Origin of the sequence: Kribbella sp. NPDC049227 (genome assembly GCF_043197265.1) — a bacterium.
Taxonomy (GTDB): Bacteria; Actinomycetota; Actinomycetes; order Propionibacteriales; family Kribbellaceae; genus Kribbella.
The window spans coordinates 783,446-894,322 of record NZ_JBICST010000004.1 but is presented as its reverse complement, the minus strand read 5'-3'; the positions used below and the strand labels follow the sequence as shown (position 1 = coordinate 894,322).

Sequence of the window (110,877 nt, the reverse complement as noted above, 5' to 3'; positions counted from 1 at the left end):
GCCCCACGGAGACGCCAGACCCAGACTGGCCGAACCAGCCACTGTCGCAGATCACCTGGCGGACGGGTGTCGCACATCAGTCGACGGAGGACACACTCCCGCCGATCCCTCTTGCCGAATTTGGCTCTTATGGATCAAGGCGCGCCTTCGGCGCGCGGCGCGGACGTGCGCATGCGGCCTCCGGCCGTTCACCGCCCGCGCCCGCTCTCGGTGTCTTTCCTGAGCAACAGCATTCGCCTCCGGCGGGGGCCTCACGACTCCGGGATGACGGGGCCGATTTGGCCGGCTGTTCGGAGTGGGGCCGGGGTGGGTCTTCCCGTCTGCCGCTCAGCCCAGTCAGGACCTATCAGGAGACGCCAGAGGGGCCAAGATCGTTCGTCCAGCGGGGCGCTCCATCTTGGCCCCTCTGGCGTCTCCTGATCGCGCTACGCGTGGGCTGAACGGCAGACGCGAAGACGCAACTGCGCGGGGTACGCCTGTAAGCGTCCGTAGGCGGGAGATCAGCAGGTTACCTCCGAGGTTTGAGCGGAGGCGCTGGCGGTGGCTGCGGCCATTTCCGACGACTGGCAACGTGCCGGTAGAGCCGATCTATTGCTGCGTGGCAGATCTCGGCCGTGGACAGGTCACCGGTGAAATCTGTTGCTGGCAGAGCAATAGAGATCGTGATCCCCTCGCGTCCACGACGGTGGTAGAGCTGAACACTCTCTCGATCCTCAACCCACATCCAGGGTTCTAAATCGTCCGGCAACGCTGCTGCCCATGCCTGCCAGTCCGGATCGTCCTCGAATACCCCAAAGACGGAGGCACCGGTGAGCCAGTCTCGGCACGTTTGTTGGCTCAACCAGCCGCTTCCGGAGGGCTTGATCATGGTCGCGAATATAGATGGTGAGATCCCAATCCTTGGCCACCAGCCCTAGAGCGCGGTGCCCCCGAGGTGCCCCGAACTGCCCCGGACAGTCGTCAACGACCCCCGGCCGCTGAGCACGATCACCGCTCACGGTCGGCGGTCGTCGTGTGGTCTGGGCTCGGCGGGAACGGACTCGCAATGAGTAGCTCGTCAGCGCCTTGCTAACGGGCTTGCTAACAGCGGCCACGGATCGGGCCGGACAACCCTGGACAATCCGCCAGATCGGCGGGTGCCCTCAGGCGTGCTGTGGTCAAGGATGGACGCCTCGAACTCGACTACGGATCAGAAGGTTGGGGTTCGAATCCCTCCGAGCGCGCAACCGAAACCCCAGGTCACAAGATGGACGACCTGGGGTTTCGCATGTCTGGATTGCGACTTGCCCCCTCGGCTGACCCCACGTCACTTGTCGCCGTGCTCGAACAGGAATCCAAGCCGGTCTGCGGCGCCCCGCTGCAGGTGCTGTTGTCAACGGAGTTGACCGAAGCTAGGTGAGCTGGCAGCGGGTCGCACAAACCGGACACACGGCTCGCTTGGCGCTGGACACGACGTCGAGTCCGCAGCCCGTACACGTGCCTTGCTCCCACAGCTCAGGCTCTGGCCCGAACGCACCGTCGTAGTAGTCCCGATCGGGCCACGCAACAACGGCGACGTTCGCACCATCCTGCCCAAGGCGCTGGCCCTCTACCCGGGTGACCTCCGCAAGTACGAGGCACGATGCCAATCCGTTGTGCGAACTGGCCCGGCCTGGCAGAACTCGACGGAGGATGTCAACCAGCTCTGGTGTGGGCAGATCCAGCATCTGATCAGCGAGCGCTTGCCTGGCGTCATCCGTTGCCACGGGCGCAGCCTATTGCGTGGACCGCCGCACGTGGATTGGTGTGCCCTCCGTGTGCCCTAACGGAAGCGCGCCACGCCTGCCGGAACTGGCTCTGGAGAGTGAGTCGGCCGCCGTGGGGGAGACTTCGTCGGGTGAGCATGTTCAAGCGGCGGCGTAGACCGCCTGACGGGCTGGTGGCTGAGGCGGCTCGGAATCCGGGTGGGTGGGTTTACGAGATCGATGGGGACTGGGTCGACGATCCGAACGGCTACGTGCCGCCGGAGGCGATTCGCGGGGGTTGGCGGGTCGACGAGTCGGGGCAGATCACCGGTGAGTTCGTACCCAACAAGCAGCATGGACGCCCCGCGGGACGACCTCGAGTTGCTCACCAAGGCAGATCATTGGCTCGGCTGGCTGGGAGATCAGCCCGGGCGAGCGGTGCGCGACGGGATCGAGGAGTTGCTGGCGCAGCAGGTCGAGGGGGCCAAGGTCGAGTGGTTGAAGATCACCAAGGAGCCGAAGTTCCTCACAGGTGGTAAGCCGCTGGCGGATGATCCGGGCAAGGCGCAGGTGGTTCGGGCCGGTCTTGCCGTGGAGTTCGGGCTGTCGGTGGTGCGGCCGGATGGGCGGCGGGACGTGCTGACGGGCGTGTTCAGTCTGGCCGTGGCCAGGATGGACGAACCGGCGGCGCGTGAGCAGTCCTGGCTCGATCTGGGCGAGACCATCGACCAGGCCGGGCCACTCCTGGAGGAACGGCTGCTCTCCCTGGGCTGAAGACGTCAGGCCGGGCCCGACGGACAACCGTCGGAGCCCGGCTACCCGAGCGTCGATGGAGAGCTGTGGGTGGGGCGGCTTCGTCCGTCAAGCGCGGCATGAGAATCGATCGCTTCGGCGCTCCTGAGACGCAGTACGGCTGAGCGACGCGCGCTGGTCCGGTGGCGGGTACGCCGGCTTCGGCCGCCGTTCTGCGTGGGAGTCCCACGGTCTCGGCGCGGCCTGGTGGGCCGCCCGTGCTGCGGCCGGAATGAAGGTGGTGCTCCGCTGGCGCGGTGGACCACAGTCTTTCGCTGACCCGACCCCGTTTCTCGTGAACCCTGTCTCAGCGAGCAGTGCCCATGCTCTGTGCGTGGCACGCGGCAGCCGATGAGCGTGGGGTTCGTAACGGCTAACCGGTTGCGACCTGGACGGCGCTCAGGATGCTCGACAGGCTCTCCGGGTGGGCCATCTTCAAGTCTGCGAGATCGCTGGGCCGGAACCAGCGAAGATCGTCGTGCTCCTCGGGCGCGGCGTTGACAGGTTCCCCGTCCCAGCGCGTGACGAGGAACGCATGCACGACGAGGGTGGGGTCACTGACCGTCATTGGGATGGGCAGAGGTTCGTGGACGTGGATACCGAGTTCTTCGAGGCATTCCCGACTGACGGCCTGGTGAGGCAACTCGCCCGCCTCGACATGCCCGCCGGCGGAGAAGCTCCAGCTGTCGGGATACCACCGACGCGATGGATGGCGATGCACCAGGAGCACGAGACCATCGCGCACAAGCACAGCCACTGAGATCGGAATCGGGGCGACCATGCCGACACACTAGGCGCGAACCCACCCTCATACCGCGATCCGCGCTTCCGCACGCCGCAGATCACCAGGCGGATGAGCGTCGCGCATCAACCGACGGAGAGACCAAGCGTTCCCACCCACAACCTGCCGGGCTGACCTCTTATAGATCACGGGCGTGGGGTGACGGACCGAGAATGCCTGTTCGCAGCGCCACCCGGCACCGTCCGAGTCCTGGCGTCAGTCCTCGTCCTTACGAGCTGGGTGCAGCGGTTCCCGTGGAATCGATCTGACTTTCGAGCTCGGAGATGTCGTGCTCAGTGAACAGGAGTTCGGCACCGGCACGGAATGATCGCAGCCTCCGGGACGCCATCAAATCGAAGAGTGCGGAACGCTCCACGCCGAGCCGCTCTGCGGCCTCGTCCAACCCGACCATCTGTGGGGCCGGACTGCTGTGGAATCTCTCCAGGTCCAAGTTGTACCAGCTCTGCTGCTGCAGCCAGAGGAAGTACTCGCGCTCGATCGAGCGCGAGCCCATCGCGGTCGTCTCTGCCAGGAACTCATCCAGGAGATCGAACAGGCCGTCCAAAGCAGCTCGGTCATCCGCTGGACTGAGCGGGCGACCGGCCTGCGGTACCACGAGCCGCGTCACCAGGGCCGACCACACGAAGTTGCTGCCGTCATTCAGCTTCAGGACCAGAAACTCCCGGAAACCCGCGAGGAGTTCCGGTCGTCCAAACCCCAAGCCGGTGACGAAGCAGACAAGCTGGTCATAGGTCAGCTCCGACCGCCCGAAGACCATACCCGGCCGAAGTCGCACGGTGCGGAGCAACTCTCGATAGTCCAACGTTCTCGACCCTTCGTGGTTGCCCTGCGAGCCGAGCCATCTTGCCTGATGCGCTCGGAAGGAGCTAGTTGGCCGGACGCCGATGGACGGTCGGCCGGGGTTGGGCGGCCCGCCATCGGATCCGGCAGACGGTGGTCGACGGTCCGAAGTCGACTACGGATCAGAAGGTTGGGGTTCGGAATCCCTCCGAGCGTGCGGATCGGAGGCTCAGGCTGACCTCTCGGACCTGGGCTTTGTGTGTCTGGCTCGCCGCCTACCAGGGCACATCAGCTGAGTGGGTGTCGTCGTACGCGCGGCTGGTCAAGCCGGGCGGCCCTTCAGGCGGCGGCTGACGGCACGCTCGACCTCCCGGGTCGCCTCGCGCTCGGCGAGTGCGTGCCGCTTGTCCCACGTCTTCTTGCCGCGGGCGAGGGCGATCTCCACCTTCGCGCGACCGTCCTTGAAGTAGAGGGTCACCGGGACGATCGTCAGACCGCCCTCGTTGACCTTGCGCTCGATCTTGTCGATCTGGGCACGATGCAGCAGCAGCTTCCGCTTGCGGCGGGAGCCGCCGTTGAACCAGCGGGCCTGCGAGTACTGCGGGATGTGCACACCGTGCAACCAGATCTCCCGCTCCTCGACCTGGGCGAAGCCACCGACCAGGGACGCCCGCCCAGCTCGAAGCGCCTTGACCTCCGGGCCCTGGAGCACAATCCCCGCCTCCCAGGACTCGCCCAGGTGGTAGTCGTGGGCAGCCTTGCGGTTGCGCGCGACCACGGGTTCGGCCTGTGCCTTCTTCACACGGTGATTCTCCCCCCGACGAGCCAACTAGGCCGAACTGGCCTGCTCGGCGACCCTGGCCAGATACTGCCGTGGTATCTCGGCCCGGGTCCGGATCTCGATCGGATCGGCGTACGGAACAAGGCGCAACCACGACACGAGCCGGTGCACACCGACCAGCGCCTCGGTGGCGGCGAGGTCGTCACGCAGCAACCGTGGGTCGGCGTCGAGGTGATCACGCCAAACCGTCAGATAGACGTCGAGCAGCTCGTCGCGGTCTGCGTGAGACAAGGGCGCACCGGTCCATTCCTCCACTGAGTCGAGGAAGCCGTGCAGCGAGACGAACGGATGACCCCAGATCGCGTTGCCGAAGTCGAAGAACCGCGGCCTGAGTGCGCCGGTCGAGCGGTCGGCGAAGATGTTCGCGGGGTACACATCGTTGAGCTCCAGGTCGAGCGGAACGATGCCGCTGAGGGACGCAGTACGTCGATCCAATACCTCAGCGGCGACCTCAGCTCGTTTCAGCATGTCCGGCTCGGGCCGCAGCGGATGTCCGGGCGGCAGCGACGCCCAGTCCTCGGCGACGGCGCGCACTCGGTCACCGGCCGCGCTCGGTGGAAGCTCGATGATCCCGGGGTGCTCGGCCATGTTGAGACGGCCGAGGAGGGCGCACTGAAGGCGGGCGAGCGCGCGGACGACGATGCGGCGCGTCGGCTGATGACGGACGTCGGGATGCGTGAGCGTCGTTCCCTGATCGTCCGTGAGCATCCAACTGCGTTCACGATCGACTGCGATCGGCACGATCACATCCTCGGGCGCGAGCCGGGCCAGCGCGGCGACCATACCGGCCTCGAATCGATGGCCAGGGTTGTTCTCCTTGAACCACACCAGTCCCTCGACGGACGGATAGCACCGCACCACGGACCAGAATCGCGCCCGATAGGTCACCGCCTCACCACTGATCCGGCGCCCCTGCTCGGCAAGCCGACAACCAACCCAAGCATCCGCGGTCCGCGTCCACTCCGGTGACGTCCAACGACGGACCCATTGCCCCTCAGCATCCGGCCCAAGCGGCCGAGCCGGCGGCGGATAGTACGGCACCCCCGGCACGCTAACGCCCAGCCCCGACAGTTCACCTACGAGGCAGGTCATACCCGCCCCACCTATGAAGCCCCCCAACGCACGGATCTGCCGATGAGAGGGCGCAAGCCTCCTGCGAGCAACCGCGCGGTCCGGCCAGGGACTGTGAGGCCGTTGTCTATACCTTGCTCGCCATCACCATGTAGTTCTCGGCCTCAGGGTTGTACGTGCTCCTTTCCGTCCGGAGTCCGACCTGGTGCAACTCGGCTGCGAGTTCGTCGTATCGGTAGGGCCAGCACGACAGCAGTTCCGAGCGGACAAGAACCGCCCCAGCCGCATCAACTTGCGCGACCGCAATCTCGATGTGGTGCTCCTCCTCCCAATGCGACGCAATCTCCCAGCGGTAGACCACGACGGCATTGTGACCGTTCCGGCGGACAAGACGGTCACTGATGTCCAGCCGGGAGCCTCTGGCCCTCACGAGTTCCCAGGTGCGGGAGGTGAGTACCAAGCGCCCGCCAGGGCGCAGAAGCCGTGACATCGACTCCAGAGCAGCAACCCTGCCTCTCGCGCCCTCGGCATGGTGCAGCGAGTTGCCAACGCAGAACACCATGTCGAAGGTGTCGTCATCGAAATGGTCGGGCAACTCTTGCCAGTCCGCCCGCATTGTCCGGACAGGTGCCCTGAATTCCTCGGACAACTCCGCAGTCCGACGAACCATCTCTTCGCTGGCGTCAGTCGCGACCACCTGCATGCCAAGACCGGCGAGGCCGACCGCCAACTGTCCGGTTCCGCACGAACAATCGAGGACGTGAGCGTTCGGCGGCAGGAGACTGAGGACGTCGTCGAACGACGCAGCGAACTCGGCCGGGGCCAGCTTTGCATCCGAGATGAGCCACTCGTACACCTCGGCAAGCGCGTTATAGCTCGTCACAACTACTACCTCCGACACGGGGCAGACTCACGGTCGCACATCAGTACATCAGCGTCGCAAGTCGGTTCACCAATGGTTTTGCAAGGGCAACCCGCCCTGTCATGCCGCGATCCGCGCTTTCGCAGATCACCTGGCGGCCGAGGGCCGCGCATCACCCGACGGAGGACAGCTGATCCTCTGGCCTGTCATCCTCCAACAGATCCGCGACACATGTCCGTCAGTAAATGTGCGCCAGGCTAGACGTCTGGCGACCAACTGAGCGAGCCGGCCAACGGACGCAGCCGATGAGCGCGCGGCTGTTTCAGTCATCACCAGGAGACGCTCGGTGGCCGAAGAACAATGGCGGCTGGGTCACGAAGGTACGCAGTGCCGATTCGACTGTTCGCGCTAGGAAATCGGCCCAGACGGCCGCGTCAGTCCCGTCGTAGTAGGCGAACCACACATCGCCTGACTCGATAGTTTGCGTGGTCGCGGCGAACTTGCGGAGGTAGTGATCGCGCACATCCGCAGGCAGTTCGCGCGAGAACTGCTGGTCCGGAGGGGGCAACGTCTGGGCGACCTGGCTGTTGATGTTGAGCGCCTCGCGCCGTGACAGGTCGTCGAGAAGGTCCCAGATACGCTGGCGGCTGAACCCAGTTCCCCGCGACGGCGCCCTGGATTGCTCGAACTCAACAACGAAACTACTGCCCGCATGCGGATCCCAGCCGCTCTGTCTACACTGCACCACGACGATGTGGTGAACCTCGCCCGCGGGCCGGATCCAACTGTTGCTACCGAGCCGCTTGAAGCCCTCGGCCTTCAGCCAGTCCGCCAACCCTGCACGGAGAACGTGGACGAGATCTCCAGCCCGGAACGCGTCTGAACGGGGCTCACGGCGAGTGAACTTGCTGCGGTCGCGTCCACGGAATCGCGCGGGACTAAACCTAAGCCCCTTCGTCCCCGGATCCAGCCTCCTGCATGAACGTCCGGAACTGCCGCGATCCGCGCGGTCGTGCCGATGTTGGTGAGAGGTCCAGGACGGCCGTGTGCGGGGAGCGGTGCGAGCTCGGCAGTGTGATCATGGGCTCGTGGGCCGGAAGAAGTCGCGACAGTTCGATGGGATCAGCGCACGTGACGACGGTGTCCCGGAATCCAGCGGCGGTTGGCGGACGTGGCCGCGGCCGGTCGATGATCGCGCGTGGGTCGACCTCGACGGAAGTGTCTGGCGGATGCGAGGCGGCCCGCTGGATGCCAAGCAGGCCAGACGGCTCATGAAGCGCCCAGACGTTCACGTCGTGCGCGCCTACGAGCTCACTGTGGCCGAGGTGCGCGGCGCCGAGCGCGATGCCTTACTCGTCCGCGTCGAAGAGTTCTTTGCCGGGAACGCGCCCGCCTATGTCGAGTTCGAACTAGGCGACTTCCGCGATCAGAGCCACCAGGTCACGCTCATGGTTCAGGAGAACTGCTGACAGCAACTTCCTCATCTGCCGCGATCCGTTGCTTTCGACCGATCCAACTTGCCGATGGGCGGAGGTCATCGTTGGGGGTGAGGTGCGGGGTGGGGCGTATCGTCGAGGCAGGGGGGCCAGATGACGACGTTGACGGTTGCGGCTGTGCAGGCGGCATACGTGCTGATGGATCGCGAGGCGACGCTTGCCAAGGTGGAGGAGTTGCTGACCGACCCCGCAGTACAGGCGGCCGACCTCGTCGTGTTCCCCGAGGCGTTCGTGCCCGGTACGCCGATCTGGATCGACGGGCCGCCGATCTGGGACGGTGACGAGCAGTGGTTCGCGATGCTGGCCGACCAGGCCGTGGTCGTACCGAGCGAGGCCACCGACCGGCTCGGGGCAGCCGCTCGGCAGGCGGGGGTCTATCTGGTCATCGGGATCAACGAACGCGAGGCCACCGGGAGCACGATCTACAACACCTTGTTGTACTTCGATGCCAACGGCAACCTTCTCGGCAAGCACCGAAAGCTGATGCCGACCGGCTCGGAACGCACCGTGTGGGGAATGGGCGACGGCTCGATGCTCGAGACGTACCCGACCCCCTTCGGGCGCATCGGTGGGCTGATCTGCTGGGAGAACTACATGCCGCTGGCCCGGTTCTACCTCTACTCGCAGGGTGTCGACGTGTGGGTGGCGCCGACGCTGGCGCGAGGTGACGGCTGGATCGCGACCATGCGCCATATCGCTCGAGAAGGCCGCTGCTACGTGATCGGCGCGAATCCGTGCCTGCGTGTCGACCAGATCCCGGCGGACTTCCCCGACCGGGACCGGGTGTGGCGGACCGATCCGGACGACCCTGACTGGGTCGAGCCCGGCAACACGGTGATCGTAGGCCCGAACGGAGAGATCCTTGCCGGACCCGCCCGGCACGCCGAGACCATCCTGGTCGCCGAACTGGATCTCGCCAACGTCCGTTCGGCGCGGCGAATGTTCGACCCGGTCGGCCACTACCACCGCCCCGACGTCTTCCGGCTCGCCGTCGACACCGCCCCGCGGCCCGTCGTCACCACACTCCGCAACGGCCTCCCCGACGACTGACCATCCCCTTGGCCCGCCACGGTCTGCGGGATCTGCCGAGATCCGGCAACCACACCATGCAGTCGCGGACAGTCCTGCGGGACACTGACCATCATGAGTCTGTCCCTGATGAACGTCACGGTCGATTGTGAAGTGCCACCCGGCGCGGTCGCCCGCTGGTGGGCCACCGCGCTCGCTGCGAAACTCGACGGCGACTGGGGCACCGCGGCGCGGGTGAAACTGCTGGCCGACGGAGCACCACGTCTGCTGTTCATCCAAGTCCCCGAACCCAAGCACGAGAAGAACCGTGTCCACCTCGATCTGCTGGCCGACGACCGCAACAACGAGGTGCAGCGCCTCACGGCCCTAGGCGCAACCGTCGTCGCCCACCACGACGAGTCAGACGAATCCTGGACAGTCATGAGAGACCCATACGGCAACGAGTTCTGCGTGAACTGAACCCAACCGCACGCGCATACCGATGTGCGGAAGGTCGGATGATCTTGTCGGGCAAGCTCCCATGAGCGGTCAAGATTAGAAGCAGCCGACTGAAGGAGGAGCACTGCGCGAACACGACCCAGCGCCGGGGCCGGCTGAAGACCGCTTCGAGCGTGTTTACGTTGAACTCGACTGGTATGACGGGCCTCGTGGAGGCCTGGCGGATGTCAATGGCGTTCCCCACTACTTCGCGGCAGTCAACGGCTACAGCCGCAATGACGATGAGTTCGCGATCTGGCCCGCGACCAGGAGCGCCCTCGCGATCGAACAGCGCCAATGGCAGCTCTTCGTTGCCTGGAACGATCGCTATGAGAACGGCGATGCGACGGTCTGCGAGCATCCAGGTCACGGCGGTGTCAGTGACGAGTACGACCGCCTGACCGAAGCAGTGGAAGCGGATCGCCAGCCACCAACTGGTAGCCGTGTAGTTCGCGCCAGGTGGAAATGGCTCGACCGTGACAACCGGTACTCAGCAGAGGGACCTGACTACATGGTCTGTTGGATTCAGGGCGGTCACGTGGCCGACAGCACTACTGGAGTCGAAACGACGAATTGACCGATTGTTCGGCTTGCTGTCAGACGTCCATCGACGACCGGACACGCCGCGATCCGCGCTCATGCCGATCAGCGGAGGCCTGACGTCAGACCGAGAGGATCTTCGACGTCGGACACACGCACGCAGGTCTGTCACAACTCGGTGCGCAGGATTGACGCTGCGGCGGCCATGGCGTGCATCTTTCCCTCTGCGCTCGCGCGGGGGAGGTACTTCATCCCGCAGTCGGTGGCGATGGTGATCCGGTCCGGGGAGGTGTAGGAGAAGGCACGCCGTACCCGATCGGCGACCAGCTCGGCGGACTCGACCTCGGGGTCGGACAGGTCGATGACGCCCAGGATGATGGTCTTCTCGCTGAGGTCCCTCAGTACGCCGAGATCGAGACCCGACTGTGCGGTCTCGATCGAGATCTGGTCGGCCGAGCATCCGGCCAGCTCGGGGAGGAACGAGTATCCCTCGGGCCGTTCGTGGATGATCGCGGCGTACCCGAAGCAGATGTGGACGGCGGTGGTGCCGGCGACGCCGTCGAGCGCGGCGTTGAGCGCTACGAGGCCGTACTCGCGGGCCGCCTCGGGCCGTGCCTGCATGTACGGCTCGTCGATCTGGACCAGGTCGGCACCGGCGGCATGCAGGTCCTTGATCTCGGCGTTGACTGCGGCGGCGTACGCCAGAGCCGCCGACGCGAGGTCGGGGTAGTGGTCGTTCTGTGCCTGCTGCGACATCGTGAACGGACCTGGCACGGTCATCTTGACCCTGTGGTCGGTGTTCGCCTTCAGGAACTCCACGTCGCGGACGCCGATGGGGTGCGGCCGCACGATCGGGCCGGCGATCCGCGGCACCGGGTTGGGATGCCCACTGCGATCGAGCGCCGACCCGGGGTTGTCGATGTCGATGCCCTCGAGGGCGGTGGCGAAGTGGTTGCTGTACGACTCGCGCCGCATCTCGCCATCGGTGATGATGTCGAGTCCCGCCCGCTCCTGGGCGCGAATGGCCAGCAACGTGGCGTCGTCCTGCGCCTGTTTGAGGTACTCCGCCTTGACCCGCCACAGCTCCTTCGCCCGCACCCGCGGGGGGAAGCGCCCAGCGAGCTTGGCCCGGTCGATCAGCCAATCCGGCTGGGCGTAACTGCCCACCAGCGTGGTTGGCAGGATCGGCAGCGGAGTCGACGTCGCAGTCACTCTCGTGACTCTAGACCCGCCACCGCCCGATGAGGAGGCGTCCGCTTCCCTCACAGTTGCTTGGGCAATCCACCCATCTGCCGCGATCAGCTCGGCGCTCTCCATCCCTGCCTCGCACTCCTGGGGACTACGCCGTTCGACATCGTGAGCCGGCAACTGACAAGCCACCTGTCCGCGCAGTACGCCGTCACGCGCGGACATGCCGCGTTCCGCGCGGTCGTGGTGATGAGCGCAGGGTGCCGTTGGAACGATGGGAAGATGGCCAGGTGAGCGGCGTCGGTTGGGTTGACGAAGCGAGCTGGAAGGATGCGGGTTCTGTCCTGGCGACCTCGGTCGAGGTTCCCGCGACTGTCAGACGTCCCGCCGACGGCGGCGATGCTCGCCTGGACGTGGAGCTACACGGGCCGAACCCACAGGAACGGCTCAACGCCGCTTTGGACGAGCTGCGGGTGCTGTTGACCCAGTTGCCGGACCTCACGGCTGCTGCATTAAGACTGGCGCCCGAGGAATGGCGTCGCCGCTACGGAGAGGGCGGGCCCGGAGCCGCCGACTACTCGGGCTTATGGCTGGACTGCGTCGAGTTCCACGCCGACGGCCAGCGATGTCTTGTCTTTGACTTCGGCGACCTGGAGCAACTGGTGCTGGAACTCCGCCCGGACGGCAGCAGGCGAGTCACCGTCGAGCCATGAACCACCCTCTAGCTGGCGCCGGGATCCTGGTCCTCGACTGCGCCCACGTGGGGCGAAAGTGTTTCCTCGACCTCGACCTGGACGGAGCCTCGTCGCAGCACTCGGCGCGACCAGTCGTCATCGACACCGTGATAGATCGAGTGAAGCAACCCGTAGCTGCCGGGGCGAGGAGACTGATGCGCGTCAACACATCGTGTGGCTTCGTCGTCGGGTGGTTGTGACACCCGGCCACCCAGACGTGCATCTGCCCGTTCTGCCAGCGCCAGTCGAGCACCTCGTTGACGACAGGCGCCTGTTCGTCGAGGTACTTCTGAACTGCCGACAGGATTCCCACCGATCGGTTGTCCGCATCCTCGTCGTCCTCTGCTCCAGGAGAAGGTACGACGACCGCCCAGCCATGCCACTCGAACACGACCGCATCCTGCCATCGAACCGACCGCACATGCCGCGTCCCGTGCTTTCGAGAACTGCGCCATGTTCCTCACCAGGTGGTGAGGAACATGGCGGTGAAGTCAGTTGGCTCGAGGCTGGGGCTTGAAGCGGCGGACCTCGTGGGGCCAGCCGCAGGCCTCCGCGACCTTGCCGGCCCACATCTTGGCGGTCTCGTCATCGGGCACGTTCACCAGAGCGAACCCGCCCAGAAACTCCTTGGTCTCCACGTAGGGCCCGTCGGTGATCAACACCTCGCCGCTGGTGGGGTCAGCGTTGTAGACCGGGCCGTCCTCCTCCTCCAGTCCCCCGGCGAAGACGTAAACGCCGGCGGCCTTCATCTCCTCCGTGACCGCCATGGCGAGCGGCCCTCGCCCACGGAACCACTCCTCGGTGTGGTCGCCCACCCACTGCTGGTTGAAGTAGATGAGGTATTCGGGCATGTCTGCTCCTCCGGCTCCAGCGGACCCTCTGTCCGCCTCCACCTACGCTACGAACGGCCTCCGGTGGATCCGACAACCGATACCAAAAGACTTCTCTTGGATTCTGGTACAGCCCGCAGAGGTACGATCCCGAGGGTGGCGCAGTACCTGTTCAACCTCCTGCAGGCGGACGCAGCGAACGGCCAAGCCGTCCGCGAACTGGCCGCCGGGTTCATGCGAGTCGGCATGTGGGGCATCGACCCCGACGAGGCGCACGCCCACGCGCTTGCGCCCGGCGACCAGATCCTCATCTACCTGGGCGCACCCGACCGCGTGTTCATCGGCCGCGCCGAGCTTGCCTCAGCTGTCCACGATTGGACACCTTCCGAGGCGCAGGAGTGTCCGGACAATTCCACTCGCGGAGTGTTGCTGACCCACGTCGAGGAATGGGACCCACCCGTGTCAATGCGAACAGTCCTGTCGCGCATCCCCCCGTCCGAGAAGGCAAGGGCCGACTTCCAAACAGGCGTCGTTCGGATCACCACCAACGAATACGAAACCGCCCTCGCCGTGGCCACCGAACGCTAGCCACCGCCACGACAGCACGCGCGAATAACCGGTTGCCTGGTTGCGAGTACTCGCCCACACTCCGGCGCGTGGATGATGGCGAGCTTGGGGTGTTGTTGAGGAACGGGCGGTATCCGCGGGCTGCTGGGTATTCGGCTCGGTGGATGGTTGACGGGGGGATGGGGCCGAACCCTGTGTGGCAGGCGGAGGCCTGGACCGATCTGATGGCGCTCGAGCCCGGCATGCGGGTGCTCGACATGGGTTGTGGAACTGCGCTGAGCTCGATCTTCCTGGCCAAGGAGTTCGGTGTTGAGGTGTGGGCGGCTGACCTGTGGGTCAAGCCCGACGAGAACCTGCGCCGCGCGGCCGAGGCACAGGCAGAAGACCAGGTGCACCCGATCTACGCCGAAGCCCATGCCCTGCCGTTCGCCGAGGACTTCTTCGACGCGATCATCAGCATCGGCGCGTACCACTACTTCGGCACCGACGACCTCTATCTCGGCTACTACTCGCGCTTCGTGAAACGCGGCGGTCAGCTCGGCATCGTTCAGCCCAGTCTCGCCGAGGAGTACGACACGCTTCCCCCGCCACACCTCAAGCCCTACTGGAAATGGGACTTCTGCGCCTGGCACAGCCCCGCCTGGTGGCGCCGGCACTGGGAGAAGACCGGCCTGGTCACCGTCGAGGTCGCGGATCTACTGCCCGACGGGTGGCGAGACTGGCTGCAGTGGAACGAGGCCTGCGACCACGACAACGGTACGCCGGGACAGGAAGAAGCGCAGATGCTTCACACCGACGCCGGCCGCACGCTCGGCCTCACCCGAGTAATCGCCCGCCGCAACAACTAGCCCACTCCGTGCTCGCCTGCGGACCGCCCCTCTGATCGAGCGCGTCAGTACCTCGTGGGGTGCTCGCTGCTGCTCTACTGGCCGTGGCGTCGCGTATGTCGTTGACTGTTGCCCTAGGCGGTTGAGGTATCACGCGATGGCAACTCGGGAAGGTGGGACATGAGAGCTCTTCTCACGTCGAGCGGGGTCAAGAACGGCAGCATCCGCGACGCGCTGGTTGACCTGCTGGGCAAGCCGATCGCCGAGTCCAACGCTCTGTTCATTCCCACCGCCCTCTACCCGTTCCCGGGCGGGCCCGGTATGGCGTGGGAGGCGATCTGCGGCAAGCGATCGTCGTTGTTGTGTGGTCTCGGCTGGAAATCGCTGGGGATCCTCGAGCTGTCGGTCCTGCCGAGCATCGAGGAGGACACTTGGATGCCGGCGGTCCGGGACGCCGACGCACTCCTGTTCGGGGGCGGCGACCCGCTGTTTCTCGCCAACTGGATGCGGCGCTCCGGTCTGACCGATCTCCTGCCGGCGCTGCGCTCCGAGGCGGTCTACGTGGGCGTGAGCGCCGGGAGCATCGCAGCAACCTCCACCTTCGTCGAGACGTTCGTCGATCCGCCCCGCCCGAGCGACGGCCCGCTGAAGACGGAGAACGTCGTGTTCGCCACGCCCGAGGGTGACCTCGGCAGAATCCTGGTCACGGGACAGGGAGCGGGACTCGTGGACTTCGGGGTGATCCCCCACCTCGAGCACCCGTGGCACCTCGACGCATCCATGGCCAACGCCGAGAAGTGGGCGGCACGGATCCCTGCGCCGACGTACGCAATCGACGACGACACCGCGATCAAGGTGGTCGACGGCACCGTCGACATCGTCTCCGAGGGCCAGTGGAAACTGTTCCAGCCCTGACGAACCGGGGAGCTACGTGATCGGCAGGGCGATCACGACGACGTTGCTGAGGTAGACGGCGCCGTTCCAGTCCTCACAGGTCACGAGGACCAGCCGAGCACGAACATTCTGGTCGAACAGTTGCGTCGCCCGCTTCGCGAGCGCGGCTTTCCGGTACGTCGTCACCGTCGCGACTCGGTAACGCAGCTGACCACGTCCCGTCGACGCGACGACGACCGACCCGGGGACCAGCTGGTCGAGCTTGTCGAAGGCTCCACCGCCGTTGTGAACCGTGTGCCCGGTGATGACCGCGGAACCACGCGCGCCGCCGAGGTGTGCGCCCGGGATCTCGACGCGGCCCCAGGTGGCGTCGCTGAAGTCTGCGGATGGGACGAGCTCCCGGACGGCAGCGACGACCTCGGCGCGTCCGAACGGCAGCGGGGACGGACGCCATGAATCGGGGATTTCCTCGACGCTGCGAATGTCTGCCGGGATGTCCTGGACGAAGATGTCGCGGCTCACAGTGACGATGATGTCAGCCGGCATCAGCCACTAGATGGCTTTGTGGGCGATTAGGTAGCCGTGGGCGGGGGTGTTTGGGGTTTCGGGTTCGCGGACTGTGGTGGTGTGGAGGGTGAAGCCGGCGGTTTGTAGGAGGGCGGCCAGGTCGGTTGGTTGTTGGCGGTACCAGGTGATGGAGATGGGGGTGCCGAAGAGTTCGGTGCGGTGGTTGTTTTCGGTGCCGATCTGGAAGGCGAGCATCAGCACGCCGCCTGGCGCGAGGACTCGGTGGAACTCGGCGAAGAGTTGTGGGCGCTGATCCCAGGGGATGTGGATGATCGAGTAGTAGGCGAGCAGACCGCCGAGGGTTGCGTCCGGCAGGTCCAAGGCGAGCATCGAACCCTCGTCGAACCGGAGGTGCGGATGGGTACGACGGGCCAGCGCCAGCATCCCTGGCGACAAGTCGATGCCGAACGCGTCCAGTCCCAAGTCAGACAGCAGGATCGTCACCCGGCCCGGTCCACAGCCGACATCGGCGACGAGATCGTTGCCTCCGGCCCGTACCAGCTCCGCGAAGGCGGCGAACAGCGCACGATCGAGCGGTCTGTCATCCAGACTCGACGCCACGATGTCGGCGTGCTCGGCGGCCAGAGCGTCGTACGAGTCCCGCAAGGCACCAACAAACGAGGTATCCATCACGACCCTGGACACTAAACCGCACCACCGACAGTCGGGATCCGGGCGAGGCCGCGGACCGCGACCACGCCGTCAAGGGATCCGAGGAGGCGACGGACCGCGACCACGCTGTCAGGGGATCCGGGCGAGGCGGCGGATGGCGGCTAGGCCGTCGGGGGATCCGGGCCAGTGACGGTCGAGGGCCTCGCTGCCTGCACGACGCGTGACGGAGCGCAGCGCGAACGCAACGATCACAGCGTCATCGGCGTACCCGATGACCGGGATGAAGTCGGGCACCAGGTCGAACGGCAGGGCGAGGTACGCGAGCAAGAGCCATAGCCGGACCCGCACCCCACGCGGCAGCGTCGGGTCGGCGGCAAGACGACGCAGCAGCCGGACCAGATCGGGCAGCAGTCGCAGCGCATCACGGACGCGCAGTTCGTCCGGCCGGCCGATCCACAGCGCGACGATCAGCGCGAGCCAGAGGAGCAGCACGCCACCGACAACGCCCGCTCCCACAGACCACCAAGTCGCCGCCACGCGACCATTCTGCCGAACTCACAGAGGTGGGGCGCCGTTCTCCAAGTAGGTGGACGTCCGGGCGTTCAAGGCGGCCGTGACCCGGGCGTACTGGTTGGAGTCGAGGAGGTGCTCGGCCTCGGTCAACAGCACGAAGCGAAAGGCGCTCGCCTCGGTTGGGTCGAGGGCGATGCGGTCGACGTCGGAGGGTGTGAGTACGCCGCCATCGAAGATGAACGCGACCACCTCGGTGAAGTCACCCAGTCGCGGCACCCAATCCACGGCGAGCAACGCGCCCGGCTCCACCACCAGCCCCAACTCCTCCTGGACCTCGCGCTGGGCGGCGCGCCGTGGCGACTCGTCCCGTTCGACCGCGCCACCCGGCAGGTCCCAGGTCGGCTTGTACGGCGGATCGAGCACCAGCAACCGCCCCGCCTGGTCGGTGAACAAGCAGTCGGCAGCCATCCGTTTGGTCGGGAACCCCGCAGTGAAATGAACCTCGTCAGTCACGTCGCCCAGAAAACCACAGGTGCTCGGGGGCAGTTTCGTGTTTACGCTCTTCGGGGAGGGTGAGGTGCGGATCCGGCTGCTTGGGGGATTTGGGGTCGATCGCGGGCAGTTGCCCGTCGATGGCCGGGCTTGGCGTCTGCGGAAGGCGCGGACGCTGGTGAAGATGCTGGCGCTGACGCGGGATCAGCGGCTGCATCGCGACGTACTGCTCGAGGCGTTGTGGCCGGACCGGGCCCCGACGTCCGCGGTCAACAATCTCCATCAGGCGCTGTACGTCGCCCGCCGGGTGCTCGCCGGCGATGAGTCGAGCGACGGCTTGCTCGAACTGCGCGACGACTTCGTGGTGCTGCGGGCCAACCGCAGCGTCGAGGTCGACGTCCGGACCTTCGAACGGTTGGCAGCACTCGCCCGCGCGAGCGGTGATCTCGCGGACCTGCGCGCCGCGGTCGCGGCGTACGCCGGCGATCTGCTCCCCGAGGACCGGTTCGAGGACTGGGCCGTCCGGCCACGCGAGGAACTCCGGGCGAGCTACTGCGACCTCCTCGTCGACCTCGCGGACGCGGCTGCCGAGGCTGGGGAGGACGTGGAGGCGCTCGATGCCCTGCAGCGCGCGCTCGCCATCGACCCGCTGCACGAACGCGCCGTCCGCAGCCTGATGCGACGCCATACGACGATGGGCCGGCTGTCGGAGGCGCTGGCGCAGTACGAACGGTTGCGCGGCGAACTGCGTACGACGTACGGCACCGATCCGGACCCGGAGACGCAACGGGTGTACCGCGACCTGCTGACCGGCAGTGTCACCGTCGACGACCCGCCGACGACGGTCCGGCACAATCTCGCACCGGCGTTGACGAGCTTCGTCGGCCGCGAACGAGAGATCGCCGATGTCCACCGTCTGCTGGAGCGAGGCCGCCTGGTCACGCTCACCGGCGTGGGCGGTGCCGGCAAGACCCGGCTGGCGGAGGAGGCCGCCCGCCGGCTGCACGAGTACCCCGACGGCGTCTGGATCGCGGACCTGGTGCCGGTCGCGGATCCACACCTCGTTGCGGATACCGTCGCGGCCGCACTCGGGCTGGATCCCGCGGCGGGCTCGGACTCGTTGCGCACCCTGATCACCCGCCTGGCACCCCGGAACCTCCTCCTCGTACTCGACAACTGCGAGCACCTGCTCCCCGCCTGTGCCGGACTCGTCAGCGCAGTACTGCGAAGTTGCCCCGGCGTCACCGTGCTCGCGACCAGCCGCGAACCGCTGCATGCTCCGGGCGAAGTGACCTTCCGGGTGCCCTCTCTCGAGCTCCCGGAGCCTGCGGACGCGGGTGATCTCGACCGACTCGGGACTCTGGCGTCAGTACGCCTCTTCGTCGAGCGCGCCCAGGACGTCCGCCCCGGCTTCGTCCTCGATGCGGACAACGCCGGCGCCGTCGTCGAGATCTGCCGCTCTCTCGACGGCATCCCGCTGGCACTCGAGCTCGCCGCCGCACGCGCCTCGCACCTCGAGCCGGCAGAGATCGCCGAGCGCCTCGGCGAAGCACTTCCCCTGCTGAGCCGGCACGGCGAGATCACCCGGCACGCGACGTTGCGGGCAGCGCTGGAGTGGAGCCACGCCTTGTTGTCGGACGACGAGCAGGTGCTGCTCCGCCGGCTCGCCGTGTTCGCCGGAAGCTTCTCGCTGCCATCGGCCGAGCAGGTGTGCGCCGACGAGCGGATTCCCGGTCCGACGGTGCTGGACTACCTCGGCCGCCTGGTCGACAAGTCCCTGTTGGTGGTCGACCACGACGGCCCTCGCTCCCGCTACCGCCTCCTCGAGACCATCCGGCAGTTCGCACGCGAGCGGCTCGTCGCGGCGCGGGAGATCGGACCGCTCGAGGCCGCGCACTGCCGGCACTTCCTGGAACTGGCGTCGGACCAGGACCCGGAGCGAGCCAGCGTCGTCGTCGAACGCCCGCAGTTGCTGGACGCCGACCACGACAACCTTCGCGCCGCACTCGCATGGGCGCTCCACCACGATCACGAACGGGCCCTGCTGCTCGGAGTGAGCCTGTCGCAGTACTGGCTGGCACGCGGTCATTTCGCCGAAGGAGCCGGTTGGCTCGAGCGCATTCTCGAGGCGACCGCCCCACCGTCCCCAGAGCGAGAGCGCGCGTTCTTCGCCCTGGCGACCCTCGACGCCCGGAGGGGTCTGAGCGGCCGGCTCCCAGGCCTCGGGGACGAGGCTGTCGCTGTTGCCGCACAGTCCGACGACCCAGCGGCCGTGGTGTCCGCCCGGGTACTGCGGGGCACTCTGCTGCTGGGGAACGGAGACCTCGAGGAAATCGAGCAGGTCGCCGCCAACGCGCTGGTCCGGGCCGACTTCCTGGCAGCGGCACCCGTGGCCGCTGCCGCCCGCGGGCTGGCCGCGATGGCTGCACTCTTCCGCGAGGACGTCGTACCCGCGCAGGAACGATTCGCCGAATGCCTGCGGCGGCTGAGTCTCATCGACGCGACCGCCGTCCCGTTCTTTCCCGCCGTCACGATGTGTATGCCGCTCGCGCCCGTCGACGGATCGCTGGTTCCGGTGTTCGAGGAGACGTTCCTGCTCGGGCGTCGGGTCGGCGCGGTACAGGGACGTGGCTACGCTCTGTCCGCCTTCGCCGACGCCCATCGGCTGGCGGGCGACCTGGACGCCGCGCTGGACGCCGTACGGCGGTCCGTCGACACGTTCGCCGGTATCGACGACGCGGCCGGGCTCGGCCACGCTCTCAACCATCTGGGGTGCATCGAGCGCGACCAAGGCCTGTTCGAACCGGCCGAGGAGCATCTCCGCGAAGCTCTGCGGATCCGGGAGCAGTTGGGAGATCGCCGCGGTGAGAACCTCAGCCTGGCCAACCTCGGGTTGCTGTCCGCAGCCGCCGGTGACGCCGGAGCCGGACGACGCCTCACCCGCATCGCCGTCGACCGCGGCGAGGCCGTCGACGACGTACCCGGCGCGGCGGGCGCACTGCTGAACCTCGTCATCGTCGAACTCTTCGCCGGCGAACGGCACGCCGCCCGGCTGCTCGCCGAACAGGTGATCGAGGCCTTCCACCCGCAGGGGTACCTGCGGCTCGAGGCGTGGATCCGGCTCCTCGCCGCCGAACTCGCCCACGACGACGGTGACACCGAGACACTGGCCAGACACGGCCGGGCAGCGTCCGAACTCTTCAGCCGGCTGGGCTGCCACATCGGTACGGCGCGCGCCGCCGCCCTCCCACAGCGTCCGCTCACGGCGCGCTAAGTCACGCTAAGCCACTGCGAAGGCCGTCTCCCTAGCGTCGTTGTCGTCCAGGAAAACCTCCTGGAGGGGACGAATCAGGAGTAGCGATGACAACGACGCAAGCGCGGCAGGACACGCTCGGGGAGGCCACGCTCGGTGAGCTCGCCGAGGGACTTCGTGGCGAGCTGGTCCGCCCGACCGACCCTTCGTACGACGAAGCGCGGTCGATCTGGAACGCCGCGCACGACAAGAGACCCGCACTCATCGTGCGGTGCCGCGGGGTGGCCGACGTCATCCGGGCAGTCGAGTTCGCCCGGAGCGAGGGGCTCACACTGGCCGTCCGGGGCGGCGGCCACAGCATCCCGGGCTTCTCGACCACGGACGGTGGACTGGTGATCGACCTGTCCCCGATGAACGCGGTACGGATCGACCCCGACCGGCGCCGGATCGTGGCGCAGGGCGGATGCACCTGGGGAGATGTGGACGCCGAGGCACAGGCGTTCGGCCTGGCGGTAACAGGGGGCTTGGTGTCCACGACCGGTGTCGCGGGCTTCACGCTCGGCGGCGGGATCGGCTGGCTCGTCCGCCGGGCCGGCCTGGCCTGCGACAACCTGGTCGGGGCGGACATCGTCACGGCGGACGGCCGGTACCTGCATACGAGTGAGGACGAGAACCCGGAGCTCCTCTGGGCGTTGCGTGGCGGTGGCGGCAACTTCGGCGTCGTCACGTCGTTCGAGTTCAAGGCGTACGAGGTCGGTCCGACCGTCTTCGCCGGTCTGGTCTTCTACCCCGGCGACAAGGCAGCCGACGTACTGCGGGGATTCGGTGCGGCAGCGGCCTCGGCACCTGACGAACTGTCGCTGGCGATCAACCTCACCACCGCACCGCCGTTGCCGTTCCTGCCCGAGGAAGTGCACGGGAAGCCGATCGTCGCCGTACTCGGCATGTGGTCCGGGCAGGCCGAGGATGGCGACGCAGCGACCCGGCCGTTCCGTGAGCTCGCGCCTGTGGTGGCGGATCTGTTCGGCCCGATGCCGTACAACGCGATGCAGACGCTGCTCGATCCTCTGTTCCCACGGGGTATGCGGAACTACTTCCGGTCGGCGTTCTTCAGTGACCTCGGGCCGGCGACGGTCGACGCGCTCGTCTCCTCGCACACCCAGGTTCCGAACGGCGTGTCCGAGCTCCATGTTCACCATCTCGGTGGGGCGATGGGCCGGGTTCCGGCCGACGCCACCGCGTTCGGTACGCGGGACCACGAGTACATCCTCAACGTGGTCGCGCGGACCCCGGACGCCGATGGCTTCGACACCGCGGTTCAGTGGGCTCGCGCCGCGGGAGCCGCGCTCGGACCGGACGCGGCGTCGTACGTGAACTTCACCGGCGAGACGAACCAGGACATCGTTCGCGCGTCGTACCCGCCGGCGACCTACGAGCGGCTCGTCGCGGTGAAGGACACCTACGACCCGACCAACCTGTTCCGGCTCAACCAGAACATCCCGCCGTCGGCGGGTTCGGATCGGCACCAGGGGTAGTCGCCGATCGTACGGGCCCGGCTCCGGATCAGGTGGTCCGGAGCCGGGCCGCGACACGGCTCAGTTCCTGCAGCTCAGCCCTCGGGCTCAGCTGTTGGCGAAGTCGGCGAACATGCCGGGTTCGTACGAGCCGCCCGGAGTGCGCGGGATGACGTTCATCCGGTTGGCCGCGTTGATGATGGCGACCAGGGAGATCAGCGCGGCGAGCTGGTCGTCGTCGTAGTGCTTGCGGGCGTGCGCCCAGGTCTCGTCGGAGACGCCCTGGTGGGTGTCGGCCATCCGGGTGCCCTCCTCGGTGAAGGCGAGCGCGACGCGCTCGGACTCGGTGAAGACCGAGGACTCGCGCCACGCGGCGATCAGGTTGAGCCGCGTGGCGGTCTCGCCGGCCGCGGCAGCGTCCTTGGTGTGCATGTCGATGCAGAAGCCGCAGCCGTTGATCTGGCTGGCCCGGATCTGGACCAGGAACTGAACGGTCTTCGGCAGCGTCGACTGCTCGAGCATCAGCGCCAGGCCGGCGAAGCGCTTGCCGAGCTTGGCGGCCCACTCGTTCTCCATCATGTTGAATCGGGCGTTCATCGCGTCGTCCTTCGGTGTGATGTTGTGGTCGTGACGAACACAAGATGCCGACGGACCGATCCGCGTGACAGCGCGGTGAAGTGACGCACGCCACTCCACCCGGTCTGTCACAGAACGGCGGGTTCCGGTGTCTGATGGACAACACCTTCGCCTGCGCAGAGGAGCCACCCATGGCCGGCCCGGATCCAGCCACCGAGGCGTTCGTTGCCCACCGCAACCTGCTGTTCACCGTCGCCTACGAACTGCTCGGCTCGGCCGCGGACGCGGAGGACGTACTGCAGGAGACCTGGTTGCGCTGGGTGGGCGTCGACCTCGACTCGGTGCGGGACCAGCGGGCCTACCTGGTCCGGATCGCCAGCCGGCAGGCGCTGGGCCGGCTGCGGACGCTCGGGCGGCGCAGGGAGTCGTACGTCGGCCCGTGGCTGCCCGAACCGCTGCTGACCGCACCCGACGTGGCCGACGACGTCGAACTCGCCGACAACGTCTCGATGGCGATGCTGCTCGTGCTGGAAACACTCAAGCCGACCGAGCGGGCGGTGTTCGTACTGCGTGAGGTCTTCGCCCTCGAGTACGACGAGATCGCGGAAGCGGTCGACAAGACCCCGGCCGCGGTCCGCCAGATCGCGCATCGGGCCCGGGCGCACGTCGCGGAGCGCCGGCCGCGCGGATCCGTGTCCCCGGCCGAGTCCCGCGGCGCGCTGGAGGCCTTCCGGTGGGCGGTCGAAACGGGCGACCTGCAACGACTGCTCGACATGCTGGCGCCGGACGTCGTACTCCTCGGTGACGGTGGCGGCGTCAAGCAGGCTCTGCTGCGTCCGATCGTCGGAGCCGATCGGGTGGCGCGGTTGCTGGCGGCCGGCCTGCCGAACGTCGTCGGCGAGTTCACCGTCGAACCGATCCAGGTCAACGGCTCCCCCGCGCTCCTCCTGCGCCAGGACGGCGAGATCGAACAGATCGTCGCCGTACGCCTCGACGACGGCCTCATCTCCGGCCTCTACGTCGTCCGCAACCCCGAGAAACTCTCCCACCTCGAAGAAGAAACCATCCTCAACCGCTGAGCCCAGCCCACCCTTCATAGCAGCGCGGCGGGGTTCCTGGAGCCGGCGGGCAAGTAGCTCCGCAGTACCCACCCAGGGGCGTGGTGAGTACTGCGCAGCCGCCTAGTTGGCTTCCTTGGTAGCCCAGTAGTGCCACTGTGGGGACGCGGCTGGGGAGCGGGTCAGGCCGTCCGGCCAGGTGGCCGGGAGGTCGTGACTCCGCGCCGCGTACAGGATCACCTCCGATGCGATGCGGTCGCCGCGGACGGCGACACGGGCAGCCGTCTCGGCACGCATGTCGGTGAGGTAGTGGATGGCCGGCAGGAACTCCGCGCTCAGCCGTGGACTCAGCCGTCCGACCGGTTCGTCGTCCAGCCGGACCTCGACCACGATCCGGTGCCGGTCGTTGAAGCTGTCCTCCTCCTCGATCGCGTGCATGGTGCCGTACGCCCAGCACTCGCCTTCCGCACGGAAGAACGGCGCGAGTACGTCGGGATGCACCTCACTGCCCGGTACGACGATGCCGCCGCCGGGCGGCAACAGGTGATAGCTGCCCGGCGGAGGCAGATTCACCGGGACCAGCATGTGCGGCTGGCCGAGGGCCACCGCCACACTGGCATGGAACTCGGTGCCCTGGTCGCCCTTGCCGTCCCAGTCCGCCGGTTCCCACTCACTGACCCACAGGTGGCACGGCACCTGCGGTTGCAGGCCTTGCGCCACCAGTTCTGACAACACCGGGTGGTACCGGTGCGCATCGTCCCTCGGCAGGTAGCCGACAACCTTCCCCTGCACCCGTACGGCGATCGATCGGGGGTCGAAACGGTTGTGCGGTTCCGGGACGAGGTCCGCGTCGGTGTCCAAGTCTGCGCCACGCGCTGGGATGGGGTCGGGAAACAGGCTTCGGATCGCCTGCTCGTGCGGCGTCTCCCGCACGACCTCCTGACCACACCACAGGGCGTCTCCCCACAGACTGAACGGAATCAGTTCCATCCGTGCCCTCCAGTCCACTTGACCGGCTTTACTCGGCTCATCCCGTCCAGGACCCTGGCCGTTACACCGAGTGAGCGTATGAAAACTAGACTGCCCAGTGAAGAGCCGTTTCACGCCTGGGGCAAGGGTCTGTTCCCCAATGGTGTCCCAGTCGTCCGTACTGTGGACGCGGATTGTCTTGTGCAGCGAGCGAATCGGCGAAGATCGTGCAAATGCACGGGAAGGAACGTCATGCAGGGCAGTAGTTCAGTCGCTCGATCGAACGCCGGTCCGGCCGTTGACGCGGCAGCGATCGAGGCGGCGGTACGGCGAATCGACGGTGTCGCGGTGCGTACGCCGTTGCAGCGCAATCTCCGGCTCTCGGAGCGCACGGGCGCGCAGGTCTGGCTGAAGCGGGAAGACCTTCAGATCGGCCGGTCGTACAAGCTCCGCGGCGCGTACAACCTGGTCGCCCAGCTCGACGACGAGGCGAAGTCGGCGGGCGTGGTCTGTGCCAGCGCTGGCAACCACGGCCAGGGGTTGGCGTACACGTGCCACACACTCGGTGTGCAGGGCAAGGTCTATGTTCCGCGTACGACGCCGCGCCAGAAACGGGACCGGATCGCGGCGCTCGGCGGGAAGCAGATCCAGGTGATCATCACCGGTGACACGTACGACGATGCTGCCGCCGCGGCGCTTGCTGAGGGCGAGGCGACCGGCGCGACGATGGTCCCGGCGTTCGATGACCCGAGAACCGTTGCGGGGCAGGGCACTGTGGCTGTTGAGCTGATCGAGCAGCTCGGTCAGGCGCCGGACGTGCTGGTGGTTCCGGTCGGTGGTGGTGGGTTGGTTGCGGGGGTCGCGACCTGGCTGACGGAGCGGCATCCCGGCGTACGGATCGTTGGTGTGGAGCCGGCTGGGGCGGCGAGCATGGCGGCGGCGCTTTCGGCTGGTGAGCCGGTGACGCTGCCGCAGCTGGACAGCTTTGTGGACGGGGCCGCCGTACGGCGGGTCGGAGACGTGACGCTGCCGTTGGTGGCGGCTGCCGGGGTCGAGATGATGTCGGTCCCCGAGGGGCTGGTGTGCTCGGAGATGCTCGAGCTGTACCAGACGGACGGGTTGATCGCGGAGCCTGCCGGGGCGTTGTCTACGGGTGCCTTGGGCAACGGTCTTGAGGTGCGGCCCGGTGAGACGGTCGTGTGTCTGCTCTCGGGTGGGAACAACGACGTCAGCCGGTACGGGGAGATCCTCGAGCGGTCGTTGGTGCACGAGGGTTTGAAGCACTATTTCCTGGTGACGTTCCCGCAGGAGCCGGGCGCACTCCGTCAGTTCCTGGACGAGGCGCTGGGGGCGGACGACGACATCACGCTGTTCGAGTACGTCAAACGCAACAACCGGGAGACGGGCGTGGCGTTGGTCGGCATAGAGATCAGCCGGCCGACAGACCTCGACGGTTTGCTGGCCCGCATGGATGCCGCACCGCTCGAGATCGAGCGCATCCACCCGAACTCCCCGGAGTTCCGCTATCTGATCTGACCGTCAGCAAGGCACAGACGTAGGGCCCGGCGTTGGCCGGGCCCTCGGGGTCAGTGGCTGGTGTGTTTGGGGTTTCGGGGGTCGTGGGGGTGGGTGCCGTCGGTCCAGTGGTTGTCCTCGGACGGCCGGCCGTTCATCCCGTCGGCGTCTCGACCGTCGGGCGTCTCGCGCCCGGTCTGGTCGGGGGTGTCCGGCCAGAGGTTCTGGGCCCGGGCGTGGTGTTCGGTGGATTCGGTGCGCGCCTCTTGGGCTGCCTCGCGGCGTTCGGTGGCGCCGGCGGACAGGCGGCGGGCTTCGGCTGACTTCTCGTCGGCTATGGCCTGGGCCTTGCGGGCGCGGGCTTCGACCTCGTCGGCGGCCGCTTGCTGGCGTTCCGCGTGGGCGGCCGACGTTCTGGCCTGTTTCTCGTGTTCGTGGGCTTCGCGCTGTTGCCGCTCGGCCCGGCGCTTCGACGAGGTTCGGGTCGCGCCGGCGATCACGGCGACCACGATGACCAGAGCGGCCAGCGCGACGACGATCCAGACAATGGTCATTCCGTCCATCGCTCCTCCTCGGCTCGATGTTCGGACCCCCGGTACCCGGACCGTCGCGCGCCTAACGTGCCTCAGACAAGACCGCGGCGAGCGGCCCAGACGATGGCCTCGATCGCGGTGCCGAAGCCGAGCCGGTCGCAGACGGTTCGAGTACGGCGGCGGACCGTTCGTTCGGACAGATCGAGCCGACGCGCCACCGAGTCGACCGGCAGGCCGGTGGCAAGCAGCCGAAGGAGTTGCAGATCGTCGTGACTGATCTCGCGAGGCGGTACCCGGCGGGTGAGAGGGCGGAGTTCCTGGGGGAGGACGGTCATACGGATCACCTAGCTCCGAATAGGCGGGACTCGGCGGCGTCCCAGTCGGCCGGTTTTCCCTGCGGCTCGTAGCGCCGCAGACGATGGGTGGAACGGACCAGGGCGCGCATCGCTCCCAGGTCCGGCAACGGCTCGCCCAGTGCGCGAGCCTGAACCAGAACGTTGCCCAGCGCCGACGCCTCGACCGGCCCGGCGAGCACAGGCAACCCACAAGCGTCAGCGGTCAGCTGACAGAGCAACTCGTTCTGCGAACCGCCCCCGATGACGTGCAGTACGTCGACCGGCCGGTCCGCGATCGTTTGCGCTTCCCGCAACGTCCGGCGGTAGGCGAGCGCGAGACTCTCCAGCACACACCGGACCGCGGCGGCCCGCGAGCGCGGGGGCTCCTGCCCGGTCGCCCGGCAGTGCTCGTCGATCCGCGCCGGCATGTTGCCTGGAGCAAGGAATTCCGGAGCGTCCGGATCGATCAGTACGGCGAACGCCGGTGCGCCGGCCGCATCCCGCAGCAATCCCTCGAGATCGTGGTCCTCCCAGACGCGCTGGCACTCCTGCAGGATCCACAGCCCCATCACGTTGCGCAGGAACCGGATCCGCCCGTCGACCCCACCCTCGTTGGTGAAGTTCGCCTCGCGAGCCTCGTCCGTCAGCACCGGCTCCTCCAACTCGAGCCCCACCAACGACCACGTCCCCGACGAGATGTACGCGAACCGCTCGTCCCCCGCCGGCACGGCCACTACCGAGGAGGCCGTGTCATGGGACCCGACCGCGATCACCGGCGTACCAGCGGCCAACCCGGTCTCATCAGCCAGCACGGTTCCCACCACATCTCCCGGCTCCCGGAGCTCCGGAAGGATCCCCAGCGGCACGCCGACTCGCGCGGCCAACGTCTCGCTCCACTGACGGGACCGCACGTCGTACAGCTGCGTGGTCGAGGCGTTCGTCCGCTCAGCCCCGATCTGCCCGGTCAACCAGTAGCCCAGCAGATCCGGAATCATCAGCAACGTCGCCGCCTGCCCGAGCAGCCCGCCCGCGGCGGCTGTGCCGAAGGCACCGGACTCGACGGCCAGCTGGTAGATGGTGTTGAAGGGTAGTTGCTGGAGGCCCGTAATGGAGTACAGCTCGCCGGTGGAGACGCGGGACAGGACACGTTCCATGACGCCGTCGGTGCGGGAGTCTCGGTAGTGGATGGGGTTGCTGAGAAGGCGGCCGGAGGCGTCGAGGAGGCCGTAGTCGACGGCCCAGGAGTCGATGCCTATACCGTCGACGGGACCCGCCGCGCGGAGGCCGTCGAGCACGGACCGGTAGAGGTGGAGGATGTCCCAGTGGAGGGTGCCTCCGACGCTGACCGGGCCGTTCCAGAAGCGGTTGATCTCGGTGAGCTCGAGTCGGCCGTCCCCGACCACGCCGAGCATGACGCGTCCACTGGACGCGCCCAGGTCCACCGCTGCGACTCGCTTCATGGGGAAACGACGGTCAGGTCGAGGTGAAGGAGGTCGGCGACCGCGGCCAGGTCCTTCGCCTTGTGACCGGTCCCGAGCGCCCAGTGGTGCGCGACCCCGGACGCGGACCATGCATCGGTCCACTCACCCGGATCGCATCCGAAGTCGACCCGTGATGTCGTGTTCCCGATCTGCAGCAACGGCCCGGGTACGACGATCCCCTCGGACGCGATCAGATTGAACGTCCCGTCCCGGCGCTGCCCGAGTCCGCAAGCAGTCACCGGCCCGTGCTTCACGTCGAACTCGACCGACACGCCCCAGCCCCGCTTGCCGTGATAGACCCCGAGCCCGCGCAGCAACGGCTTCCGCGCGGAGATCGCGAGATGCGCGGGCCCGTCGTGACCCATCTCGACCACGTTGTCGTTGAAGTTCAGTGCCTGCAGTTCCGTGAACGACCCGCCAGCACCGAGCTTGTCCATCACCAGCATCGCCAGCGACGTACGCAGCTCGTACTCACCGGCCGCCGGCACACCCCTTGCCGTCAGCAACGAAGCGCCCAGGATTATGCCGGCCGCCACCCGCTCGTGCATCTCGCCGTCGAGCCCCCGGTGGTAGTAGGCCAGCGAGGTCAGGGAGAAGTCCTCGACCAGCCGATCGAGCGCGACCGACACGGTCGCGCCCCACCGGAAGTCGTCCTCGTCCACCGAGTCGTCGAGCGTGAAGATCTCCCGGGCGACCTTCATCCGCTCCTCGGTCTCCGCGGCGCTGACCTTCTCGACCCTGACCCGCAGATCGTCGATCTCCAGGATCTCCACGTGTCCGCCGAGCTGCGCGGATACCAGCGTCGGGTCGGTGATCACGTCCATCATCCCCGGGTACAGATGCCCGAGCAGGCCGTGCCGTCCGTGCCGGAAGGCTGCGCGTACGCCGGCCGCCAGGATCCACCGGTTGATCCGCGCCCACGCGCGCTCGTCCTCCAGGTACCCGGACACCGACCGGAAGTCGACCCCACACCGCTCGAACGCGTTCGCCATCTCCGGCAGGGGACACGCACCGCAGTACGCGAGCCAGGCTCCGGTGTCGAACGTCGCGTGGTCCATCGCCTCGGTCGGCTGCAGGTTCAGCAGCAGCACCGGTGCCCCGCTCCGCTGCGCGACCGGGACCAGCATCGACGCGGTCATGTACGTCGTCAGGAAGCCGACGATCAGATCGCAGTCCGCCAGCCGGAGCTTCTCGGCCGCCGCGGCACCTTCCTGCGCATCCGAGATGAACCCGACGTCGATCACCTCGCAGTCCAGCTCCGAGAACCGCTCGGACACCCGCCGCGCGGACGCCTGCAACTGCGGCAGCAGGTCGGGGAACTGCGGCCAGTAGGCACCGAGCCCACCGGCCACCAGTCCGATCCGGGTCTTGCGCGGCTCGACCCACGGCAGTACTCCGCTGCCGTCGACAGACCGGCTCGGGTCAGTGGTCCACATATCAATCTCCCCGAACTAACGTAGGAACGCCGCAGCGACGCCGGCATCGACAGGAACATGCAGGCCGGTCGTGTGGGTGAGGTCGCCGCCGGTCAGCGCGAAGACGGCCGCGGCCACGTTCTCCGGCAGCACCTCGCGCTTCAGCAGCGTCCGCTGCGCGTAGTACGCGCCCAGCTCCGACTCGGGTACGCCGTACACCGCGGCCCGCTGTGCGCCCCAGCCCTTGGCGAAGATGCCGGATCCGCGGACGACGCCGTCCGGGTTCACGCCGTTGACGCGGATGCCGTACTCACCGAGCTCCGCGGCGAGCAGCCGGACCTGGTGGGCCTGGTCGGCCTTGGCCGCGCCGTACGCGACGTTGTTCGGCCCGGCGAAGACCGAGTTCTTGCTGGAGATGTAGACGATGTCGCCACCGAGGCCCTGGTCGATCAGGACCTTCGCGGCCGCCCGCGAGACCAGGAACGATCCCTTCGCCATCACGTCGTGCTGAAGGTCCCAGTCCCGTTCCGTTGTCTCCAGCAACGACTTGGAGATGGACAGTCCGGCGTTGTTGACCATCAGATCGACGCCGCCGAAGGCCAGTACGGCCGCACGCAGCGCCTCCTCGACCGCCTCCGCCGACGACACGTCGGCGCCGACGGCAACCGCGACATCGGACGACCCGATCTCCTTGGCCACGGCTTCGGCCGCGGCCAGATCCAGGTCGGCCACCACCACACACGCGCCTTCCGCGGCCAGCCGCTGCGCGATCGCCTTGCCGATCCCGGAGCCACCGCCGGTGACGAAGGCGACCCGCGTCGCCAGCGGCTTCGGTCGAGGCATCCGCTGCAGCTTGGCCTCCTCCAGCGCCCAGTACTCGATCCGGAACTTCTCCCGCTCATCGATCGGCGCGTACGTCGACACCGCCTCGGCGCCACGCATGACGTTGATCGCGTTCACGTAGAACTCGCCGGCGACCCGCGCGGTCTGCTTGTCCTTGCCGAAGCTGAACATGCCGACCCCGGGGACGAGCACGATCGCCGGATCCGCGCCCCGCATCGCCGGGCTGTCCGGCTCGGCATGCCGGTTGTAGTAGGCGGCGTACTCGGACCGGTATTCCTCGTGCAACTCCTTCAGCCGGGCCACTGCGTCGTCCACCGAGGCGGAGGCAGGCAGGTCCAGCACCAGCGGGCGCACCTTGGTGCGTAGGAAGTGGTCGGGACACGAGGTGCCGAGCGCTGCCAGTTCAGCCAGCTTCTCCCGGGACAGGAACTCGAGCACCACCTCGGAGTCGGTGAAATGCCCGACCTGCGGCTTGTCGGTCGACGCGAGACCACGGATCACCGGGGCCAGCGCGGCGGCCCGCACGCGGCGCTCCTCGACCGGCAGCGGCTCGAAGCCGGCAACCACAGCGCCGAAGGGTTCGGCCACACCACGCTCCTCGAGGAAGCGTTCCGCCGTACGAATGATCTCCAGGGAGTTCGCCTCGCACTCGGCCGAGGTGTCGCCCCACGCGGTGATGCCGTGCCCGCCGAGGATGCAGCCGATCGCCTCCGGGTTGTCCCGCTTGACGGCCGCGATGTCGAGACCGAGCTGGAACCCGGGCCGCCGCCACGGCACCCAGACCACCCGGTCGCCGAAGCACTCCGCGGTCAGCTTCTCCCCGTCGGCAGCGGTCGCCAGCGCGATCCCGGAGTCCGGGTGCAGATGGTCGACGTGCGGCGAATCCACCAGACCGTGCATCGCGGTGTCGATCGACGGCGCCGCGCCACCCTTGCCGTGCAGGCAGTAGTCGAACGCGGCGACCATCTCGTCCTCGCGGTCGACACCCGGGTACACGTCGACCAGCGAGTTCAACCGGTCGAGGCGCAGTACGGCGAGGCCGGCCGGGGTCAGCGTGCCGAGGTCGCCACCGGACCCCTTCACCCAGACCAGGTCGACGGGCTGCTGCGTGACCGGGTCGGTCGCCGTACCCTTCGCCGACGTGTTCCCGCCGGCGTAGTTCGTGTTGCGTGGATCGGCACCCAGTCGGTTGCTACGCGCAACGAGCTCGGCTGCAGTGTCGGTCATTGATTCAGGCTCCCCATCCGGCTTGCTGGCCGTCGGCTCGGTCTTTCACGATTTGTTCGAAGTAGCCGCTGCGCTGGTACGCGGCGACCGGGTTCGGGTCCAGGCCCTGCGACTCGCGCAGGTCGGCGAGCAGGGGCCGGACGTCGGTGTTGTAGGCATCCATCAGCGCGGCGTTCGCCTCCAGCACGTCACCCGAGGCCTGGGCCGCACGGAGTGCGTCCCGGTCGACCAGCAGCGCCTTCGCCGTGGCCTCCTGGACGTTCATCACCGACCGGATGATGGCCGGGATCTTCACCTCGATGTTGTGGCACTGGTCGAGCATGAAGGCGATCCCGCGGTCCGGGTCGAGCGCGTCGCCGCGAACGATCTCGTTCATGATCCGGAACAGCTGGAACGGGTCGGCCGCACCGACCATCAGGTCGTCGTCGGCGTAGAACCGGCTGTTGAAGTCGAACGCGCCGAGCTTCTTGGTCCGGAGCAGGAACGCGACGATGAACTCGATGTTCGTCCCCGGCGCGTGGTGCCCGGTGTCGATGCAGACCGTTGCCTTCGGCCCCAGTTCGAGACAGTGCGCGTACGACGTACCCCAGTCCGGCACGTCGGTGGTGTAGAAGGCGGGCTCGAACAGCTTGTACTCCAGCAGCATCCGCTGGTCGTCACCGAGCCGGTCGTACACCTCCTTCAGCGCGGCCGCGAGCCGGTCCTGCCGGTCCTGGATGTCGTCCTGGCCCGGGTAGTTCGTGCCGTCGGAGAACCACAGCTTCAGGTCCTGGGACCCGGTCGCGTCCATGATGTCGACGCACTCGAGCAGGTGGTCGGTCGCCTTCCGCCGTACCCGCGGATCCGGGTTCGTGACGCTACCGAGCTTGTAGTCGTCGTCCTGGAAGACGTTGCTGTTGATCGCCCCCAGCCGGACGCCCTGCTCCTTGGCGTACGCCGACAGCCGGGCGTAGTCGTCGACCTTGTCCCAGGGGATGTGCAGGGCGACGCTCGGCGCGACACCGGTGTACTTGTGCACCACGGCGGCGTCGGCGATCTTCTCCTCCGGCGAGCGCGGCACACCGGGCTGGCTGAACACCTTGAACCGGGTCCCGGAGTTCCCGAACGCCCACGAGGGCAGCTCGATCTCCTGGCGGCTCAGGGCATTCTTCACAGCTTCGGTCGTCATGGTTCTCAGTCCCCTTCAATCGAAAGCGCAGGCAGGTGGAAGATCTCGGGCAGCAACAGGAACGACTCGTCCGGCGGCCGGCCGTCGATCCCTGTGAAGAACTCGGTCATCTGGGCCTGCCAGCGGGTGTTCACCTCGGTCGCCGCCATCGCCTTCTGCGCCGCCTCCAGGTCCTCGGACTCGACGTACCCGATCAGCAGGCCGTCGTCGCGGAGGAAGAGCGAGTAGTTGTGCCAGCCGGAGTCCCGTAGCGCGGCCTGCATGTCCGGCCAGACGTTGCGGTGGCGTTCGACGTACTCGTCCAAACGGTCGGGCCGGACCTGGAGGCAGAAGCAGTAGCGATTCATCAAGTGGCTCTCAGAAGTTGAACTGGTCGATGTTGGCGGCGGTGAACTCGGTCGGCGGCCCGAGCACGATCTCGCCGTCGGCGCCGATGGTGTACTCCCCGAGCTTCCCGGCCTTGAACTTCTCCCCCTGGGCGCCGGTGATCTGGCCCGAGCTCAGCGCGGCACCGGCGTACGCGGCCAGGTAGCCGATGTCGGCCGGGTTCCACAGCGCGAACTTCTTCACCGTGCCGTCCTTGACGTACTGGCGCATCTGGTTCGGCAGCCCGAGACCGGTGATGGCGACCTTGCCCTTGTAGCTGGACGCGCTCACGTACCGCGAGGCGGCCGCGATGCCGACCGTGGTCGGGGAGACGATCACCTTGAGGTTCGGGTACGACTGCAGCAGGCCCTGCGCCTCGGTGAACGACTTCTGGTCGTCGTCGTTGCCGTAGGCGATCTTGACCAGCTTCAGCTTCGCGTTCTCCGGCTTGGCCAGTTCGGTCTGCATGACCTTGATCCAGGAGTTCTGGTTGGTCGCGTTCGGGGTCGCGGACAGGATCGCGATCTCGCCGGCGCCGCCGGCCAGTTCGCTGGCCATCTTCACCAGGCTCTCGCCGATGCCCTGAGTGGTGGCCTGGTTGATGAACGCGTCCCGGCAGGTCTTCGACGCATCGGAGTCGAAGGTGACGACCTTGATGCCCGCCTTGCGGGCCTGGTTCAGCGACGGGCAGACCGCGTTCGGGTCGTTGGCCGCGACCACGATCACGTTCTGCTGCTGCTGGATCAGCGTGTTGATGTAGCTGACCTGCGACGACGCGCTGGCGTCGTTCGGGCCGACCAGCTTGTACTCGCCCTTGATCTCGCCGACCGCGACCTTGCCGCCACCCACCTCGACATCGGTGTACGGATTGTTCAGCTGCTTCGGCAGGTAGGCGATCTTCAGCCCTTCCTTGAGCGGGGCGTTCGGATCGGCCTTGCCCGCGGTCGACTCCGGGGCCGCCGTGTTCTGGCCTTCCGTGCTCGACTTCGTCGTACCGCCACAGGCGGCCAACGTGAGCGCGACGACGGCCAGCACCGCCAGGTTCCTACGTTGAGACATGGTTTCGTCCTTTCAGGTGCGGCGCCGTTGCAGCACGGAGCGGGCGAGGTTGGGGGCGAGCACGGAGACGATGAGCAGTACGCCGGTGACGACGTTCAGGGCCTCGTTGGACACATCGGACAGGCGGAGCGCGTTCTGCAGCGCGCCGAGCAGCACGACGCCGGCGATCACACCGGGCAGTGCGCCCTTCCCGCCGAAGATCGAGACGCCGCCGAGCAGGACCGCGGCGACCACGGCCAACTCGAGACCGGCGCCGTTGTCAGCGCGGGCGCTGGAGTAGCGCAGCGTCCACAGCACTCCGGCGAGACCCGCGATCAGACCACTGACGACGTACAGCCAGAACTTCAACCGGCCCGGACGTACGCCGGCGAACCGGGCCGCCTGTTCACCGGCGCCGACCGCGAAGACGGCCCGGCCGATCGGTGTCGCGTGCAGGACCACGCCAAAGACCACGGCGAGGACGACGATGATGATCAGCACGTTCGGGATCGGCGTCCCGCCGATGGTGCCGGTGACCCAGTCGGTGTAGACGGCCGGGAAGTCGGCGACCGCGCTGTCGCCGAGGACGACGAGGGCCAGGCCGCGGTACAGCGCGAGGGTGCCGATCGTGACGGCCAGGGACGGCAGGCCGAGGACCGTCACGAAGAAGCCGTTGACCGCGCCGAGCACGGCCCCGAGCAGCAGGCAGAGCGGGATGATCGACTCGATCGGCTGGTTCGCGTTCCACAGGTAGCCCATCACCGCGCTGGACAGACCGAGCGTGCTCGCCACCGAGAGGTCGATCTCGCCGCTCACGATCACCAGCGTCATCGGTAGCGCGACCAGTGCGATCGGCAGCAGGTCCAGGACCAGGAAGCCGAAGTTCTGCGAGGTGCCGAAGCTGTCCACGGTCGCCGAGGCCACGATCAGCACGATCACGGTGATGGCGACGATCGCGACGTTCCAGTTCGCGAAGCGGCTGTAGTTGCGCTCGGCAATGATCGTCTCAGCTGACATGGGAGCCCCGCTTCCTCAGCCCGGCCGCGACCCGGACGGCGACCAGGCGGTCGGCGCCGATCGCGAGCAGGATCAGTCCGCCGACGATCGCCTGCTGCCAGAACTGGTTGATCTCGAGCACCGCCAGCGAGCTGGCGATCGTCGTCAGCAGCAACGCACCGAGCGCCGCGCCCCACACCGTCCCGCTGCCGCCGAAGACCGCGACCCCGCCGACCACCACGGCGGCAACCACGTTCAGCTCGTACCCGGTCCCGGCCGCGGCGTCGATGGTGCCGAACCGCGCCGCGAACAACACACCCGCGAGCCCGGCCAACCCACCGCTGACGACGAAGGCGCCGACGGTACGGCGTCCGACCGCTATGCCGGCCAAGCGCGCGGCCTGTGGACTGGACCCCATCGCGTACAACTCGCGGCCCACGCGGTAGTTGCGCAGGACAACACCGGTGACCACCAGGACCAACACGGCCAGCAACACCAGATACGGGATCCCCAGCACAGTGGCGTTGCCGAAGTCGAGGAAGCCGGCCGGGAGTTCGTCGGCGTTGATCTGGCTGCCGCCGGCCCAGAAGTACGTGATGCCGCGAACGACGTACAGGGTGCCGAGTGTGACGACGAGGGCAGGAACGTTCCCGAAGCGGACGAGCGCGCCGTTGACGACGCCGCAGACCGCGCCCACCGCGGCACCGACGGCCAGGACGACGATGACCGGCAGGCGCGGACTGTTCTGCAAGAGGGTGCCGACGGTGAACGCGCTCAGCCCGAGCACCGAGCCGACCGAGAGGTCGATGTTGCGGGTGATCACCACCACGGCCTGGCCGACCGCCAGAACGGCCAGGATCGCGGTGCCGAGCAGAATGTCACGGATGCTCTGACCGGACAGGAACCGCGGGTTCGAGATCGTCGTCACCGCGACCAGCACAGCCAGCGCGATGACGATACCGAGCTCTCTGACCTTCAGGACGACATCCAGGGAGGACCGGCGCGGTGCGGGCAGGTCGACAGCCGTCATACGCTCGCCTCCTGACCGGTCGCGGCGAACATCACCGACTCCTCGGTGGCCTCGCTCCGGCTGAGCTCGGCGACCAGGCGGCCCTCGCGCATCACCAGGACGCGATCGGCCATGCCGAGCACCTCGGGTAGCTCGGACGACACCATCAGTACGGCGACGCCCTCGGCGGCGAGGCTGGACATCAGCCGGTGGACCTCGGCCTTGGTCCCGACGTCGATGCCGCGGGTCGGCTCGTCGACGATCAGCACCTTGGGATCGGTGGCCAGCCACTTGGCCAGCACGACCTTCTGCTGATTGCCGCCGGACAGCGTGCCGACCTCATCGGAAAGCCTTCCGTACTTGGTCTTCAGCCGCTGCGTCCACTCCCGGGCCGAGCGGCGTTCGCGGCCGCCGGTGAGGAAGCCGAGCTGCGACAGCGACCGCGACCTGGGCAGCGTCACGTTCCGCTCGATCGACAGCTCCATCAGCAGGCCCTGCTGCCGACGATCCTCCGGGACCAGCGCGACGCCGGCGGCCATCGCCTGCTTCGGCGAACCGGGCCTCAGCGTCCGCCCGACCACCTCGACCGTGCCCGAGTCACGCGGGTCGATGCCGAAGATCGACTGCACCACCTCGGAGCGGCCGGATCCGACCAGACCGGCCAGCGCGACGATCTCGCCGGCGCGTACGTCGAACGAGACGTCGAGGAACACGGGGTCGCGGCTCAGGCCACGGACGCTGAGGGCGACCGCGCCGGGGGTCACGTCCTGCTTGGGGAACAGCGCACCGAGGTCGCGGCCGACCATCTTGCGGACCATCTCGTCGACCGTGATGTCGGTGAGCAGGTCGGTCGAGACGTGCCGGCCGTCACGCATGATCGTCACCCGCTGACAGAGCGCGGTGACCTCCTCGAACCGGTGCGAGATGAACATCAACGCGGCACCGTCGTCCCGCAGCGACCGGGCCACGGCGAACAGCCGCTCAACCTCGACACCGGTAAGGGCCGCGGTCGGCTCGTCCATCACCACCACGCGGGCATCCGCGGACAGCGCCTTGGCGATCTCGACCAACTGCTGGTCCGCGATCGACAGGCCACGGGCCGGCTGGTTCGGATCGATCGACACGCCGAGCCGGACGAACAGTTGCGCCGCCTGCTGGACCATCGCCGCCCGGTCGATGGTTTTGAAACGACCCAGAGGCTGGCGGCCCATCGCGATGTTCTCGGCCACGGACAGATCCGGGAACAGGGTCGGCTCCTGGTAGATGACCGCGATCCCGGCCGCCTTCGCATCCGCCGGACCGCCGAGGTCGATCGCGATGCCGTCCAGTTCGATCGTGCCGCTGTCCGGACGATGCACACCGGCCAGCATCTTCACGATCGTGGACTTCCCCGCGCCGTTCTCGCCGACCAGGGCGTGCGCCTCACCGCCGTACAGGTCGAAGGAGACGTCCCGGACGGCGGCGACCGCGCCGAAAGACTTCGACACTTCGCGCACGCTGAGCAGCGGGCGGCCGTCGGGCATGGTCACCTCCAACTCGGCGCGGTGGAGTTGCTGAAAGGTTTCAAGACGATTGCATGAACGTAAGCGTGCGCGGCTGGAGGCGTCAAGACCTCGCCCGCCTTTCGGCCGCCCTCCGGCGGCCGGACCCGGACGAGTACTGCGGATCCACCGGTCCGAACAGGTACGCTCCACCCGCTAAGACGTTTCAAACCGGTCCATCCCAGGACCACGACGCAGGGAGGTCGCGCATGCCGGACAGCGCGCCCGAAACCTTGCCTTCAGGAGGCGGGAAGCGGCGGAAGGCCGCCAAGCGCCATACCGCCGGCGTGAAGGCAGTAGCCGCGGCGGCCGGGGTGTCGCTGGGGACCGTGTCGAATGTGCTGAACCGGCCGGAGGTGGTCAGCCCGCTGACCCGGGCCAAGGTCGAGGCGGCGATGGCCTCGCTGGGGTTCGTCCGGAACGAGTCGGCCCGGCAACTGCGCGCGGGCAGCAGCCGGATCCTCGCCTACCTGATGCTCGACGCCGGCAACCCGTTCTTCACCGACGTGGCCAAGGGTGTCGAGGAGGCGGCCCAGGCGGCCGGCCTCTCGGTCTTCCTGTGCAACAGCAACGAGGACGCCGACCGCGAGGCCGACTATCTCGACCTGCTCGAGCAGCAACGCGTCCAGGGCGTCCTGATCACCCCGATCGACCAGAACTCCTCCCGTCTGCGCAAGCTCCCCTCCCGCGGTACGCCGGTCGTCGTGGTGGACCGCAACATCGACGACGGCGAACACTGCTCGGTCGCGGTCAACGACGTCCTCGGCGGCGAACTAGCCATCGCCCACCTGCTCGAACTCGGCCACGAACGGATCGCGTACGTCGGCGGGCCGAACACGATCGGCCAGGTCGTCGACCGGCGCGACGGTGCCCGGCGCGCCCTGCGCAAGGCCGGGAAGCCCCCGGAGAACCTGATCGAGCTCACCACCGGTGCGCTCACCGTCGCCGAGGGAAGGGGCGCAGGGCAACGACTTGCCGGCCTCCCGGCAGCCCGGCGGCCGACCGCCGCGTTCTGCGCGAACGACCTGCTGGCCCTGGGCCTGCTGCAACAGTGCGTCAGTCTCGGCCTGCGTGTTCCCGAGGACCTCGCCATCGTCGGGTACGACGACATCGAGTTCGCCGCGGCGGCCGCCGTACCGCTGACGTCTGTGCGCCAGCCGCGGCAGCTGCTCGGCCGGACCGCCGCCGAACTCCTCCTCGACGAGTCGTCGAACCCCGACCACGAACACCAGCGGGTCACGTTCACCCCGGAGCTCGTCGTCCGGACCTCGACCCGCGGCACCCTCTGAGCCTCGATCCACGGATCGACCCGGCCGGTCGCGCTATCGTGGCGAGGCGACTCGTCCACTGAGCGGGGTGAGACATGCGCGTCGCTGGCGGGGCTTTGGTGCGGCGTTGGGGCGGCCGCGCTGTCGGCTTGGCCATCACCGGTGTCGGCCTGTACATCGTGGCGCCGAGCATGCTGTCCCTCTTCGGAGCCTGGCCACGCCTGGCCGACGTGGAACCCTGGTGGTTCCCGGCGCTCGTCGTACTGGAGGCCTGCAGCTTCGCGGCACTGTGGTGGCTTGCCGGACTGGCCCTGGCCCAGCGCGCGGGGGACGGGGAGCCACCACCCGTCCATTCGGGCTGGGGCACGATCGCGACGGCGCAACTGGCGGGGAACGCTGCCAGCAAGGTCGTCCCCGGCGGCCCGGCCGCCGGCGGAGTCCTCCAAGCCAGGCTCTTGATCCAAGCCGGTCAGCCCGCGGCGGTCGTCGCTTCGGCTCTGACCGCGATCGGCCTGATCACCACCGGCGTGCTGTTGCTGTTGCCCGTCCTGACCGTGCCCGCCGTGCTGATCGGTCCACCGCCGGCGCGGCAACTGGAGCTCGGCCTCCTGGTCTCGCTGATCCTGGCGATCGTCATCGTCGGTCTCGGGTTCACCGCGCTCACCTGGACCCGGTTCGTCGTGCTGATCGGTCGCGGCGCCGGTCACGTCATCCACGTCGTCAAGCGCAGCGTGACCGCGGACAGCTGCTCCGCGACGCTGATAGCGCAGCGAGACCGGGTTGCCGCTGCCTTCGAGGGTCACTGGTGGAAAGCGGTCTTCGCGGCGGCGGCCAACCGCATGTTCGACTACGCGGCACTCGTTGTCGCGCTGGCGGCGCTCAATGCCCATGCCCGCCCCTCCGAGGTGCTCCTCGCCTATGTCGTGGCTCAAGCCCTCACGTTGATCCCAGTGACGCCGGGTGGTCTCGGCTTCGTCGACGCCGGTCTCACCGCGCTGCTTGTCGTCATCGGAATCAGTGCCGACACCGCACTCATCGGGACGCTCCTGTATCGGCTCATCTCCTTCTGGCTGCCGATCCCGGTGGGCCTACTGGCCTGGGCAGGCTGGCGGATTCACCTGCATGTCACCCGTCCGTCGAGGGCAAAGGCGCCCGAGCCCCCTGCCGCCGGGGACGACGAGTAGCCGCTACGCGCCGTACGCGGCGAGGAAGACGTCCACCGCCTGATCGGCGAGCTGGTCGAGCTCACCGGCGACCGGTCCCGCATGGGTGCCGGCGAACATCGCCCGGTTCATCGGCTTGTACATCACCAGTCCGGCGAATTGGTACGCCGCCAGCGTCGGGTCGTCGAGCTCACGCAACAGACCGCGCTCGGTCAACCGGGTGAGCGCTTCGCCCAACGCCTCCAGCGATCGCTCGAAACCGGTGTTGAACCAGGCCCCGCAGACCTCCGGGAATCGGTCGGCCTCGGCGATGACGAGCCGGCGCAACTGGAGCACGCTCCCAGCGGTGAGGCTGTCCAGGAGCCGGCGAGCCATCGCCCGAAGGGCTTCGCGCGCGTCGGTGGCTCCCTCGAGCGTGTCGGCGTACGCCTGGACCAGGCCGTCCATCAGCTGATCGCTGGTGCCGAGGACGATCTCGGCGAACAGGCGCTCCTTGTTCTCGAACTGCTTGTAGACGGTCTGCTTGGACACCCCCGCCTTCGCGGCGACCTCGTCCATGCTCGCGCCGAGATAGCCGTGCTGCAGGAAGACCTCGGTCGCCGCGGCCAGGATCGCCCGGCGTTTCCGCGGCGTCCGGCCCTCGCCCTCGATCTCGACGGCCTGTCCGGGCTGCCAGACGGCAGCGCGTTGTCGGTACTCCACGCGGACCTCCTCGAGTCTTCCCGAAAATCATACTAGACAGTCCAGTTCTTCTCTGAGTACTGTACGGTCTAGTTCCCAACGACACCAGAAGGAGTAGGACGATGAGCACAGTGAGGTCCGCCGACGGAACGACGATCGCCTTCGAGGCCTGGGGATCCGGGCAGCCGCTGATCATGATCGACGGCGCCACCGCGCACCGCGCGGTCAACCCGTCGAACGCCGAGGTCGCGAAGCTGCTGAGCGACGAGTTCCGGGTCTACGCCTACGACCGGCGCGGGCGCGGCGAGAGCACCGACACCAAGCCGTACGCGATCCAGCGCGAGATCGAGGATCTCGCCGCGCTGATCGAGGACGCCGGGCAGCCGGCGATCGTGTTCGGCTGGTCGTCCGGCTCACTGCTGGCGCTGGACGCCGCTGCCGCCGGGCTGCCGATCACGGCGCTGGCCCTGTTCGAGCCGCCCGTGGTGGTCGACGACGGCCGTCCGCCGCTGCCGTCCGACTACGTCGAGCAGCTCGAGGCGTACGTCGCGGCCGGGGACCGCGGTGCTGCGGCGGAGCTGTTCATGACGGCCGCCGCCAACATGCCGCCCGAGTTCGTTGCGGGCGTCCGGCAGAGCCCGTACTGGGCCCCCGTCGAGGAGATCGCCCACACCATCTCGTACGACGGACGCATCATGGGCACGACCATGTCCGGCAACCCGCTGCCGGCCGAGCGGTGGGCCGCGGTCGACGTCCCGGTCCTGGTCCTGCACGGCGACGCCACCGCGCCCTGGCTGATCACCGGCGCCGAGGCCGTCGCCAAGCACCTGCCGACCGCGCGCCTGCTCCCGGTCACCGGCGAGAACCACAACGCCGAGCCGCCTGTCCTCGCCCCGGTCCTGCGCCAGTTCGCGCACGACCTCTGAGTCAGCGGAACAGGTGGGCCGTCAGTTGCCAGGACCTGGTGGCGCCGGCCGGGAGGATCTGATGGGTGCCGGCCGCGACGCCGTCGTTGACGGACAGGGGGTAGCCGGTGCAGGGCTCCAGGACGAGGACATCGAGGCCGCGCCAGCCTCCGCCGTACGAGGCGAAGAGCCAGCACGACGGTAGGTCGGCGCGGTCCCAGGACAGCCGGAGGCCGGTGCCGGCGGCGGGATGCCGCACTCCGCACTCGCCCTGTTCGAGCGTGGTAGCGATGAGGAACTCCGAGACGCCGCGGCTCGTCGTGTCGGGAAGAGTGCGGAGATCGTGGCCCGAAGCCCACGGCCAGGTGAAGCTGTCGCCTTCCGGCCGGACCCGCGGATCACCGAACTCGTGCATCAGTACGTCGCCGGCCGCGAGGTCGATCACCGTGTCCGGACGCAGCTCGACGGCCACATGGGACTTCCACAGGAACGGCTGATCGATCCGGCCGGTGTTCGCAATCCGATAGTCGACCATCAGGTCCGGACCGGCGCCGACCGTCAGCCGCTTCGTCACCTCGGTCCCCGTCACGGCACCGCGGACCGTCAGCTCGAGCCACACCTGACCGGGGTCCGAACCAGTGCTCCAGTGCCACGGCACGGCCCACAACTCGCCGTGATCCGGGACCGGTTCGCTCGCCAGCTCCTCCGGCTCGTCGTTCGGGTACAACTCGTCCCAGCCGCCGAGGAACTGGTCGTCGTACCCGGACCCGAAGGCGGCGGGCCGGACCGGGACGCGGTCGTTGCGCCACAGCAGTTCGGCGTCAACGCGCTTGTCGACGATGCTCATGACCTTGCCGCCGAGTCCGGGGAGGACGACGACTCTGGTCTCCGAGTTCTCCAGGATCACTGCTTGCTGGCCGGCCAGCGACCACTCGGTCGACAGGCGTGGACTAGTCGACACGAAGCTGCTCCATCACGTCGGCATCCACCTCAACCCCTAGCCCTGGTTGGTCGAGCGGAACCTTGACAGTGCCGTCGGCGAACGCGATCTCGCGCCGGACCAGGTCGCGTGCGATCGGCGAGGTCGACACGGTGTGCTCGATCAGTCCGCCGTTCGGGATCGAGGCCGCGAAGTGGGTCGAGGCCGCGACCAGCACGCCGCTCTTGAAGGCGTGCGGCACCAACCGCCGGTGCCGCGTGTGCGCCAGCCAGGCCAGCCGGCGGCCGGCGGTCAGACCACCGCACCGGGCCAGGTCCGGCTGGATCAGATCGAGCTCACCCTCGTCGATCAAGGTCTCGAAGGCGGCATGGCTGCTCTCCTGCTCGCCTCCCGCGATCGTGAGCGACGTACGGCGGGAGAGCTCGCGGTAGCCCGTGATGTTGTCGGGGGCAACGGGTTCCTCGAGCCAGGCGATGCCGTAGTCCTCGTACATCGCGGCCATCCGCAGGGCGGTCTTGGTGTCCCAGACCTGGCCCGCGTCGATCATCACGTCGATGTCGTCGCCCACGGCGCGCCGGATCTCCTTGACCAGTTCCTCGTTGAAGTCCCGGTCCTGCCCGATCGGTCCCCAACCGAACTTCATCGCCCGATATCCCTGCTCGGCATGGTCCGCCGCGGCCTTCGCGGCCAGCAGAGGCGTGTCCGGCATGACCAGACTCGCGTACGCCGTGAGCCGGTCACTGCGCGCTCCACCGAGCAACCGCGCCACCGGCACTCCGAGAATCTTGCCGGCCAGGTCCCACAGCGCGATGTCGACTCCGCTGATCGCGTGCATCGTCGCGCCACCGGAGAAGTAGCGACTGCCCTCCACCATCGCGTGCCAGGCAACCTCGATGTCGAGCGGGTTGCGACCGAGCAGGATCGAGCGCAGACCTCGGGCGATCAGGTGCGACGGCTCGGCCTCGACGACCGCCTTCGCGACCAGCGGTGCCGAGTCGACTTCGCCGACCCCCACAGAGCCGTCGCTGGCCGTGACGAAGATCAGCAGGGTGTCCTGCGTCCCGTCGCAGCGGTCCGCATCCACCGCGGACAGCCGCAGATGGACGGCCTCGACGTCGGTGATGGTCAGATTCGTTGCTGTGGTGGACATTCAGCCTCCGGTGAAGGGCTCGGGAGCCTGCAGGACCGCGCCGCCGAGCTCCTCGGTGACGATCTCGCGGATCCGGGGCAGCCAGCTGACGAGGTCTTGCGGTGTCGTCCGACTGACCACCGCGCTGATGCTGATCGCGCCGGTCGGGCGGGTCGGCGAGTCCAGGAACAATGGCAGCGCGATGCAGACGATGCCGAGGTCGTTCTCCTGCATGTCGAGCATGTAGCCGTTGCTGCGGCCCTCCGCGAGGGCGTCGTGCAACGCATCCGGCGTACGCAGCGTGTGCGGCGTCCGGGCCTCGAGCGGTCCGTACTCGGCGACGTACTGATCGACCTCCGTCCGGTCGGTGAGCTCGTGCATCAGCAGCGCCTTGCCGAGACCCGTGCGGTACGCCGGATTCGAGCCGCCGATCACCGAGCTCATCTGGAACGTCTGCCGGCTGGGCGACACCTTCGCCTGGTAGACGATGTTGCCGTCGACAAGGACTCCGTAGTGGGTCGTCTCGCCGGTCTCGTCCGCGAGCCGGCGCAGCAGCGGGCCCACCGTGAGACTCGGCGCCCGCGCCTCGTGGTACCCGAAGACGAGCCGGAGCAGGTCGAAGCCGAGATGGTAGACCCCCTGGGCGTCCTGCCGGGCGAATCCCGACTGCACCAGCGCGCCGAGGGCACGATGAGCGCTGGACTTCGGCGCGTCGAGAGCCGCTGCCACCTCACCCAGCCGGGTCCCGGCAGGGTGCTCCGCCAGGTGACGCAGCACCGCCAGGACGCGCGCCGAACCGGTCAGGGCGCTCGCCTCTTCGGCACGCTTCCCCTCTGTTCCCATCAGCCCCCTGCTTTCGTCCAAACGGTTGACTCCGCCCTCATCTTTGCTCCTACTATGCCAACAGGTCCCGCTGATAGGAACAGCGTTCCGATAATTGGAACGAGGGAGTTATGGCACAACGTCTTGCAGTCCGCCCGGCGGCCGAGGAACCGGTGGCGAGTACTCCGCCCCGCCGCGGCCTGACCATGACCCGGCGCCAGGCGTTGTGGTGCTACGTCTTCATCGCGCCCGCCGTTCTCGGCCTGCTGCTGTTCTCGATCGGGCCGATGCTCGCCTCGCTCGGCTTGAGCTTCACGTCGTACGACATGCTGACGAACCCGGTGTGGACGGGTGCGGACAACTACAGCGCCCTGTTCGCCGATCCGATCTTCCGCAAGTCCCTGAGCGTGACGCTGATCTACGGCGTGGTCAGTGTTCCGGCCACGATGATCCTCGCGCTCGTGCTGGCCATCCTGCTCAACTCCAAGCTGCCGGCGCTGAAGTTCTTCCGCTCCGCCTACTACCTGCCGAGCGTGATCAGCGGCGTCGCCGTCGCGATGGTGTGGAAGTGGATGTTCAACGGCGAGTACGGCCTGATCAACGCCGCGCTGGCCAAGGTCGGCATCGACGGTCCGTCCTGGCTGACCGACGAGCAGTGGGCGTTGCGCGCGCTGATCTTCATGAGCCTGTGGGGATTCGGCGGCACCATGCTGATTTATCTGGCCGGCCTGCAGGGCGTGCCGAAGGAGCTCTACGAGGCGGCGAAGGTGGACGGTGCCACGACGTTCCGCCAGCACCTGCACGTGACCGTACCGATGCTGTCCTCGGTCACGCTCTTCAACCTGATCATGGGCATCATCAACAGCCTGCAGGTGTTCGCCGAGCCCTTCGTGCTGACCCAGGGCGGGCCGAACAACTCGACCCTGCTGCTGTCGGTGTACCTGTACCAGAACGCCTTCCAGTACTTGAAGATGGGCTACGCCTCCGCGATCGCCTGGGTCGCCTTCGCGATCATCATGGTGCTCACCCTCCTGGTCTTCCGCTCGATGCCGATGTGGGTCCACACCGAGACGGAGGACGACCGATGACGAATCGCAAGGGCCTGCCGCTCGGGACCTGGATCCGGCTGATCGTCTTGTCCGTCGGCTGTTTCGCGGTGCTGATGCCGGTGGTCTGGATGGTGCTCACCTCACTCAAGGCACCGACCCAGGTGTTCGTCACGCCGCCGATCTGGAAGTTCACCCCGCAGTGGCACAACTACGCCGAGGTGTTCCAGCTGGTGCCGTTCCAGCGCTACATCCTGAACACCGCGACGATCGTCGGCCTGGTGGTACTGGGCACGCTGCTCAGCTGCTCGTTCAGCGCCTACGGGTTCGCCCGGCTCCAGGCTCCCGGCCGGAACACGATCTTCCTGGTGCTGATGGCGACGCTGATGCTGCCGACCACGGTCACCCTGGTGCCGACGTACATCGTGTTCAACCACCTCGGCTGGCTGAACACCTTCAAGCCGCTGATCCTGCCGGCCTTCTTCGGCTCGGCGTTCTTCATCTTCCTGTTCCGGCAGTTCTTCATGGGTATCCCGCGCGAACTGGAGGAGGCGGCCCGGATCGACGGCGCCGGCTACCTGCGGATCTGGTGGACGATCTTCCTGCCGCTGAGCTGGCCGGTGATCGCCACCGTCACCGTCTTCACCTTCATTGCCTCGTACAACGACTTCTTCGGCCCGGTGATCTACCTGTCGGACGAGTCGAAGTACACGATCGCCGTCGCCCTGTCCTACTTCAGCGGTTCGCCCCGGATCGGGCCGCAGATGCACCTCACCATGGCCGCGACCACCATCGCCGCGCTCCCGTCGATCCTGGTCTTCCTGCTGGCCCAGCGCTACTTCATCCGGGGCATCGCCGTCAGCGGCGTGAACAAGTAGCCCGACCGTCACGTCGAAGGAGACGATCCATGTCGAACAACACCGTGAGCCGCCGGGTCCTGCTCGGCGGTCTGACCGCCGCCGGAGCAGCAGGTCTGGTCGGTTGCTCCGGCAACAGCAGTGGCGGATCGGCCGCCGCGCCGGCGCCCACCGGAACCGCCCTGGTCGGAAAGACCAACCTGGAGATCTACGCCTGGACCAACGGCCCGACCATCGACGCGAACTTCCGCAAGCGGGTCGCGCTGTTCAACAAGGAGTACGCCGGCAAGTACACCGCGAAGATCAACTTCCTGCCGTACGACCAGTACTGGCAGAAGGTGCAGTTGCAGTACGCCGCGAAGAAGCCGTTCGACATCTACTACTGGGACGTCCAGGCGTACGCCCACTACAAGAAGAACCTGGTCTTCAACGAGCAGCCCGTGATCGACACCACCCCGATGGTCGACCCGAACGCCTACCCGACCAAGCTGTACGACCCGTGGAAGTTCGACGGCAAGAACCTGTTCTGCGTGCCGGAGAACATCCAGTCGATGGCGATGTTCTACAACAAGTCCCACTTCGACGCCGCCGGGCTGGACTACCCGGACGCGACCTGGACCTGGGACAAGGTGGTCGAGACCGCACCCAAGCTGCAGAAATCGACCGGCAGCAAGGTCACCCGGTGGGGCCTCGACATCGGTTCGCTGGGCATCTGGTGGGGCATCCAGTCGCTGTCGTGGGCAGCCGGCTCGTCGTTCGTCGACAAGGCGCTGGAACCGACCAAGTTCCAGATGACCGACCCGAAGGTGGTCGAGTCGATGCGTTTCGTCCAGGACATGATGTGGTCCAAGCACATCGCGCCGCGGCCGGACGAGCGGGCCGGGGTCGCGCAGAACAACGGCGGTTTCGCCTCCGGCGCGTACTCGATGATCGCCGACGGCACCTGGAACATCTCGTCGTTCCAGCAGATGAAGGACAAGTGGGCGATGGCCCCGTTGCCGAAGTACCAGGGCAACAGCATCGCGCCGTACTGGCTCGGCGGGTGGGTGATCCCGCGGCAGTCGGCCGCGCTGTCGGCGGCGCAGGCCTTCGCGACCTGGAGCGCGACCAAGTTCCAGCCGCAGATGGCCAAGGACCACGACTGGATCCCGTTGCAGAACGCGGCCCGGGAGTCCCAGGACATGCTGAAGGGGATGCCGGAAGGCTTCGAGGCGGCGATGAAGGACCTGTCGAACGCGCGCATCGGCGACATCTACACCGCCAACATGCAGCAGATCTTCAACGAGGTCTACGGCAAGAACTTCGAGCAGTTGCTCAACAACAAGCTGACCCCGGAGGACGCCGCACAGAAGATGCAGGATGCCGCCACCAAGTTGCTCGGCTGAGGAGCGTTATGGAGGCGCTGGTTCTCAGCGATGTCGGGCACTTCGACCTGGTCACCCTCGACGACCCGGTCCCCGGCCCGGGCGAGGTCCGCATCGCCGTCACGGAGTCGGGGATCTGCGGATCGGAGCTCGGTGGGTTCCTCGGCACTGACGGCCTGCGCAAGCCCGGGCTGGTGTTCGGGCACGAGTTCGTCGGCGTGGTCGACGCGTACGGGCCTGACGTACCGGCGGAGCAGCAACTGCCACCGGGTACGTCGGTCACCGCCAATCCGCTGCGGTCGTGCGGGCTCTGCCCGATCTGCGTGGCCGGGCACGAGAACGTCTGCCCGCAACGCAAGCTGCTCGGCGGCCACGTCCACGGCAGCAACGCGGGGCTGATCGTCGTACCGGCGAACGCGGTGCACCGGGTCGATCATCTGCCCGACCCGAGCTCCAGTGTGTTCGCCGAGCCCACGGCGTGTGCGCTGCGGGCGGTCGGGCGTACCCGGATCTCGGCCGGCGGGTCCGCCCTCGTCATCGGTGCCGGTCCGATCGGCCTGCTCCTGCTGGAGGTACTGCGGTTTCGGGGCGTCGAGCAACTGTTCTTCACCGAGCGGGTCGAAGGACGGGTCGCCGCGGCCGAAGCCAGTGGAGCCACACGGCTCAGCGACGACCCGGACGCCCTCGTCCGGCAGCTCAAGGAGCTCACCCGCGGACTGGGCGCGGACGCGGTGTTCGACGCGGTCGGCAGCGCCGACACCCGAACCTCGGCGACGCTCGCCGCACGGCCGGGTGGAGACGTCTGCTTCGTCGGGCTGCACTCCGCCGACGGCGTGCTGCCGCTGCGGGACCTGATCCGCCGCGAGGTCGCCTGCACCACCAGCTTCGCGTACCGGCCGGACGAGTTCGGCCAGGCGGTCGAGATGCTCGGACGCGGCGAGTTGGTGTTCCGCGGCGAGGTGGTGCACGCGGGTCTGGCCGACGGACAGCACTGGTACGAGCAACTGATCAAGGGCCATCCGGCCGGCAAGGTCGTACTCCAACCCAGCAACCCAGGGACGTGATCGTGATCGAGACGCCGGAACTCATCCCCGCACTGCCCGGAGCCGAGGCCGGACTGGTCCGGCAGTCCGCCGCTGCGGCGACCTACGCGGTGACCGTCACCCAGGCTGGTCAGTGGGATCCACAGGTCGGCTCCGTTGTGTTGCCCCGGGCAACGTCGATCGACGGCTTCACCAGCGGTTGGGGACTCGAGTACCAGCCAGTGACCCTGCCGGTGGACGAGTCGGCGGAGCTCGAGGTGACCACGGGTCGTTCCACGCAGGGCGCCGTACCGTGGCTGGCGGTCGAGACCGAAGCCGGTGTGTACGTCGTGACGCTGCATTGGAGCGGGAACTGGCGAATCGCCAGCACACCGGTCGACGACGGCGTACGGATCGATGTCGCGCTGCACCCCGACGGGCAGCGGATCATCCTTGCCGACGGTGAGACGTTCACCCTGCCGGAGGTCAGCATCGCGTGGGGCGAGACGCGTGCCTCCGCTGCCGCAGCCCTGGCGCGGCACCTGTCCGAGCAGGTCCCGGCCGGTCCGCCACTGCTGACCGAGTGGAACCACTGGTGGCCGTACGAGGACGCCGAGATCTCCGAGGACGTCTTCCTCGCGAACGCGGCCGTCGCCGCGGATCTGGGACTCGAGGTCGCGCTGCTGGACGCCGGCTGGTTCGGCCGCCCGGAGGCGGACAGCCAGTGGTTCGCCGAACGCGGCGACTGGCACCGGGTCAACGCCGCACGCTTCCCGCACGGACTGGCCTGGCTCGCCGATCAGACCCGTGCCCTGGGCATCGAGTTCGGCATCTGGATCGAGGCCGAAGCGATCGGCGCCCGCGCGTCCATTGCCGCCGAGCGGCCCGAGTTGGTCGCCACGGACAAGGCAGGTTCCAGCCTTGGCTACGTCTGCCTCGGCTCCCCGGCCGGGCAGGAACACGTCTTCGCCAGCGTGTCCGGGCTGATCGAGACCACCCACGCCCGCTGGATCAAGTGGGACTTCAACCTCGATCCAGGAGCCGGCTGCACCCGCGACGACCACGGCCACGGCTCGGAGGATGGACTACTACGCCATTACCTCGGCCTGTACGACGTACTGGATCGGTTGCGTGCGGCCTATCCGGAGACTGTGCTGGAAGCGTGTTCGTCCGGCGGGCTGCGGATCGACGCCGGGCTGGCCGCGCATGTCGACGCGTTGTTCCTCTCCGACCCGGACTGGACCGAGCACCACCTCACGTGCCTGTGGGGTGCGGCTCAGCTGCTGCCGCCTCGCCAACTGCTGCACTGGCCGCAGAGTGAGTGGCGCGGCGAGCATCGGTTCCAGAAGGTCGACTACTCCGGCACGTTGATCACGCCGGCCCAGTTCGACACCAAGATGCGGGCGGCGTTGCTGCATCGGTTCGGTGTGTCGGTGCGGCTCACCGAGATGCGGCCGGACCTGTTGCGGCGGCTTCGGGATCACGTGGACAGCTATCGGTCGGCGATCAGGCCATTGGTCGAGACGGGCGTGCTGATTCCGCTGACCGAGCAACCGTTGCGCGAGGAGAAGGGCTGGCGTCAGCCCGCTTACCAGCTGACTGCGGACGACCGTCATCTCGTGGCCGGCTTCCGGCTGCACCCGACCGGGGACTGGGAGCCGGTCCGGCCGGTTGGACTCGACCCGATGGCGACGTACGCCGTTGACGTGCTCGCCGACGGGGAGCTGCAGCGGGCGGAGCGGCGTACCGGGAAGGACCTTGCCGAGGCCGGGTTGATGCCGACCGCCGGGACCTCGATCCTGTGGCTGCTAAGCCGTGCCGAATGAGGTCGTCAGGTCGGGTAGGGATAGCAGCGGGCGGTGGCGCCGCCGTCCACGGTGATCGACTCGCCGTTGACGAACGACGCCTCGTCCGACAGCAGGAACGCGACCACCCGGGCAATCTCCACCGGTTCGATCAGGCGGCGGATCGGGTGCAGGTCGGCGTACTCCGCGAGCAGGGCATCGGGATCGTCGGACGCATCGAGGAACGACTGGGTCAGCGGTGTCATCACCGCGCCCGGACGGACCGCGTTGCACCGGATGCCCTGGGCCGCCTCCTCCACCGCGAGTTGGCGCGTCATCGCGTCGATGCCGCCCTTCGTCGCGGCGTACACGAACGACTCGGGGAATCCGGCCAGCGAGTGGATGCTCGACATGTTGACGATCGCGCCGCCGGCGCCGCGCAGCGCCTCGGTGGCGACGGCGCAGCCCAGCATGGTCCCGATCAGGTTGACCTGGACGATGGCCTGCAGGTCGTCCTCGTCCAGTGCCCGGGCCGTCGTCGGTCGCTCGATCCCGGCGTTGTTGACCCAGCCGGTCAGCCGGGCGTTCTCGGTGGCGACCTGCCGGGCTCGCTCGTGGTCCGCGCGGCGGGTGACGTCGCCGGTGACGCCGACGAACTTGCCGCCCAGCTCGTCGCGCAGGCTCTGCAGCCGGGGTTCGTCACGATCCAGCCCGATCACTGTCCACCGGCGTTCAACCAGCAGGCGGGCGATCGCCGCACCGATGCCGTTGGCCGCTCCGGTCACCACCACACCGTTGTCCACGGCCCCAACCCTAGATGCTCGCTGAGGAGAGATGGCCACGATGACTGACTTCGGAATAGCGCATGCCACTGTGGAGGACCACATCGGTCCGTTCCTTCGACTCGCGACGACGCTGACCCGGTCCGCACCCCTGGCTGAGATCGAGCTCGAGGCGGACGAGGCGGTCGTGGAGTGGTTGCACCCCTTCAGCTGGGACGCCGCTGATCGAGGTGTGGTCACGCCGACCAGGAGGCTGGTCGAGGGTGATCTCATCTGCCTGCACGCCGGACCGTACGGGACGGCCGATGCCGTTGCCCATCGCAACGGTGAGCCGATGCTCTTTCCTGACATCAAGGACGGGCATCGCTATCTGGAAGGTGCCGCGCCGGGGCCGGACGAGGATCACCAGGATGCGGCTGCGTGGACTCTGGTGGAGCTCGCCGGGCAGTGCGCCGTACTGGCGTGGGAGTACAGCGGTTCGCTCACCATCGAGGTGACGGTTCAGGACGGCCGGACGCGGATCACCAGCAAGCTGCCGTCGGACAGTTTCCATCCGGCCGACTCGGAGGACTGGGAGGGACCGGTGGGATGGGTGGCTGTGGTGCCGGGCGGTCTGGATGCGGGCGCGGCGGCATTGCGGTCGCTGGTGATCGACGAGGTCGTGACGGCACCCGACCTGAGCGGGATGCCTGGTGACCCGGCGTTCCCTTGTGTGGTCGCGAATTCGTGGGGTGTTCAGGAGAACACGTCCACCGAGCGGATCATCGGGATGATGGACGCGACCGCCGAGATCGGTGCCGAGGTCTTCGTGGTGGACAAAGGCTGGGAACGCTCGGTCGGCGACTGGCACGCCAACGACCGCTTCTCCTCCGGCATGCGGTGGCTGTCGGACGAGGCTCGCTCACGCGGCATGGGCTTCGGTGTCTGGTGTGGCTTCGGGAACGCCGATCCGGAGTCACCGGTCGCCCAGGAGCATCCGGACTGGCTGGCAAGCTGGCGAGGCATGACGCCGAAGCTGAGCTTCGGCAACCATGCGCTCTGCCTCGGGCATGATCCGGCTCGGGACTGGATCCTCGATGAACTCCGGCGGATGGTCGACGAGTTCGGGCTGACCTGGTTTCTGCACGACTTCGAATCCATCGCCCGCTGCGATCGCGACGACCACACCCACGATCCGGGCGCCGGCGAACATGCCGCCGAGCGTGCGTGGCACCACGTCCTGCGCACCCTGCGCACCGAGTTTCCCCACCTGGTGCTGGAGAACTGCTGGAACGGCGTACGTCCGCTGGACCTGGCGATGGTGCGCAGCCATCACACCACGATCACCGAGGACCACTGCCGTACGCACTGGAACAGTCTGGCCAAGGTCGGCCTCGGTCGATACCTGCCGCTGGACTGGCAGAGCGCGTACATGGGTGCCGACAAGCTCTCCCCGCGGGCGCGGATCGCGCCGTACGTGATCGGTGGGCCCTGGGTGCTGATGGACGATCCCGAGACCTGGAGCGTCGAGACACGCGAGACGATGGCTCAGGCGGCCGCGGTGTTCAAGCGCTGGCGCGGTCCGTTGCGTACGGCAACCGTCCGCCGACCCATCGTCGACGTCGATGGGTACGACGCCGTCCAGGCCACGACCGAGGACGGACGGGTATTGCTCGCGATCAGCCTGCCCGCTGCGCCGAGCGAGGTGCGGGTAGCGCTCGATGGGTTCGAGGGGGACTACGTCCTGTGCGACGAGTGGACCGGCGAGACGAGTCTGGTCACCATCAACGACAAGGGATTGACACTCCCAAGCGGTGACGGTCTCCTGGTCAGCCTCACTCCCGCCTAGACCTGTCCGCAGCTACCGGCCGGATTCGTGCGCCTCCACCGGTTTGCTTGACCTGGAGCGCGCGCCAGGATGAAGCATCGGCGCCATGATGAACATCGCGCTGGGAGCCATGGAGTACGGGACGCGGATCGGGGAGAAGGAGTCGTTCGCGCTCCTGGACGCGTACGTCGATGGTGGCGGGGAGTGGATCGACACGGCGAACTGCTACGCGTTCTGGCAGGACCCGAGCGGCCGTGGTGGACAGAGTGAGGAGCTGCTCGGCCGGTGGTTCGCGAGCCGGCCGGGTGTGCGGGACCGGGTGAGGCTGGCGACCAAGGTCGGCTGCGAGCCGCTCTGGCCCGGCAGCTATCCCGAGCACTCGGAGGGCCTCAGTGCCAAGGCGGTCGACGCGGGGCTCGAAGGCTCACTGCGTCGGCTCGGCGTCGACCACATCGACCTCTACTGGGCACACCGCGACGACCGGGACACTTCGCTCGAGGAAACGGTCGCAGCCTTCGGGAAGCACGCCGCCGCCGGCACGATCGGCCGATTGGGTCTGTCGAACTACGCACTGTGGCGGGTCGAGCGGATGCGTGACCTCGCGCTGCAACTGGGCGTGATGGGCCCGACCGCTCTGCAACTGCGGTACTCGTACCTGCAGCCGCGCCCGTTCGTCCGCGACCACACCCACGACCACCGCTTCGGCTGGATCACCGACGAGGTCCTCGACTACGCCGTACAGAACCCCGAGCAGCAACTGTTCGCCTACAGCCCGCTCATGTCCGGCGCCTACGAGAACCGCCCCGACCGCCCCATCCCCGAGGCCTTCGACCACCCCGGCACCACCCGCCGCCTCCAGGTCCTCACCGACATCGCCACCGAACTCGACGCCACCCGCAGCCAGGTGGTCCTCGCCTACCTCACCGCCGGCACCCCGGCCATCACCCCCATCGTCGGCATCTCCACCCCCGCCCACCTGACCACCGCCCTCCACAGCACCACCCTCAACCTCACCCCCACCCACCACTCCGCTCTGGACGACGTTTGGTAAATCACACCGGATCAACGCTCCCGTTCAGGGTGGGAGCGGTGAGAGGCTGTGGGGGTGGACAGGGATGGTTTCTGGGGACTGGTCGAGGATGCGCGGGGTGCGGTGGATGACACCGTCGCGGATCCGGACGGGGTTGCGGACGCGCTGGTCAAGGTGCTCGGTGGGCTCGAGGCCGACGGGATCGCGGGGTTCGGGGTCGAACTCGCGCGGTTGCAGGTCGAGTCGTACCGGTGGGACCTGTGGGCGGCGGCGTACCTGATCAACTCGGGGGCCTCCGAGGACGGGTTCGACTCGTTCCGGGGCTGGCTGATCGCGCAGGGACGGGAGGTGTGGGAGGGCGCGCTGGCAGAGCCGGACTCGCTCGCGGACGTGGTCGACGAGGATCGGCCGGAGGGCTTCGAGGGGTTCGACGGCGAGGCGATGCTGTACGTCGGCAGTCACGCCTACAAGAACATGACCGGCGACGAGGCGGCGTACTGGAAGGCTGTCGAGGCGGAGGCACCGGATACGCCGGACCTGCCCGCCGGCAAGGAGATCGACTTCGACGACGAGGACGACCTGGAGACCCATCTGCCCCGGCTGGCCGTGCTCTACGGGGAGGCCTAGGCCGGTTCGCCGCCGAGGCGTTCGATGGCGGCACGGAGACGGCGGCGCCAGCCCGGCTGGCCGGCGTCCTGGTCGGCCGCGGCCAGACTGACCAAGTGCTGCGCCATCTCGAACCCTTCCGTGGTCTGCGGTTCGGTGTCGGTGAGCGGTACGCCGCTCTGCGGTTCGTCATGGTCGAGCTCGATCGGACGGCTCGTCCAGCCGAACCCGTCCGGCACCAGCAACTCCGGTACGAGCGTCTCGTGGCTGAGTGACGTCAGCTCCTTGTCACCGTTGCCGATGCTGAAGATCGTCGTACCACGCCGCCGTACGTCGCTGATGCGTTCCAGCAACGTGTCAGCGGGGTCCTCCTCCGCCACCACCAGGAGGGACTCGCCCCGTCCGGTGTCACGCAGACGGTCCAGCCCGATCGCCAGGTGTGGCGGTGCGTCCGGCGGTGGTGCCCAGCGGACCAGGGCCGGCCGGATGTCCTCGACGCCGGCCCGGTGCAGTTCGTCGTCCAGGTGCGCCGTCAGGTGCCACGGCTCGTCGTCGGCCGGCCCGAACAGCATCAGACCGCCGTTCCGGGTGGTGAACCTGCGCAGCGAGTGCGCGAACTCCGTCGTCCGGGTGCCGAGCTCGGTGCCGGTCAGCATCTCCCGGAGGAGGGAGGCCCTGGTGAGATCCACAGCTCCAAACCTGACACATGTCCGGGGGCATCGCGAGTCAGATCAGGCGGTCCGCCTTGGACTGGAGGTAGTTGCGTTCCGGGACACTCGTCGTACGGCGGGCCGCGTGCAGATAGCTCTCCCGGGCGCCGGCCAGGTCGCCTGACATCTCCTGCAGGTGGGCGCGGACCGCCTCCAGCCGGTGGTTGTCGGTCAGGCGGTCATCGGACTCCAGTGGCTCGAGTACGGCGAGGCCCTCCTTCGGACCGACCGCCATGGCGACCGCGACGGCGTGGTTGAGCTTGACCATCGGGTTGTCCGACATCTGCTCCAGTACGTCGTACAGCGCAACGATCTGCCGCCAGTCCGTGTCTTCGGCCCGCTCCGCCGTGTCGTGCACCGCTGCGATCGCGGCCTGCACCTGGTACGGCCCCAGCTGCGTGCGCGACAGCGCATCGGTCACCAGCGACTCACCCTCGACGATGGTGTCCTTGTTCCACAGCGACCGGTCCTGCTCGGCCAGCGGGACCAGTGCGCCGTCCGCACCCGTCCGAGCGGGCCGGCGCGCGTCCGTCAGCAGCATGAGTGCCAGCAGCCCCGCCACCTCGCCGTCGTCGGGCAGCAGCTTGCGTACGCCGCGCACCAGCCGGATCGCCTCCGTGGTGAGCTCGGCACTGTGCAACGCCGTACCCGACGACGCGGTGTAGCCCTCGTTGAAGATCAGGTAGAGCACATGCAGTACGGCGCCCATGCGCTCGTCCCGCTCAGCCTCCGGCGGCATCTCGAACGTGCTGCCCGCCTGCTTGATACTGCGCTTCGCCCGGCTGATCCGCTGCGCCATGGTCGGCTCCGGCACCAGGAACGCGGCCGCGATCTGGGCAGTGGTCAGACCGCCGACCGCCCGCAGTGTCAGCGCGATCTGCGACGCCGGGGACAGCGCAGGATGGCAGCACAGGAACAGCAGCGTCAGTGTGTCGTCCCGGCCACCCGGATCGTCGATCTCAGGGCCTGCGGCAACGAACTCCTCGGGCGCAGCCATCTGCGCCGCGTTCTCCTCGCGGCGCCGCCTCGCCGACTCACTGCGCAGCAGATCGGTCAGCCGGCGTGACCCGACCCGGATCAGCCAGCCACGCGGGTTGTCAGGCACACCGTCGTCCGGCCACTGCTGCGTGGCCGCGAGCAGCGCCTCCTGCACGGCCTCTTCGGCCAGATCGAAGTGGCCGTAGTGGCGGACCAGGGCACTCAGCACCTGCGGCGCCTGCTCGCGCAGCAGCAGCTCGAAGTCGCTCACATCTCCAGCCCGGACGCGTCCATCACCGGCCGTACCTCCACCGCGACGTACTTCGCGTCCGGCATCCGGGCCGCGTAGCCGATCGCCTGGTCGATGTTGTCGCACTCGACCAGGTAGAACCCGGCGAGGTGCTCCTTGGCCTCAGCGTACGGTCCGTCGGTGGTCGTCGTGGTGTCGTCACGCACCGACACGGTCCGGCTCGTGATGGGGTCGGCCAGCCCGGCAGCGCTGACCAGCAGACCCTGCTCGCTCAGCTCACGGGTCAGGGACTCGTGCGCGCGGCCCAGGCCCTCGCGCTGCTCGGCGGACAGGCTCGCCCAGCTCTCCGGGTTGCTGTAGATCAGCAGCATGTACTTCACGGGCACCATCCTGTCGCTCGCGGAGGCCGCTGTGACCCCCTGTTACCCGGTACGTCGTAACAGCTGAACCCACTTCGACAGATTCGGGATGTCGAAGTCGTCCGGCCGGACCCGACGTCTCCACCGAGTGACGCTCAGCCGGAGCGTCCCGCCGTACTGGAGATGTTCACATGGTGACCGAGAAGAAGCGCTGGTTCGCGCTGGCGCTGCTGTGTCTGACCGGGTTCATGATCATTCTGGACGCGTCGATCGTGCTGGTCGCCGTGCCGTCGATCGAACGTGAGCTGACCTTCTCGAGCGGCGGTGTGCAGTGGGTGCCGAGCGGCTACGCGCTGATGTTCGGCGGACTGCTGCTGCTCGGTGGACGCATCTCCGACCTGCTGGGCAGGCGGCGGGTGTTCATGACCGGCCTGGTGCTGTTCGGTGCGTGCTCGCTGCTGTGCGGGTTCGCCTGGAGCGGTGACGCACTGGTCCTCGCGCGTGGCCTGCAGGGCGCCGCGGCCGCCGTACTTGCGCCGAGTGCGTTGTCGATCGTGATGACGACGTTCCCGTCCGGGGCGGACCGCAACAAGGCGCTGGGGATCTGGGGCGCCACCAGCGGCGTCGGCGGTACGGCGGGATCCCTGATCGGAGGGCCCGTGACCGATGGCCTCGGCTGGGCGTGGATCTTCTTCATCAACGTGCCGGTGTGCGTGCTGGTCCTCGTACTGGCTCCCGTACTGCTGATGGACAGCCGCGGACCGGGCCGGCGTGGGTTCGACGTAGCCGGCGCGGCCAGTGTGACCGCCGCACTCATCGTCCTCGTGTACGCCGTCATCGAGGCACCGGAGTCGTCCGTCGGGCGGACCGTGGCGTTGATCGTGGTGTCCGCGCTGCTGTTCGGTCTGTTCGTGCTGGTGGAGAAGCGGTCCGCCGCACCACTGGTACCGCTGCGGATCTTCCGCTCACGCAGCCTGGTCGGTGGCAACCTGATGACAATCGCCTGGGGCCTGGCGGCGTTCGGGCTGAACTACATCTACACGCAGTACGCCCAGCTGGCCTTGGGTGTTTCCGCGATCCGCTACGGCCTGATGTCCGCCGTACTCGCGGCTGCCGCTGTGGTCGCGTCGATGGTCGGACAGCACCTGGTCACTCGCGTCGGACCCCGCCGGGTCGGGTTCGTCTCACTGCTGATCGCAGGTGTCGGTACGACGCTGATGTGCATGCTCACCGTGGACTCCGGCTACTTCGAGCTGGCCTTCTGGGGTCTGACGATCTTCGGCGCCGGTCTGGGTGCCGGAACGGTTGCCGGCGCCATCGCCTCCCTCAGCGACGTCGCCGGTGAGGACTCCGGGGTCGCGTCAGGCCTGCAGAACGCCAGCTTCCAGATCGGCGGTGCGGTGGGTGTCGCAGTACTGTCCGCCGTCGCTACTGCGGCCACGACCGGGACCACACCGATCGCTCTGACGCATGGCTACCGGATCGCCTTCGTGGCCGTCTGGAGCTTCATCGTCGTGGGCCTCGCCGGCTGCGGTCTGCTGGTCAGCCGCAAGCAGTCGACGCAAGGGCAGCTAGAGCCGGCAACCTCCTGACATCAAACACTTGTTGGAGGTTCGGTATCGCCGGAGTGGGCACCGGATGTTGGTGGCCGCCACTTCCGCCCGGCGGTCCTGAGAAGGAGGCTTCATGCTCATCCTCGGTTTGATCCTGTTGATTCTCGGGTTCCTGCTGAGTATCCCGATCCTGTGGACGATCGGCATCGTCCTACTCATCGTCGGGGCCGTGCTGTTCCTGCTCGGATCCACCGGCCGCGCCGTCGGCGGACGACGTCATTGGTACTGATCCGGCGCGAGCCGCAGAACCCCGCGAACCGCTTCGGTTCGCGGGGTTCTGTCCGCCCACGTCGCTACGGTGATCCCATGAAATACGTCGTGATGATCTTCCGGAGCACCGACCGCACCTGGACCGACGAGGACCAGCGCGGTCTCGGCAGGCTGATCAAGCTCGAGAGCGAGCTCGCGGCCAGCGGCGAGCTGGTCAGTTCAGAGGGGCTGCAGCCACCGGAGGAGGGCCGGATCGTGCAGATCCGCGACGGTGTCCAGGTGGTCACCGACGGCCCGTTCGGCGAGACCAAGGAGCAGCTCGCCGGCTTCTTCATGGTCGACGTCGCCGACGACGCCCAGGCCGAGGCGATCGCGGCCCGGGTCTCCGCCGCGGTCGGCGACCGGGTGGAGCTGCGCGGCACTCTGATCTCAGCCTGAGCTGCCACGCCACGGGAAGTCGGGTGAGCGCTTCTCGGTGAAGGCCGCGATGCCCTCCGCGAGCTCGCCACTGGCGATCGTCTCCCGGTAGCGCCGCAGCGCCCGCGCGTCCGCATCAGTTCCGGCCAGCAGCGCGTTGACCGTCTCCTTGGCCGAGCGGACGGTCAGCTGCGAGCGCGACACCATCGCGGCGGCGAACGCCCCGGCCGCCGCCAACGGATCGTCGGCGACGCGATCCACCAAGCCCTTCAGCTCAGCCTCGTCCGCGCTGAGCAGTTCGCCACTGAACAGCAGGTACTTCGTCGTCGCGGGGCCAACCAGGTCGAGCAGCACCTTGATCGCGTCCGGCGGATAGACGACCCCGATCCGGGCCGGCGTCACCCCGAACGTCGCGTCCCGGGCCGCGAACCGGAAGTCGCAGTTCACCGCGAGCTCCAGCCCGCCGCCGATGCAGTGCCCTCGCACCACGGCGATCGTCGGCTTCGGGAACTCCCGCAAGGCTGCCTGTGCCCGCAGGTTGAACGCCCGCAGTTCGGCCATCGGGTCGGCCGGATCGGTCCCGGAGATCAGCTCCCCGATGTCGGCCCCGGCGGAGAAGCTCGGCCCGGCGCCGGTGACGAGCAGCACCTTCACCTCGTCGTCGGCGGCCAGCTCTGCGAGCAGACCGGGCAGGACCTCCCACATCGCGCGCGTCAACGCGTTCCGCTTCGCGACGCGGTCGATCACCAGCCGGGCCACCGCCCCGCCTTCGACCCGGAACCCGAGCTCGTCCACCCCCGCAGTCAACCAGCAACCCGCCCAGCCCGCCGCGCCCTGGATCACACGCGCGATGGTGTTGGGCCGGCGTCAGCTATCCACCCCGCTTGACCCGGGACTTGGCTCGCGCCATCCGGAACAGGTAGGCCGGGGTCGGCGGGACCCAGCCGAGCTGCTTCGCCTGACCGAGGTCGTCGCGGTTGGCCCAGTGCTCGACGACCATGCCGTCCTCCAGCCGGAACCAGTGCGACTGCGTGATCGCGAAGGTCTTCCCGGTCGGCGGGAACACCGTGTCCACCCCACCCGCCGGTGTGTACACCGCGAACGGCGCGACATGCCGCCCACTCATGGTCGAGTTGATCGCCACCAAGTTGCCGTCGGCAATTACATGGTGGATCTCGTAGGCCAGCCCTTCGAACGCGGTCCGCAACCAGAGTGCGGTCGCGTAGTACCCGGTGGGTCCCCCGACCCGGCACTCCGGCGGCTCGACGTCGTCCTCGCGGTTGACCGCGTCCGGATGGACCAGCGCGTCGAAGTCGGCCCGGTCACCGTCGGCCATGATGCGGATGGCGCGGACGGCGAGCTCACTCGCCGACACGCCTGCTGTGGTACTCATCGCTTCCCCCAATAATTCGATACAGTGTGACTGTACTCAAAAGCATGGGATCCGGAATGACCGAAGTCAAGAGGCAGTACGACGCGACCGGACGGCGCGAGCGTGCCCGGCATCGCCGCCGTGACGTCGTGATCGCGGCGCGCGATCTCTTCGAGACGGACGGTTTCCAGGCGACCACGATCAGTGCGGTGGCGAAGCGGGCCGGCGTCTCGGCCGAGAGCATCTACAAGGGATTCGGCACCAAGGCCGTGCTGGCCAAGGCCGTGTTCGACTTCGTCATCGCCGGCGACGACGAGCCGGTGCCGATGGCCGAGCGCCCCGAGTCCCACGCCATCCAGGCCGAGCCCGACGTACGCCGGAAGATCGCGCTGTACGTCGACGGCCTGGTCGTCCGGCAGCAGCGGTCCGCCCGGGTGCAGATCGTGATTCGGGACGGCCGGCTCAGCGACAAGACCCTGCGCGAGACCTGGCAGACGCTGATGGACGAGCGGCTGACCGGGATGACGATGCTCGGCCGCCATCTGCTCGAGACGGGCGATCTGCGCGACGGGATCACCCTCGACGAGGTCGCCGATGTGCTGTGGACCTACATCTCGGTCGAGTTGTACGAGCTCCTGGTGCTGGTCCGCGGGTGGTCACCGGAGCGGTACGCCGGGTTACTCACAAGCGCCGTGATCGACGCCTTGTGTGGACCAAGCGTTTGATCTCAGCACGATCACATCCGGATACCGGGCAGATCACGCTCAGCGCCCGCGGCGGATGTTCGTAATGCGTTAAAACTGGGGGTCGATTGCGAACCCCGCCGGGATCTGTGCTTGACTCCTCCGGTCGATAACGTTTTGGTCTCGGCAGATTGGGTTCTGGAAAGTGTCTGCAGGACGGCATAGACAGGCGCGGCACCGTCAACCGCGCCCGAAGGTGATCCGGCCCGGCATCGTGAAAGTGGCGATTCCCGGCGCAGCAGTGGCCCTGGTGGCTACCGGTTCGGCGGCCGCACTCCCTGGTCAGCAAGTCCATCTGAACACCTCGATCGCCAGCTCGTCCCTGCAGCTGGCGCGCGACGCGGCCACCAGTCGGGACGCTCTCCGTCCCCCGCTGGACGTCACGCCGTCCACTCCGGCTCCGAAGCCGAAGGCGGCCCCGACGGCGAAGCACCTGAAGAAGCAGGCGCCGATCCCCAAGCCGTCGCCGACGAAGACCCGCACCGCCGAGCCGCCGAAGGTGATCGGCTCGAAGTACACCACCACCGACGTGAACCTCTGGTCGCTCCCGCTGACCGGCGTCCTGCTGGACGTGCTGCCGAAGGGCACCAAGGTCTCGGTCTCCGGCAAGGTCGACGGCATCTGGGCCGAGGTCGTCAGCGACGGCAAGTCCCGCTGGGTCAAGGCGCAGTACCTGTCCGCCACGAAGCCGGTGGCGAGCACGGCGGGTGCCATCTCCCAGGCCGCCTGCAAGTCCGGCTCGTCGGTCGAGGACGGGCTGACCCAGGACGCGATCCGCGTCCACCGCGCGATCTGCGCCAAGTTCCCGGACATCTCGTCGTACGGCGGTCTGCGGTCCGGCGACAGCGGTTCGGAGCACTCCAGTGGCCGTGCGCTCGACATCATGGTCAGCGGGTCGGAGGGCCAGGAGGTCGCCGACTGGCTGCATGCGAACTACAAGAAGCTCGGCATCAGCCAGCTGATCTGGTCGCAGCACATCTGGACGGTCCAGCGCAGCAGCGAAGGCTGGCGCGCGATGGAGGACCGCGGTGGCACCACCGCGAACCACTACGACCACGTGCACGTGAGCGTGTACGGCAACTCGGGCACAGTCTGAGCCGAGCGGTCTCGAGCGAACCGGTCCCCAGCCCTCCCGGGGACCGGTTCGCTGTGTTCAGGGGCGGATGTTCGCGTTCAGGTGGAAGAAGTTCGCCGGGTCGTAGGCCCGCTTGACCTCGCGCAGCCGGCGCAGGTCGTCCGGTGCGTAGGCCGTGTCCGCGCGGCCGGGGTCGCCGAGGAAGTTCACGAAGGTGCGACCCGAGTTCGGCACCAGGTCGGCTGGGACCTCCCGGTCGATGATCAGCGAGTACGACGCTCCGCGGTGCCCGACCGGTCCGGCGCCGGGACCCGGGTGAGCCATCGCGCCACCCCAGTGCCGGATCTCGACGGTCGGTGCGTCCTCGTCCTCGAAGCCGGTGACCGCGTCGATCACGTCGTCGGTCAGGGTGTCCAGGAAGTCGAGGTGCCGGGCCGGCGTACCGCCCATCGCGGCCTCGCCGTACTCGACGGTGCGTAGCTCGCCGGCCAGTCGCGGTCCGGCGACCTCGAACAGCGGCTTCAGCAGGTGGTCGGCCAGTTCGGCTTCACCGGCGTACAGGACCTTGATCGCGACGGCGCGCTGCTCGGTGCCGGCGACGCGGGTCAGGACGACACCGGTGCTCAGTTCGTTCGGGATCGTGGCGGTCCAGTCGCGGTACCGGCGCAGGATGGCGGCCGCGCGGTCGATGCCGTAGTACACGATGCCGGCGTGGACCTGGCGGACCGGGTACAGCCGGAACTCCAGCGAGGTGACGATGCCGAAGTTCCCGGTTCCGCCGCGGATCGCCCAGAACAGGTCGGGGTGGTGCTCGGCGCTCGCGGTGACGAACCGCCCGTCCGCGGTGACGATCTCGGCGCGGATCACGCTGTCGGCCGCGAAGCCGTACTTGCGCGCCAGCCAGCCGACCCCGCCGCCCAGCGTGTAGCCGGTGACGCCGACGTCGCGGTGCGATCCGGACAGCGGCGCGAGCCCGAACTGACCGGCGGCGTCCAGCACCGCACCCCAGCGCGCACCCGGCGCGACCTTGGCGACCCGGCGTTCCGGGTCGACCAGGACCGTCGTCATCTGCGTCGTCTTCAGGAGGATCCCGCCGTCGGCCGGTACACGCGTCCCGTGGCCGGTGGCCTGCACCGCGATCGGTACGCCGTACTCGCGCGCCGTCCACACCGCCGCCTGCACGTCGGTCCGGCTGCAGGCCTCGGCGACCACCAGTGGCCGCGAGTCCACCGTCGGGACCACGGACTTCCGCTGTACGTCGTACTCCGCCTCACCCGGCAGCCGGACGGCGCCGTTGAACCCGGCCCCCAGCAGCCCTGCCACCACATCACTCGCAACCGGCACCAGCGCCTGTGTCGACATCCGAACCACTCCCTCGCCGTATCCGCTTCTACAGACACGTCGAAGGACCGGTGCCGTTATCGACACCCCCGGCAAACTTGTCCCGATGACACACACAGTCGAGGCCGACGACTCGGTTCTCACCAAGCACTACACGTCCTGGTCCCGCGACGAACCGGGTCGCGAGTGGGCCGCTCTGACCTTGCTGTCGCGCCAGGCCCCCGACCTCGTACCGGCTCCGCTGGCGCGCGCGTCCGACCCGCGGCCGTGGGTCTCGATGTCGGTGCTCCCAGGGGAACCGCTGAGCGGTGTGCTGACCGTTGGGCAACTCGAGGGGCTTGGCGAGGCACTCGAGGCGCTGTGGTCGATCGATCCTGACGGCCTCCCACCGGTCGGCGTCCCGGCGGTGATCGACCGGACCTCGCGTTCGCTCGCTGTATTGCGCGAAGGCCACGGCGTGATCGCGGACGCGGCCTCGGCAGCCGACGACTGGCTCGGGACCGCGGTTGAGGTCCTGACCGCGGTCCAGGATCCGGTGGTCGGCCACGGCGATCCGAATCTGGCGAACTACCTCTGGGACGGGACCCGGATCCGGATCGTCGACTTCGAGGACGCCGGGCGAGGCGACCTCACGCTCGAGCTCGCCAACCTCGTCGAGCATCTGTCCAGCCGTGACACCGAGTGGAGCACGGTGGTGTCACGCTTCCCCGTCGATCCGGAGCGCTTCCGTGCCGGCCGCTCGCTGTGGGCCGCGTTCTGGCTGACGCTCATCGGACCCGGCGGGCCGAGCGCCGCCCGGAATCCTCCCGGTACGGCGGAGGCCCAGGCGGAGCGCGTGTTGTCGCTGGTCAGGCCGACAGCTTGAGCTGCTGCGTGCGGTCGAGGTCGGCGAGGATGTTGATCTCGGTGATCTTGCCGTTCACGACTGTGATGTCCATGACGCCCATCACGCGGCCGTTCAGGACTGTGACCGTCCCCGGCATGCCGTTGATCAGCGCGTGCTCGGTGTGCGGCGCCATCCGGGTGAACAGCAGCGCCTGCTCGACCACCGCGCGTGCACCGCGGACCAGCTTCGACACCGCCGGGCCGGCGTACTCCGCCGACGCCGCGCCCGCGTCGGCGCGCAGTACGACGTCCGGGTCGAGCAGCTCGAGCAGGGCCTCGAAGTCTCCACCGCGCGACGCGGCGAGGAACGCGTCGACGATCTCCCGCTGACGGCCCGGATCGCCGTCGCCCGCCGGCGCACCCTGGACCCGGCGCCGGGCCCGGCTGGCGAGCTGCCGCGTGGCGGCCGGTGACTTGTCCACGATCTGCGCGAGCTCGTCGAAGCTCACCCCGAACATGTCATGCAGTACGAAGGCCAACCGCTCCGCCGGCGCCAGCGTCTCCAGGACGACGAGTAGCGCCAGACCGACCGCATCCGCCTGGACCGCCTGGTCCTCCGGGCTCGGACCGTTGTCCTGCCGGATCGAGATGGGGTCCGGCACGAAGGTGTCCAGCGAGTCCTCCCGCCGCGACTTGCGGCTGCGGAGCATGTCCAGGCAGACCCGCGACACCACTGTGGTCAGCCAACCGGCCAGATTGCCCACTTCACTCACGTCCGACCGGTTCAGCCGCAGCCACGCTTCCTGCACGGCGTCCTCGGCCTCCGTGAGCGAACCGAGCATCCGGTACGCGACAGCTCGCAGCTGTCCCCGGTGCTGCTCGAACTGCCGCGCCAGCTGGTCGGTGTCGTTCACAGGGCCTCCCTCATCCCGATCCACCTCATCTGACGGATCGGGCCACCATGATGTGACAAGACGGTCCGAGGACCCATCATGGGGGCATGCCCACGACCCGTGGTGAGCTGGTCTTCGAGGACCGCTTCGACGGTGCCGCACTGGATGAGTCGGTGTGGTCGCCGTACTACCTGCCGCACTGGAGCTCCCGCGCGGCGTCAGCAGCGTCGTACACCCTGGGTGACTCGTGTCTGACCCTCAGCATCCCGTCGGACCAGGGACTCTGGTGCTCCGGGGACCACAAGCCGGATCTGCGTGTGTCGGGGATCCAGTCCGGCAACTACTCCGGTCCGGTGGGGAGCACCGTCGGCCAGCAGCCGTACCGAGAGGGGCTGGTCGTCCGCGAGGAGCAGCCGCCGTTCTGGGGCTGGACACCCAACGGCGGGTACGTCGAGCTCCGGGCGCGGGCCGACATCAGCGCGCGCTCGATGGTGTCGCTGTGGATGGTCGGGCTGGAAGACAGTCCGGAGCGCTGCGGCGAGATCTGCGTGATGGAGGTGTTCGGCGACGCGGTCGTCCCCGGCGTGTCCACCGCGGTCGGGATGGGCCTGAAGACCATCCGCGACCCGTCGGTGCCGCAGGACTTCGAGGCGGTGCCGCTCCCGATCGACCTGCGCGACTTCCACACGTACGCCGTCGAGTGGACCGCCGGCCAGGCCGACTTCTCCGTGGACGGCGCCCCGATCCGCACCTGCGCGGGCGCTCCGTCGTACCCGCTGCAGCTCATGCTCGCCGTCTTCGACTTCCCCGACCGCAGCATCGGCGACGACGACGCCCTGGTCCCCACCTTCACCGTCGACCACATCCGCGGCTGGAACGTTGCACAGGAGCTGGTCGCTTGACTATCGTCGCTGGCATGTTCCTGCGCGCGGGTATGTGGTGGGCCGTCGACTAGACGGCTGCTTCCGCGCGTAACCGACCGGCCGTCTCCTGCGAGGCGGCCGTTGTCATGTCCTCGTGGGCGGCCCAGCACCCTGAGGATTGCCGATGGCAACAACACTCCGGACCTGGTCCGGACTCATCTCCGCCCTCCTGGCCGGCTCCGACCTGACCGAGGCGGACACCGGCTGGGCGATGGACCAGTTGGTGCTGGGCGATGCGTCTCCCGCGCAGATCTCCGGCTTCCTGATCGCCCTGCGGGCCAAGGGCGAGACTGCCGCCGAGATCACCGGGCTGGCCACGGTGCTGCGCTCGCACGCCACGCCAGTGCGGATCGGCGGACCGTTCGTGGACATCGTCGGGACCGGCGGCGACCGGACCGGGGTCGTCAACGTCTCCACGATGGCCGCTGTGGTGGCGGCGTCGACCGGAGTGACCGTGGTCAAACACGGTGGGCGGGCCGCGTCCTCGTCGGCGGGTGGCTCGGCCGATCTGGTCGAGCATCTGGGTGTTCCGCTCGACCTGTCCGCGGTGGACGCGGCTCGGGTGGCGGCAGAGGCCGGGCTGACCTATCTGTTCGCGCCCCGCTTCAATCCGGCCTTGCGGCATATGGCCGTAGTACGACGTGAGCTCGCAGTACCCACGGCGTTCAACGTGCTGGCACCGCTGCTGAACCCGGCGGACCCACAGCACGCGCTGGTCGGAGTGGCAAACCCGCAGATGCTGCCGGTGATCGCTCAAGCCCTTGCACAGCAAGGGAAAACGGCTCTCGTCGCTCGCGGCGACGACGGGTTGGACAAGCTGACCACCACGGGGTACTCCCGCGTGTGGGTCGTGTCCGGTGGGACGGCGTCGGAGGTGGTGTTCGATCCGCGGTCGCTCGGGTTGAGACCGTCGTCCTTGGCCGAGCTGCGTGGCGGAGACGCTGCCTTCAGCGCCCGGGTACTGCGGGGTCTCGTCGACGGTGAGTCCGGTCCGGTGCGGGACGTCGTACTGCTGAATGCTGCTGCCGCTCTGGTCACCCTGGAGCTGGGGAACGGTCTGCTGCTGGAGCAGTTGGCTGACTGTCTGGAACGGTGTCGCGAGGCGGTGGACAGTGGGAAGACGGCTGACACCTTGGAGCGCTGGGCGTTAGCGTGCAGGTGATGCGTGAGCTCTTGGACGCGGCACGTGCCGGTGATCAGGACGCCTTCGGACAGTTGGTGGGGCCGTGGCGTGGGGAGCTGCATGCGCACTGCTACCGGATGCTCGGATCCGATGCTGACGCGGAGGACGCCGTCCAGGAGACGCTGCTGCGGGCGTGGAACGGCCTGAGCGGGTACGACGACCGCGGATCGATCCGGCCATGGCTCTACAAGATCGCCACGAACCGCTGTCTCACGCTGATCGAACGGCGTGGGCGCCGGGAGCTTCCGGTCGGTCTCGACGGCCGGAGCGAGGTCCTGTGGTTGGAGCCTTATCCGCAGAGCCGGCTGGAGTGGACCGCCTCGCTGAGTCCGGAGGCGCGAGTGCTGGCGCTGGAGTCGGTGGAGCTGGCGTTTGTGGCATCGCTGCAGCACCTGTCCGCGCTCCAGCGGGCAGTGCTGCTGTTGCGCGACGTACTGGCGTTCGCTGCTCGTGAAGTGGCCGAGCTGCTGGAGACGTCGGTTGCCGCGGTCAACAGTGCGCTGCAACGGGCTCGGGCGGTGATACGGGCAGTGCCCAGCCAGCAGTCTGCGGTGCCTGAGGCCGCGGAGCGTGAGCTGGTACGCCGGTACGTGGCCGCGTGGGAGGCGGGTGACGTCGACACGATCGTGGCGATGCTGGCGGAGGACGCGAAGTACTCGATGCCGCCGCTGCCGGAGTGGTTCTCGGGTCGGGCTGCGATCCGCTCCTTCCTGGTCGAAGGGCCGCTGCGGGAGGAGTGGCGGTTCCTGCCGGCGCGGGCGAACGGGCAGCTCGCGTTCGGGACGTACCGGTGGGACGGGTCGCGCTTCGTGCCGGGCGGGCTCGACGTACTGGTGCTGCGCGGGCCGGAGATCGTCGAGGTCGTCTCGTTCCTGGAGGCGGATTTCCCGTCGTTCGGGCTGCCGTCGTCGCTGTCGCGATGAGTTTCCGTCGTTCGCCGGGTTGTAGGCGGTGACAGTTCCTTCGGAAGGACGGACGAGAGATGACTGACGAGCAGGAGATCCGCACGCTGATCGAGAACTGGGTCACCGCGGTCCACGCCGGCGACCTGGACACGGTCCTGACCGACCACGCCGACGACATCGTGATGTACGACGTACCGCCGCCGTACGACGGGGTGCGCGGGATGGACGCCTATCGCGAGACCTGGCCCGGGTTCTTCGAGTGGCAACGGGCCGGGGCGTCGTTCGCGCTGGAGTCGCTGGAGGTTGTGGCGGGGGCGGAGGTCGCGTTCGCCTTTGCGTTGCTGCGGTGCGGGACGGCCGAGGAGTTCGAGGCCAACCCGGCTCTCCGGCTCCGGCTGACGATCGGTCTGCGCAAGCAGGACGGCCGGTGGGTCGTGACGCACGAACACCACTCGTTCCCGCACGACGACGTACCGCCGGCGGTCGCCTCCGACGAGATCCGCGGTGTGCTGGACGGCTGGTCGGTTGGCACGGCCGCCGGCGACTTGGACGCGTTGATGGAGCCGATCGCCGAGGACGTCGTGTCCTACGAGATCGACGGCAACTACACCGGGAAGGCGGCCGTCCGCTCAGTGTGCGCGGCGGGCCTCGACTCCAGCCCGAACCCGATCAGCTTTGTGGTGCCTGACTTTGGCCTGGCGGTGGGCGGCAGCCTGGCTGTCGCGTGGTCGAACGATCACATCACGGCCGACGGCGTCGAGACGACGTCCCGGGCGACTCGTGTCTTCCAGAAGACCGCCGACGGCTGGCGGATGGTCCACCAACACCTGTCGTATCCAGCTCATGCCTAGGCTCGTGGCATGGAGCCTGCCGTGTCTCTCCGCCCGCTGGTCCTGTCCGATGTGGCGACGTACGCCGTCTGGGGACAGGATCGGCGGTTCTGCGAGCACGCCGGCTGGACCGTCAACCTGCCACTGCCAGACCACGAGGTCCACTGGCACAAGCTGGTCACCCGGCCACCTTCCGACCTCCTGCGTCTCGCGGCAGTCGCCGGCAACGAGTTGATCGGGTACGTCGACCTGCACGGCGATGAGCCATATCGGCGTGAACTGGGGTACGTCGTCGGTCCGTCCGCCCGCTGGGGCCAGGGCCTCGGCACCACCGTCGCCCGCCTCGGCCTCGCGCACGGCTTCGACGCACTGGACCTCCAGGAGATCTGGGCCGAGGCCGTGGACGCGAACCGGCCCTCGATCCGCATCCTCACCACCCTCGGCATGACCGAGACCGGTCGCGGCCACGAAGAGCCGTTCCTCGGCGCTCCGTCCTTCTACCGTCAGTTCGCCATCACCAGAACCTCGTGGGAACTCGCTAGCGGCCGGCCACTCTGAGGATCGTCTCGGCCACGAGGGCTGGGTTCCGGAGGCTCGGGAGGTGGTCGACGCCGGGCATCCAGATGAACTCGGCGTCCTGGATCCGCGCCGCCGTCGCCCCCGCAACCGCGGCCAGGATCGGCTGATCCTTGTCACCCACCATCACCACGGTCGGGGCCAGCACCTCCTGCAACCTGTCATAGACCGGCGGATCGGGCCGAAAGTACTTGTCCTGCGTCAGCCAGCCCGGGACGGCCGCTCGCATCTGAGCAACCGCCGCGTCGTCATGGCCGGCCGCGGCGCCGAGCCTCAGCCCGAACCGCACGAGGCCTTCAATATCGTCGGCGGCGACGAGCGCCTCGTACTCCGCGTCGATCTCGGGCTCGTCCGGCATCGGGAACCCGGGCACCCCCGGACAGAGCAGCACCAGCCCCTGCACCCGCCCGGGATCCGCCAGCGCGAGGCCCAGCGCCGTACCGCCACCCATGGAGCACCCGACCAGCACCACCCGCTCGAGCTGCAACTGATCCAGCACCGCCACCAGGTCCTCGAGCCGCGAGTACTCACCGGTCGGTGCGTCCGATCGCCCGTACCCCCGCACGTCGTACCGCACCACCCGATGCCGCGCGGTCAGCTCCGGCATCACCGGATCCCACACCCGCGAGTCACCGATCCCAGGATGCAGCAACACCACCGCCACCCCATCCCCCGCCAAATGCTCCGCCCAAACCTCGCCACCCACGACGGGAATCCTCAGCTCCATACCCCCACCATGTCAGCCGCGGAGGCCGAACCGTGCCAGGTAGTGCCACACCCGCTTCAGGTCCTGCGCGTCGTACTGTCCCGCCGCGTCATCGATCACCCGTGGTGTCAGTACGCCGTCCACCGCGATCCGTGCGCCGAGCTCGACGTACTGCGGTCCGCGGTACTCCGGATGTCGTCTGAGCTCGTCGACGGTCAACCGGAAGCCGGTGTGCCACTCCACCGGACATGCGAGCCGGTCGGCCGCCGACTCGACCGGAGTACCGCGGTAGCTCGGATCCAGCACCAGCGCCTCGACATCCCGGTCCAGCCGCACCGGTCCGTGCACCTGTGCCTCGATGTAGGCGTCCAGTACGTCGCAGTCGTCCGCCTCAGCCAACGCGATCAGCCCCATCCGCTCCGCCACCCCGAAGTGCTCCGGCTCCAAACAGCTGTCGGGATAGCAGAACGTCGACCGAGCCACCGCATCCGCACTCAACCGCAAATGCGCCGACCCGAACCGCGGTGCACCTCCCACCGCCTTCCGCCGAAAGTTCAACGCGCCATACACCGGCCGCTCGCATGCCGCAGCCTCGTCGTACACCCCACCAAACATCCGATTCTCCCACCGCCACCGATCCCCACCCTGGTGCGCAGTCAACCCACCATTACTGGTCCCGGTAACGAACTGCGACCCATAAACCCCATCCCCCACCAGCCCCTCCACCACCCGAACCCCAGACTGAAAATTCACCGTCACCCGCAACCCCGGCTCGACTCCAGCACCCACCGACAATCCACCGACGTACTCCAACGCGCGCCGCGTCAGCTCCATGGCAGGTCCGAGTGGAGGATGCCGGTGCGGTTGTGCCAGTGGCGGCCGGAGCGTAGGTGGGTGACGTAGGCGCGTTGGAGGGTGGTGTCTTGCGGCACTCGGGCCAGAGCTTCGTCGTTCAACGGGCCTTCGGGCACTGGCAGGTGCAGGCCCAGGCGCATGAGTTCGCGGTCGCCTTCGCTGGGGTCGTCGGGCGGCACGAGGGGGAGGAGGTTGAAGCGCTGCTGGAAGCGGATGATGTTGGAGTCCGGCCGCAGGTACTCGGACAGCTGTGGGTCGAGCAGCCACGACGTACAGACGAATGCCGTCAGCGGTTCCTCTGGATACCACTGGGCGAACGACTCTGCTGCCGTGGCAACGGATTGTTCGGAAGCCTGCGAGTCCAGCGGACCGATCGGCGGGATATGCATCATCAGCACGTGTCCGGAGACTCCGTCTCCGAGTCCCAGCTGGGCTCGGGTGAAATCATGCCGGCCGATCTCGTAGTCCGCACCGCGGAACCTCAGCGGCGGTCCCCAGAGATACATCAGCCCCACGCCGGCGCGACCGGTGATCTGACGATGAGTCGCCATCACACCTCCCAGTGCGGAGACCGTGGCGACGCTCACCGACTCCGGAACACCCCGCTGCGCATGCAGCTCGAGCAGCCGAGGCAGCTGCGCCAGCAACGCCCACGCAGCGGCGAACAACCCCACTGGCGATGCCGAGGCGGGCACCGTCGGCCACGCCTTGAAGCCGGTCGACGGGACTGCGTGACCCATCTTCTGGTCGAGCTCACCAGCCATGGCTGACATGACTGCCCACCAGTCCGGATCCCGCACTGGGTCCGGCCGCGCTGCGAGCATCGCCCGACGATCAGCCGCGGCCACCCCGCAGTACTCCATCAGCGACTCGGCCTCATCCGGTAGCTGCACGTCCTCGCCGACCGGCAATCCCCGCAGCCACGCACGATCCGCCGCCCCGAACCCGAGCCGCTGTGCCGCACCGTCCACATCCACGTCCGCATCCCTTCGCCGAGGCCCGATCACTCACCTCGACCCCAGCACGGGCCGCGGCTGAAATGCACGACTCGTGTGAGTCACCTCACAAGGAGCTCTTGCGGTAGGAGCCCGGGGTAACGCCGTACTCGCGTTTGAAGGCGGCGGCGAAGGCGTACTCGGTGGCGTACCCGACCCGAGCCGCGATCTGGGCGAGCAAGAGGTCGGTACTGCGTAGCAATTGGCCGGCGACGGTCATGCGCCACCAGGTGAGGTAGGTGACGGGTGACTGGCCGACCAGGTGCGTGAAGCGTTTGGCGAACGCCGCACGCGACAGTCCGACCAGATCCGCGAGATCGGCGACCGTCCACGACCTGTCGGGTTGGTCGTGCATCGTGCTGAGGGCCTTGCCCACGAAGACGTCCTCGAGAGCTGTGCTCCAGGCAGCATCCGGGTGTTCCTCATGCCAGCTGCGCAGGATCTGGATGAAGAGGAGGTCGAGCAGGGACGAGACGGCCGCGTCACTCCCCGGTCGACGAGCCGACAACTCATCGGCGAGGAGAGAAACGGTGGCACCGAGATCACCCTGGCGGCCGAGACGTGCCGGCAGATGCAGTACGTCGGGGAGCCGGCTGAGCAAGGGATGACGTCTCCCCTGGTCGAAGAAGTAGACGCCGCACAGCATGACCGACCGCGGGCCTGGCGGCCGCGGCCCGTCCGGTCCGATGACCACAACGCCGTCGTCGTACTGCCCCGATGAGTCGTCGACCAACTGCCGGACCTCCCGCGCCGGATCGTCGGCGAGGATGTGGTCGGAGCCGGCCGGCAGCAGGAGTACGTCGCCCACCGCAAGCGAAGTGATCGCACCTCCCGGGCTGACGAGGTACACGGATCCTTCGAGGATCAGGTGGAGGCCGGCGCCCGGGACAGCGGAGTACCGCCGGGCCCATGGCGGATGGCACTCGACGACGAAGGATCTCGGTCGGCCCATCCGCGTCGCCGAGACGAGCTGGCTCAACACGTCCATGTTCGACAGCCTACGTGCAGACGCTCGCGTATTTTTCGGAGCTGCTCGCGCATGGAGAGTGTTCAGCCCGGCGACTAGCGTCGACGGCGTTGGCAATCCAGTGAAAGGCAGACAAGTGACGAAGATTGCGGTCATCCTCGGCAGCACCCGCCCCGGCCGCCTCGGCGAGGGCGTCGCCGCCTGGGTCTACGAGCAGGCGCGGCAGCATGGCGGGGCCGAGTTCGAGTTGGTCGATCTCAAGGCGGTCGGGCTGCCGCTGCTCGACGAGCCCGGGGTGCCCATGATGGTGCGCGGGCAGCACCCACATACCGTGCGCTGGGCTGAGATCGTCGAACGCTTCGACGGTTTCGTGTTCGTCACCGCGGAGTACAACCACGGCATCCCGGCCGCCCTCAAGAACGCGCTGGACTTCCTGTACGCCGAGTGGAACCACAAGGCGGCCGGCTTCGTGAGCTACGGAGCCGACGGAGGCGCGAGGGCGGTCGAACAGCTTCGCCAGGTGATGGCACAACTGCGGATCGCGGACGTCGGTCCCCAGGTGACGCTGAACCTGGCCACGGACTTCGTCGCCTACAGCGAGTTCAAGCCGCAGGGCCATCAGGAGACAAACCTGAAGGCAGTCCTCGACGAGGTCATCACCTGGTCCGAAGCCCTCCGCGAAGTCCGCGCCGCCGCCTGAGCACTCACTCGCCTTGTTCCAAACAGAATTCGTTCCCTTCGGGGTCCGCCATCATGACCCAGCCGCCGGGGGATGCGGTACGGCGGTCGTCGACGATGGTGGCGCCCATGGCCTGCAGTCTGGCGAGCTCCTCGTCCTGCGGGCCGCCCTGGGGCAGGAGGTCGAGATGGACCCGGTTCTTGACCGTCTTGGGCTCGGGGACCTGGACAAAGACGAGGCGAGTGGTGGCTTCGTTGTCTGGGGCAACCACCCAGAAGGGGTTGCCCGGCATGTCGACGTACGTCGCGGGCCAGCGGGTGACGCCGCTCCAGAACTCGGCCTGAGCGGCAGAGTCGCCGCAGTCGAAGGTGACGTTCAAGATCGTGCTGTGCAATTGCTTCCTCAATTCAAAGAGATTCAGCTAGTGAGGATTGTGAGTCGTTGGGTTGCCCGGGTCATGGCGACGTACCGGTCGACGGCACCCTCGATTCCTTCGCCGTAGGTGTCCGGGTCGACGAGGATGACCAAATCGAATTCGAGGCCCTTCGCCAGGACCGGTGTCAGTGAACGGATGCGTGCATCGACCGGCACCCCGGCAGGCGTCGTACCGTCCGCGGTGATCACGCACGCGACACCATCGGGCTGGCCGGCGAGCCAGCTCTCCAGGATCCCGCCGAGGTCGGCGATCGGACCATGGACGACCGGGTGATCGCCGTGGCGGATGGAGGTCGGGACGTTCGCGTCCGGCAGCGCCGCCCGGATCATCGGCTCGGCTTCGGCCATGACCTGATCCGGAGTCCGGTAGTTGACGGTCAACGTCGCCAGCTTGATCTGATCGAGTCCGACCCGCTCGAGCCGCTCCTGCCAGGACTCCGTGAACCCGTGCCGGGCCTGCGCCCGGTCCCCGACGATCGTGAAGCTGCGCGACGGGCAGCGCAGCAACAACATCTGCCACTCCGCATCGGTCAACTCCTGCGCCTCGTCCACCACGACATGCGCGAACGGCCCGGCCAACAGGTCCGGGTCGGCGGTCGCCAGCCCAGCCTCGTCGACGAGCGCTTTCACGAAGTCCTCGCCACGGAGCATCGACACCAGTCCGCCGCCGTACGCTTCGTCACCGGCCTCGATCAGGTTGTCGACCACGCCGGCCATCCGCTCCCGCTCGGCAGCCGCCGCAGCCCGCCGCCGACGCCGACGCCGGGATGCCTCCGGATCACCGAGCCGCTGCCGCGCGGCATCCAGCAGCGGCAGGTCGGACACCGTCCACGCCTGTACGTCGGACCGCTGCAGCAGCCTGACCTCCTCGGGCGAGAGCCACGGCGCGCACCTGCGCAGGTACGCCGGCACCGACCACAGATCTCCGACCAGGTCGTACGGATCGATCAACGGCCACGCCTTGTCGAACGTCGTCCGCAGGTCCTCGTTCTGCTCCAGCGACCGGCGTAGCAACTCCTCGGAGACGTCGTCGTCCTCGTACTCCTCCTCGTGCTTGTCGATCAGGATCGTGAGCAGTTCGTCCCAGACCTCGTCGCGCGCCAGGTTGTGCGGCGTACCGGGATCCGCGGCTCCGAACGCCTCGGCCCAGTTCGCCGTACTCAGATAGATCTCGGACCAGTGCGTCACCACTGTCATCGGCTTGGTCGGCGCCTCCTCGTACAGCCCGACGGCCGGCTCGATCGCCTTCACCATGCCGGCGGACGACTTCAGCCTGGCCACCTCCGGATCGGCCTCGGCAGGAACCGAAGCACCCTCGGGAACCAGGTCCCGCAGCGTGCAGGTCTGGACCCCGTCCTCGCCCAGGCTCGGCAGCACATCGCCGACGTACGCCAGGTACGGCTGGTGCGGACCGACGAACAGTACGCCGCCGCGCCGCTGGTCCAGCCGCGGATCCGAGTAGAGCAGGTACGCCGAGCGGTGCAGCGCGACGACTGTCTTCCCGGTGCCCGGACCGCCGTCGACAATCAGCGCACCTCGGGAGCCGGCCCGGATGATCGCGTCCTGGTCGGCCTGGATCGTGCCGAGAACGTCGCGCATCCGGGGCGACCGGCTGCTGCCCAGACTGGCGACGAACGCGGACTGGTCGTCGAGGGCGGCGGCGTGACGGGCGAACTCGTCGGCGGTGAACACCTCGTCCCAGTAGTCGGTGATCCGGCCGCGGGTCCAGCGGTACCGGCGGCGGCTGAGCAGGCCCATCGGGTTGCCGTGCGTCGCTCCGAAGAACGGCTCGGCCGCTGGGGAACGCCAGTCGATCAGCAGCCGGCGGCCGTCGCTGTCGGTCAGGCCGAGCCGGCCGATGTACACCGGCTGCTCGGGGTCGTCGGCGCTGACGATGTGACCGAGGCACAGGTCCAGCCCGAACCGCCGCAGGGTGCGCAGCCGGCTGGTCAGCCGGTGCACCTCGAGGTCACGGTCCATCGCGCCTTGACCGATGCCGCCGGCCTCTTTCCGGGTCTCGTCGAGACGGGCGGACAGTTCGGCGATCGACCGCTCCAGCGACTCCGCGATCGCCGCGAAGTGCTTGTCGTCACCGGCGATCAGCGCCGGTTCGGCTTTGGCAGTGAGGTTCTCGGGAAGGTCGAACGCACTGGTGGACAGGGTTTCTTCACCTCGAAGGTCCGAAGGATTAATGGCCACGGCCGACGATTGTGAAGCATCAACCGGGGCTTGCGGCAAGCCCCGGTCTGCGTTATAGATTAATAATGGAAGGGAGCATCTGCTCACCTTCCTTTTTTCTGCCCCCGGAAAGACTGGCCGGCTCCTGTGCCCGTGCGTACGCAGGGCCAGGCGCCGGCGGAATGCGCGGTTCATGGTCTCGGGAGTGCCGAAACCGCAGGTCTTGGCGATCTGCTCGATGGTCCTGTTGGTGGTCTCCAGAAGCCGGCATGCGGACTCGAGCCGAACGGCTTCGACGTAGGAGGGCGTCGCTCGGCCTACGCGGCGCCCACGCCGCAGACCGTCACCTCTCGGAGAGTCGTCCGTTCAAGCTCTGAGCGAGGGAGGGCCAAAATCGCTGTGCCCAGTCGAACCAGCTCTCATCCCCGGGCGGCGGGGAGGGCAGAAACGAACCGGAGAGCTCGTCCGCGTCGGGGACCTCGAACTGCTCTCTCCAGGGGTCGAGCTCAGCCTCGGCCATAGGGAATGTCTGCTCTGGCGTGTGTTTCCAGCGGTTCTGAATCCGGCGCCATTGCTCCTCGCGTTCCACAGGCAGGTACACGATCACACATGACGCTCCCACCGAAGCGGCCATCCAGCGCAGGGCGGAGCGCTCATCGCGCGACCAGAATCCGAAGTCAAGAACGACGCTGAGCCGCAGGCGCAGGGCATCGATGGCCAGTGCGACGAGCCGACCCTCCAGCAGCCACCGCTTGCCGCCGGGCTCCTGGTGACGGTCCTCTTGGCCGAAGAGGGACAGCGCCCAGTCGTCGGCAGTGAGCTGCAGGGCTCCGCGCTCCGCCGCCAGCTCCCGCGCTCGAAGCGTCTTCCCGGACCCGGGAAGACCCACCATCAAGAACAGTGTGGGCGCCTGACCCGCCTGCCCATCTCTCACAGTCGCCTGCATGTCGTCCATGGTGCCCGCCGCTACATCTCACAGGAGATGCTTCTGGCGGGCCACCACCCCTTGGAGCGGCCTGCGCGCCCCGCCTTCCTTGATCATGTCAGTCAGTCAGTTCGCCACTCCGGTCAGACTCGCGATCGTGGATGTTCAGGAGAGGGAGTCGCTGGCGGATTCATGGTGGTGACGCTTGTAGTGGCGGGCTGCTCGGGCTCGGTTGCCGCAGGAGGGTTTGCACCATTCCTGCCGGCCGTGGCTCTTGACGAAATAGCGTACGCAGCGTGGCGCCGTGCAGGATCGCAGGTGCGTGCGCTGTGGGCCGCTGAGGAAGTCGATGGCGGCACGGGCCAGGACTGCGACGAGCCGAACCTGTGCATTGTCCTCCGCCGACAGCAGGCGGGCGGTGGGGGCTCCGTCGGTGGGCCAGTTCAACTGAGGGGCAACCAACTCGCGGGCTGCGGCCGCGTTGAGCTGGGCTATCGCCTGGTCGGCGGGCATGAGGCGCTGCGCATCTGCTGGGCTCGGGGGAGCGGGGCTGACTGTCCGCGCGAACAACGCCCGTACGGCGCGCCGGAGCTCGATGATCCCGAGTCTGAGAGGTTCATCCGCTGTCAGATCGTCAGGCGAGACGTCCCCGGCCAGCAGCTCTGCCTGCGCGTGGATCCAGCGACTTGTTCCTTCGATCGTGGCGAGATCGTCGACGACACCACCCTGCCCGTCGTGGCGGATCGTGCTCGCCAGTTCCAGTGCCAGCCAGCGCTCCATTCGCCATCCCTTCCGTCGGCGCATCGTCGTCAAATCAGTTGATCAGCTCGCTCGCAGCAGTCTACGGTCTCTAACGGCAAACTGAAAACTTCCATTAGGGTCCGGGCTTCGGAGTTGTCCCGGCGATCAAGAGGAGACAGCGACATGACGGCTCTCTTTGCACAGATCAGCGACCTCCACCTGGACGGCAGCGATCGGGCGACCCGACGGGCCGTCCGCGTCATGGATTACCTGAGGGCTCTGCCCCGACAGGTTGACGCTCTGCTGGTCACCGGCGACATCGCCGATCACGGTGAGGAGGCCGAGTACGAGGAGGCGGCTCAGCTCCTGACCGCCGACTTCCCGGTGCTCACCTGTCCGGGGAACCACGACGCGAGGCCGGCGTACCGCAAGTCATTGCTCGGTGAGGCACCGAGCGACGGCCCGATCAATCAGGTTCACCACATCTCGGGCACGACCATCCTGATGTGCGACGTCACCATCCCGGGTCGCGATGAGGGCCGGCTGGACGACGAGACAATCGGCTGGATCGAGACCACCCTCAGCGCCCTCCCGCGAAACGCTCCGGCGCTGCTGGCTTTCCATCAGCCGCCGGTCGTGCTGCACCACCCTCTGGCGGACTCAGGCATGCTCGAACATCCCGGACAACTGGCCGGCCTGCTCGAAGCACATCCGCAGGTTGCCGCCGTCATCACCGGCCACGCGCACACCGCAGCAGCGTCGATCTTCGCCGCCCGGCCCCTGATCGTCGGGCCGGCGATCACCTGGACCTTGCGCCTGCCGTGGGAGGGCGACCAACCCGCAGACCTCGAGCAGCCGCCCGGCCTCGCTTTCCACATCCTCGACGACAACGCTCGCCTGACCACCCACTACCGCGTCGTCCTCTGATGTTGCTCGAACGCGCTGGAGCCATCGTGGTCCATCCCTACGCGGTCGCCGGATTTCTGGCGGCCGTCTTCCCCTTGATCGCCACTCCCGGAGCCAGCCTGGCGCTGCTGATCCACCATGTCACCGACAAAGGACGCCGCCAGGCCCTGCCTGTCATCCTCGGCACCGCCACCGGTCTGTACATCCACGCCACGCTGGCGATCGCCGGCCTGTCAGCCCTGGTCATGCGCTCGAGCCAGGCGTTCGCGGCCGTCAAGCTCGTCGGTGCCGCCTACCTCATCGGCTTGGCCCTGTGGACTTGGCGTTCCGCCAGGCTGCACTCCGTACCCACACCCTCGCGTCGGCGACTGCCGAAGCGGGTCGACTCGATCTACGCCCAAGCATTGCTCGCCAACGTCCTCAACCCGAAGGCGGCCTCGATCTACTTGACGCTGGTGCCCCAGTTCATAGCACCCCGCCAATCCTTCGGTGGCCAGATCCTCACCCTGGCCACTGCCCACGCGCTGCTGATCATGACCTGGCTGATGACCTGGACCTTCCTCATCCAGCGCGCCTCACGCACCCTCCAGAAACCCCGCTTCAAACAGGCAGTCGCCAGGACCACGTCCCTGGTACTCCTAACCCTCGGAATCCGAAGCGCCGCCACCTAGAGACCCAGCGCCAGTTGGGTGCGGGCCGGTTGATGTCACTTTCGCGAGGATTTGAGCGGAGGGTGTGGGATTCGAACCCACGAGGACGGTCACCCGCCCCTACCGGTTTTCAAGACCAAGCGGCCCTGCGGCTACTTGGCTGGCGCTGTACGTTCAGGTCGGCGAGCAGCCGATCCGGGTCGGCGCCGACGATCGGCACGAACAGGCTCGTGCCCAGCCGCCGTACTGTGCGCTGATAGCCCACGATGCGCCAGAAGCCGTAGAAGCGCCCGGCCGTCTCCCGCTCCTGCGCCCGCTGGACCTCGCCGGGGTTGCGCGGCGTGACACACAGCATCCACACGCCGCCGGACCGCCGGACGGCCAGCTCCTTCACCTCCGGCCAGGGCAGGTGCAGGGCTGGCCGGAGGATGCCGTTCGGCCGGAGGAAAAGGCCGCGGTTGTCCGCGCCCAGCAGCGGCGAGCCGGCCCTTCCGGCGGCGTCGAGGCAGGTCAGCACGTAATGCAGGGCGACCACGGCCAGCACTACGATCGTCACCCGCCAGGACCGGATCGCGATCAGGGACAGCACGGCGGCGATCGGCAGGTGGACGGTCAGCAGCTTGCGGTGGGTCAGCCGGAGTCCGTAAGCGAGCCGGCCGCTGCAGAGCAGGACCGGAAGATCATCTGGTATGCGAACGTACAGACTGGAGGTGTGCCGGGTGCCGTGGCGATCGGTGGAAGAAGCCATCAGCGCAGGAGGCTAGCAGGCGCCATTCATCGCGATCGACTGGTGGAGTGTCCAGACTGGAACGACCGCCCGCGCAGAGCAGCTCTCCGAGCCTGAACCACACTTCGTGAGTGACCACCAACGAGTACCCGGCAGGCACATAGAGGGCACAAGCTTGTGATCCGTAGCGGCAGGCAGCCCGATTGCGACCTGCTCGATTGCGCTCGGCCGGCCGACGACCAGGTGCTCACCGTCGCCGACTGTTGCAGGTCGTTTGGAGTCACACCGGGGTCAGTCCTGGCTGCCAGCAGAGCGCACGTGGCCCGGTGGATGCCCACGGCCGTGATCCGGCATGTGGGGCAGGTGGGGAGGTCAGCGGCACAAGCAGAAAGGGTTACCGTGCGGGTCGAGCATGACCCGGACGTGCTCCTGCGGCTGATCCTCGGCGAGACTCGCGCCTGCTTGGAGCGCCCACGCCACCGCCTCGTCGAGGTCATCTACGCCGATGTCGAGGTGCATTGTCGCGTTCTGACCGCCGGGCTTGCTCGGCCAGACAGGCCGCTCGTGCTCCTCGTCAGACTCGATGTTGATGCCGAGCAGCGTCGGCGCGACCTCGCCCTCAGGCGGGTGGAGCTGGACCCAACCGCCCCTCGGCCCTTCATCGACGATTCGCCAGCCCAGGAGCCGCTCATAGAACCTGGCCAGCCCCCCGGCGTGCGGAGCCGGTGCCGCCGTGATCGTGACCGCCCCAATCTGCATCCGCGGTCGCGTCATGCGAAGACCGTACTACGGACAAAGCTCCACGGCAGCGGCACGCGGCCGATCCACCTCAACGCCTCAGCGTCAGATTCTCCTTGTACAGAAGGAGAAACACGACACACCACTGGCACCGCACGGCACGCACAGGCACCGTTCAGCGCCTCGTCTCGTACCTGGTCAGGATCACGCCGCCGGGAAATGTCCGCGTCTCCACCAGGTTCAGGTTCACCCAGCTGTCCAGCGCGGTGAAGAACGGGGTGCCGCCGCCCACCAGCACCGGATGGGTGACGATCTCGTACTCGTCGACCAGCCCGGCCCGCATGGCCGCCCCAGCGAGCGTGGCGCCACCGACCCTCATCGGCTCGCCGTCGTCGGCCTTGAGCCGGGTGATCTCGGCTACGGCGTCGCCGGTGACCAGGCGGGTGTTCCAGTCGACCTTGTCGATCGTCGAGGAGAACACCACCTTCGGCGTGTCCCGCCAGTTCCGCGCGAACTCGATCTGCGCCGGGGTGGCGTCGGGCTGCTGGTCGCCGGTCGGCCAGTGGGAACTCATCGTCTCCCACAGCTTGCGCCCGTACATCAACAGCCCGATCGCCAACTCCTGGTCGAGCCACCACTGAAACAGCTCGTCGCTCGGCGCGCCCCAGCCGATGTCGTCGCCGGGCGCGGCGATGTAGCCATCCAGGGTCAGGTTCATGCCGTAGATCAGTTTCCGCATGGCGCCACGCCCTTCTGTCGGAGGGGTCGCATCTCATCACTCCTAGTCCCGGCGGCCGCGTCCGGGCCGCCGCTCACCACTGCTACGAACGCCCCACCTCGGATCCGACAGCCGGCGCAGAAATTCTCACCGAACAGTCGGTCTCGGGAGTCTAGATCGGCTCGGCGCAGGAAACTGATCACTGCGCGGTCTGAGTTCGGCGGTAGTCATTCGTGCTCGGTGCGCGCACCGTCGCCCACTCGGCCGACCAGGGCAACCCGCCCAGGCCGTATTGCTGAAGGAAGCTGGTGAGCTGGGTGCACCCCAGACTTCGGCGTCGAGCAGCGTCATTCCCGGCACGGGCCACGCCTCCTGCCGGCGAGGGTGCAGCCGCGTGGTGTCCATCTCGCTACGTAAACTGTTGGCTCGTATGCCCGTCTGGGATGTCTACGCGCACACTGACGGTTTCCCGTTCGACCCGAAGGACTGAGCCGTGCCCGACCGACCTGAGATTGTCTGCATCTGCGGCTCTACCCGGTTCGTGGACGAGATGCGCGCGGCGAACCGTGATCTGACCTTCGCAGGTGTCATCGTCGTCGCGCCAGGCGTCTTCCGGCCCGCCGAGGATCACGACGCAGACGAGTTGATCACCACCGAGCAGAAGACCGCGCTGGACGCCCTCCACCTGCGCAAGATCGACCTGGCTGACCGGGTTCTGGTCGTCAACCCAGGCGGGTACATCGGCGAGTCCACAAGCAGGGAGATCGCCTACGCCCAGGCCACCGGCAAGCCGATCTCGTTCACCGATCCCAGCTGACCAGTAGACGCTTCGTGGTGCGCGCGGGCAACGAGTCTCGGTCAGCCTCGGAGCGTGTTGCTAGAGGGTCTTCGAAGTCGTCGGGCGCAGCCTTGTGCTTGTGTCGCGTGACGTGATCTCAGATGAGACGTGGGCCGTGCCCGGGCCGTTGTTCCCGGGCGTGAAGGCCACGGGCCGCCCGCCTGTCGATCGGCCGGTGACCGCAGAAGGGTCTCGCATCTCGACTCCGGTTGCCGGCGCCTACCCACAGCCTCGGAGTTCCGGCGGCCTGGCCTGTCGCCGCCAACTCTCCCAGCTGTCCCCGTCAAGACCCATGGCGCTCGGCCTCAGAGCCCGCTTCTCGCAGTCGGTCGGCGGAGGGTGTGGGATTCGAACCCACGATGACGGTCACCCGCCATACCGGTTTTCAAGGCCAAGGCGTCCGCACGCTCCGAATGTTGCCCTGACCTGCGCAAACGCAAGGTCGCGAAGCTACAGCAACCCGCGCGTCTGCACGTATTTTGCACGGTCGCCTGAAAAATGTGCCCGCGAACGTTGCCCGTGCCCTCCGCATGCCCTTCAATTCTCGTCACCTGTGTCGCCTTCCACCGCCGATGACTTCTGTGCGCGCCGCTCTCGCTCCTCGCGTTCCCACTCTCGCTGCTGTTCGTCCTGCGACTTCAGCTCAGCGATGGTCTCGTCATATGCCAAGGCGAGGGCTTGCAGATCGGCCGACATGTCAGACGGCAGAGACCCCTCGCGAGGTACCCACCCAGCGCGTCGATCGCATCGGAGCAGGCCCGCCTGACAATCTGATGTGGCCAGAGATTGATGCTGCTCCACTGACTGATCTGGTCGGCGTATCCAAGCGCCCGTGACGCCGTGTCAACCACTCGGCGGAGATACGGATCGGGTAGCCGCAGAGAGAGTTGCTCAAGGTTGTTGAGTTCTCGCTCACAATGCGTGTAGGTACCCTCATCCCAGTTGGTCCCGACAGTTTTCGGTAGCTCAGCCCGGAGAACGACCAGGGCGTCAACGGCTCGCTCAGCGGCTTCACGGCCTCGGCGATGAAGATCTCTCCGCGATGTGCCGTGACGGCCTCGGCCTATCGAGACCTGCCAGCCCCACGCTGCGCTGGCAAGACCGCGGTGGAGGACACGTAGTCCCGACTTAGCTTAGACATGTGCGGCTGCATCTCGCGGGTTCTTGGGTCACTACACGACGGAAGACGGTGCTGTCGCTTGGGACACGCATCGTTCGAGAGACCCCTCGTTCGAGCTGAGGCGTTTAGCGATCTCAGGCCGCCGCCACGAGACTCACCGCACTCGTGGGTGTGGGGGGTCGTTCTCGGATCCGCTGAACCACGAGATTGCATGGTTCGTCACCGCATGTCGTCGAGTTCCAACGCACCCAAGCGCGGGTGCTCCTGGTAGCGGATCGGGTACGATCAGGTCGTGCCATTGACGGGGGCCGACGTCGACCGGTTCGAGTTGTCGAGGCCACGTCTGGAGGCCATCGCCTACCATCTCCTCGGCTCCGCGAACGAGGCACAGGACGTCGTGCAGGAGACGTTTCTGCGCTGGCACGCCGCCGACGTCGACCGCGTCGAGGTCCCGGAGGCGTGGCTGACGAAGGTGCTCACCAACCTGTGCCTCAACCGGCTCACGTCCGCGCGGGCACGCCGCGAGACCTACGTAGGCCGATGGCTCCCCGAGCCCCTGCTAGCCGGGGACCCGATGCTCGGCCCGGCCGAAACCGCTGAGCAGCGCGAAGCGGTCTCGTACGCGGTCCTCACTCTCCTGGAACGCCTGTCCCCCAACGAGCGGGCCGTGTACGTGCTGCGGGAGGCCTTCGACTATCCGCACCGGGAAATCGCCGAGATCCTGGACATCACCGAGGCCGCCAGCCAGCAGATCCTTCACCGCGCCAAGAAGCATGTCGCATACGGCAAAGCCCGCCGCGACGTCGACAGGGCGGGCGCCCGGCGAATCGTCGAGGAGTTCCTCGCGGCCGCCGCAAGCGGCCGGACCGATGAGCTCGTACGCCTGCTCACCAAGGACGCCATTTCCATAGGCGACGGCGGAGGGGAGGTTCCGGCACGCACCAAGGCGTTCGAGGGAGCCGTCGCGGTCGCGAGGTTCCTTCGGGGCATGTTCAGGCCGGACGGGGCCAAGCGCGCCGTCGTCGGTGGGTCGCCCGAGATATTTTCCTGGACCGCCAATGGCGAGCCCGCCGTGGTCGCCGTCGTGGAGGGCCGGGTCGTCGCCATCATGTGCCTGGAGGTCACCGCCGAGGGCATCGCTGCCTGCCGTACGCAGGCAAACCCCGACAAGCTCGAACGCGCGACCGAACAATGGGCGGCAGCCGACCACGGGGAACCCCTTCTCGTGATGTGACGTGTATTACATATGGCTCCTGTCAGGAAACGGCGGGCTGTCCGGTTCAGGTGACACATCCGGAACCGAACCGAACAGGAGCTAACGATGAGAGTGCTGGTTGCAGGAGCGACTGGAGCGATGGGTAGGCAGCTCGTGCCACGTCTGGTCGATGCGGGACACGACGTGTTCGCCATGATCCGCAAGGAGTCGGACAAGGCCAAGGTGTCGAAGCTCGGCGCGGTGCCGGTCATCGCCGATGCGCTCGATCGCGCGGCGGTCGATGCCGCCGTGCGCCAGTCGGCGCCGGAGGTGGTCGTCCACCAGCTGACCGCCATCGGGCATGTTGACCCCCGCCACATGGAACGCAGCTTCGCCGCCACCGACCGGTTGCGGATCGAGGGGACCGACAACCTGCTCGCGGCCGCACGCGCTGTAGGGGTTCGACGGTTCATCGCCCAGAGCAACGGCGGGTTCACCTATGCCCGGACGGGCGGGCCGGTCAAGACCGAACGGGACCCCCTCGATCCCGCGCCCATCCGCCCGATGGCGTCGATGATCTCCGCGCTCAAGCACTTGGAGGGGGCCGTGCTGGGCGCCGATTGGACCGAAGGGGTCGTGCTGCGCTACGGCGCCTTCTACGGACCCGGCACCTCCATGGCGCCAGGGTCCGAGCAGTTCGAGCTGATCCGCAAGCGCAAGTTCCCGGTCGTCGGCGACGGCGGCGGGGTGTGGTCGTTCGTCCACATCGCCGACGCCGCCGACGCCACGGTCGCAGCCGTGGAGAACGGTGGCCGCGGTGTCTACAACATCGTCGATGACGAGCCCGCCCCGGTCGCCGAATGGTTGCCGGAGCTAGCGGAGATGCTGGGCGCCAAGAAGCCGATGCGCGTACCGCGGTTCATCGGACGGCTGGCCGCTGGACCAGCCGGCGTCGTGCTCATGACAGAACTGCGCGGCGCATCCAACGCCAAAGCGAAGCGCGAACTGGGGTGGCACCCCGCACATCCCAGTTGGCGACAAGGCCTTTCGGGTAAGCGAGCCGTGCGGTGATCGGTGTCCTCGTCCGGAGCGAAACCGACTTCGCGACGGACGGGGACGCCGTGAAGCCCCGCCCCTATGTTCCAGCCCTCACGAGCCGAGTCGCGAGGGGCTGGAACATAGGGGCGTCGGCCATTGCACGGATTCTGCACGGCCAACCGAAACTAACCGATCGCAATCGGACAAGGCCAGACTCAGCCGGACACCTGCCAGCCCGAACTACAGCGGTGTGTTTCCGCAGGTCAGGGCCACTATCGGGACGAGATGAGCGGAGGATGTGGAGCGGAGGGTGTGGGATTCGAACCCACGAGGACGGTCACCCGCCCTACCGGTTTTCAAGACCAGCGCACTCGGCCACTATGCGAACCCTCCAGGCGACGTGGTCGCCGATCGTCGAGGATAGCAATGCGCGTGCGGGGGCGGGGGCTGGCCGGTAGGGTCTCGCCAGAGGCGGACGGGCCGCCTGGGGTACGGACGGAGGTGAGGGCAATGTCTCGGTCGTTCGAGGACATGGCACACACCGTCCGGTCGGCGCGCTGATCTGCCGCTGACCGGGCCGGTTGCCGGCGTCGGAGTGACGTCGGTCGTTCCGGTTGTTCCGTCATGCCCTCTGGAGCTCTCGTATGCCTTCCCTCCGTACGTTCCTGCTGCCGTCCGAGCTCGGATCCGACTTCCGCAAGATCTGGCCGGCCGCGATCATCTCGAACCTCGGCGACGGCGCCATGCTCGCCGCCGGGCCGTTGCTGGTCGCATCGATCACCACCGAGCCGGCCGCTGTCGGTGCGGCCGCGTTCATCCAGCAGTTGCCCTGGCTGCTGTTCGCCCTGTTCAGCGGTGCTCTCGTCGACCGGCTCGACCGCCGGCTGATGATCGTTGCCGCTGACACCTTTCGCGCGATCGTCATCGGTGCCCTCGGTGCCGCCGTACTGCTCGGCACCGCACCCCTGTGGGCGATCTACGTCGCCCTCTTCCTCCTCGGTACGGCGGAGACGCTCGCCGACAACGCATCCGGTGCACTACTGGTGGACGCCGTACCGAAAGCGCATCTGGGCAAGGCGAATGCGCGCCTGTTCGCCAGTGGCACTGTGCTGCAGCAGCTCGGTGGTCCGCCGCTTGGGGCATTGCTGTTCGCGGTCGGGGCCGGCGTACCGCTCGTGTTCAACGCCGTCACCTTCGGCGCCGCGGCCGCTCTGATCGCGCGAGTCGCCGTACGTCCGCTGCCGACCGAGTCCGCGGGTACGGCGATCTGGGCCGAAGTACGCGAGGGAGTCCGCTGGCTGTGGCAGCACGCGGGCGTACGGACGTTGGCGTGCTCGATCCTGGTCATGAACATCACCTTCTGCGCCGCGTTCGCGACCTGGGTGCTGTACGCGCGGGAGCGGCTAGGTCTGACCGAGACGCAGTTCGGCCTGCTGGTGTCGGTCGGAGCGATCGGCGGCGTCCTCGGCATGCCGGTGTATCACGTGCTTGAGCCGCGGGTCGGCTCACTGACCCTGCTGCGCGCCGGACTGGTCATCGAAACGACGGTCCACCTCATCCTGGCGCTCACCCGGAGCCCGTGGGTGGCCGGCGCGACCATGGCGGTGTTCGGCGTGCATGCGGTGGTGTGGGGCATCGTGTCGACCACTGCGAGGCAGCTGGCGACGCCAGAGCCGCTGATGGGCCGGGTCAACAGCGTGTACCTGCTGGCGTCGGTTGGTGGCGCTGCGATCGGCTCCGCGCTGGGTGGCGTACTCGCGCAGCGGTTCGGACTGGCTGCGCCGTTCGCGGCTGCCTTCGTGGCGATGGTGCTGATGACGGCCGTCGCGTGGCGGCCGCTACGACACGTGTCCGTACGTCGGGTGGTCGCGGCGGACTGAAGGCGCGGAAAATGGCTAGTGGCGCTCGGCAAACGTTTGCTACTGTTTTCGGCCGAGAGAGCCCCAACTGTAGTCAGGGGAACGCCCCTGGTGGAGTGGTCTCGTAGCCAGCGCTGCGAGTGGGCCGAGTCGATGCGATCGGAGCACTCTGTCATGCCTACAGCCACGTCCCTCGGCCTCCCGAACGTCCGCGGCCGCGTACCGCTGCTCGCCGGTCTGGCGATCGACTCGTTCGGCGGCGGCTGCGCCGGACCGCTCCTGCTGCTGTTCTTCGTGCGGGTCGTCGACATCCCACTCGGGACGGCGGGAGTCCTGCTGACCGTCGCCACGCTCTTCTCGATCGCAGCACCGGCCGCAGTGGCTGTGGTGATCGACAAGGTCGGGCCACGGAACCTGGTGGTGGGCGCACAGTTCGCGCAGGGGCTCGCGTTCACCGGCTTCTTCTTCGGCCGCTCGGTGTGGCTCGTGTTCCTGTGCGCACTGTTGACGACCACCGGCCAGCGCGTGTTCTGGTCCGCGATCTTCAGCCTGCTGGCAGATGTCGCCGACCAGGGCGATCGGGACAGGTGGTTCGGGCTCGGAGGCATGATGCAGGCCGCCGGGTTCGGCCTCGGCGCGCTGGCAGCCGGAGCACTGCTGGCCATCGGCGGCGATGCGCCGTTCCTGATCGCGATGGCGGTCAACGCGGTGACGTTCTACCTGGCCGGCTTCCTGCTGCTGCGTCTGAACCCGGCTCACCACCAGCGCGCCGTTCAGGACACCGGACCGGCGCCGCTGCTGCGCAAGGACAAGGCGTTCCTGGTGCTGATCGGCGCCAACACGTTGCTAGCCCTCTGCACGATGCTGCTGGGAGTCGGACTGCCGGTGTACGTCGCTGAGGCGTTGCCGGCACCCAAGTGGTTGATCGGTGTCTTGCTGGCCGCGGTATCCGTCGTACTGGCGACCGGACAGACCCTGGTGGTGCGGCATACCGAGAAGCGTCGCCGTACCAACGTGATCATCGTTGCCGGGGTGGCGTGGGCGGTGTGGGGGCTGCTGATGGCCTCACTGCTGCACGTTCCGACCGCATTGGTCGTGCCGGGGTTGATCCTGGCGACCGCGGTGTTCGCCTTTGGCGACGTACTGCACGCGGCGACCGGCAATGCGCTGGCGGCAGCGGTGGCGCCGGTGGTGGGGAACGGGAAGTACCTCTCCTACTGGCAGTACTCCTTCACCTTCGCCAGCATCCTGGCGCCGGCGTACTTCGCTCAGCTCTTCGAGGTCCAGCACGAGCTGCCGTGGCTGGGCATCTCCGCCCTGGCCCTGATCGCGGCTGCCACGATCCTCATCCTCGACCGGGTCTTCCCCCACTCGACCACCCAGCGCCAGTAACACCCACGTACCTGTCGGTGGCCGGTGATAGGCCAGACAGGTAAGTGTTCCTCGAGGTGAGGAGAGTCATGCGGTGGACAGAGCTGGAGTCGAATCAGCCGCGGTTGGCTGAGCTGGGGCGTGACCGGCTGCTCGGGCCGGGCGTCGTACTCGTCGGGACCGTCCGACGCGACGGCACACCACGCATCAGCCCGGTGGAGCCGTGGATCATGGCCGGAGATCTCTGGCTGTCGATGATGTGGGGCTCGACCAAGGCGAAGGATCTCGGCCGGGATCCGCGCGTCCTGGTGCACAGCGTCATCACCGGTCGCGACGGCAGCGAGGGCGAGTTCAAGGTGCGCGGACAAGCGCGCGGCGAGGACGACGAGTCGGTGCAGCGCCAGTACGCCGAGGAGGTGGCGGCCGGCCTCGGCTGGCGACCTGAGCCGGGGCGGTTCCACCTGTTCGCGGTGGACATCTCCGACGTCACCTTCGTCCGGTACGTCGAAGCCACCGGCGACCAGTTCGTGACGCGCTGGCCGGCCGGACGCGAGTTCGTACGGCGCGGGACCGGAGCGACCACGGTCGGCGACCCCGAGCCACATCAGGACCTGCTCCGACCTACCACGGAGAGTTGAGCGAGCCCGGTTGTCGTCTGGCGTCAACGGTCCGACGCGCCGCAGTTGCAGGCAATCGAACATCTGTTCTAATGTTTTCCCAGTTCGCGGTTCTCCACCCCGGACGTCCGGCCGGCCGAACCTCCCACCTCCGATGTGGACCGGCTCTCCGGACACCGCCGCCCGGGTAGTGAGGGCCCGGGCTGTGGAGATCCGCACACGATCGGGTACAGGCTCACGAAGGACAGGTGATGCTCAACGGAGGGACAGCGATCGATGCTGCTCGAACACCGCGGCCGACGACCGGTCGTGCCCGAATCCGCTTATGTCGCACCATCCGCAGTCCTCTGTGGCGCCGTCGTTCTGGGCGAAGGCAGCAGAGTCCTGCACGGTGCCGTACTGACCGCGGAGAACGGTGAGGTCCAGGTCGGTGCGAACAGCGTGGTGATGGAGAACGCCCTGGTGCGCGGCCGGGCGAGTCATCCCACCCTGCTCGGCGACGCGGTCCTGGTAGGTCCCCATGCACACGTCAACGGCGCCACGGTCGAGGACGAGGTCTTCATCGCCACGGGCGCCGCGTTGTTCCCCGGTTCTGTCGCCGGCGCGGGCGCGGAACTCCGGATCAACAGCGTGCTGCACGTGAACTCGCGCCTGGAACCCGGCACGGTCCTCCCGATCGGATGGATCGCCGTCGGCAACCCGGCCCAACTCTTCGCCCCCGATCGGCACGAGGAGTTCTGGCCCATCCAGCGCGACCTGGACTTCCCCGGCACCGTCTACAACGTCCCCCGCGGAACGCCGATGCGCGACATCATGAGCCGCCAATCCACCTTCTACGGCAGCCACCTGTCGGACCGGGAGCTACCTAACCCGGACTGAGTACGCCCGGCTGTTCGGTCGACTGTGGTGGGCTTGGACGGTGGGGCGCGGAGGTGCGCTCTGCGCCCATGCCGGCCAGGACGACGAAGGCGATGCCGAAGACGGGGAGCAGGCCTGGCAGCTGATGAAGGATGAGCCAACCGACGAGGAGGGCCAGCGCCGGTTCCAGGCTCATCAGTGTGCCGAACACGCCTGCGTCCAGGCGGCGCAGGGCCAGGTACTCCAGGGTGAACGGGATGACCGGGAGCAGGAGTGCCAAACCGAAGCCGATGGCGACCAGCTCCCAGGTCATCAGCGGGATCGTGCTCGACCCGGCGACGACTGTCGCGACCACGGCAGCGACCGGGATGGACACGCCCAACCCCTGAAGGCCGGAGACGTTGTCACCCACGTGCTGGGTGAGCAGGATGTACGCCGCCCAGCAGACCGCTGCGCCCAGTGCGAACAAGACGCCGAGCACATCCAGCGACCCGCCGACCGGCACACCCGCGGCCGAGCCATGCGCCGACGATGCGGAGCCGCCCACGAACCGCCACGGCTGGGTCAGCAGCATCACCCCGACGAACGCCAGTGCAGGCCACACCAGCCCGGCCCGCCTTCCCCCGAGGCCGCGTAGCCCGGGGATCGGGACCGCGGCGGTTTGCCGCGCGTTGCGTACGACGGCGACGCTCAACGGGCCGAGGAACTCCAGGGCGCTGGCCACGCCGAGCGGAATCCGGGCGGCCGCTGCCATGAAGAGAAGCGTCACGCCGCCGGTTGCGATCCCCAGGCCGACGGCAGCGAGGAGGGAGCGGCGATCGAACGAGCGGAGGCGGGGACGGAACAGGATCAGCACGATCACAGCCGCGAAGGACAACCGCAGCCACGCCGCGCCCTCGGGGCCGAGGCGGTCGAACAGACCGACCGACACGGAGAGGCCGAGCTGGACGCAGCTCATCGACATGACGGCGAACGCCACGCCGGTGCGGCTCTCACGGGTGCTCATGCACTCCAGTGAAGCTCGGGAATCCGTTCGCGTCCACGTGAGAATCATGGACATACCGTTCGGGATCACTGAACAATGGAGCCATGGATGTACGCCGTCTCGAGCTCCTGCTGGCGTTGTCCCGGCTGGGGTCCATGCGTGCCGTGGCGGAGACCCTCGGCGTGACCACCTCGACTGTCTCCCAGCAGATCGCGGCGCTCGCCCACGAGGTCGGCACACCGCTGCTGGAGCCCGACGGACGCCGCGTCCGACTCACCCCGGCCGGCCAGCGACTCGCCGGGCACGCGGTCGACATCGTCGCCGCGGTCGAGGCAGCCCGTGCTGACCTCGACCCCTCGGCCAAACCGGCCGGAACGGTTCGCGTGGCCGCGTTCCACACCGCGGTCCGGGACACAGTGCTGCCCGTCGTCCAGCGGCTCGCCTCCGCGCATCCCGACGTACGGCTGGAGATCCAGGAGCAGGAGCCGCCCGAGGCGTTGACGCTGCTCGAGCGAGATCAGGTCGATCTCGCGGTGAGCTACGACTACAACCTGGCACCTGCGAGCGTCGACCCTGGCCTCGAGATCACCAGGCTGTGGCAGGCGACGTGGGGACTCGGAGTACCCTCGCGCTCCCGGCGTACCTCGGGAACGGCGGCGGAGGTGGCCGCTGCGTTCGCGGACAGCGACTGGATCGTGAACTCCCGCCACGCCGGGGACGAACAGGTCGTGCGCGCGATCGCCTCGCTGGCGGGCTTCGAGCCGCGCATCACGCACCGCGCCGACAGCCTCCCGCTGGTCCGGGACATGATCGTCGCGGGCCTCGGCGTCGCGCTGCTGCCGACCGGCAGCCTGAAGGCCCCGGGCATCTCGGTACGCCGGTTGCGTGATCCGGTGCCGATGTTCCGTACGTACACACTGACCCGCCGCGGCCGAGGCGGATGGGCTCCGCTCGCCTTGGTCCGCGGCCTGCTCGAACAGCAGCGGCGAGCCCCGGACGCGGTCAGCTGGACGTGATGCTGTGCAACTGGAAGCGGCGGACCGTGGCCGGCGCGGTGCCCGCACACGTCAGCTTGGCGTCGACCGTGTCCAGGTGCGCCGACACCTCGACGGTGACCAGACCGGCGTCGGGCAACGCGAGATCCACCTGCCAGTGATGCCCGGCCAGTTCACGAACAGCTCTGGGACGAAGCTCGTCGACGAGGAGTGAGTGGCCACCAGCGCGAGCGAAGTGTTGCGCGGCCTGGACCGGTGGGACGAACGCACCCGAGCCACGCAGCAGATCGGGCACCACACGTCCCTCGTCGTGATGCTTGGCGAGCTCGACCGCGCGAGCAACCGGAACATGTCCGTAGAACAACCCCTGCGGCAGTACGACGACGTTCGCGGCGAACCGGTCGCCTCCGACGTGGCTGCACTCCCACGTCCGCTCCGGATACGCACCGGCCAACGCAGCCGCAACAGGCCGGCCACGTACGGCGCAACACGCGTCGTGCCGTCCGTGCGTGCAGACGAGGTACACCGGCTCACGACTGACCGGTCCTGGCTCAGCGTCGCCGCGCAGGACGTGCAGCAGATGCTCGTCCGACGGAAGGTCGCCCCACCGGACCGACTCGCGCCCCGGCCGGCAGTCGGCCAGCGCGTACCGGCGTGGAGCCGATCGGTCCAACCGTCCGTAGCGTCTGATCAGCGCGGGCCGGTACCCCAGCTGCCGGCAGAGCCGCGTGACCTCCGTCCCCACTCCCTCGGGCCGGAGGGCGGCCAGAGCGTCCCGCGGCCAGGCGACACGGGATTCGATCAGCAGCCAGCGCTCCGCGGGTGGTGCGGTCGCGACCAGCGAGTCGCCACGGCGGTCCGCCATCGCGGCACAGCCCGTGTCGGCCCGGTAGCGACCGTCAATCACCACGCCAGCCATGCTCACCCCACGTCACCGTTGCCCTCCGCAACTACCGGCTGTAGTTTACGCGTCGGCGACGAGGACGGCTTCGGTGAGGAGTCGACGGACGAGGACGAGCTGGTCCGCCTCGTCGAGACCGGGCAGGTCGCCGACCTTGTGGTCGCTCCCTGCGCACAGTTGCACGACAGCATCGCCGGTGACTGCGGGTAGCGTGATCGTCCGGTCCGGCAGTTGCAGCACGACCGGATCCCCGACCACGACACGGCAGCGCAGACCGGTCCGGAGGCGGACCGTCGTACCCACGGCCAAAGAGGCGATGGAGGCGGCGTGCGCCAAGGGTCCGAGTGGCGCGGGGCGGTTGGCAGCCCAGGTACGGCGCCGGAGCCGGGCAGCCAGGTCCTCCGCAGTCGTCGACCGGATCTGCTGGGCGAAGAGGTCCGCCACCTCGGGCAGGACCGCTCTGAGTTGCTCCGGGTCGCCCGGATCGAATCCGAGTGGCAGAGCACGGCGGAGCGATGGCTCGTTCGCGGCGGCCGCGGCAAGCTCCTGCGCGAGCAGGTAGCGAGTCATGGTGTGCAGTCCGACCGTCAGATGCGCACTGACCCCGCCCAGAGCCTTGGCCGAGTGCAGGAACCCCCGCGGTACGTACAGCGCGTCACCGGGCCTCAGCACCTCATCAACGACCGGTGCCTTGTCACGAGCCGCGGCTGCGACCGCTTGGGAGTGGTCCGTCCACGGCTGGTTGCGGAGTGGATCCACATGCACCGGCTCATGGACGGTCCAGTGCTTCTCGCCCGCCAGCTGCAGCACGAACACATCATGGACGTCGTAGTGCGCGGAGAACCCCTGTGACTCGGCAGGGGTGATGTAGGCGTTGATCTGCACCGGGTGACCCGCGTCGACGGACAGCTGGGTGGAGAAGTCGACCAGAGCGGGCCAGGTGCGGTGCAGGGCCTGCAGTACGACGGTGTGGCCGCTCGCGAACAGCGCAGCGACCTTGTCGTCGCGGATCTGGTCGGCGATCTCCGCCCCGACGCCGCCCGAACCGGTGAACTGCCCATCGCCGACGACCGCACCGTTCTTGGCGATCCGCAGGAACGGCGTGCGGAGGCCGCGGCGCGACAGCAGTTCGTCCGCAGCCTCCAGGCTGAACAGGTCGTCGTGCGGCGCGGGCAGATCCGGGCCGTGGGACAGCAGAGCCCGCGAACCCCAGTAGGAGGTCGCGAACTCGTCCAGATCACCTGCCACACAGCGCCGGAGAGCCGGACGCTCGTCAGGCTGCGAACCGGCTCCCGGCACCGTCGTCATCAACTTCCAGAACCTCCACTGGCTCCGCCGTCGGCACCACCGTCGGTCGCGTTGGAATCGGCACCGCCGTCCGCCGGACCCTCGCCACCTCCAGCACCACCATCCGCACCGCCGTCAGCTCCGCCGTCACTCATGCCAGGTGAGGCTCCGCCGTCCGCAGGTCCCTCACCGCCGCCGGTGCCACCATCCGCGCCACCATCGGCGCCGCCGTCACTCACGCCGGACGATGCTCCACCGTCTGCCGGTCCTTCGGCGCCGCCCGCGCCACCATCCGCACCGCCGTCACTCATGCCGGCCGTCGCACCGCCGTCCGCCGGTCCCTCAACGCCTCCGGCACCACCATCCGCACCGCCGTCGGCACCGCCATCCGTCCCACCTACGGTCGCGCCACCGTCCGCCACACCTTCGCCCCCTTCGGACGAGGTCGTCATGTCGTCGTCGTTCAGACCCATCGTGCTGCTCCCTTCGCGAATGGCCAGATGAGTGCCGGAGGGGCGAGCACGGCACTCTGCGACCATCCTGTGCGCAAAGTGCAGGTGGACTAAACCCCGCGCGGGTTACAGCGGCCAATCGGTTTCGACGGCGAACGCCGTACAGCTCCGAACGGGGTCAGGTCGTCAGGTCGCGCCACACCTTCGCGAAGGCGTCAGTGACGTCCTCCGGCCGGACGGCGATGCGCAGCCAGTCCGGTCCGAGGCCCGGGAACGTGTCACCCCGACGGACCGCGAATCCACGCTCTCGCAGGGATTCCCGCAGTACGGCGCCTCCCTCGACATGCACCAGGACGAACGGTCCGCGCGGCACACCGTACGTCGGAACCGGACCGAGACTGTCGAGCAGATGGGAACGGTGCCGGTCGATGTCCAGCGCGGCCTGAGCGGCTTCGGCGACGGCACGCTCGTTGCTGCAGGCAATAGCGGCGGCGAGAGCAGGAGTGGACACCGGCCAGTGTGGCTGCACAGCGGCCAGTTGTTCGACCAACCCGGCTGCCGCAAGCACACAGCCGACCCGCAGGCCCGCGAGTCCCCACGTCTTGGTCAGGCTGCGGATCACGACCAGACCGGGGATCGAGGCACCGGCCAGCGACTCCGGCTCACCCGGTACGGCGTCCATGAACGCCTCGTCGACCACCAGGATCCGGTCCGGCCGGGCCAGCTCGCGCAGGTCGTCGGCGCGGTGCAGTACGGACGTCGGGTTGGTCGGATTGCCGATGACGACGAGGTCAGCGTCGGCAGGGACAGCTCGCGGATCCAGGACGAACCCGTCGGCCGGCCGCAGTACGACGCGGTCGACCACGTGCCCGGCCGACCGCAGCGCAGCCTCGGGCTCGGTGAACTGCGGATGAACAACGACCGCATGCCGCGGCCGAAACGCGCGAGCGATCAGCACGAATGCCTCCGCCGCCCCGGCGGTCAGCAGCACCCGGTCAGGCGAGACACGGTGCCGCGCGGCAACCGCTGCCACCGCTGCGTCCTGTCTCGGGTACGCCGCCAGGTCGCTCAGGCTGGCTGTGATCTCCTCGACCAGCCAGGCGGGCGGAGTGCCGGCCCGCACGTTGACTGCGAGGTCCACCAGCCCGTCCCCGACCTCGAGGTCCCCGTGATGATCCAGATCGAACCCATCCGCCACCCCAGGAGGCTAACCCGCTCGCAGCGATTCCGGCCGGGCAGTCCGCGCACCGGGCGTCAGCGGGGGCTGACGGTGTAGCGACGGTTCAGCAGCGACGGGTTGCGCCGCCGCACGTCGGCCAAGCGGTCGGCGGACACCTCAGCCACGGCGTACCCGTCTGCCTCGCCCACTGCGGTGAGTGCGACGCCCTGCGGGTCGATGACCTGGCTGAGGCCGCAGTACTTCTTGCCGTTCTGGGCGGCGGCTGCCACGTAGCAGGTGTTTTCCACAGCCCTGGCCGTGAGCAGAGTGGTCCAGTGGTGCTCCTTGAGCGGTCCGCGAACCCACGCGGCCGGTACGACGAGGACCTCGGCGCCGGCGTCGACCAGTGCGCGGGACAGCTCGGGAAAGCGCAGGTCGTAGCAGGTCATCAGGCCCAGCGAGCGCCCAGCGACCTTCACCACGACTGGTGCGACATCGCCCGGGGTCAGTTGGTCCGACTCCTTGTAGCCGAACGCGTCGTACAGGTGGATCTTCCGGTAGGCGCCCAGCAGCGAGCCGTCGGCGCCCACCGCCAGGAGCGTGTTGTACGGCCGGTGCTGGTCGCAGCTGCGCTCGAACATCCCCGCGACGATCGCCACGCGGTGCTCCAGCGCGCACTTGCGCAGTGTGTCCACGAACTCGCCGTCGAGCGCCTCGGCGGCCTCCGCGACCGATCCGCCCTCGACGGCGAAGTCGGCCATGATCGCCTCAGGCAGCACGATCAGGTCGGGCTGGTCCCGCGCCGCATCGGCGACGACGCGCGTCACCAGGTCGCGGTTGGCGGCCTTGTCGTTGCTGCTGGAGGTCTGCACCACGGCGATCTTCACCCCTCCATGGTGCCGCAGAAGATCCGGACTTGAACCTCACGCCACGTGAGGACCTACGGTCGACGACATGGAGACCGACGAGAGGACCTGGCGGGTCGGCGAACTGGCGGAAGCCACCGGCCTCAGCGTCCGCACGCTGCATCACTACGACGAGATCGGCCTGCTGAGCCCGAGCGATCGGAGCGCGTCCGGACACCGTCGGTACGACGCCGACGACGTCCGCCGCCTGCACCGGGTGGTCGCGCTGCGCGGGTTCGGGCTGACGCTCGCCGAGGTGGGGCAGATCCTCGACGGGGAGCTGACGGATCCGCGGGAGTTGATCCGCAAACAGCTCGAGGTCGTCGAGGAGCAGCTCGCCGCCGCGTCCGAGGTGAAACGCAAGCTGCTCGGTGTCCTCGGTGGATTGGAGCGGGCCGACGAGCCGTCGGCCCAGGCACTTCTGGAACTGATCGAGGTGATGACTGCGATGTCCCGTGCACTGACACGCGAGGAATTCCAGGAGCTGGCACAGAGCCGGCTCCGAGCGGTGGCCGACCTGACCGCCGCCGAGTTGGAGGCATTGGCCGAGGAGCGGGAGAAGGCGATGGCCGCGCTGACCCCCGAGGAGCGCGAGGTACTGCGGAGAAACCGGGAGGAGTTGATGCCGAAGGACTGACCCGGCGAGACTGCTTCCGTGGACTTCGACGCGCTGGTGCTCGCTGGGGGTGGTTCGACCCGGTTCGGTGGAGTGGACAAGGCGATGCTGGTGCTCGACGGCGCGACACTGCTGGATCGGGTGCTGACGGCAACTGATGCCGCCGTGTCGACCGTAGTGGTCGGCCCGGTCCGCACGACCTGCCGAGAGGTTGGCTGGACGGTCGAGGATCCGCCGTCCGGCGGCCCGGTGGCAGGGATCGCGGCCGGACTCGCCCACGGTTCCGCTGACGTTGTCATGGTGCTGAGCTGTGACCTGCCGTGGCTGACGAAGGCCGACGTCACGCGTCTCATCGACGGTCTCGGGGACCATGACGGTCACGGACTCCGGGATACCGACGGGCGTGGGCAGCAGCTCGCGACGGCGTACCGGCGTACCGCGTTGGCTGAGGCGATTCGGCGGATCGGCGATCCGCGGGACAAGTCGGTACGGCGGCTGGTGGCCGACCTGGACCTGGTGTGGTCCGACCCGACTCGGGCCGGCGACGACGTCGACACCTGGGCTGACTTCGACGACTGAAAAGCGTTCGACAGCACTTCTACGGTGAGGCTGTGGATGTTGCTGCGATGGTCGCGAGAGCTTGCCCGGACAGTCGGATTGCCGAGGTCATCCAGCGAACCGGCGGACAACTGAGCACGGTCTTCGAGGTACGGCGGACCGACGACGATCCGGTGATCGTCAAGGTCTACGCACCCGAGTGGGCGTGGAAACAGGCCAAGGAAGTGCATGTGTACGGTCTGCTCGCCTCGGAGCTCGGCGGGTCGATCCCGCGTGTCGTGCACGCCGAGCCAGCCGGTGAGTTGGACGCGTTCACGGTGCTGACGAAGTTGGACGGCGTACCGCTGTCGGAGCTGAAGCCGCCGGACTGGCGGGCGACGTACGAGCAGCTCGGACAGTTGGTGGCGCGGGTGCATCGGATTCCGCAGCCGGCGTACGGGTATTTGACCGACCAGATCCTTGATCCGCTGCCGGACAACGATCAGTACATGCGGCGCCAGTTCGCCAAGAAGCTCGGGGAGTTCGAGCAGCTTGGCGGGGATGCGGCGTTGCGGGAGAAGATCCGCGGGTACGTCGAGGAGCGGTCCGGACTGTTCGCGGCGAACCAGGCGGCGACGTTGTGCCACAACGACTTCCACGAGGGCAACGTGCTTGTGGATCCGGTGACTTGGCGGGTGACGGGATTCATCGACGTGGAGAACGCGATCGCTGCCGACCCATTGATCGATCTCGCAAAGACCGTGTCGTACTCGATCCACGACAACGCGGACAAACTCGCCGGCCTGGTCGACGGATACGGCCCGCTGCCGGACGACTGGCAGGAACGCGTGCGGCTGTATCGCATCTACCACTCGCTCGAGCTATGGGACTGGTTCGCCTCAATAGGCGAAACCACCCACCTGAACAGCATCGCCACCGACCTCGCCAAGCTCATCAACAACTGACAACCCCACCCAACACCCGACCGACACGTGCTCACCTCCTCCACCGAGAACGTGCTCACCTCGAGCACGCGGGCAGCACCTGAGCGCGGACATGTCGGTCGCTGACGCCGGACCCCGTCGGCAGCTGAGCGCGGACGGATCAGCATCCACGGGACCTGATCGCCATCAGACGGGGCGTGGCCCACCACCTGACCGCCACCGTGGGTCGGCACCCAGGGTCGGACTTGGTCGAAGCTGAGCGCGGACGTGGGCGAGGGTTGAGGGCGGACGGGGGCGGGGGTTGGGTGGTTGCGCGGGTACGGTGTGGGGCATGCGAGCTGTGGTGTGTGAAGGTGCCGGCGGGATCGAGGTTCTGACGGTTGGCGAGATTCCGGATCCGACCCCGGCCGTCGACGAGGTCGTCATCGACGTCGTCGCCGCGGGAGTGAACCGGGCCGACCTGCTGCAGCGGCAGGGGTCCTATCCACCGCCGCCAGGCGCACCCGGGACGATCGGGCTCGAGGTGTCCGGGACGATCGCCGAGGTCGGGTCCGAGGTCGAAGGCTGGTCCGTCGGCGACGAGTGCTGTGCGTTGCTCGCGGGTGGCGGGTACGCCGAGAAGGTCGTCGTACCGGCGCCGCAGGTGATGCCGATTCCCGACGGGCTCGACCTGGTCAGCGCGGCCGCACTGCCCGAGGTGGTCGCGACAGTGTGGTCCAACGTGTTCATGACCGCGCACCTGAAGGACGGCGAGACGCTGCTCGTCCATGGCGGCGCATCGGGTATCGGCACGATGGCGATCCAGCTCGGGGTGGCGCACGGCGCGCGGGTCCTGACCACGGTCGGCAGCGTGGACAAGATGGAGTTCTGCGCCCGGCTCGGCGCGGACGTCGCGATCAACTACAAGGAAGCCGAGTGGGCGTCGGTGGTGAAGGAAGCGACGGCAGGCGCCGGCGCGGACGTCATCCTCGACATCATCGGCGCGAAGTACCTGACGGACAACGTGAAGTCCCTCGCGTACGACGGTCGCCTGGTGGTGATCGGTATGCAGGGCGGTGTGAAGGGTGAGCTCGACCTGGGCCGCCTGATGAGCCGCCGGGCACAAATCATGGCTGCCGGTCTCCGTCCCCGCTCGGTCGCCGACAAGGGCCGCATCATCGCGGACGTCGTCGGCCACGTCTGGCCGTTGATCGCCGAGAAGAAGGTGCGTCCGATCATCCACACGACCTTCCCCCTGGCCGAGGTCGCAAGTGCCCACCAAACCCTCGAAGACTCCACCCAGCTAGGCAAAGTCCTCCTCACCACCTGACGCAAGAAGCCGCTGGCACGCCGGGTCTCCGGGTGGAAGGGTGAGGGCTTCCGTCAGGTCGGGGCGACCAGCTGGATCACGTCCAGCCAGGTGCCGGCGGATCCCCGCATGAAGAAGTGACGCCGGCCGAACACCTCAGTGACCAGCTGCGTCTCGACCGGAACCGCCTCCGTGAGCCGGGTCGCCGGGTCGCTGACGCGTGGGGGTGAGGAGTTCGTGTCACGTCGTGGGCAGGTTTGCGGCGAGCCACTCTGGGTCGGGGGCGACCAGCTGGATCACGTCCAGCCAGGTGCCGGCGGGGTCTCGTACGAAGAAGTGACGCTGGCCGAAGACCTCGGTGACCGGCTGGGTCTCGAGCGGAATGCCGGCCTCCGTGAGGGCGGCGGCAACCTTGTCGGCGTCATCGACGACAAACCCGAAGACATTCGTGCTCTCGGTCAGGGCGGACACGGCTGCCGGGACCGTCGCGTGGCCGCGCTGACAGATGGCAAGCTCCCAGTCCGCCTCGCCCCGGCGCACGGTGATGAACCAGCCGAGGTCGATCGCGATCTGCAGGTCGAAGTACTGCTGATAGAAGGCGGCGACCTCCGCCGGACGGTCGGCGACCACGGTCGCGCCGAATGCCGCGGGTTGCATACGCTCTCCTGACTACTTCAGCTGTTGTTGTTGTGTACGACAGTTGTAGTGGATACCTGCTAGCCTGTCAACCATGCCGCGGAACCCGGAACGCCGTACTCAGCTCGCCGACGCAGGCCTCGCCGTCCTCGCGGAAGCCGGCGCCCGCGGCCTGACCCACCGGGCCGTCGACGCCGCGGCCGGACTCCCCGCCGGTACGGCGTCCAACTACTTTCGGACGCGTGATGCGTTGCTCGGCGCCCTCGGCGAGCGGATCTTCGAGCGACTCGCGCCGGACGAAGCCGTACTCGAACCGCTGGCGAAGCGCGAGCCGACGATCGACCTGGTCGTCGACTACGTCCGGTACATCGTCGAACGCCTCCTCGGCCGACCCGAACTCACGCTGGCCCTGTTCGAACTCCGGCTCGAAGCAGCCCGCCGGCCAGGACTGCACGAGATCCTGTCCCGCACGCTGAGGCAGGGCTTCGACGCCGACGTCTCGTTCCACGTCAACGCCGGACTGCCCGGCGGCGCCGAGGAGGTCCGCCTGCTCCACTTCGCCATCGACGGCCTCGCACTGGACCATCTGACCCCAGGAACAGGCCGCCCGTACGACGTCGACGCCGTCACCACCCGCCTCGTCCGCCGCCTAGTCCGCGCAAACTGAAGGCGCCACCCCAGGCCAGTCGGCGGATCGAGGACGCCACTCCCGACCAGCCGGCTGACCGAGGGCGCCACCCCCGCCGCCGACCGACGGACTGAGCGCGTCACTCCAGCCCAACTGAGGGCGCGTCACTCCGAGGAGCCAGCCGGTCGGCGGACTGAGCGCGTCACCAGGCCAGTCGGCGGAGCCAGGACACCAACTCCCAGCCAGCCGGCGGACTGAGGGCGCCACCCCAGGCCAGGCGGACTGAGCACGCGACTCCCGACCAGCCGGCGGGCCGTGGGCGCCTCCCAGGCCAGGGGACGGACTGAGGGCGTCACTCCGAGGAGCCAGCCGGTCGGCGGACTGGGGGCGCCACCCCAAGGCCAGCAGGCCAACTGCGGGTGCCGCCCGAGGCCTGGGGATCGGCTGAGGGCGTCGCTTCGAGGAGCAAGGCGGGGTCGGTGGGGGTGGGCGGTTGACCGGAGGATACTGGGTATGCATACTCGGTATCTATGTCGATCAAGCATGGTTTGCTGGCGTTGCTTCGGGAGGGGCCGAAGTACGGGTATCAGTTGCGGGGGGAGTTTGAAGCGGCGACTGGTGCGACCTGGCCGTTGAATATCGGGCAGGTCTACACGACCCTCACCCGGCTGGAGCGCGACGGGCTCGTCCGCGCGGCGTCCGGCGAGGCGGAGGCGGACGGCCGGTCGATGTACGAGATCACCGACGCCGGTCAGGCCGAGCTGGCCAAGTGGTTCGAGACCCCGGTGACACGGGAATCGCGGCCGCGCGACGAACTGGCCATCAAGCTGGCGCTCGCACTTTCGGTGCCGGGTGTGGACGTCAGTGCGGTCGTCCAGCGGCAACGCATGTCGACCATGCAGTCGCTGCAGGAGCTGACGCGGCTGAAGCGCGGCGGCGGTGAGATCTCCTGGCTGCTGGTGCTGGAGTCGATGATCTTCGGCGCCGAGGCCGAGATCCGCTGGCTCGACCACTGCGAGGCGATGCTGATACGCCACCGGGCCGCCTCTACAACGCGAGCCGCCGGTACGACGCGAGCCGCGGGTGCGACGCCGGCCGCCGGTACGACGCCGGCCGCGGGTACGACGCCGGCCGCCGGTACGACGCCGGCCGCGGGTACGACGACGGCCGCCGGTACGACGCGGGCCGCGAAGCCGACCACCACCGACGTACCGGACCAACAGGAACCGGACCAACAGGAACCGGACCAACAGGAACCGGACCAACAGGAAGACCACACGGGGGCCAAGAAATGAACGTCATTCTCGACATTCGGAATCTCACCCGGACACACGGCCAGGGTGAGCAGGCCGTCCACGCACTGCGCGGTGTCGACCTGGCCGTGCCGGCCGGAGAACTCGTCGCGGTCATGGGTCCGTCCGGCTCGGGCAAGTCGTCGCTGCTCACCTGCGCCGGCGGCCTCGACCAACCCACCTCCGGCGAAGTACTTGTCGACGGCAACGATCTCGCCACCCTGAGCCGCAACGCCGTCGCCGCCCTGCGCCGCCGCCGGATCGGCTACGTGTTCCAGGACTTCAACCTGATCCCCGCCCTCACCGCCGCCGAGAACGTCGCTCTCCCGCTCGAACTCGATGGCACGCGTTCGCGTACTGCCCACAAGTACGCCGAAGCAGCCCTCGCGGAGGTGGCCATCGGTGACCTGGCTGACCGATTTCCCGACGACATGTCCGGTGGCCAGCGCCAGCGCGTCGCGATCGCCCGCGCGATCGTCGGCGAACGCCGTCTCCTGCTCGCAGACGAGCCCACCGGCGCTCTGGACTCCGACACCGGCGAAGCGGTCCTCCAACTCCTCCGTGACCGCTGCGACCAGCACGGCATCGCCGGAGTCCTTGTCACCCACGACGCCCGCCACGCCGCCTGGGCCGACCGCGTCGTTTACCTGCGCGATGGCGTGCTGGTAGGCCAGTCCGGGCCGCTGTCCGACGCCGACGCGCTGCTGCAGGAGAGCCACTGATGGGCGGCTGGCGCCCGCCGCTGCGCATCGCCCGCCGTACTGCCAGGAAGTCGCTCGGCCGGACGTTCCTGGTCGCGGCGCTGATCGGTCTGCCGGTGCTCGCGGCGACCTGGATGGGCGTGATCTTCAAGACGTCCAGCCCGGAAGGCGAAACCCTGGCCAAGGTCACCGTCGGTCAGGCCGATGCGCAGCTGACTGTCACGCAGTACTCCAAGCTCACGAAGCAGACGAGCCCGCCAGCGCTGGAGATGGGCGAGCCGCCGCCGGCTACCGGTGCCGAGGAACCGGTCCGCACGCCTGGCAGGTTCGATCCGCTGCCGCTGCTGCCACCTGGGACCACGCTGGCCCGCCAGTTCACCGACGGCGGCACCGTGGAGATCCACGGCCGGGACGCGAAGACCTCGGTCGGCCTGGTCACCGGCGACGGCAAGAGCCCGCTGACCCAGGGCACGGTCAAGCTCGACCAGGGCCGGCTGCCCGCCACCCGGGACGAGGTCGCGATCTCGCCGTCGCTCGCCGATCGACTCGGGATCTCCGGCCCGACCGGCACAGTGGTGAGTGCGAGCGGCCACAACTACACCGTGGTCGGGATCGCGCGCAGGATGTCGGTCCAGGGCGCCGAGACGATCTTCGCCACCCCCGACACCAGCCTGGCCACGCCCGATCCGACCATCTCCGTGAACTACCTGGTCAGGCTGCCCGCCGGCGCCGACCCGGACACGCTCGTGCCACAGCTCATCGACCACGGCATGCTGTTGTTGCCGAGAGCAAACATCGTCGACCCGCCGCCGAGCCCGTACGGCACGGGCAGCACGGACATCGGGCCCTACGCCGCGATGGCCCTGATCATCGGCTTCGGCGTGCTCGAGATCGTCCTTCTCGCAGGTACGGCGTTCGCCGTCGGAGCCCGCCGGCAGACCAGGGAACTCGGACTGGTGATGGCGACCGGCGGTACTCCGCGCGACGTCCGGCGGATCGTGCTGATGCAAGGACTGTTCGCCGGTCTGGTCGGTGTGGTTGGCGGACTCGTCACCGCGGGGGTGCTGGTGCTCGCCGGCAAACCACTGTGGGAGAAGTTGACCGGCGCGGTGTTCACCGCCTGGCAGGTCCCGTGGCTGAACGTCGGACTGATCGCACTGCTCGGTCTGGTAGCCGGACTGGCGGCGGCCGTTGTACCGGCGCGCAGTGCGAGCCGGCAGTCGCCCGTGTCCGCGCTCGCCGGCCGGTTCGCGGTGAGCGCGAAGCAAGCGCGGATCAGGAAACCTGCGGTCGTGCTGCTGGTGGCCGGTGTCGCGTGCGTGTTCATCGGCAGTGCCCTGATCGCTGCGGCATTGCAGGAAGCGCAGCGAGCCGTGTCGCAGGACGACCCATCCCGGGCAACTGTCACACCGACCGGTCCGATCGCTCTGGTGCTGCTGGGGATCACCGCGACCATCGCCGCGCTGGTCTGGATGCTGCCGAGCCTGGTCGGGAAGTTCTCGCGGCTCGCACGCGTGCTGCCGCTCAGCGCACGGCTCGCGGTCCGCGACGCCGCCCGGCACCGGCACCGCACTGGTCCGGCGACGGCCGCGATCATGATGGCCGTGGCTGGAACTGCGGCCGTCGCGTTCGCAGGGTCGAACGCGATCGCGGCCGAGGCGAAGAACTACACCGCGGACGCACACTACGGCGACGCATCGATCCGCTTCGGCACCGGCGGCACGGACTCGGTGCAGTACTCCAGCAGTACGGTCGACCGCGTCGGTGCACTGCTGCCGGTCCGGCACCAGTACGAACTCGGTACGGTTTCGTTGCCCGAGGCAAAAGCCAACGAGTACGGCTACATCCCGCAGCTCCTCGTCGCCAGCGGGCAGACCGAGGGATCCACGTCGTACGGCCTGCTCGCGGTCGACCCGGCGTACATCGCCCGTTTCGACCAGTACGGCGCCAAGGCCGCCGCGGAACTGCGAGCCGGGAAGGTCGTCCTCCCGCTCTCCACGCTCGCTCCTGGACAGAAGACAACGGTGAGCGACGAAGGAGAGTCCGGTCAGGAGCGGATCGTCGGCACTCTCGTCGCGGCCTCTGTCGGCAACCCGCCGAGGGTCAGCTACCTGCAACAGAGCGCCCTGATCAGCCAGGACGCGGCACGCAAGCTGGGCAAGATCACGGTCTACCAGGTCCACTACGAGCTGACCCGGGAGCCCACCAAGGCCGAACTGGGCGCAGTCGCTCGGTTCTTGGGCAGCGACGAAGTACTGCAGGTCGAGCGTGGATATCAGAGTCCCGCGCGGCTCTTCCTGCTCGGCATCCTCGGGGCCGCGACTGTGGTGACGCTGCTCGGCGTCGCGATCTCGGTGTCGCTGTCGGCTGCCGAAGGACGGGCGGACCTGGCCACGCTGGCCGCGATCGGTGCACAGCCGCGGCGACAGCGGAACCTGGCGGCAGCGCAGGCCTGGGTGCTCGGACAGCTCGGCTGCGTGCTGGGTGTCGGCGTCGGCGCGCTCTACGGCTACACGGCACACGCTGCGTTCGGTTCACCGCACTTCATGGTGCCGTGGATGGAACTCGGCGGCATCGTGATCGTCGTACCACTGTTCGCCGGGTTGCTCGCCTGGCTGATGACGCGTTCGCGCCTCCCCATGGTCAGCCGGATCGACTAGGGGCACGCAACGGGGGACAGCGGTGTGCTTGTGACCCTCCATCGGCCGCAAGCACACCGCTGGTAGACCACCAGGCCGTCGCTGACCTGATGGGAGGACACCACGCTCCAGCGGTGGCTGTGAACATCGATTCTGGTCGTCATGCGTCCATCGTGATGTAATGCCATCATGCATCTCAACCCTTACGGCGCCGATGCGGTCCTGCTGGCGGTCAACCTCGTCACGCGGCCGGCCACTACTCCCGAGGAACTGGCCGAGCGCTGCGAGGAGAGCGGCGTCGAGAGCCGCCTGGTTCGCGAACGCCGCGTCACCGCCGCCGACCTGGCCGCCGTCCGGATCGCCCTGGACGAGTGGCTGGACGTCGTGGACGCGACGGACGAGCAGAGTCGCGTCGATCTGGTCAACGCGATGCTGGCGAAGTACACCGAGCATCCGCGGCTCACGAACCACGCCGGCGACGGCTGGCACGTGCACTACCGGCCCGACAAGGTGCCGGTCGGACGCCTCGTCGCGACCCTGATCAGCACGGGTACGGCGCTCCACCTGGCGGGCCGCGGGATCAGCCGCCTGGGACGCTGTGCGACCGAAGGATGCGAGAACGTGTTCGCCGACCTGTCACGGACCGGCCGGCAACGCTACTGCAGCCCCGCCTGCGCGAACCGGGATGCGGTCCGCCGGCACCGCGCCCGCGCATCCTAGGCATCCAGCGCCGCGCACCCTCGGCATCCAGCGCCCCACGACCTCGGGGTCGAGCGCCGCACACGGCATCCAGCGCCGGGATCGTCAGGCGCACCCTCAGCCCGGGACCGGCCGATCTAGGATGGGGAGATGACCGAGAGCAGCAGCGAGGGCCAGGAAGTTCCGATGGCCGGGGCACGGACCGAAGACGGCAAGGTGCTGATCGTCGGGCCGGACGGCATGGCCGTCGAGGGGCCGCCGCGCTCCGACAGCGACCGCGGCCACGACGAGCACGACGAACCGCGGTCGGTGACCGAACTGGTCGAGCAGCCGGCCAAGGTGATGCGGGTCGCGAACATGATCCGCCAACTGCTCGAGGAGGTGAAGTCCGCACCCCTGGACGAAGCCTCCCGGCAGCGACTGAAGTCGATCCACGAGGTCTCGATCAAGGAACTGGAGAGCGGGCTGGCGCCGGAGCTGGTCGACGAGCTGGAACGACTCAGCCTCGACTTCACCGACGACACCGTGCCGACCGAGGCCGAACTGCGGATCGCGCAGGCCCAGTTGGTCGGCTGGCTCGAGGGTCTGTTCCACGGCATCCAGACCGCCTTGTTCGCGCAGCAGATGGCAGCCCGGCAGCAGCTGGAGGGCATGCGCCGCGCACTGCCCGGCGGACAGCAGCTTCCCGCCGAGGACGCGCCCGGCTTCCCCGGTGCACCGCAGGCCGGCAGGACCGACGGACCCGGCAGCGGCGGGATGTACCTGTAGTCCCCTATGTCACAGGGTGAAACAACTCAAGACCGGAACAATTCTTCGAGGACGGCGGCGACGCCGTCCTCGTCGTTTGCGGGGCATACCTTGTCCACCACCGCCAGTACGTCGGGATGCGCGTTGGCCACCCCGTACGACGTACCGGCCCACGCAAGCATGGGTAGATCGTTGAGCGAGTCGCCGAAAGCGATCGACTCGGCGGCCGAAATCCCTTGCTCAGCAGCGAAATCGGCCAGCATCGCGGCCTTCGACACCCCGTTCGCGGAGATCTCCACCAGATTGGTGCCGCCGCTGTGGCTGGCGGTGACGCGAGTGCCGACCACCGGCGCGACGCGCGCGAGCAGTTCGTCGGAGTGCCAGCTCGGGTGACGGACGAGCAGTTTCGCGGCCGGCTCGGACAGCAGCACCTCGACGGCCGCCACGAGTGCACCGTCGGGAACCGGCCAGCGGTTGACGTAGTTCGGCTCCTGTCCGTAACGGTCCGATCGCTCAATCGCGAACTCCACTTCGGGAATCTCGGCCCGGATCGCCTGCGCCACCTCGAGTGCGACGGCCGGATCGATCAGCCGGGTCCGGATCGCCTTGCGCCGCACGACGTCGTACAGAATGGCGCCGTTGGCAACTATTGCGACGCCGTGATCGCCGACCAGGTCGGACAGGTCGTGCAGCCAGCGAGGTGGCCGGGCGGTGACCATCACGAAAACACTTCCGGCATGCTGTGCCGCGAGCACCGCGGATCGGGTTCGATCGGAGATCGTTCCGTCACTGCGCACCAACGTTCCGTCGAGATCGGTGGCGATCAGCCGGGGCAGGCGGAGATACTGGGATGCCGTCACCCGACCACCGTATCCGGCGGCCTCATTACTCCTCCGACCGCGTTCCGCGCAAGCGAATGGACACCGGTTTCAGAGGTTTCTGACCAATCTGATTGAGCTTTTGACAACGTCACCAGACCGTTACGGCAGGATGCTGCAAAGGCAGCAAGTTCCCCTGCGCAGCCCCGAGGACGCGTGATTTCATGCGGTGTCTGGCGGGGAACCGGGGGCGATTCGGCCGCGTCGTACGTCTGTTCTGGATCAGCGCGACTGATGCCGCCCACCGACCCTGAAGCACACACAAACGCCGGGAAACCGTTGCGGAATTGGCTGCAACCAAAACCACAGCGGCAGCGTCAACAGTTATGGATCGGTACGTCCTTTGCGGGACGACACGGTGGATCGGCAAACAGTTCGTCGGTCCATCAGTTAGTGGATCCACGTGATCGGGCGGCATTCACCGCTCGTTCATTCGGGTCCTGAAGACTTGGGGAGCCACGATGACCGTCAACAGCGCCAATCTAGCCGGGCCGGGGGGCACTAGCGCCCGAGCGGCTGTGGACATATCTTCCACCACGGAAGGGGCAACGACCGGATGCATCGCCCGGTCGGACATCTTCCAGCACC

At 68.0% G+C, this 110,877-nt stretch carries 113 protein-coding genes, 2 tRNA genes and 1 pseudogene; 55 read left to right on the top strand and 61 right to left on the bottom strand.

Annotation, left to right across the window (positions count from 1 at the left end):
• Positions 1-2,078 precede the first annotated feature (2,078 nt).
• On the top strand, positions 2,079-2,498 hold the full coding sequence (locus ACGFH6_RS22130) for a hypothetical protein (RefSeq protein ID WP_393386699.1): 420 nt from the start codon (positions 2,079-2,081) through the stop codon (positions 2,496-2,498).
• 391 nt (positions 2,499-2,889) lie between these two features.
• Here ACGFH6_RS22130 and ACGFH6_RS22125 read toward each other — a convergent pair whose 3' ends face one another.
• The 6 genes from ACGFH6_RS22125 to ACGFH6_RS22100 form a co-directional block, all read right to left on the bottom strand.
• Positions 2,890-3,297 (bottom strand): NUDIX domain-containing protein, encoded by a 408-nt coding sequence (locus tag ACGFH6_RS22125; RefSeq protein WP_393386696.1) that lies wholly within the window; start codon positions 3,295-3,297, stop codon positions 2,890-2,892.
• A 229-nt stretch (positions 3,298-3,526) separates the two neighbouring features.
• Positions 3,527-4,105 carry a hypothetical protein gene (locus ACGFH6_RS22120; protein WP_393386693.1) on the bottom strand — a complete coding sequence of 193 codons (579 nt, stop codon included), beginning with the start codon at positions 4,103-4,105 and terminating at the stop codon, positions 3,527-3,529.
• Positions 4,106-4,420: 315 nt separating this feature from the next.
• A complete protein-coding gene (smpB, locus tag ACGFH6_RS22115; RefSeq protein WP_393386690.1) occupies positions 4,421-4,900 on the bottom strand; it encodes an SsrA-binding protein SmpB in 480 nt (159 codons plus the stop codon).
• Between the two features lie 27 nt (positions 4,901-4,927).
• On the bottom strand, positions 4,928-5,827 hold the full coding sequence (locus ACGFH6_RS22110; protein WP_393386687.1) for a hypothetical protein: 900 nt from the start codon (positions 5,825-5,827) through the stop codon (positions 4,928-4,930).
• Positions 5,828-6,137: 310 nt separating this feature from the next.
• Positions 6,138-6,911: a class I SAM-dependent methyltransferase gene (locus ACGFH6_RS22105; RefSeq protein ID WP_393386684.1), complete on the bottom strand. Its 774-nt coding sequence runs from the start codon at positions 6,909-6,911 to the stop codon at positions 6,138-6,140.
• A gap of 283 nt (positions 6,912-7,194) precedes the next feature.
• Positions 7,195-7,707: a hypothetical protein gene (locus ACGFH6_RS22100; protein WP_393386682.1), complete on the bottom strand. Its 513-nt coding sequence runs from the start codon at positions 7,705-7,707 to the stop codon at positions 7,195-7,197.
• A gap of 253 nt (positions 7,708-7,960) precedes the next feature.
• On the opposite strand from ACGFH6_RS22100, the gene ACGFH6_RS22095 reads away from it, so the two are divergent.
• The 3 genes from ACGFH6_RS22095 to ACGFH6_RS22085 all read left to right on the top strand — a co-directional run bounded on the left by ACGFH6_RS22095 (position 7,961) and on the right by ACGFH6_RS22085 (position 9,856).
• On the top strand, positions 7,961-8,341 hold the full coding sequence (locus ACGFH6_RS22095; protein WP_393386680.1) for a hypothetical protein: 381 nt from the start codon (positions 7,961-7,963) through the stop codon (positions 8,339-8,341).
• Positions 8,342-8,461: 120 nt separating this feature from the next.
• Entirely contained in the window at positions 8,462-9,418 is a 957-nt protein-coding gene (locus tag ACGFH6_RS22090; protein ID WP_393386678.1) for a carbon-nitrogen hydrolase family protein, read from the top strand.
• A 93-nt stretch (positions 9,419-9,511) separates the two neighbouring features.
• Positions 9,512-9,856 carry a VOC family protein gene (locus ACGFH6_RS22085; RefSeq protein WP_393386676.1) on the top strand — a complete coding sequence of 115 codons (345 nt, stop codon included), beginning with the start codon at positions 9,512-9,514 and terminating at the stop codon, positions 9,854-9,856.
• A 726-nt stretch (positions 9,857-10,582) separates the two neighbouring features.
• Here the strand turns inward: ACGFH6_RS22085 and ACGFH6_RS22080 are convergent.
• The gene (locus ACGFH6_RS22080) at positions 10,583-11,626 is read right to left on the bottom strand and encodes a hypothetical protein (RefSeq protein ID WP_393386675.1); all 1,044 of its coding nucleotides are present in this window, start codon (positions 11,624-11,626) and stop codon (positions 10,583-10,585) included.
• 236 nt (positions 11,627-11,862) lie between these two features.
• On the opposite strand from ACGFH6_RS22080, the gene ACGFH6_RS22075 reads away from it, so the two are divergent.
• Positions 11,863-12,315, top strand: a complete 453-nt coding sequence (locus ACGFH6_RS22075) for a hypothetical protein (RefSeq protein WP_393386672.1) — start codon at positions 11,863-11,865, stop codon at positions 12,313-12,315.
• Here the strand turns inward: ACGFH6_RS22075 and ACGFH6_RS22070 are convergent.
• Both ACGFH6_RS22070 and ACGFH6_RS22065 read right to left on the bottom strand, forming a co-directional pair.
• Positions 12,299-12,727 carry an Imm7 family immunity protein gene (locus ACGFH6_RS22070; RefSeq protein ID WP_393386671.1) on the bottom strand — a complete coding sequence of 143 codons (429 nt, stop codon included), beginning with the start codon at positions 12,725-12,727 and terminating at the stop codon, positions 12,299-12,301. The genes ACGFH6_RS22075 and ACGFH6_RS22070 overlap by 17 nt on opposite strands.
• Before the next feature lie 100 nt (positions 12,728-12,827).
• Positions 12,828-13,187, bottom strand: a complete 360-nt coding sequence (locus ACGFH6_RS22065) for a YciI family protein (RefSeq protein WP_393386668.1) — start codon at positions 13,185-13,187, stop codon at positions 12,828-12,830.
• A gap of 135 nt (positions 13,188-13,322) precedes the next feature.
• Here ACGFH6_RS22065 and ACGFH6_RS22060 point away from each other — a divergent pair, with 135 nt between their 5' ends.
• From ACGFH6_RS22060 to ACGFH6_RS22050, 3 genes are all read left to right on the top strand, one after another.
• On the top strand, positions 13,323-13,754 hold the full coding sequence (locus ACGFH6_RS22060; protein ID WP_393386667.1) for a hypothetical protein: 432 nt from the start codon (positions 13,323-13,325) through the stop codon (positions 13,752-13,754).
• 158 nt (positions 13,755-13,912) lie between these two features.
• Positions 13,913-14,581: an SAM-dependent methyltransferase gene (locus ACGFH6_RS22055; protein WP_393386665.1), complete on the top strand. Its 669-nt coding sequence runs from the start codon at positions 13,913-13,915 to the stop codon at positions 14,579-14,581.
• Between the two features lie 159 nt (positions 14,582-14,740).
• Positions 14,741-15,475, top strand: a complete 735-nt coding sequence (locus ACGFH6_RS22050) for a Type 1 glutamine amidotransferase-like domain-containing protein (RefSeq protein WP_393386662.1) — start codon at positions 14,741-14,743, stop codon at positions 15,473-15,475.
• Between the two features lie 12 nt (positions 15,476-15,487).
• On the opposite strand, the gene ACGFH6_RS22045 is transcribed toward ACGFH6_RS22050, so the two are convergent.
• The 4 genes from ACGFH6_RS22045 to ACGFH6_RS22030 form a co-directional block, all read right to left on the bottom strand.
• A complete protein-coding gene (locus ACGFH6_RS22045) occupies positions 15,488-16,000 on the bottom strand; it encodes a class F sortase (protein ID WP_393386659.1) in 513 nt (170 codons plus the stop codon).
• Between the two features lie 6 nt (positions 16,001-16,006).
• A complete protein-coding gene (locus tag ACGFH6_RS22040) occupies positions 16,007-16,651 on the bottom strand; it encodes a class I SAM-dependent methyltransferase (RefSeq protein WP_393386656.1) in 645 nt (214 codons plus the stop codon).
• A 111-nt stretch (positions 16,652-16,762) separates the two neighbouring features.
• Positions 16,763-17,170 (bottom strand): YkvA family protein, encoded by a 408-nt coding sequence (locus ACGFH6_RS22035; RefSeq protein ID WP_393386653.1) that lies wholly within the window; start codon positions 17,168-17,170, stop codon positions 16,763-16,765.
• 18 nt (positions 17,171-17,188) lie between these two features.
• Positions 17,189-17,659 carry an NUDIX domain-containing protein gene (locus ACGFH6_RS22030; RefSeq protein WP_393386650.1) on the bottom strand — a complete coding sequence of 157 codons (471 nt, stop codon included), beginning with the start codon at positions 17,657-17,659 and terminating at the stop codon, positions 17,189-17,191.
• A 64-nt stretch (positions 17,660-17,723) separates the two neighbouring features.
• Between ACGFH6_RS22030 and ACGFH6_RS22025 the strand changes: the two genes are divergently transcribed.
• Positions 17,724-20,912, top strand: a complete 3,189-nt coding sequence (locus ACGFH6_RS22025; RefSeq protein WP_393386647.1) for a BTAD domain-containing putative transcriptional regulator — start codon at positions 17,724-17,726, stop codon at positions 20,910-20,912.
• 86 nt (positions 20,913-20,998) lie between these two features.
• On the top strand, positions 20,999-22,426 hold the full coding sequence (locus tag ACGFH6_RS22020) for an FAD-binding oxidoreductase (RefSeq protein WP_393386644.1): 1,428 nt from the start codon (positions 20,999-21,001) through the stop codon (positions 22,424-22,426).
• An 87-nt stretch (positions 22,427-22,513) separates the two neighbouring features.
• Here the strand turns inward: ACGFH6_RS22020 and ACGFH6_RS22015 are convergent, their stop codons facing one another.
• Positions 22,514-23,002, bottom strand: coding sequence for a carboxymuconolactone decarboxylase family protein (locus ACGFH6_RS22015; protein ID WP_393386641.1), 489 nt, complete (start codon positions 23,000-23,002; stop codon positions 22,514-22,516).
• 170 nt (positions 23,003-23,172) lie between these two features.
• On the opposite strand from ACGFH6_RS22015, the gene ACGFH6_RS22010 reads away from it, so the two are divergent.
• Positions 23,173-24,060 (top strand): RNA polymerase sigma-70 factor, encoded by an 888-nt coding sequence (locus ACGFH6_RS22010; protein ID WP_393386639.1) that lies wholly within the window; start codon positions 23,173-23,175, stop codon positions 24,058-24,060.
• A 102-nt stretch (positions 24,061-24,162) separates the two neighbouring features.
• Here ACGFH6_RS22010 and ACGFH6_RS22005 read toward each other — a convergent pair whose 3' ends face one another.
• Positions 24,163-25,029 carry an HIRAN domain-containing protein gene (locus tag ACGFH6_RS22005; protein WP_393386636.1) on the bottom strand — a complete coding sequence of 289 codons (867 nt, stop codon included), beginning with the start codon at positions 25,027-25,029 and terminating at the stop codon, positions 24,163-24,165.
• 231 nt (positions 25,030-25,260) lie between these two features.
• On the opposite strand from ACGFH6_RS22005, the gene ilvA reads away from it, so the two are divergent.
• The gene (gene ilvA, locus ACGFH6_RS22000) at positions 25,261-26,544 is read left to right on the top strand and encodes a threonine ammonia-lyase IlvA (protein WP_393386633.1); all 1,284 of its coding nucleotides are present in this window, start codon (positions 25,261-25,263) and stop codon (positions 26,542-26,544) included.
• 50 nt (positions 26,545-26,594) lie between these two features.
• On the opposite strand, the gene ACGFH6_RS21995 is transcribed toward ilvA, so the two are convergent.
• The 11 genes from ACGFH6_RS21995 to ACGFH6_RS21945 all read right to left on the bottom strand — a co-directional run bounded on the left by ACGFH6_RS21995 (position 26,595) and on the right by ACGFH6_RS21945 (position 38,457).
• The gene (locus ACGFH6_RS21995; RefSeq protein WP_393386631.1) at positions 26,595-27,086 is read right to left on the bottom strand and encodes a hypothetical protein; all 492 of its coding nucleotides are present in this window, start codon (positions 27,084-27,086) and stop codon (positions 26,595-26,597) included.
• Between the two features lie 62 nt (positions 27,087-27,148).
• Positions 27,149-27,391: a LuxR C-terminal-related transcriptional regulator gene (locus ACGFH6_RS21990; protein ID WP_131362600.1), complete on the bottom strand. Its 243-nt coding sequence runs from the start codon at positions 27,389-27,391 to the stop codon at positions 27,149-27,151.
• A 5-nt stretch (positions 27,392-27,396) separates the two neighbouring features.
• On the bottom strand, positions 27,397-28,851 hold the full coding sequence (locus tag ACGFH6_RS21985; RefSeq protein ID WP_393386628.1) for a rhamnulokinase family protein: 1,455 nt from the start codon (positions 28,849-28,851) through the stop codon (positions 27,397-27,399).
• The gene (locus ACGFH6_RS21980) at positions 28,848-30,308 is read right to left on the bottom strand and encodes an arabinose isomerase (RefSeq protein ID WP_393386625.1); all 1,461 of its coding nucleotides are present in this window, start codon (positions 30,306-30,308) and stop codon (positions 28,848-28,850) included. The genes ACGFH6_RS21985 and ACGFH6_RS21980 overlap by 4 nt, the downstream gene beginning before the upstream one ends.
• Positions 30,309-30,323: 15 nt before the next feature.
• Positions 30,324-32,357, bottom strand: coding sequence for a bifunctional aldolase/short-chain dehydrogenase (locus tag ACGFH6_RS21975; RefSeq protein ID WP_393386623.1), 2,034 nt, complete (start codon positions 32,355-32,357; stop codon positions 30,324-30,326).
• 4 nt (positions 32,358-32,361) lie between these two features.
• Entirely contained in the window at positions 32,362-33,525 is a 1,164-nt protein-coding gene (gene rhaI, locus ACGFH6_RS21970; protein ID WP_393386621.1) for an L-rhamnose isomerase, read from the bottom strand.
• Between the two features lie 5 nt (positions 33,526-33,530).
• Positions 33,531-33,872: an L-rhamnose mutarotase gene (locus tag ACGFH6_RS21965; RefSeq protein WP_393386619.1), complete on the bottom strand. Its 342-nt coding sequence runs from the start codon at positions 33,870-33,872 to the stop codon at positions 33,531-33,533.
• 10 nt (positions 33,873-33,882) lie between these two features.
• On the bottom strand, positions 33,883-34,950 hold the full coding sequence (gene rhaS, locus ACGFH6_RS21960) for a rhamnose ABC transporter substrate-binding protein (RefSeq protein ID WP_393386616.1): 1,068 nt from the start codon (positions 34,948-34,950) through the stop codon (positions 33,883-33,885).
• Positions 34,951-34,962: 12 nt separating this feature from the next.
• The gene (locus tag ACGFH6_RS21955) at positions 34,963-35,946 is read right to left on the bottom strand and encodes an ABC transporter permease (RefSeq protein WP_393386613.1); all 984 of its coding nucleotides are present in this window, start codon (positions 35,944-35,946) and stop codon (positions 34,963-34,965) included.
• Positions 35,936-36,955, bottom strand: coding sequence for an ABC transporter permease (locus ACGFH6_RS21950; RefSeq protein WP_393386611.1), 1,020 nt, complete (start codon positions 36,953-36,955; stop codon positions 35,936-35,938). Before ACGFH6_RS21950 ends, ACGFH6_RS21955 begins: the two co-directional genes overlap by 11 nt.
• Positions 36,952-38,457: a sugar ABC transporter ATP-binding protein gene (locus tag ACGFH6_RS21945; RefSeq protein ID WP_393386608.1), complete on the bottom strand. Its 1,506-nt coding sequence runs from the start codon at positions 38,455-38,457 to the stop codon at positions 36,952-36,954. Before ACGFH6_RS21945 ends, ACGFH6_RS21950 begins: the two co-directional genes overlap by 4 nt.
• A 227-nt stretch (positions 38,458-38,684) precedes the next feature.
• Here ACGFH6_RS21945 and ACGFH6_RS21940 point away from each other — a divergent pair, with 227 nt between their 5' ends.
• Positions 38,685-39,764: a LacI family DNA-binding transcriptional regulator gene (locus ACGFH6_RS21940; RefSeq protein WP_393386606.1), complete on the top strand. Its 1,080-nt coding sequence runs from the start codon at positions 38,685-38,687 to the stop codon at positions 39,762-39,764.
• Between the two features lie 74 nt (positions 39,765-39,838).
• Complete coding sequence (locus ACGFH6_RS21935; RefSeq protein WP_393386603.1) at positions 39,839-40,927, top strand: YbhN family protein; 1,089 nt, start codon at positions 39,839-39,841, stop codon at positions 40,925-40,927.
• Between the two features lie 3 nt (positions 40,928-40,930).
• Here ACGFH6_RS21935 and ACGFH6_RS21930 read toward each other — a convergent pair whose 3' ends face one another.
• Positions 40,931-41,608, bottom strand: coding sequence for a TetR/AcrR family transcriptional regulator (locus ACGFH6_RS21930; RefSeq protein ID WP_393386600.1), 678 nt, complete (start codon positions 41,606-41,608; stop codon positions 40,931-40,933).
• 101 nt (positions 41,609-41,709) lie between these two features.
• On the opposite strand from ACGFH6_RS21930, the gene ACGFH6_RS21925 reads away from it, so the two are divergent.
• Positions 41,710-42,513: an alpha/beta fold hydrolase gene (locus ACGFH6_RS21925; protein WP_393386598.1), complete on the top strand. Its 804-nt coding sequence runs from the start codon at positions 41,710-41,712 to the stop codon at positions 42,511-42,513.
• A 1-nt stretch (position 42,514) separates the two neighbouring features.
• On the opposite strand, the gene ACGFH6_RS21920 is transcribed toward ACGFH6_RS21925, so the two are convergent.
• Genes ACGFH6_RS21920 through ACGFH6_RS21910 form a run of 3 tightly spaced genes read right to left on the bottom strand, consistent with a single transcriptional unit; the run spans position 42,515 to position 45,404 of the window.
• Entirely contained in the window at positions 42,515-43,453 is a 939-nt protein-coding gene (locus ACGFH6_RS21920; RefSeq protein ID WP_393386596.1) for a hypothetical protein, read from the bottom strand.
• Positions 43,443-44,582: a mandelate racemase/muconate lactonizing enzyme family protein gene (locus ACGFH6_RS21915; RefSeq protein ID WP_393386594.1), complete on the bottom strand. Its 1,140-nt coding sequence runs from the start codon at positions 44,580-44,582 to the stop codon at positions 43,443-43,445. Before ACGFH6_RS21915 ends, ACGFH6_RS21920 begins: the two co-directional genes overlap by 11 nt.
• A complete protein-coding gene (locus ACGFH6_RS21910) occupies positions 44,583-45,404 on the bottom strand; it encodes an IclR family transcriptional regulator (RefSeq protein WP_393386591.1) in 822 nt (273 codons plus the stop codon).
• A 110-nt stretch (positions 45,405-45,514) separates the two neighbouring features.
• On the opposite strand from ACGFH6_RS21910, the gene ACGFH6_RS21905 reads away from it, so the two are divergent.
• Genes ACGFH6_RS21905 through ACGFH6_RS21885 form a run of 5 tightly spaced genes read left to right on the top strand, consistent with a single transcriptional unit; the run spans position 45,515 to position 51,498 of the window.
• Positions 45,515-46,471, top strand: coding sequence for a carbohydrate ABC transporter permease (locus ACGFH6_RS21905; protein WP_393386588.1), 957 nt, complete (start codon positions 45,515-45,517; stop codon positions 46,469-46,471).
• Complete coding sequence (locus ACGFH6_RS21900) at positions 46,468-47,307, top strand: carbohydrate ABC transporter permease (protein ID WP_393386585.1); 840 nt, start codon at positions 46,468-46,470, stop codon at positions 47,305-47,307. The genes ACGFH6_RS21905 and ACGFH6_RS21900 overlap by 4 nt, the downstream gene beginning before the upstream one ends.
• Positions 47,308-47,336: 29 nt before the next feature.
• Positions 47,337-48,671, top strand: a complete 1,335-nt coding sequence (locus ACGFH6_RS21895) for an ABC transporter substrate-binding protein (protein WP_393386582.1) — start codon at positions 47,337-47,339, stop codon at positions 48,669-48,671.
• Positions 48,672-48,679: 8 nt separating this feature from the next.
• A complete protein-coding gene (locus tag ACGFH6_RS21890; protein WP_393386579.1) occupies positions 48,680-49,714 on the top strand; it encodes a zinc-binding dehydrogenase in 1,035 nt (344 codons plus the stop codon).
• A gap of 2 nt (positions 49,715-49,716) precedes the next feature.
• The gene (locus ACGFH6_RS21885; protein WP_393386576.1) at positions 49,717-51,498 is read left to right on the top strand and encodes a glycoside hydrolase family 36 protein; all 1,782 of its coding nucleotides are present in this window, start codon (positions 49,717-49,719) and stop codon (positions 51,496-51,498) included.
• Positions 51,499-51,503: 5 nt separating this feature from the next.
• Here the strand turns inward: ACGFH6_RS21885 and ACGFH6_RS21880 are convergent, their stop codons facing one another.
• Positions 51,504-52,259 (bottom strand): SDR family NAD(P)-dependent oxidoreductase, encoded by a 756-nt coding sequence (locus ACGFH6_RS21880; protein ID WP_393386573.1) that lies wholly within the window; start codon positions 52,257-52,259, stop codon positions 51,504-51,506.
• Positions 52,260-52,299: 40 nt separating this feature from the next.
• On the opposite strand from ACGFH6_RS21880, the gene ACGFH6_RS21875 reads away from it, so the two are divergent.
• From ACGFH6_RS21875 to ACGFH6_RS21865, 3 genes are all read left to right on the top strand, one after another.
• Positions 52,300-54,066 carry a glycoside hydrolase family 36 protein gene (locus tag ACGFH6_RS21875; protein WP_393386571.1) on the top strand — a complete coding sequence of 589 codons (1,767 nt, stop codon included), beginning with the start codon at positions 52,300-52,302 and terminating at the stop codon, positions 54,064-54,066.
• An 85-nt stretch (positions 54,067-54,151) separates the two neighbouring features.
• On the top strand, positions 54,152-55,096 hold the full coding sequence (locus tag ACGFH6_RS21870) for an aldo/keto reductase (protein WP_393386568.1): 945 nt from the start codon (positions 54,152-54,154) through the stop codon (positions 55,094-55,096).
• Positions 55,097-55,150: 54 nt separating this feature from the next.
• Positions 55,151-55,702 (top strand): DUF4240 domain-containing protein, encoded by a 552-nt coding sequence (locus ACGFH6_RS21865; RefSeq protein WP_393386565.1) that lies wholly within the window; start codon positions 55,151-55,153, stop codon positions 55,700-55,702.
• Here the strand turns inward: ACGFH6_RS21865 and ACGFH6_RS21860 are convergent.
• The 3 genes from ACGFH6_RS21860 to ACGFH6_RS21850 are packed head-to-tail and all read right to left on the bottom strand — an operon-like array spanning position 55,699 to position 57,990.
• Positions 55,699-56,370: a hypothetical protein gene (locus ACGFH6_RS21860; protein ID WP_360437339.1), complete on the bottom strand. Its 672-nt coding sequence runs from the start codon at positions 56,368-56,370 to the stop codon at positions 55,699-55,701. The two genes, ACGFH6_RS21865 and ACGFH6_RS21860, sit on opposite strands and share 4 nt — an antisense overlap.
• A 37-nt stretch (positions 56,371-56,407) precedes the next feature.
• Positions 56,408-57,640 carry an RNA polymerase sigma factor gene (locus ACGFH6_RS21855; RefSeq protein ID WP_393386562.1) on the bottom strand — a complete coding sequence of 411 codons (1,233 nt, stop codon included), beginning with the start codon at positions 57,638-57,640 and terminating at the stop codon, positions 56,408-56,410.
• The gene (locus ACGFH6_RS21850) at positions 57,637-57,990 is read right to left on the bottom strand and encodes a YciI family protein (protein ID WP_393386753.1); all 354 of its coding nucleotides are present in this window, start codon (positions 57,988-57,990) and stop codon (positions 57,637-57,639) included. Before ACGFH6_RS21850 ends, ACGFH6_RS21855 begins: the two co-directional genes overlap by 4 nt.
• 179 nt (positions 57,991-58,169) lie before the next feature.
• Between ACGFH6_RS21850 and ACGFH6_RS21845 the strand changes: the two genes are divergently transcribed.
• From ACGFH6_RS21845 to ACGFH6_RS21835, 3 genes are all read left to right on the top strand, one after another.
• Positions 58,170-59,570, top strand: a complete 1,401-nt coding sequence (locus tag ACGFH6_RS21845; RefSeq protein WP_393386559.1) for an MFS transporter — start codon at positions 58,170-58,172, stop codon at positions 59,568-59,570.
• Positions 59,571-59,664: 94 nt separating this feature from the next.
• Entirely contained in the window at positions 59,665-59,820 is a 156-nt protein-coding gene (locus ACGFH6_RS21840) for a DUF6131 family protein (RefSeq protein ID WP_165555900.1), read from the top strand.
• A 77-nt stretch (positions 59,821-59,897) separates the two neighbouring features.
• Entirely contained in the window at positions 59,898-60,239 is a 342-nt protein-coding gene (locus ACGFH6_RS21835; protein WP_131362556.1) for a YciI family protein, read from the top strand.
• Here the strand turns inward: ACGFH6_RS21835 and ACGFH6_RS21830 are convergent.
• Together ACGFH6_RS21830 and ACGFH6_RS21825 are read right to left on the bottom strand one after the other, a co-directional pair.
• Positions 60,231-61,013, bottom strand: coding sequence for an enoyl-CoA hydratase/isomerase family protein (locus tag ACGFH6_RS21830; RefSeq protein WP_393386556.1), 783 nt, complete (start codon positions 61,011-61,013; stop codon positions 60,231-60,233). The two genes, ACGFH6_RS21835 and ACGFH6_RS21830, sit on opposite strands and share 9 nt — an antisense overlap.
• A gap of 76 nt (positions 61,014-61,089) precedes the next feature.
• Positions 61,090-61,611: an ester cyclase gene (locus ACGFH6_RS21825; RefSeq protein WP_393386553.1), complete on the bottom strand. Its 522-nt coding sequence runs from the start codon at positions 61,609-61,611 to the stop codon at positions 61,090-61,092.
• A gap of 56 nt (positions 61,612-61,667) precedes the next feature.
• On the opposite strand from ACGFH6_RS21825, the gene ACGFH6_RS21820 reads away from it, so the two are divergent.
• Together ACGFH6_RS21820 and ACGFH6_RS21815 are read left to right on the top strand one after the other, a co-directional pair.
• The gene (locus ACGFH6_RS21820) at positions 61,668-62,315 is read left to right on the top strand and encodes a TetR/AcrR family transcriptional regulator (protein WP_393386551.1); all 648 of its coding nucleotides are present in this window, start codon (positions 61,668-61,670) and stop codon (positions 62,313-62,315) included.
• 268 nt (positions 62,316-62,583) lie between these two features.
• Positions 62,584-63,429 (top strand): SH3 domain-containing protein, encoded by an 846-nt coding sequence (locus ACGFH6_RS21815; protein ID WP_393386548.1) that lies wholly within the window; start codon positions 62,584-62,586, stop codon positions 63,427-63,429.
• Positions 63,430-63,486: 57 nt separating this feature from the next.
• Here ACGFH6_RS21815 and ACGFH6_RS21810 read toward each other — a convergent pair whose 3' ends face one another.
• Positions 63,487-64,770 carry an FAD-binding oxidoreductase gene (locus tag ACGFH6_RS21810; RefSeq protein WP_393386547.1) on the bottom strand — a complete coding sequence of 428 codons (1,284 nt, stop codon included), beginning with the start codon at positions 64,768-64,770 and terminating at the stop codon, positions 63,487-63,489.
• 85 nt (positions 64,771-64,855) lie between these two features.
• Here ACGFH6_RS21810 and ACGFH6_RS21805 point away from each other — a divergent pair, with 85 nt between their 5' ends.
• Entirely contained in the window at positions 64,856-65,614 is a 759-nt protein-coding gene (locus tag ACGFH6_RS21805) for a phosphotransferase family protein (RefSeq protein WP_393386545.1), read from the top strand.
• Here the strand turns inward: ACGFH6_RS21805 and ACGFH6_RS21800 are convergent.
• Entirely contained in the window at positions 65,598-66,488 is an 891-nt protein-coding gene (locus tag ACGFH6_RS21800) for a sigma-70 family RNA polymerase sigma factor (protein WP_393386542.1), read from the bottom strand. The genes ACGFH6_RS21805 and ACGFH6_RS21800 overlap by 17 nt on opposite strands.
• Before the next feature lie 86 nt (positions 66,489-66,574).
• Here ACGFH6_RS21800 and ACGFH6_RS21795 point away from each other — a divergent pair, with 86 nt between their 5' ends.
• The 5 genes from ACGFH6_RS21795 to ACGFH6_RS21775 all read left to right on the top strand — a co-directional run bounded on the left by ACGFH6_RS21795 (position 66,575) and on the right by ACGFH6_RS21775 (position 70,866).
• Positions 66,575-67,369, top strand: coding sequence for a glycoside hydrolase family 16 protein (locus tag ACGFH6_RS21795; RefSeq protein ID WP_393386539.1), 795 nt, complete (start codon positions 66,575-66,577; stop codon positions 67,367-67,369).
• Positions 67,370-67,514: 145 nt separating this feature from the next.
• On the top strand, positions 67,515-68,552 hold the full coding sequence (gene trpD / locus ACGFH6_RS21790) for an anthranilate phosphoribosyltransferase (protein ID WP_393386536.1): 1,038 nt from the start codon (positions 67,515-67,517) through the stop codon (positions 68,550-68,552).
• Positions 68,552-69,496: a sigma-70 family RNA polymerase sigma factor gene (locus tag ACGFH6_RS21785; protein ID WP_393386535.1), complete on the top strand. Its 945-nt coding sequence runs from the start codon at positions 68,552-68,554 to the stop codon at positions 69,494-69,496. The genes trpD and ACGFH6_RS21785 overlap by 1 nt, the downstream gene beginning before the upstream one ends.
• 59 nt (positions 69,497-69,555) lie before the next feature.
• Positions 69,556-70,329 (top strand): YybH family protein, encoded by a 774-nt coding sequence (locus ACGFH6_RS21780; RefSeq protein WP_393386533.1) that lies wholly within the window; start codon positions 69,556-69,558, stop codon positions 70,327-70,329.
• Between the two features lie 9 nt (positions 70,330-70,338).
• A complete protein-coding gene (locus tag ACGFH6_RS21775) occupies positions 70,339-70,866 on the top strand; it encodes a GNAT family N-acetyltransferase (protein ID WP_393386530.1) in 528 nt (175 codons plus the stop codon).
• Here the strand turns inward: ACGFH6_RS21775 and ACGFH6_RS21770 are convergent.
• From ACGFH6_RS21770 to ACGFH6_RS21755, 4 genes are all read right to left on the bottom strand, one after another.
• Positions 70,847-71,611 carry an alpha/beta fold hydrolase gene (locus ACGFH6_RS21770; RefSeq protein WP_393386527.1) on the bottom strand — a complete coding sequence of 255 codons (765 nt, stop codon included), beginning with the start codon at positions 71,609-71,611 and terminating at the stop codon, positions 70,847-70,849. The two genes, ACGFH6_RS21775 and ACGFH6_RS21770, sit on opposite strands and share 20 nt — an antisense overlap.
• Before the next feature lie 12 nt (positions 71,612-71,623).
• Entirely contained in the window at positions 71,624-72,424 is an 801-nt protein-coding gene (locus ACGFH6_RS21765; RefSeq protein WP_393386524.1) for a DUF3626 domain-containing protein, read from the bottom strand.
• Complete coding sequence (locus ACGFH6_RS21760; protein ID WP_393386521.1) at positions 72,415-73,422, bottom strand: acyltransferase domain-containing protein; 1,008 nt, start codon at positions 73,420-73,422, stop codon at positions 72,415-72,417. The genes ACGFH6_RS21765 and ACGFH6_RS21760 overlap by 10 nt, the downstream gene beginning before the upstream one ends.
• Before the next feature lie 85 nt (positions 73,423-73,507).
• Positions 73,508-74,428, bottom strand: coding sequence for an AraC family transcriptional regulator (locus ACGFH6_RS21755; RefSeq protein WP_393386518.1), 921 nt, complete (start codon positions 74,426-74,428; stop codon positions 73,508-73,510).
• A gap of 115 nt (positions 74,429-74,543) precedes the next feature.
• Here ACGFH6_RS21755 and ACGFH6_RS21750 point away from each other — a divergent pair, with 115 nt between their 5' ends.
• Entirely contained in the window at positions 74,544-75,107 is a 564-nt protein-coding gene (locus tag ACGFH6_RS21750; protein WP_393386516.1) for an NADPH-dependent FMN reductase, read from the top strand.
• Positions 75,108-75,111: 4 nt separating this feature from the next.
• Here the strand turns inward: ACGFH6_RS21750 and ACGFH6_RS21745 are convergent, their stop codons facing one another.
• From ACGFH6_RS21745 to ACGFH6_RS21725, 5 genes and pseudogenes are all read right to left on the bottom strand, one after another.
• Positions 75,112-75,465, bottom strand: a complete 354-nt coding sequence (locus ACGFH6_RS21745; RefSeq protein ID WP_393386514.1) for a VOC family protein — start codon at positions 75,463-75,465, stop codon at positions 75,112-75,114.
• Between the two features lie 38 nt (positions 75,466-75,503).
• Positions 75,504-77,720 (bottom strand): RNA polymerase recycling motor ATPase HelR, encoded by a 2,217-nt coding sequence (gene helR / locus ACGFH6_RS21740; RefSeq protein WP_393386512.1) that lies wholly within the window; start codon positions 77,718-77,720, stop codon positions 75,504-75,506.
• A gap of 156 nt (positions 77,721-77,876) precedes the next feature.
• Positions 77,877-78,038: pseudogene (locus ACGFH6_RS21735) on the bottom strand (helix-turn-helix domain-containing protein); the annotation flags it as partial.
• Between the two features lie 4 nt (positions 78,039-78,042).
• Positions 78,043-78,654 carry an AAA family ATPase gene (locus ACGFH6_RS21730; protein WP_393386510.1) on the bottom strand — a complete coding sequence of 204 codons (612 nt, stop codon included), beginning with the start codon at positions 78,652-78,654 and terminating at the stop codon, positions 78,043-78,045.
• Between the two features lie 135 nt (positions 78,655-78,789).
• Positions 78,790-79,404 carry a CGNR zinc finger domain-containing protein gene (locus ACGFH6_RS21725; RefSeq protein ID WP_393386507.1) on the bottom strand — a complete coding sequence of 205 codons (615 nt, stop codon included), beginning with the start codon at positions 79,402-79,404 and terminating at the stop codon, positions 78,790-78,792.
• Between the two features lie 144 nt (positions 79,405-79,548).
• On the opposite strand from ACGFH6_RS21725, the gene ACGFH6_RS21720 reads away from it, so the two are divergent.
• Both ACGFH6_RS21720 and ACGFH6_RS21715 read left to right on the top strand, forming a co-directional pair.
• Positions 79,549-80,292, top strand: a complete 744-nt coding sequence (locus ACGFH6_RS21720; protein WP_393386504.1) for a metallophosphoesterase — start codon at positions 79,549-79,551, stop codon at positions 80,290-80,292.
• The gene (locus ACGFH6_RS21715; RefSeq protein ID WP_393386502.1) at positions 80,292-80,942 is read left to right on the top strand and encodes a LysE family translocator; all 651 of its coding nucleotides are present in this window, start codon (positions 80,292-80,294) and stop codon (positions 80,940-80,942) included. The genes ACGFH6_RS21720 and ACGFH6_RS21715 overlap by 1 nt, the downstream gene beginning before the upstream one ends.
• 59 nt (positions 80,943-81,001) lie before the next feature.
• Here the strand turns inward: ACGFH6_RS21715 and ACGFH6_RS21710 are convergent.
• The 4 genes from ACGFH6_RS21710 to ACGFH6_RS21695 all read right to left on the bottom strand — a co-directional run bounded on the left by ACGFH6_RS21710 (position 81,002) and on the right by ACGFH6_RS21695 (position 83,125).
• Positions 81,002-81,083 (bottom strand) — tRNA-Ser (locus ACGFH6_RS21710).
• On the bottom strand, positions 81,052-81,669 hold the full coding sequence (locus ACGFH6_RS21705; protein WP_393386499.1) for a hypothetical protein: 618 nt from the start codon (positions 81,667-81,669) through the stop codon (positions 81,052-81,054). Before ACGFH6_RS21705 ends, ACGFH6_RS21710 begins: the two co-directional genes overlap by 32 nt.
• A gap of 351 nt (positions 81,670-82,020) precedes the next feature.
• Positions 82,021-82,422, bottom strand: coding sequence for a VOC family protein (locus ACGFH6_RS21700; RefSeq protein ID WP_393386496.1), 402 nt, complete (start codon positions 82,420-82,422; stop codon positions 82,021-82,023).
• A gap of 139 nt (positions 82,423-82,561) precedes the next feature.
• Complete coding sequence (locus ACGFH6_RS21695; RefSeq protein ID WP_393386493.1) at positions 82,562-83,125, bottom strand: dihydrofolate reductase family protein; 564 nt, start codon at positions 83,123-83,125, stop codon at positions 82,562-82,564.
• A gap of 472 nt (positions 83,126-83,597) precedes the next feature.
• Here ACGFH6_RS21695 and ACGFH6_RS21690 point away from each other — a divergent pair, with 472 nt between their 5' ends.
• On the top strand, positions 83,598-83,921 hold the full coding sequence (locus ACGFH6_RS21690) for a hypothetical protein (protein WP_393386491.1): 324 nt from the start codon (positions 83,598-83,600) through the stop codon (positions 83,919-83,921).
• 558 nt (positions 83,922-84,479) lie between these two features.
• On the opposite strand, the gene ACGFH6_RS21685 is transcribed toward ACGFH6_RS21690, so the two are convergent.
• Positions 84,480-84,638 carry a hypothetical protein gene (locus tag ACGFH6_RS21685; RefSeq protein ID WP_393386489.1) on the bottom strand — a complete coding sequence of 53 codons (159 nt, stop codon included), beginning with the start codon at positions 84,636-84,638 and terminating at the stop codon, positions 84,480-84,482.
• Between the two features lie 716 nt (positions 84,639-85,354).
• On the opposite strand from ACGFH6_RS21685, the gene sigJ reads away from it, so the two are divergent.
• Together sigJ and ACGFH6_RS21675 are read left to right on the top strand one after the other, a co-directional pair.
• The gene (sigJ, locus tag ACGFH6_RS21680; protein ID WP_393386487.1) at positions 85,355-86,296 is read left to right on the top strand and encodes an RNA polymerase sigma factor SigJ; all 942 of its coding nucleotides are present in this window, start codon (positions 85,355-85,357) and stop codon (positions 86,294-86,296) included.
• Positions 86,297-86,383: 87 nt separating this feature from the next.
• Positions 86,384-87,328, top strand: a complete 945-nt coding sequence (locus tag ACGFH6_RS21675; RefSeq protein WP_393386484.1) for an NAD-dependent epimerase/dehydratase family protein — start codon at positions 86,384-86,386, stop codon at positions 87,326-87,328.
• Between the two features lie 271 nt (positions 87,329-87,599).
• On the opposite strand, the gene ACGFH6_RS21670 is transcribed toward ACGFH6_RS21675, so the two are convergent.
• Positions 87,600-87,688: transfer RNA gene (locus tag ACGFH6_RS21670), tRNA-Ser, on the bottom strand.
• 251 nt (positions 87,689-87,939) lie between these two features.
• Between ACGFH6_RS21670 and ACGFH6_RS21665 the strand changes: the two genes are divergently transcribed.
• The 4 genes from ACGFH6_RS21665 to ACGFH6_RS21650 all read left to right on the top strand — a co-directional run bounded on the left by ACGFH6_RS21665 (position 87,940) and on the right by ACGFH6_RS21650 (position 92,021).
• Positions 87,940-89,175 carry an MFS transporter gene (locus tag ACGFH6_RS21665; protein WP_393386482.1) on the top strand — a complete coding sequence of 412 codons (1,236 nt, stop codon included), beginning with the start codon at positions 87,940-87,942 and terminating at the stop codon, positions 89,173-89,175.
• 153 nt (positions 89,176-89,328) lie between these two features.
• Complete coding sequence (locus ACGFH6_RS21660) at positions 89,329-90,546, top strand: MFS transporter (RefSeq protein WP_393386479.1); 1,218 nt, start codon at positions 89,329-89,331, stop codon at positions 90,544-90,546.
• Positions 90,547-90,614: 68 nt separating this feature from the next.
• Positions 90,615-91,163 carry a hypothetical protein gene (locus ACGFH6_RS21655; protein WP_393386476.1) on the top strand — a complete coding sequence of 183 codons (549 nt, stop codon included), beginning with the start codon at positions 90,615-90,617 and terminating at the stop codon, positions 91,161-91,163.
• A 255-nt stretch (positions 91,164-91,418) separates the two neighbouring features.
• Positions 91,419-92,021: a gamma carbonic anhydrase family protein gene (locus tag ACGFH6_RS21650; RefSeq protein ID WP_393386473.1), complete on the top strand. Its 603-nt coding sequence runs from the start codon at positions 91,419-91,421 to the stop codon at positions 92,019-92,021.
• Here the strand turns inward: ACGFH6_RS21650 and ACGFH6_RS21645 are convergent.
• On the bottom strand, positions 92,008-93,006 hold the full coding sequence (locus tag ACGFH6_RS21645; protein ID WP_393386470.1) for a DMT family transporter: 999 nt from the start codon (positions 93,004-93,006) through the stop codon (positions 92,008-92,010). The two genes, ACGFH6_RS21650 and ACGFH6_RS21645, sit on opposite strands and share 14 nt — an antisense overlap.
• An 83-nt stretch (positions 93,007-93,089) precedes the next feature.
• Between ACGFH6_RS21645 and ACGFH6_RS21640 the strand changes: the two genes are divergently transcribed.
• Complete coding sequence (locus tag ACGFH6_RS21640; protein WP_393386468.1) at positions 93,090-94,001, top strand: LysR family transcriptional regulator; 912 nt, start codon at positions 93,090-93,092, stop codon at positions 93,999-94,001.
• Here the strand turns inward: ACGFH6_RS21640 and ACGFH6_RS21635 are convergent.
• The 5 genes from ACGFH6_RS21635 to ACGFH6_RS21615 all read right to left on the bottom strand — a co-directional run bounded on the left by ACGFH6_RS21635 (position 93,988) and on the right by ACGFH6_RS21615 (position 98,666).
• Positions 93,988-94,890: a sucrase ferredoxin gene (locus ACGFH6_RS21635; RefSeq protein ID WP_393386465.1), complete on the bottom strand. Its 903-nt coding sequence runs from the start codon at positions 94,888-94,890 to the stop codon at positions 93,988-93,990. The two genes, ACGFH6_RS21640 and ACGFH6_RS21635, sit on opposite strands and share 14 nt — an antisense overlap.
• A gap of 54 nt (positions 94,891-94,944) precedes the next feature.
• Positions 94,945-96,189, bottom strand: coding sequence for a cupin domain-containing protein (locus ACGFH6_RS21630; RefSeq protein ID WP_393386463.1), 1,245 nt, complete (start codon positions 96,187-96,189; stop codon positions 94,945-94,947).
• Positions 96,189-96,641, bottom strand: coding sequence for a BatC protein (locus ACGFH6_RS21625; protein ID WP_393386461.1), 453 nt, complete (start codon positions 96,639-96,641; stop codon positions 96,189-96,191). The genes ACGFH6_RS21630 and ACGFH6_RS21625 overlap by 1 nt, the downstream gene beginning before the upstream one ends.
• Positions 96,642-96,798: 157 nt before the next feature.
• Positions 96,799-97,818, bottom strand: coding sequence for an Rv2231c family pyridoxal phosphate-dependent protein CobC (cobC, locus tag ACGFH6_RS21620; protein WP_393386458.1), 1,020 nt, complete (start codon positions 97,816-97,818; stop codon positions 96,799-96,801).
• Positions 97,819-97,874: 56 nt separating this feature from the next.
• Positions 97,875-98,666, bottom strand: coding sequence for a carbon-nitrogen hydrolase family protein (locus ACGFH6_RS21615; RefSeq protein WP_393386456.1), 792 nt, complete (start codon positions 98,664-98,666; stop codon positions 97,875-97,877).
• 67 nt (positions 98,667-98,733) lie between these two features.
• On the opposite strand from ACGFH6_RS21615, the gene ACGFH6_RS21610 reads away from it, so the two are divergent.
• The 4 genes from ACGFH6_RS21610 (at position 98,734) to ACGFH6_RS21595 (ending at position 102,090) form a co-directional block, all read left to right on the top strand.
• Positions 98,734-99,321: a MerR family transcriptional regulator gene (locus tag ACGFH6_RS21610; RefSeq protein ID WP_393386453.1), complete on the top strand. Its 588-nt coding sequence runs from the start codon at positions 98,734-98,736 to the stop codon at positions 99,319-99,321.
• Positions 99,322-99,339: 18 nt separating this feature from the next.
• Positions 99,340-99,879 (top strand): molybdenum cofactor guanylyltransferase, encoded by a 540-nt coding sequence (locus ACGFH6_RS21605; RefSeq protein ID WP_393386450.1) that lies wholly within the window; start codon positions 99,340-99,342, stop codon positions 99,877-99,879.
• A gap of 32 nt (positions 99,880-99,911) precedes the next feature.
• Complete coding sequence (locus tag ACGFH6_RS21600; protein ID WP_393386449.1) at positions 99,912-100,802, top strand: phosphotransferase family protein; 891 nt, start codon at positions 99,912-99,914, stop codon at positions 100,800-100,802.
• 310 nt (positions 100,803-101,112) lie between these two features.
• Positions 101,113-102,090 carry an NAD(P)H-quinone oxidoreductase gene (locus ACGFH6_RS21595; RefSeq protein ID WP_393386447.1) on the top strand — a complete coding sequence of 326 codons (978 nt, stop codon included), beginning with the start codon at positions 101,113-101,115 and terminating at the stop codon, positions 102,088-102,090.
• 219 nt (positions 102,091-102,309) lie between these two features.
• Here ACGFH6_RS21595 and ACGFH6_RS21590 read toward each other — a convergent pair whose 3' ends face one another.
• A complete protein-coding gene (locus ACGFH6_RS21590; protein WP_393386445.1) occupies positions 102,310-102,726 on the bottom strand; it encodes a VOC family protein in 417 nt (138 codons plus the stop codon).
• A 73-nt stretch (positions 102,727-102,799) separates the two neighbouring features.
• On the opposite strand from ACGFH6_RS21590, the gene ACGFH6_RS21585 reads away from it, so the two are divergent.
• The 6 genes from ACGFH6_RS21585 to ACGFH6_RS21560 all read left to right on the top strand — a co-directional run bounded on the left by ACGFH6_RS21585 (position 102,800) and on the right by ACGFH6_RS21560 (position 109,432).
• Entirely contained in the window at positions 102,800-103,372 is a 573-nt protein-coding gene (locus tag ACGFH6_RS21585; protein WP_393386442.1) for a TetR/AcrR family transcriptional regulator, read from the top strand.
• A 491-nt stretch (positions 103,373-103,863) separates the two neighbouring features.
• On the top strand, positions 103,864-104,628 hold the full coding sequence (locus ACGFH6_RS21580) for a PadR family transcriptional regulator (protein WP_393386439.1): 765 nt from the start codon (positions 103,864-103,866) through the stop codon (positions 104,626-104,628).
• On the top strand, positions 104,625-105,347 hold the full coding sequence (locus ACGFH6_RS21575) for an ABC transporter ATP-binding protein (RefSeq protein WP_393386436.1): 723 nt from the start codon (positions 104,625-104,627) through the stop codon (positions 105,345-105,347). The genes ACGFH6_RS21580 and ACGFH6_RS21575 overlap by 4 nt, the downstream gene beginning before the upstream one ends.
• Positions 105,347-107,986, top strand: a complete 2,640-nt coding sequence (locus ACGFH6_RS21570; RefSeq protein ID WP_393386435.1) for an FtsX-like permease family protein — start codon at positions 105,347-105,349, stop codon at positions 107,984-107,986. Before ACGFH6_RS21575 ends, ACGFH6_RS21570 begins: the two co-directional genes overlap by 1 nt.
• 168 nt (positions 107,987-108,154) lie before the next feature.
• A complete protein-coding gene (locus ACGFH6_RS21565; RefSeq protein WP_393386432.1) occupies positions 108,155-108,685 on the top strand; it encodes a CGNR zinc finger domain-containing protein in 531 nt (176 codons plus the stop codon).
• 129 nt (positions 108,686-108,814) lie between these two features.
• Positions 108,815-109,432 carry a bacterial proteasome activator family protein gene (locus tag ACGFH6_RS21560; RefSeq protein ID WP_393386430.1) on the top strand — a complete coding sequence of 206 codons (618 nt, stop codon included), beginning with the start codon at positions 108,815-108,817 and terminating at the stop codon, positions 109,430-109,432.
• A 26-nt stretch (positions 109,433-109,458) separates the two neighbouring features.
• Here the strand turns inward: ACGFH6_RS21560 and ACGFH6_RS21555 are convergent, their stop codons facing one another.
• Complete coding sequence (locus ACGFH6_RS21555) at positions 109,459-110,271, bottom strand: HAD family hydrolase (RefSeq protein ID WP_393386427.1); 813 nt, start codon at positions 110,269-110,271, stop codon at positions 109,459-109,461.
• Between the last annotated feature and the right edge of the window lie 606 nt (positions 110,272-110,877).

Coding starts and splice junctions, on each gene's coding strand:
- ACGFH6_RS21725 (WP_393386507.1), bottom strand. CDS start 79,404: ATGGAGCGCTGGCTGGCACTGGAACTGGCGAGCACGATCCGCCACGAC.
- ACGFH6_RS21630 (WP_393386463.1), bottom strand. CDS start 96,189: ATGACGACGGTGCCGGGAGCCGGTTCGCAGCCTGACGAGCGTCCGGCT.
- ACGFH6_RS21660 (WP_393386479.1), top strand. CDS start 89,329: ATGCCTACAGCCACGTCCCTCGGCCTCCCGAACGTCCGCGGCCGCGTA.
- ilvA (WP_393386633.1), top strand. CDS start 25,261: ATGCAGGGCAGTAGTTCAGTCGCTCGATCGAACGCCGGTCCGGCCGTT.
- ACGFH6_RS21965 (WP_393386619.1), bottom strand. CDS start 33,872: ATGAATCGCTACTGCTTCTGCCTCCAGGTCCGGCCCGACCGTTTGGAC.
- ACGFH6_RS21945 (WP_393386608.1), bottom strand. CDS start 38,457: ATGCCCGACGGCCGCCCGCTGCTCAGCGTGCGCGAAGTGTCGAAGTCT.
- ACGFH6_RS21905 (WP_393386588.1), top strand. CDS start 45,515: ATGGCACAACGTCTTGCAGTCCGCCCGGCGGCCGAGGAACCGGTGGCG.
- ACGFH6_RS21590 (WP_393386445.1), bottom strand. CDS start 102,726: ATGCAACCCGCGGCATTCGGCGCGACCGTGGTCGCCGACCGTCCGGCG.
- trpD (WP_393386536.1), top strand. CDS start 67,515: ATGGCAACAACACTCCGGACCTGGTCCGGACTCATCTCCGCCCTCCTG.
- ACGFH6_RS21560 (WP_393386430.1), top strand. CDS start 108,815: ATGACCGAGAGCAGCAGCGAGGGCCAGGAAGTTCCGATGGCCGGGGCA.
- ACGFH6_RS21870 (WP_393386568.1), top strand. CDS start 54,152: ATGATGAACATCGCGCTGGGAGCCATGGAGTACGGGACGCGGATCGGG.
- ACGFH6_RS21850 (WP_393386753.1), bottom strand. CDS start 57,990: ATGCTGCTGATCTACAGCAACCCGGAGAGCTGGGCGAGCCTGTCCGCC.
- ACGFH6_RS21975 (WP_393386623.1), bottom strand. CDS start 32,357: ATGACCGACACTGCAGCCGAGCTCGTTGCGCGTAGCAACCGACTGGGT.
- ACGFH6_RS21765 (WP_393386524.1), bottom strand. CDS start 72,424: ATGGAGCTGACGCGGCGCGCGTTGGAGTACGTCGGTGGATTGTCGGTG.
- ACGFH6_RS22125 (WP_393386696.1), bottom strand. CDS start 3,297: ATGGTCGCCCCGATTCCGATCTCAGTGGCTGTGCTTGTGCGCGATGGT.
- ACGFH6_RS21685 (WP_393386489.1), bottom strand. CDS start 84,638: ATGTCGGCCGATCTGCAAGCCCTCGCCTTGGCATATGACGAGACCATC.
- ACGFH6_RS21825 (WP_393386553.1), bottom strand. CDS start 61,611: ATGAGTACCACAGCAGGCGTGTCGGCGAGTGAGCTCGCCGTCCGCGCC.
- ACGFH6_RS21995 (WP_393386631.1), bottom strand. CDS start 27,086: ATGGACGGAATGACCATTGTCTGGATCGTCGTCGCGCTGGCCGCTCTG.
- ACGFH6_RS21575 (WP_393386436.1), top strand. CDS start 104,625: ATGAACGTCATTCTCGACATTCGGAATCTCACCCGGACACACGGCCAG.
- ACGFH6_RS21665 (WP_393386482.1), top strand. CDS start 87,940: ATGCCTTCCCTCCGTACGTTCCTGCTGCCGTCCGAGCTCGGATCCGAC.
- ACGFH6_RS21595 (WP_393386447.1), top strand. CDS start 101,113: ATGCGAGCTGTGGTGTGTGAAGGTGCCGGCGGGATCGAGGTTCTGACG.
- ACGFH6_RS22055 (WP_393386665.1), top strand. CDS start 13,913: ATGGGGCCGAACCCTGTGTGGCAGGCGGAGGCCTGGACCGATCTGATG.
- ACGFH6_RS21820 (WP_393386551.1), top strand. CDS start 61,668: ATGACCGAAGTCAAGAGGCAGTACGACGCGACCGGACGGCGCGAGCGT.
- ACGFH6_RS21695 (WP_393386493.1), bottom strand. CDS start 83,125: ATGCGGAAACTGATCTACGGCATGAACCTGACCCTGGATGGCTACATC.
- ACGFH6_RS21980 (WP_393386625.1), bottom strand. CDS start 30,308: ATGTGGACCACTGACCCGAGCCGGTCTGTCGACGGCAGCGGAGTACTG.
- ACGFH6_RS21720 (WP_393386504.1), top strand. CDS start 79,549: ATGACGGCTCTCTTTGCACAGATCAGCGACCTCCACCTGGACGGCAGC.
- ACGFH6_RS21925 (WP_393386598.1), top strand. CDS start 41,710: ATGAGCACAGTGAGGTCCGCCGACGGAACGACGATCGCCTTCGAGGCC.
- ACGFH6_RS21890 (WP_393386579.1), top strand. CDS start 48,680: ATGGAGGCGCTGGTTCTCAGCGATGTCGGGCACTTCGACCTGGTCACC.
- ACGFH6_RS21625 (WP_393386461.1), bottom strand. CDS start 96,641: ATGGGTCTGAACGACGACGACATGACGACCTCGTCCGAAGGGGGCGAA.
- ACGFH6_RS21565 (WP_393386432.1), top strand. CDS start 108,155: ATGCATCTCAACCCTTACGGCGCCGATGCGGTCCTGCTGGCGGTCAAC.
- ACGFH6_RS21950 (WP_393386611.1), bottom strand. CDS start 36,955: ATGACGGCTGTCGACCTGCCCGCACCGCGCCGGTCCTCCCTGGATGTC.
- ACGFH6_RS21775 (WP_393386530.1), top strand. CDS start 70,339: ATGGAGCCTGCCGTGTCTCTCCGCCCGCTGGTCCTGTCCGATGTGGCG.
- ACGFH6_RS22005 (WP_393386636.1), bottom strand. CDS start 25,029: ATGGAACTGATTCCGTTCAGTCTGTGGGGAGACGCCCTGTGGTGTGGT.
- ACGFH6_RS21675 (WP_393386484.1), top strand. CDS start 86,384: ATGAGAGTGCTGGTTGCAGGAGCGACTGGAGCGATGGGTAGGCAGCTC.
- ACGFH6_RS22090 (WP_393386678.1), top strand. CDS start 8,462: ATGACGACGTTGACGGTTGCGGCTGTGCAGGCGGCATACGTGCTGATG.
- ACGFH6_RS21805 (WP_393386545.1), top strand. CDS start 64,856: ATGACACACACAGTCGAGGCCGACGACTCGGTTCTCACCAAGCACTAC.
- ACGFH6_RS21990 (WP_131362600.1), bottom strand. CDS start 27,391: ATGACCGTCCTCCCCCAGGAACTCCGCCCTCTCACCCGCCGGGTACCG.
- ACGFH6_RS21700 (WP_393386496.1), bottom strand. CDS start 82,422: ATGACGCGACCGCGGATGCAGATTGGGGCGGTCACGATCACGGCGGCA.
- ACGFH6_RS22020 (WP_393386644.1), top strand. CDS start 20,999: ATGACAACGACGCAAGCGCGGCAGGACACGCTCGGGGAGGCCACGCTC.
- ACGFH6_RS21585 (WP_393386442.1), top strand. CDS start 102,800: ATGCCGCGGAACCCGGAACGCCGTACTCAGCTCGCCGACGCAGGCCTC.
- ACGFH6_RS22065 (WP_393386668.1), bottom strand. CDS start 13,187: ATGCCCGAATACCTCATCTACTTCAACCAGCAGTGGGTGGGCGACCAC.
- ACGFH6_RS21715 (WP_393386502.1), top strand. CDS start 80,292: ATGTTGCTCGAACGCGCTGGAGCCATCGTGGTCCATCCCTACGCGGTC.
- ACGFH6_RS21755 (WP_393386518.1), bottom strand. CDS start 74,428: ATGGACGTGTTGAGCCAGCTCGTCTCGGCGACGCGGATGGGCCGACCG.
- ACGFH6_RS21935 (WP_393386603.1), top strand. CDS start 39,839: ATGCGCGTCGCTGGCGGGGCTTTGGTGCGGCGTTGGGGCGGCCGCGCT.
- ACGFH6_RS21610 (WP_393386453.1), top strand. CDS start 98,734: ATGGAGACCGACGAGAGGACCTGGCGGGTCGGCGAACTGGCGGAAGCC.
- ACGFH6_RS22050 (WP_393386662.1), top strand. CDS start 14,741: ATGAGAGCTCTTCTCACGTCGAGCGGGGTCAAGAACGGCAGCATCCGC.
- ACGFH6_RS22010 (WP_393386639.1), top strand. CDS start 23,173: ATGGCCGGCCCGGATCCAGCCACCGAGGCGTTCGTTGCCCACCGCAAC.
- ACGFH6_RS21900 (WP_393386585.1), top strand. CDS start 46,468: ATGACGAATCGCAAGGGCCTGCCGCTCGGGACCTGGATCCGGCTGATC.
- ACGFH6_RS21845 (WP_393386559.1), top strand. CDS start 58,170: ATGGTGACCGAGAAGAAGCGCTGGTTCGCGCTGGCGCTGCTGTGTCTG.
- ACGFH6_RS22085 (WP_393386676.1), top strand. CDS start 9,512: ATGAGTCTGTCCCTGATGAACGTCACGGTCGATTGTGAAGTGCCACCC.
- ACGFH6_RS21835 (WP_131362556.1), top strand. CDS start 59,898: ATGAAATACGTCGTGATGATCTTCCGGAGCACCGACCGCACCTGGACC.
- ACGFH6_RS21770 (WP_393386527.1), bottom strand. CDS start 71,611: ATGGAGCTGAGGATTCCCGTCGTGGGTGGCGAGGTTTGGGCGGAGCAT.
- ACGFH6_RS21915 (WP_393386594.1), bottom strand. CDS start 44,582: ATGTCCACCACAGCAACGAATCTGACCATCACCGACGTCGAGGCCGTC.
- ACGFH6_RS21640 (WP_393386468.1), top strand. CDS start 93,090: ATGGATGTACGCCGTCTCGAGCTCCTGCTGGCGTTGTCCCGGCTGGGG.
- ACGFH6_RS21985 (WP_393386628.1), bottom strand. CDS start 28,851: ATGAAGCGAGTCGCAGCGGTGGACCTGGGCGCGTCCAGTGGACGCGTC.
- ACGFH6_RS21645 (WP_393386470.1), bottom strand. CDS start 93,006: ATGAGCACCCGTGAGAGCCGCACCGGCGTGGCGTTCGCCGTCATGTCG.
- ACGFH6_RS22040 (WP_393386656.1), bottom strand. CDS start 16,651: ATGGATACCTCGTTTGTTGGTGCCTTGCGGGACTCGTACGACGCTCTG.
- rhaI (WP_393386621.1), bottom strand. CDS start 33,525: ATGACGACCGAAGCTGTGAAGAATGCCCTGAGCCGCCAGGAGATCGAG.
- ACGFH6_RS21705 (WP_393386499.1), bottom strand. CDS start 81,669: ATGGCTTCTTCCACCGATCGCCACGGCACCCGGCACACCTCCAGTCTG.
- ACGFH6_RS21580 (WP_393386439.1), top strand. CDS start 103,864: ATGTCGATCAAGCATGGTTTGCTGGCGTTGCTTCGGGAGGGGCCGAAG.
- ACGFH6_RS21730 (WP_393386510.1), bottom strand. CDS start 78,654: ATGGACGACATGCAGGCGACTGTGAGAGATGGGCAGGCGGGTCAGGCG.
- ACGFH6_RS22045 (WP_393386659.1), bottom strand. CDS start 16,000: ATGCCGGCTGACATCATCGTCACTGTGAGCCGCGACATCTTCGTCCAG.
- rhaS (WP_393386616.1), bottom strand. CDS start 34,950: ATGTCTCAACGTAGGAACCTGGCGGTGCTGGCCGTCGTCGCGCTCACG.
- ACGFH6_RS21940 (WP_393386606.1), top strand. CDS start 38,685: ATGCCGGACAGCGCGCCCGAAACCTTGCCTTCAGGAGGCGGGAAGCGG.
- ACGFH6_RS21910 (WP_393386591.1), bottom strand. CDS start 45,404: ATGGGAACAGAGGGGAAGCGTGCCGAAGAGGCGAGCGCCCTGACCGGT.
- ACGFH6_RS21840 (WP_165555900.1), top strand. CDS start 59,665: ATGCTCATCCTCGGTTTGATCCTGTTGATTCTCGGGTTCCTGCTGAGT.
- ACGFH6_RS21955 (WP_393386613.1), bottom strand. CDS start 35,946: ATGTCAGCTGAGACGATCATTGCCGAGCGCAACTACAGCCGCTTCGCG.
- ACGFH6_RS21780 (WP_393386533.1), top strand. CDS start 69,556: ATGACTGACGAGCAGGAGATCCGCACGCTGATCGAGAACTGGGTCACC.
- ACGFH6_RS21570 (WP_393386435.1), top strand. CDS start 105,347: ATGGGCGGCTGGCGCCCGCCGCTGCGCATCGCCCGCCGTACTGCCAGG.
- ACGFH6_RS21785 (WP_393386535.1), top strand. CDS start 68,552: ATGCGTGAGCTCTTGGACGCGGCACGTGCCGGTGATCAGGACGCCTTC.
- ACGFH6_RS22130 (WP_393386699.1), top strand. CDS start 2,079: ATGGACGCCCCGCGGGACGACCTCGAGTTGCTCACCAAGGCAGATCAT.
- ACGFH6_RS21810 (WP_393386547.1), bottom strand. CDS start 64,770: ATGTCGACACAGGCGCTGGTGCCGGTTGCGAGTGATGTGGTGGCAGGG.
- ACGFH6_RS21895 (WP_393386582.1), top strand. CDS start 47,337: ATGTCGAACAACACCGTGAGCCGCCGGGTCCTGCTCGGCGGTCTGACC.
- ACGFH6_RS21655 (WP_393386476.1), top strand. CDS start 90,615: ATGCGGTGGACAGAGCTGGAGTCGAATCAGCCGCGGTTGGCTGAGCTG.
- ACGFH6_RS21795 (WP_393386539.1), top strand. CDS start 66,575: ATGCCCACGACCCGTGGTGAGCTGGTCTTCGAGGACCGCTTCGACGGT.
- ACGFH6_RS21875 (WP_393386571.1), top strand. CDS start 52,300: ATGACTGACTTCGGAATAGCGCATGCCACTGTGGAGGACCACATCGGT.
- ACGFH6_RS22015 (WP_393386641.1), bottom strand. CDS start 23,002: ATGAACGCCCGATTCAACATGATGGAGAACGAGTGGGCCGCCAAGCTC.
- ACGFH6_RS21650 (WP_393386473.1), top strand. CDS start 91,419: ATGCTGCTCGAACACCGCGGCCGACGACCGGTCGTGCCCGAATCCGCT.